Annotated in this window: 118 protein-coding genes and 2 pseudogenes; 57 read left to right on the top strand and 63 right to left on the bottom strand. The window is 67.3% G+C overall.

What is annotated here, in order from left to right; genetic code table 11:
* The coding region (locus P0084_RS12975) for a DUF1045 domain-containing protein (RefSeq protein WP_308917285.1) at nucleotides 1–496 on the top strand (496 nt) is incomplete at its 5' end.
* Here the strand turns inward: P0084_RS12975 and P0084_RS12970 are convergent.
* Genes P0084_RS12970 through phnG form a run of 9 tightly spaced genes read right to left on the bottom strand, consistent with a single transcriptional unit; the run spans nucleotide 478 to nucleotide 6,535 of the window.
* Nucleotides 478–1,014 (bottom strand): phosphonate metabolism protein/1,5-bisphosphokinase (PRPP-forming) PhnN, encoded by a 537-nt coding sequence (locus tag P0084_RS12970; protein ID WP_308917284.1) that lies wholly within the window; start codon nucleotides 1,012–1,014, stop codon nucleotides 478–480. The genes P0084_RS12975 and P0084_RS12970 overlap by 19 nt on opposite strands.
* The gene (gene phnL, locus P0084_RS12965; RefSeq protein ID WP_308917283.1) at nucleotides 1,011–1,691 is read right to left on the bottom strand and encodes a phosphonate C-P lyase system protein PhnL; all 681 of its coding nucleotides are present in this window, start codon (nucleotides 1,689–1,691) and stop codon (nucleotides 1,011–1,013) included. The genes P0084_RS12970 and phnL overlap by 4 nt, the downstream gene beginning before the upstream one ends.
* Complete coding sequence (phnK, locus tag P0084_RS12960; RefSeq protein ID WP_308917282.1) at nucleotides 1,688–2,467, bottom strand: phosphonate C-P lyase system protein PhnK; 780 nt, start codon at nucleotides 2,465–2,467, stop codon at nucleotides 1,688–1,690. The genes phnL and phnK overlap by 4 nt, the downstream gene beginning before the upstream one ends.
* The gene (locus tag P0084_RS12955) at nucleotides 2,464–3,030 is read right to left on the bottom strand and encodes a histidine phosphatase family protein (protein WP_308917281.1); all 567 of its coding nucleotides are present in this window, start codon (nucleotides 3,028–3,030) and stop codon (nucleotides 2,464–2,466) included. The genes phnK and P0084_RS12955 overlap by 4 nt, the downstream gene beginning before the upstream one ends.
* Nucleotides 3,027–3,896 carry an alpha-D-ribose 1-methylphosphonate 5-phosphate C-P-lyase PhnJ gene (locus P0084_RS12950; protein WP_308917280.1) on the bottom strand — a complete coding sequence of 290 codons (870 nt, stop codon included), beginning with the start codon at nucleotides 3,894–3,896 and terminating at the stop codon, nucleotides 3,027–3,029. The genes P0084_RS12955 and P0084_RS12950 overlap by 4 nt, the downstream gene beginning before the upstream one ends.
* Nucleotides 3,893–4,489 (bottom strand): HAD family hydrolase, encoded by a 597-nt coding sequence (locus P0084_RS12945; RefSeq protein WP_308917279.1) that lies wholly within the window; start codon nucleotides 4,487–4,489, stop codon nucleotides 3,893–3,895. Before P0084_RS12945 ends, P0084_RS12950 begins: the two co-directional genes overlap by 4 nt.
* Nucleotides 4,486–5,559, bottom strand: a complete 1,074-nt coding sequence (locus P0084_RS12940) for a carbon-phosphorus lyase complex subunit (RefSeq protein WP_308917278.1) — start codon at nucleotides 5,557–5,559, stop codon at nucleotides 4,486–4,488. The genes P0084_RS12945 and P0084_RS12940 overlap by 4 nt, the downstream gene beginning before the upstream one ends.
* A complete protein-coding gene (gene phnH, locus P0084_RS12935) occupies nucleotides 5,559–6,113 on the bottom strand; it encodes a phosphonate C-P lyase system protein PhnH (RefSeq protein ID WP_308917277.1) in 555 nt (184 codons plus the stop codon). Before phnH ends, P0084_RS12940 begins: the two co-directional genes overlap by 1 nt.
* Nucleotides 6,113–6,535 (bottom strand): phosphonate C-P lyase system protein PhnG, encoded by a 423-nt coding sequence (phnG, locus tag P0084_RS12930; protein ID WP_308917276.1) that lies wholly within the window; start codon nucleotides 6,533–6,535, stop codon nucleotides 6,113–6,115. The genes phnH and phnG overlap by 1 nt, the downstream gene beginning before the upstream one ends.
* 87 nt (nucleotides 6,536–6,622) lie before the next feature.
* Between phnG and phnF the strand changes: the two genes are divergently transcribed.
* Nucleotides 6,623–7,315, top strand: a complete 693-nt coding sequence (gene phnF, locus P0084_RS12925; protein ID WP_308917275.1) for a phosphonate metabolism transcriptional regulator PhnF — start codon at nucleotides 6,623–6,625, stop codon at nucleotides 7,313–7,315.
* Here phnF and P0084_RS12920 read toward each other — a convergent pair.
* The 5 genes from P0084_RS12920 to phnC are packed head-to-tail and all read right to left on the bottom strand — an operon-like array spanning nucleotide 7,306 to nucleotide 11,920.
* On the bottom strand, nucleotides 7,306–7,923 hold the full coding sequence (locus P0084_RS12920) for an LbetaH domain-containing protein (RefSeq protein WP_308917274.1): 618 nt from the start codon (nucleotides 7,921–7,923) through the stop codon (nucleotides 7,306–7,308). The genes phnF and P0084_RS12920 overlap by 10 nt on opposite strands.
* A 1-nt stretch (nucleotide 7,924) precedes the next feature.
* Complete coding sequence (locus tag P0084_RS12915; protein WP_308917288.1) at nucleotides 7,925–9,175, bottom strand: PhnE/PtxC family ABC transporter permease; 1,251 nt, start codon at nucleotides 9,173–9,175, stop codon at nucleotides 7,925–7,927.
* 41 nt (nucleotides 9,176–9,216) lie between these two features.
* On the bottom strand, nucleotides 9,217–10,080 hold the full coding sequence (phnE, locus tag P0084_RS12910; RefSeq protein ID WP_308917273.1) for a phosphonate ABC transporter, permease protein PhnE: 864 nt from the start codon (nucleotides 10,078–10,080) through the stop codon (nucleotides 9,217–9,219).
* Nucleotides 10,081–10,127: 47 nt separating this feature from the next.
* Entirely contained in the window at nucleotides 10,128–11,042 is a 915-nt protein-coding gene (gene phnD, locus P0084_RS12905; RefSeq protein ID WP_308917272.1) for a phosphonate ABC transporter substrate-binding protein, read from the bottom strand.
* Nucleotides 11,043–11,095: 53 nt separating this feature from the next.
* A complete protein-coding gene (gene phnC / locus P0084_RS12900; protein WP_308917271.1) occupies nucleotides 11,096–11,920 on the bottom strand; it encodes a phosphonate ABC transporter ATP-binding protein in 825 nt (274 codons plus the stop codon).
* A gap of 132 nt (nucleotides 11,921–12,052) precedes the next feature.
* Between phnC and P0084_RS12895 the strand changes: the two genes are divergently transcribed.
* Both P0084_RS12895 and P0084_RS12890 read left to right on the top strand, forming a co-directional pair.
* Nucleotides 12,053–12,388: an ArsR/SmtB family transcription factor gene (locus P0084_RS12895; RefSeq protein ID WP_308917270.1), complete on the top strand. Its 336-nt coding sequence runs from the start codon at nucleotides 12,053–12,055 to the stop codon at nucleotides 12,386–12,388.
* A 135-nt stretch (nucleotides 12,389–12,523) separates the two neighbouring features.
* Nucleotides 12,524–13,516 carry an ABC transporter ATP-binding protein gene (locus P0084_RS12890; RefSeq protein ID WP_308917269.1) on the top strand — a complete coding sequence of 331 codons (993 nt, stop codon included), beginning with the start codon at nucleotides 12,524–12,526 and terminating at the stop codon, nucleotides 13,514–13,516.
* Here P0084_RS12890 and P0084_RS12885 read toward each other — a convergent pair.
* Together P0084_RS12885 and P0084_RS12880 are read right to left on the bottom strand one after the other, a co-directional pair.
* Nucleotides 13,506–14,999, bottom strand: coding sequence for an ABC transporter permease (locus P0084_RS12885; protein WP_308917268.1), 1,494 nt, complete (start codon nucleotides 14,997–14,999; stop codon nucleotides 13,506–13,508). The two genes, P0084_RS12890 and P0084_RS12885, sit on opposite strands and share 11 nt — an antisense overlap.
* A 307-nt stretch (nucleotides 15,000–15,306) precedes the next feature.
* On the bottom strand, nucleotides 15,307–16,281 hold the full coding sequence (locus P0084_RS12880; RefSeq protein WP_308917267.1) for an ABC transporter substrate-binding protein: 975 nt from the start codon (nucleotides 16,279–16,281) through the stop codon (nucleotides 15,307–15,309).
* Between the two features lie 158 nt (nucleotides 16,282–16,439).
* Here P0084_RS12880 and P0084_RS12875 point away from each other — a divergent pair, with 158 nt between their 5' ends.
* The 3 genes from P0084_RS12875 to P0084_RS12865 all read left to right on the top strand — a co-directional run bounded on the left by P0084_RS12875 (nucleotide 16,440) and on the right by P0084_RS12865 (nucleotide 21,898).
* Nucleotides 16,440–18,608 (top strand): esterase-like activity of phytase family protein, encoded by a 2,169-nt coding sequence (locus P0084_RS12875; protein ID WP_308917266.1) that lies wholly within the window; start codon nucleotides 16,440–16,442, stop codon nucleotides 18,606–18,608.
* A 538-nt stretch (nucleotides 18,609–19,146) separates the two neighbouring features.
* Entirely contained in the window at nucleotides 19,147–21,084 is a 1,938-nt protein-coding gene (locus P0084_RS12870) for a calcineurin-like phosphoesterase family protein (protein ID WP_308917265.1), read from the top strand.
* Nucleotides 21,085–21,160: 76 nt separating this feature from the next.
* On the top strand, nucleotides 21,161–21,898 hold the full coding sequence (locus P0084_RS12865; protein WP_308917264.1) for a hypothetical protein: 738 nt from the start codon (nucleotides 21,161–21,163) through the stop codon (nucleotides 21,896–21,898).
* Here P0084_RS12865 and P0084_RS12860 read toward each other — a convergent pair.
* The 6 genes from P0084_RS12860 to P0084_RS12835 form a co-directional block, all read right to left on the bottom strand.
* Nucleotides 21,895–22,371: a copper chaperone PCu(A)C gene (locus P0084_RS12860; RefSeq protein ID WP_308917263.1), complete on the bottom strand. Its 477-nt coding sequence runs from the start codon at nucleotides 22,369–22,371 to the stop codon at nucleotides 21,895–21,897. The genes P0084_RS12865 and P0084_RS12860 overlap by 4 nt on opposite strands.
* A 15-nt stretch (nucleotides 22,372–22,386) precedes the next feature.
* Complete coding sequence (locus P0084_RS12855) at nucleotides 22,387–23,694, bottom strand: ABC transporter permease (RefSeq protein ID WP_308917262.1); 1,308 nt, start codon at nucleotides 23,692–23,694, stop codon at nucleotides 22,387–22,389.
* Nucleotides 23,691–24,380, bottom strand: coding sequence for an ABC transporter ATP-binding protein (locus tag P0084_RS12850; protein ID WP_308917261.1), 690 nt, complete (start codon nucleotides 24,378–24,380; stop codon nucleotides 23,691–23,693). The genes P0084_RS12855 and P0084_RS12850 overlap by 4 nt, the downstream gene beginning before the upstream one ends.
* Nucleotides 24,377–24,811: a hypothetical protein gene (locus tag P0084_RS12845; RefSeq protein WP_308917260.1), complete on the bottom strand. Its 435-nt coding sequence runs from the start codon at nucleotides 24,809–24,811 to the stop codon at nucleotides 24,377–24,379. Before P0084_RS12845 ends, P0084_RS12850 begins: the two co-directional genes overlap by 4 nt.
* A gap of 91 nt (nucleotides 24,812–24,902) precedes the next feature.
* Nucleotides 24,903–26,417 carry an alkaline phosphatase gene (locus P0084_RS12840; RefSeq protein ID WP_308917259.1) on the bottom strand — a complete coding sequence of 505 codons (1,515 nt, stop codon included), beginning with the start codon at nucleotides 26,415–26,417 and terminating at the stop codon, nucleotides 24,903–24,905.
* A 382-nt stretch (nucleotides 26,418–26,799) separates the two neighbouring features.
* Complete coding sequence (locus P0084_RS12835; protein WP_308917258.1) at nucleotides 26,800–27,897, bottom strand: IS110 family RNA-guided transposase; 1,098 nt, start codon at nucleotides 27,895–27,897, stop codon at nucleotides 26,800–26,802.
* Nucleotides 27,898–28,110: 213 nt separating this feature from the next.
* Between P0084_RS12835 and P0084_RS12830 the strand changes: the two genes are divergently transcribed.
* The 9 genes from P0084_RS12830 to P0084_RS12790 all read left to right on the top strand — a co-directional run bounded on the left by P0084_RS12830 (nucleotide 28,111) and on the right by P0084_RS12790 (nucleotide 37,711).
* Nucleotides 28,111–28,671 (top strand): recombinase family protein, encoded by a 561-nt coding sequence (locus tag P0084_RS12830; RefSeq protein ID WP_308917257.1) that lies wholly within the window; start codon nucleotides 28,111–28,113, stop codon nucleotides 28,669–28,671.
* A 266-nt stretch (nucleotides 28,672–28,937) separates the two neighbouring features.
* Nucleotides 28,938–29,357, top strand: coding sequence for a restriction endonuclease subunit S domain-containing protein (locus P0084_RS12825; protein ID WP_308917256.1), 420 nt, complete (start codon nucleotides 28,938–28,940; stop codon nucleotides 29,355–29,357).
* Between the two features lie 34 nt (nucleotides 29,358–29,391).
* Complete coding sequence (locus tag P0084_RS12820) at nucleotides 29,392–29,646, top strand: DUF2188 domain-containing protein (protein ID WP_308917255.1); 255 nt, start codon at nucleotides 29,392–29,394, stop codon at nucleotides 29,644–29,646.
* A 55-nt stretch (nucleotides 29,647–29,701) separates the two neighbouring features.
* Entirely contained in the window at nucleotides 29,702–31,267 is a 1,566-nt protein-coding gene (locus P0084_RS12815) for a type I restriction-modification system subunit M (protein WP_308917254.1), read from the top strand.
* A 34-nt stretch (nucleotides 31,268–31,301) separates the two neighbouring features.
* A complete protein-coding gene (locus tag P0084_RS12810; RefSeq protein ID WP_308917253.1) occupies nucleotides 31,302–32,519 on the top strand; it encodes a restriction endonuclease subunit S in 1,218 nt (405 codons plus the stop codon).
* Nucleotides 32,516–32,989, top strand: coding sequence for a hypothetical protein (locus tag P0084_RS12805; RefSeq protein WP_308917252.1), 474 nt, complete (start codon nucleotides 32,516–32,518; stop codon nucleotides 32,987–32,989). The genes P0084_RS12810 and P0084_RS12805 overlap by 4 nt, the downstream gene beginning before the upstream one ends.
* Nucleotides 32,986–36,252: a type I restriction endonuclease subunit R gene (locus tag P0084_RS12800; RefSeq protein WP_308917251.1), complete on the top strand. Its 3,267-nt coding sequence runs from the start codon at nucleotides 32,986–32,988 to the stop codon at nucleotides 36,250–36,252. The genes P0084_RS12805 and P0084_RS12800 overlap by 4 nt, the downstream gene beginning before the upstream one ends.
* Nucleotides 36,249–36,968, top strand: a complete 720-nt coding sequence (locus tag P0084_RS12795) for a M48 family metallopeptidase (protein WP_308917250.1) — start codon at nucleotides 36,249–36,251, stop codon at nucleotides 36,966–36,968. The genes P0084_RS12800 and P0084_RS12795 overlap by 4 nt, the downstream gene beginning before the upstream one ends.
* Entirely contained in the window at nucleotides 36,968–37,711 is a 744-nt protein-coding gene (locus P0084_RS12790; protein WP_308917249.1) for a DUF3800 domain-containing protein, read from the top strand. The genes P0084_RS12795 and P0084_RS12790 overlap by 1 nt, the downstream gene beginning before the upstream one ends.
* A gap of 106 nt (nucleotides 37,712–37,817) precedes the next feature.
* Here P0084_RS12790 and P0084_RS12785 read toward each other — a convergent pair whose 3' ends face one another.
* Entirely contained in the window at nucleotides 37,818–39,941 is a 2,124-nt protein-coding gene (locus P0084_RS12785; protein WP_308917248.1) for a DUF262 and DUF1524 domain-containing protein, read from the bottom strand.
* 426 nt (nucleotides 39,942–40,367) lie between these two features.
* Here P0084_RS12785 and P0084_RS12780 point away from each other — a divergent pair, with 426 nt between their 5' ends.
* From P0084_RS12780 to P0084_RS12770, 3 genes are all read left to right on the top strand, one after another.
* Complete coding sequence (locus P0084_RS12780; RefSeq protein WP_308917247.1) at nucleotides 40,368–41,150, top strand: hypothetical protein; 783 nt, start codon at nucleotides 40,368–40,370, stop codon at nucleotides 41,148–41,150.
* Nucleotides 41,151–41,362: 212 nt separating this feature from the next.
* The gene (gene repC / locus P0084_RS12775) at nucleotides 41,363–42,646 is read left to right on the top strand and encodes a replication initiation protein RepC (RefSeq protein WP_308917246.1); all 1,284 of its coding nucleotides are present in this window, start codon (nucleotides 41,363–41,365) and stop codon (nucleotides 42,644–42,646) included.
* Between the two features lie 109 nt (nucleotides 42,647–42,755).
* Nucleotides 42,756–43,172 (top strand): hypothetical protein, encoded by a 417-nt coding sequence (locus P0084_RS12770; protein ID WP_308917245.1) that lies wholly within the window; start codon nucleotides 42,756–42,758, stop codon nucleotides 43,170–43,172.
* Between the two features lie 249 nt (nucleotides 43,173–43,421).
* Here the strand turns inward: P0084_RS12770 and P0084_RS12765 are convergent, their stop codons facing one another.
* Complete coding sequence (locus tag P0084_RS12765; protein ID WP_308917244.1) at nucleotides 43,422–43,604, bottom strand: hypothetical protein; 183 nt, start codon at nucleotides 43,602–43,604, stop codon at nucleotides 43,422–43,424.
* A 707-nt stretch (nucleotides 43,605–44,311) separates the two neighbouring features.
* Between P0084_RS12765 and P0084_RS12760 the strand changes: the two genes are divergently transcribed.
* From P0084_RS12760 to P0084_RS12725, 8 genes are all read left to right on the top strand, one after another.
* Nucleotides 44,312–44,650, top strand: a complete 339-nt coding sequence (locus tag P0084_RS12760; RefSeq protein WP_308917243.1) for a DUF1419 domain-containing protein — start codon at nucleotides 44,312–44,314, stop codon at nucleotides 44,648–44,650.
* Entirely contained in the window at nucleotides 44,647–44,865 is a 219-nt protein-coding gene (locus P0084_RS12755; RefSeq protein WP_308917242.1) for a hypothetical protein, read from the top strand. Before P0084_RS12760 ends, P0084_RS12755 begins: the two co-directional genes overlap by 4 nt.
* Before the next feature lie 66 nt (nucleotides 44,866–44,931).
* On the top strand, nucleotides 44,932–46,782 hold the full coding sequence (locus tag P0084_RS12750; protein ID WP_308917241.1) for a ParB/RepB/Spo0J family partition protein: 1,851 nt from the start codon (nucleotides 44,932–44,934) through the stop codon (nucleotides 46,780–46,782).
* A gap of 65 nt (nucleotides 46,783–46,847) precedes the next feature.
* On the top strand, nucleotides 46,848–47,033 hold the full coding sequence (locus P0084_RS12745) for a hypothetical protein (RefSeq protein WP_308917240.1): 186 nt from the start codon (nucleotides 46,848–46,850) through the stop codon (nucleotides 47,031–47,033).
* Nucleotides 47,034–47,198: 165 nt separating this feature from the next.
* Entirely contained in the window at nucleotides 47,199–47,453 is a 255-nt protein-coding gene (locus P0084_RS12740) for a hypothetical protein (protein ID WP_308917239.1), read from the top strand.
* Nucleotides 47,446–47,721 carry a zinc finger domain-containing protein gene (locus P0084_RS12735; protein ID WP_308917238.1) on the top strand — a complete coding sequence of 92 codons (276 nt, stop codon included), beginning with the start codon at nucleotides 47,446–47,448 and terminating at the stop codon, nucleotides 47,719–47,721. Before P0084_RS12740 ends, P0084_RS12735 begins: the two co-directional genes overlap by 8 nt.
* Nucleotides 47,718–48,080 (top strand): hypothetical protein, encoded by a 363-nt coding sequence (locus P0084_RS12730; RefSeq protein WP_308917237.1) that lies wholly within the window; start codon nucleotides 47,718–47,720, stop codon nucleotides 48,078–48,080. The genes P0084_RS12735 and P0084_RS12730 overlap by 4 nt, the downstream gene beginning before the upstream one ends.
* Before the next feature lie 141 nt (nucleotides 48,081–48,221).
* Complete coding sequence (locus P0084_RS12725; RefSeq protein WP_308917236.1) at nucleotides 48,222–48,743, top strand: hypothetical protein; 522 nt, start codon at nucleotides 48,222–48,224, stop codon at nucleotides 48,741–48,743.
* On the opposite strand, the gene P0084_RS12720 is transcribed toward P0084_RS12725, so the two are convergent.
* Both P0084_RS12720 and P0084_RS12715 read right to left on the bottom strand, forming a co-directional pair.
* Nucleotides 48,735–48,989 carry a hypothetical protein gene (locus tag P0084_RS12720; RefSeq protein ID WP_308917235.1) on the bottom strand — a complete coding sequence of 85 codons (255 nt, stop codon included), beginning with the start codon at nucleotides 48,987–48,989 and terminating at the stop codon, nucleotides 48,735–48,737. The two genes, P0084_RS12725 and P0084_RS12720, sit on opposite strands and share 9 nt — an antisense overlap.
* 106 nt (nucleotides 48,990–49,095) lie before the next feature.
* Nucleotides 49,096–49,530 (bottom strand): thermonuclease family protein, encoded by a 435-nt coding sequence (locus tag P0084_RS12715; protein ID WP_308917234.1) that lies wholly within the window; start codon nucleotides 49,528–49,530, stop codon nucleotides 49,096–49,098.
* Nucleotides 49,531–50,000: 470 nt separating this feature from the next.
* On the opposite strand from P0084_RS12715, the gene P0084_RS12710 reads away from it, so the two are divergent.
* The 3 genes from P0084_RS12710 to P0084_RS12700 are packed head-to-tail and all read left to right on the top strand — an operon-like array spanning nucleotide 50,001 to nucleotide 51,108.
* A complete protein-coding gene (locus P0084_RS12710; RefSeq protein WP_308917233.1) occupies nucleotides 50,001–50,357 on the top strand; it encodes a single-stranded DNA-binding protein in 357 nt (118 codons plus the stop codon).
* A gap of 56 nt (nucleotides 50,358–50,413) precedes the next feature.
* Entirely contained in the window at nucleotides 50,414–50,797 is a 384-nt protein-coding gene (locus P0084_RS12705) for a TSCPD domain-containing protein (protein ID WP_308917232.1), read from the top strand.
* The gene (locus P0084_RS12700) at nucleotides 50,794–51,108 is read left to right on the top strand and encodes a hypothetical protein (RefSeq protein WP_308917231.1); all 315 of its coding nucleotides are present in this window, start codon (nucleotides 50,794–50,796) and stop codon (nucleotides 51,106–51,108) included. The genes P0084_RS12705 and P0084_RS12700 overlap by 4 nt, the downstream gene beginning before the upstream one ends.
* Nucleotides 51,109–51,111: 3 nt before the next feature.
* Here P0084_RS12700 and P0084_RS12695 read toward each other — a convergent pair whose 3' ends face one another.
* Nucleotides 51,112–51,351, bottom strand: coding sequence for a hypothetical protein (locus tag P0084_RS12695; protein ID WP_308917230.1), 240 nt, complete (start codon nucleotides 51,349–51,351; stop codon nucleotides 51,112–51,114).
* A 588-nt stretch (nucleotides 51,352–51,939) separates the two neighbouring features.
* Between P0084_RS12695 and P0084_RS12690 the strand changes: the two genes are divergently transcribed.
* From P0084_RS12690 to P0084_RS12655, 8 genes are read left to right on the top strand one after another with little or no spacing between them, the layout of a single operon-like run.
* Nucleotides 51,940–52,332 (top strand): DUF3768 domain-containing protein, encoded by a 393-nt coding sequence (locus tag P0084_RS12690; protein WP_308917229.1) that lies wholly within the window; start codon nucleotides 51,940–51,942, stop codon nucleotides 52,330–52,332.
* A gap of 56 nt (nucleotides 52,333–52,388) precedes the next feature.
* Nucleotides 52,389–52,706 (top strand): hypothetical protein, encoded by a 318-nt coding sequence (locus P0084_RS12685; protein ID WP_308917228.1) that lies wholly within the window; start codon nucleotides 52,389–52,391, stop codon nucleotides 52,704–52,706.
* A 53-nt stretch (nucleotides 52,707–52,759) separates the two neighbouring features.
* Nucleotides 52,760–52,957: a hypothetical protein gene (locus P0084_RS12680; RefSeq protein ID WP_308917227.1), complete on the top strand. Its 198-nt coding sequence runs from the start codon at nucleotides 52,760–52,762 to the stop codon at nucleotides 52,955–52,957.
* Entirely contained in the window at nucleotides 52,954–53,286 is a 333-nt protein-coding gene (locus P0084_RS12675; protein WP_308917226.1) for a hypothetical protein, read from the top strand. The genes P0084_RS12680 and P0084_RS12675 overlap by 4 nt, the downstream gene beginning before the upstream one ends.
* Complete coding sequence (locus P0084_RS12670) at nucleotides 53,283–54,623, top strand: DUF4942 domain-containing protein (protein ID WP_308917225.1); 1,341 nt, start codon at nucleotides 53,283–53,285, stop codon at nucleotides 54,621–54,623. Before P0084_RS12675 ends, P0084_RS12670 begins: the two co-directional genes overlap by 4 nt.
* Before the next feature lie 46 nt (nucleotides 54,624–54,669).
* Entirely contained in the window at nucleotides 54,670–55,221 is a 552-nt protein-coding gene (locus P0084_RS12665) for a hypothetical protein (protein ID WP_308917224.1), read from the top strand.
* The gene (locus P0084_RS12660; RefSeq protein WP_308917223.1) at nucleotides 55,218–55,508 is read left to right on the top strand and encodes a hypothetical protein; all 291 of its coding nucleotides are present in this window, start codon (nucleotides 55,218–55,220) and stop codon (nucleotides 55,506–55,508) included. Before P0084_RS12665 ends, P0084_RS12660 begins: the two co-directional genes overlap by 4 nt.
* A 55-nt stretch (nucleotides 55,509–55,563) precedes the next feature.
* The gene (locus tag P0084_RS12655; RefSeq protein ID WP_308917222.1) at nucleotides 55,564–55,752 is read left to right on the top strand and encodes a hypothetical protein; all 189 of its coding nucleotides are present in this window, start codon (nucleotides 55,564–55,566) and stop codon (nucleotides 55,750–55,752) included.
* A 15-nt stretch (nucleotides 55,753–55,767) separates the two neighbouring features.
* On the opposite strand, the gene P0084_RS12650 is transcribed toward P0084_RS12655, so the two are convergent.
* Nucleotides 55,768–55,938 carry a hypothetical protein gene (locus P0084_RS12650; protein WP_308917221.1) on the bottom strand — a complete coding sequence of 57 codons (171 nt, stop codon included), beginning with the start codon at nucleotides 55,936–55,938 and terminating at the stop codon, nucleotides 55,768–55,770.
* Nucleotides 55,939–56,225: 287 nt separating this feature from the next.
* On the opposite strand from P0084_RS12650, the gene P0084_RS12645 reads away from it, so the two are divergent.
* The gene (locus tag P0084_RS12645) at nucleotides 56,226–56,387 is read left to right on the top strand and encodes a hypothetical protein (protein ID WP_308917220.1); all 162 of its coding nucleotides are present in this window, start codon (nucleotides 56,226–56,228) and stop codon (nucleotides 56,385–56,387) included.
* A 283-nt stretch (nucleotides 56,388–56,670) separates the two neighbouring features.
* On the opposite strand, the gene P0084_RS12640 is transcribed toward P0084_RS12645, so the two are convergent.
* Complete coding sequence (locus tag P0084_RS12640; RefSeq protein WP_308917219.1) at nucleotides 56,671–57,942, bottom strand: Y-family DNA polymerase; 1,272 nt, start codon at nucleotides 57,940–57,942, stop codon at nucleotides 56,671–56,673.
* A complete protein-coding gene (locus P0084_RS12635; protein WP_308917218.1) occupies nucleotides 57,939–58,373 on the bottom strand; it encodes a LexA family protein in 435 nt (144 codons plus the stop codon). Before P0084_RS12635 ends, P0084_RS12640 begins: the two co-directional genes overlap by 4 nt.
* A 152-nt stretch (nucleotides 58,374–58,525) precedes the next feature.
* Between P0084_RS12635 and P0084_RS12630 the strand changes: the two genes are divergently transcribed.
* From P0084_RS12630 to P0084_RS12605, 6 genes are all read left to right on the top strand, one after another.
* A complete protein-coding gene (locus tag P0084_RS12630; RefSeq protein WP_308917217.1) occupies nucleotides 58,526–58,840 on the top strand; it encodes a hypothetical protein in 315 nt (104 codons plus the stop codon).
* A 177-nt stretch (nucleotides 58,841–59,017) separates the two neighbouring features.
* Complete coding sequence (locus P0084_RS12625; RefSeq protein ID WP_308917216.1) at nucleotides 59,018–59,680, top strand: hypothetical protein; 663 nt, start codon at nucleotides 59,018–59,020, stop codon at nucleotides 59,678–59,680.
* A gap of 15 nt (nucleotides 59,681–59,695) precedes the next feature.
* A complete protein-coding gene (locus P0084_RS12620; protein WP_308917215.1) occupies nucleotides 59,696–59,995 on the top strand; it encodes a hypothetical protein in 300 nt (99 codons plus the stop codon).
* A 528-nt stretch (nucleotides 59,996–60,523) separates the two neighbouring features.
* The gene (locus P0084_RS12615; RefSeq protein ID WP_308917214.1) at nucleotides 60,524–61,426 is read left to right on the top strand and encodes an ArdC family protein; all 903 of its coding nucleotides are present in this window, start codon (nucleotides 60,524–60,526) and stop codon (nucleotides 61,424–61,426) included.
* Between the two features lie 50 nt (nucleotides 61,427–61,476).
* Entirely contained in the window at nucleotides 61,477–61,824 is a 348-nt protein-coding gene (locus tag P0084_RS12610) for a hypothetical protein (RefSeq protein ID WP_308917213.1), read from the top strand.
* A complete protein-coding gene (locus P0084_RS12605) occupies nucleotides 61,821–62,042 on the top strand; it encodes a hypothetical protein (protein WP_308917212.1) in 222 nt (73 codons plus the stop codon). Before P0084_RS12610 ends, P0084_RS12605 begins: the two co-directional genes overlap by 4 nt.
* 287 nt (nucleotides 62,043–62,329) lie before the next feature.
* Here P0084_RS12605 and P0084_RS12600 read toward each other — a convergent pair whose 3' ends face one another.
* The 4 genes from P0084_RS12600 to P0084_RS12585 form a co-directional block, all read right to left on the bottom strand.
* Nucleotides 62,330–62,776 carry a hypothetical protein gene (locus P0084_RS12600; protein ID WP_308917211.1) on the bottom strand — a complete coding sequence of 149 codons (447 nt, stop codon included), beginning with the start codon at nucleotides 62,774–62,776 and terminating at the stop codon, nucleotides 62,330–62,332.
* Nucleotides 62,773–63,030 (bottom strand): hypothetical protein, encoded by a 258-nt coding sequence (locus P0084_RS12595; protein ID WP_308917210.1) that lies wholly within the window; start codon nucleotides 63,028–63,030, stop codon nucleotides 62,773–62,775. The genes P0084_RS12600 and P0084_RS12595 overlap by 4 nt, the downstream gene beginning before the upstream one ends.
* A 402-nt stretch (nucleotides 63,031–63,432) precedes the next feature.
* Nucleotides 63,433–64,158 carry a hypothetical protein gene (locus P0084_RS12590; RefSeq protein WP_308917209.1) on the bottom strand — a complete coding sequence of 242 codons (726 nt, stop codon included), beginning with the start codon at nucleotides 64,156–64,158 and terminating at the stop codon, nucleotides 63,433–63,435.
* A complete protein-coding gene (locus P0084_RS12585) occupies nucleotides 64,158–64,901 on the bottom strand; it encodes a ParA family protein (RefSeq protein WP_308917208.1) in 744 nt (247 codons plus the stop codon). The genes P0084_RS12590 and P0084_RS12585 overlap by 1 nt, the downstream gene beginning before the upstream one ends.
* A 763-nt stretch (nucleotides 64,902–65,664) precedes the next feature.
* Here P0084_RS12585 and P0084_RS12580 point away from each other — a divergent pair.
* The 3 genes and pseudogenes from P0084_RS12580 to P0084_RS12570 form a co-directional block, all read left to right on the top strand.
* Nucleotides 65,665–66,240, top strand: a complete 576-nt coding sequence (locus P0084_RS12580) for a helix-turn-helix domain-containing protein (protein ID WP_308917207.1) — start codon at nucleotides 65,665–65,667, stop codon at nucleotides 66,238–66,240.
* Complete coding sequence (locus tag P0084_RS12575) at nucleotides 66,227–68,572, top strand: relaxase/mobilization nuclease domain-containing protein (protein ID WP_308917206.1); 2,346 nt, start codon at nucleotides 66,227–66,229, stop codon at nucleotides 68,570–68,572. Before P0084_RS12580 ends, P0084_RS12575 begins: the two co-directional genes overlap by 14 nt.
* A pseudogene (locus tag P0084_RS12570) lies at nucleotides 68,565–70,214 on the top strand (type IV secretory system conjugative DNA transfer family protein); the annotation flags it as partial. The gene P0084_RS12575 and the pseudogene P0084_RS12570, both read left to right, overlap by 8 nt.
* Before the next feature lie 1,089 nt (nucleotides 70,215–71,303).
* Here the strand turns inward: P0084_RS12570 and P0084_RS18540 are convergent.
* Both P0084_RS18540 and P0084_RS18535 read right to left on the bottom strand, forming a co-directional pair.
* A complete protein-coding gene (locus tag P0084_RS18540; RefSeq protein WP_374213651.1) occupies nucleotides 71,304–72,107 on the bottom strand; it encodes a transposase in 804 nt (267 codons plus the stop codon).
* The gene (locus tag P0084_RS18535; protein WP_374213650.1) at nucleotides 72,104–72,685 is read right to left on the bottom strand and encodes a transposase; all 582 of its coding nucleotides are present in this window, start codon (nucleotides 72,683–72,685) and stop codon (nucleotides 72,104–72,106) included. The genes P0084_RS18540 and P0084_RS18535 overlap by 4 nt, the downstream gene beginning before the upstream one ends.
* A gap of 332 nt (nucleotides 72,686–73,017) precedes the next feature.
* Between P0084_RS18535 and P0084_RS12560 the strand changes: the two genes are divergently transcribed.
* Nucleotides 73,018–73,794, top strand: a complete 777-nt coding sequence (locus P0084_RS12560; protein WP_308917205.1) for a hypothetical protein — start codon at nucleotides 73,018–73,020, stop codon at nucleotides 73,792–73,794.
* Nucleotides 73,795–74,003: 209 nt separating this feature from the next.
* On the opposite strand, the gene P0084_RS12555 is transcribed toward P0084_RS12560, so the two are convergent.
* Genes P0084_RS12555 through P0084_RS12540 form a run of 4 tightly spaced genes read right to left on the bottom strand, consistent with a single transcriptional unit; the run spans nucleotide 74,004 to nucleotide 78,306 of the window.
* Nucleotides 74,004–75,017, bottom strand: coding sequence for a sugar-binding transcriptional regulator (locus P0084_RS12555; protein WP_308917204.1), 1,014 nt, complete (start codon nucleotides 75,015–75,017; stop codon nucleotides 74,004–74,006).
* A 38-nt stretch (nucleotides 75,018–75,055) separates the two neighbouring features.
* Nucleotides 75,056–76,519 (bottom strand): FGGY family carbohydrate kinase, encoded by a 1,464-nt coding sequence (locus P0084_RS12550; protein ID WP_308917203.1) that lies wholly within the window; start codon nucleotides 76,517–76,519, stop codon nucleotides 75,056–75,058.
* Nucleotides 76,520–76,525: 6 nt separating this feature from the next.
* On the bottom strand, nucleotides 76,526–77,488 hold the full coding sequence (locus P0084_RS12545; RefSeq protein ID WP_308917202.1) for a transketolase family protein: 963 nt from the start codon (nucleotides 77,486–77,488) through the stop codon (nucleotides 76,526–76,528).
* The gene (locus tag P0084_RS12540) at nucleotides 77,485–78,306 is read right to left on the bottom strand and encodes a transketolase (protein WP_308917201.1); all 822 of its coding nucleotides are present in this window, start codon (nucleotides 78,304–78,306) and stop codon (nucleotides 77,485–77,487) included. The genes P0084_RS12545 and P0084_RS12540 overlap by 4 nt, the downstream gene beginning before the upstream one ends.
* Before the next feature lie 191 nt (nucleotides 78,307–78,497).
* Between P0084_RS12540 and P0084_RS12535 the strand changes: the two genes are divergently transcribed.
* From P0084_RS12535 to P0084_RS12515, 5 genes are all read left to right on the top strand, one after another.
* Complete coding sequence (locus P0084_RS12535; RefSeq protein WP_308917200.1) at nucleotides 78,498–79,466, top strand: ABC transporter permease; 969 nt, start codon at nucleotides 78,498–78,500, stop codon at nucleotides 79,464–79,466.
* A gap of 108 nt (nucleotides 79,467–79,574) precedes the next feature.
* Entirely contained in the window at nucleotides 79,575–80,504 is a 930-nt protein-coding gene (locus tag P0084_RS12530) for a substrate-binding domain-containing protein (RefSeq protein ID WP_308917199.1), read from the top strand.
* A 56-nt stretch (nucleotides 80,505–80,560) separates the two neighbouring features.
* Nucleotides 80,561–82,051 carry a sugar ABC transporter ATP-binding protein gene (locus tag P0084_RS12525; RefSeq protein ID WP_308917198.1) on the top strand — a complete coding sequence of 497 codons (1,491 nt, stop codon included), beginning with the start codon at nucleotides 80,561–80,563 and terminating at the stop codon, nucleotides 82,049–82,051.
* A gap of 32 nt (nucleotides 82,052–82,083) precedes the next feature.
* Nucleotides 82,084–82,878: an SDR family oxidoreductase gene (locus P0084_RS12520; RefSeq protein ID WP_308917197.1), complete on the top strand. Its 795-nt coding sequence runs from the start codon at nucleotides 82,084–82,086 to the stop codon at nucleotides 82,876–82,878.
* An 830-nt stretch (nucleotides 82,879–83,708) separates the two neighbouring features.
* Nucleotides 83,709–84,140: a helix-turn-helix domain-containing protein gene (locus P0084_RS12515; protein WP_308917196.1), complete on the top strand. Its 432-nt coding sequence runs from the start codon at nucleotides 83,709–83,711 to the stop codon at nucleotides 84,138–84,140.
* Nucleotides 84,141–84,183: 43 nt separating this feature from the next.
* Here the strand turns inward: P0084_RS12515 and P0084_RS12510 are convergent, their stop codons facing one another.
* The 16 genes from P0084_RS12510 to P0084_RS12430 all read right to left on the bottom strand — a co-directional run bounded on the left by P0084_RS12510 (nucleotide 84,184) and on the right by P0084_RS12430 (nucleotide 98,842).
* A complete protein-coding gene (locus tag P0084_RS12510; protein WP_308917195.1) occupies nucleotides 84,184–85,260 on the bottom strand; it encodes a TrbL/VirB6 family protein in 1,077 nt (358 codons plus the stop codon).
* 412 nt (nucleotides 85,261–85,672) lie between these two features.
* Nucleotides 85,673–85,876 carry a hypothetical protein gene (locus P0084_RS12505; RefSeq protein ID WP_308917194.1) on the bottom strand — a complete coding sequence of 68 codons (204 nt, stop codon included), beginning with the start codon at nucleotides 85,874–85,876 and terminating at the stop codon, nucleotides 85,673–85,675.
* Complete coding sequence (locus P0084_RS12500; RefSeq protein WP_308917193.1) at nucleotides 85,873–86,859, bottom strand: ATPase, T2SS/T4P/T4SS family; 987 nt, start codon at nucleotides 86,857–86,859, stop codon at nucleotides 85,873–85,875. Before P0084_RS12500 ends, P0084_RS12505 begins: the two co-directional genes overlap by 4 nt.
* Nucleotides 86,859–88,292 (bottom strand): TraB/TrbI/VirB10 family type IV secretion system protein, encoded by a 1,434-nt coding sequence (locus tag P0084_RS12495; RefSeq protein ID WP_308917192.1) that lies wholly within the window; start codon nucleotides 88,290–88,292, stop codon nucleotides 86,859–86,861. The genes P0084_RS12500 and P0084_RS12495 overlap by 1 nt, the downstream gene beginning before the upstream one ends.
* The gene (locus tag P0084_RS12490) at nucleotides 88,289–89,023 is read right to left on the bottom strand and encodes a TrbG/VirB9 family P-type conjugative transfer protein (protein WP_308917191.1); all 735 of its coding nucleotides are present in this window, start codon (nucleotides 89,021–89,023) and stop codon (nucleotides 88,289–88,291) included. The genes P0084_RS12495 and P0084_RS12490 overlap by 4 nt, the downstream gene beginning before the upstream one ends.
* Before the next feature lie 5 nt (nucleotides 89,024–89,028).
* A complete protein-coding gene (locus P0084_RS12485) occupies nucleotides 89,029–89,679 on the bottom strand; it encodes a VirB8 family type IV secretion system protein (protein ID WP_308917190.1) in 651 nt (216 codons plus the stop codon).
* A gap of 24 nt (nucleotides 89,680–89,703) precedes the next feature.
* Nucleotides 89,704–90,522 carry a type IV secretion system protein gene (locus P0084_RS12480; protein WP_374213649.1) on the bottom strand — a complete coding sequence of 273 codons (819 nt, stop codon included), beginning with the start codon at nucleotides 90,520–90,522 and terminating at the stop codon, nucleotides 89,704–89,706.
* Entirely contained in the window at nucleotides 90,522–91,640 is a 1,119-nt protein-coding gene (locus tag P0084_RS12475) for a lytic transglycosylase domain-containing protein (protein WP_308917189.1), read from the bottom strand. Before P0084_RS12475 ends, P0084_RS12480 begins: the two co-directional genes overlap by 1 nt.
* A gap of 19 nt (nucleotides 91,641–91,659) precedes the next feature.
* A complete protein-coding gene (locus P0084_RS12470) occupies nucleotides 91,660–91,812 on the bottom strand; it encodes a hypothetical protein (RefSeq protein WP_308917188.1) in 153 nt (50 codons plus the stop codon).
* Nucleotides 91,809–94,172 carry a VirB4 family type IV secretion/conjugal transfer ATPase gene (locus P0084_RS12465; protein WP_308917187.1) on the bottom strand — a complete coding sequence of 788 codons (2,364 nt, stop codon included), beginning with the start codon at nucleotides 94,170–94,172 and terminating at the stop codon, nucleotides 91,809–91,811. The genes P0084_RS12470 and P0084_RS12465 overlap by 4 nt, the downstream gene beginning before the upstream one ends.
* A complete protein-coding gene (locus P0084_RS12460) occupies nucleotides 94,162–94,440 on the bottom strand; it encodes a VirB3 family type IV secretion system protein (RefSeq protein ID WP_308917186.1) in 279 nt (92 codons plus the stop codon). Before P0084_RS12460 ends, P0084_RS12465 begins: the two co-directional genes overlap by 11 nt.
* Before the next feature lie 13 nt (nucleotides 94,441–94,453).
* Complete coding sequence (locus P0084_RS12455) at nucleotides 94,454–94,726, bottom strand: TrbC/VirB2 family protein (RefSeq protein ID WP_308917286.1); 273 nt, start codon at nucleotides 94,724–94,726, stop codon at nucleotides 94,454–94,456.
* Nucleotides 94,727–94,740: 14 nt separating this feature from the next.
* Entirely contained in the window at nucleotides 94,741–95,373 is a 633-nt protein-coding gene (locus P0084_RS12450; RefSeq protein ID WP_308917185.1) for a lytic transglycosylase domain-containing protein, read from the bottom strand.
* A 46-nt stretch (nucleotides 95,374–95,419) separates the two neighbouring features.
* Complete coding sequence (locus tag P0084_RS12445) at nucleotides 95,420–95,845, bottom strand: hypothetical protein (protein ID WP_308917184.1); 426 nt, start codon at nucleotides 95,843–95,845, stop codon at nucleotides 95,420–95,422.
* A gap of 443 nt (nucleotides 95,846–96,288) precedes the next feature.
* Entirely contained in the window at nucleotides 96,289–97,296 is a 1,008-nt protein-coding gene (locus P0084_RS12435; RefSeq protein ID WP_308917182.1) for an alpha/beta fold hydrolase, read from the bottom strand.
* Nucleotides 97,286–98,842: an RcgA family putative transporter gene (locus P0084_RS12430; RefSeq protein ID WP_308917181.1), complete on the bottom strand. Its 1,557-nt coding sequence runs from the start codon at nucleotides 98,840–98,842 to the stop codon at nucleotides 97,286–97,288. Before P0084_RS12430 ends, P0084_RS12435 begins: the two co-directional genes overlap by 11 nt.
* 139 nt (nucleotides 98,843–98,981) lie before the next feature.
* Between P0084_RS12430 and P0084_RS12425 the strand changes: the two genes are divergently transcribed.
* A complete protein-coding gene (locus P0084_RS12425) occupies nucleotides 98,982–99,197 on the top strand; it encodes a hypothetical protein (RefSeq protein ID WP_308917180.1) in 216 nt (71 codons plus the stop codon).
* A 237-nt stretch (nucleotides 99,198–99,434) separates the two neighbouring features.
* Here P0084_RS12425 and P0084_RS12420 read toward each other — a convergent pair whose 3' ends face one another.
* Complete coding sequence (locus P0084_RS12420) at nucleotides 99,435–100,064, bottom strand: thermonuclease family protein (protein ID WP_308917179.1); 630 nt, start codon at nucleotides 100,062–100,064, stop codon at nucleotides 99,435–99,437.
* A gap of 301 nt (nucleotides 100,065–100,365) precedes the next feature.
* Entirely contained in the window at nucleotides 100,366–100,740 is a 375-nt protein-coding gene (locus P0084_RS12415) for a VOC family protein (protein WP_308917178.1), read from the bottom strand.
* 39 nt (nucleotides 100,741–100,779) lie between these two features.
* Here P0084_RS12415 and P0084_RS12410 point away from each other — a divergent pair, with 39 nt between their 5' ends.
* Nucleotides 100,780–101,325 (top strand): winged helix-turn-helix transcriptional regulator, encoded by a 546-nt coding sequence (locus P0084_RS12410; RefSeq protein ID WP_308917177.1) that lies wholly within the window; start codon nucleotides 100,780–100,782, stop codon nucleotides 101,323–101,325.
* A 123-nt stretch (nucleotides 101,326–101,448) separates the two neighbouring features.
* Here P0084_RS12410 and P0084_RS12405 read toward each other — a convergent pair whose 3' ends face one another.
* The 5 genes from P0084_RS12405 to P0084_RS12385 all read right to left on the bottom strand — a co-directional run bounded on the left by P0084_RS12405 (nucleotide 101,449) and on the right by P0084_RS12385 (nucleotide 105,294).
* Nucleotides 101,449–102,072 carry a recombinase family protein gene (locus tag P0084_RS12405; RefSeq protein WP_308917176.1) on the bottom strand — a complete coding sequence of 208 codons (624 nt, stop codon included), beginning with the start codon at nucleotides 102,070–102,072 and terminating at the stop codon, nucleotides 101,449–101,451.
* Nucleotides 102,073–102,132: 60 nt separating this feature from the next.
* The gene (locus P0084_RS12400; RefSeq protein ID WP_308917175.1) at nucleotides 102,133–102,537 is read right to left on the bottom strand and encodes a DUF2442 domain-containing protein; all 405 of its coding nucleotides are present in this window, start codon (nucleotides 102,535–102,537) and stop codon (nucleotides 102,133–102,135) included.
* Nucleotides 102,530–102,769: a DUF4160 domain-containing protein gene (locus tag P0084_RS12395; protein WP_308917174.1), complete on the bottom strand. Its 240-nt coding sequence runs from the start codon at nucleotides 102,767–102,769 to the stop codon at nucleotides 102,530–102,532. Before P0084_RS12395 ends, P0084_RS12400 begins: the two co-directional genes overlap by 8 nt.
* An 89-nt stretch (nucleotides 102,770–102,858) precedes the next feature.
* Nucleotides 102,859–104,007 carry an acyltransferase family protein gene (locus tag P0084_RS12390; protein WP_308917173.1) on the bottom strand — a complete coding sequence of 383 codons (1,149 nt, stop codon included), beginning with the start codon at nucleotides 104,005–104,007 and terminating at the stop codon, nucleotides 102,859–102,861.
* Between the two features lie 114 nt (nucleotides 104,008–104,121).
* Nucleotides 104,122–105,294 (bottom strand): alpha-D-ribose 1-methylphosphonate 5-triphosphate diphosphatase, encoded by a 1,173-nt coding sequence (locus P0084_RS12385; RefSeq protein WP_308917172.1) that lies wholly within the window; start codon nucleotides 105,292–105,294, stop codon nucleotides 104,122–104,124.
* Here P0084_RS12385 and P0084_RS12380 point away from each other — a divergent pair.
* Nucleotides 105,293–105,493, top strand: a pseudogene (locus tag P0084_RS12380) (DUF1045 domain-containing protein); the annotation flags it as partial. The gene P0084_RS12385 and the pseudogene P0084_RS12380 sit on opposite strands and share 2 nt — an antisense overlap.

Genomic DNA, 105,493 nt, shown 5'->3' with positions numbered 1-105,493 from the left:
TCATGCCACGCTGAAGCCGCCGATGCGACTGGCCGAGGGGGCGACGGCCATCGATCTGACTGACGCCGTTGCCGCACTTGCCGCGCGCACCGCGCCCGCGCGGGCGGACGGGCTGGAGGTGGCCGCGCTCGGCGGGTTCGTCGCGCTCCGCCCGGTAGGGGAGCACGATCTCGGCCGGGTGGCTGCGGCCTGCGTCGAGGGGCTGGACGGCTTCCGCGCGCCCGCCCCGCCGGAGGAGGTCGCGCGCCGCCGGGCCCCCGAGCTGACGGACGCGCAGGAGGCGCTGCTGACCCGCTGGGGCTATCCCTATGTGCTCGACGAATTCCGCTTCCACGTCACGCTGTCGGGCCGGAAAGACGAGCCCGCGCCCGTGGCCCGTGCCGCGCGCGCGTATTTCGGCGCCCTGCCCGCGCCTTTCGCGCTCGATGCGCTGGCGCTCTGCGAGGAGACGCCCGAAGGGTTCCGCCAGATCCACCGCTACCCCCTGACCGGCTGAGGCAGTGCCGCGAGTACCGCGGCGACGGTCTCGTCGAGCGGACCGTCATTGGGCAGAAGGGTCACGTCCAGGCCCGCAGGCAGCGGACGACGGCGGGCGAGGCGGCGGGCGATTTCCTGCGCACCTTCCCGCCCGCGATCCGACAGCCGCGCCGCGATGGTCTCGGGGCGGGCCGTCACCGACAGGACCTTGAGCGGTGCGAGCGCGTCCGCCTCGGCGAGGACCCCGCGCGACAGGTTGACGACGCGCCACGCGCCCGCGCGCGCCGCTTCGATCTCGGCGGTGGGGACGCCGTAGCGCAGGCCGTGCGCCTTCCAATGGAGGCCGAAGGCGCCACTGGCGGCGCGACGGTCGAACTCGGCCTCCGACACGCTCTCGAACGGCTCCGTGTCGGAGGGCGGCCGCGTGATCGCCCGCCGGACCCAACCGATCTCGGGGCGGGCGTCGACCAGGCCCCGGATCACGCTGTCCTTGCCGACGCCCGAGGGACCGACGACCGCGATCAAAAGGCCGCTCACGGCGTCATGGCCGAGACGTCGACCTCGCGGTCGCAGACCCGGGCCCGCGCCTCGGCGTCGTGGAAGATGCCGACCACGGCGGCGCCCCTCGCCTTCGCCTCCTCGATCAGGGACAGGACCACGTCGCGGTTGACGGGGTCGAGCGAGGCCGTCGGCTCGTCGAGCAGGAGCACCCGATAGCGATGCACGAAGCCGCGTGCGACGTTCACGCGCTGCTGCTCTCCGCCCGAGAAGGTGGTGGGCGACAGGCCCCAGAGGCGCTCGGGCAGGTTGAGCCGCGCGAGCATCGCCTCGGCTGTAGCACGAGCCTCGGCGGGGTCGGCGCCCTGCATGCGAAGCGGTTCGGCGACGACGTCACGGGCGGGCACGCGGGGAACGACGCGCAGGAATTGCGAGACATGTCCCAGCGTGGATCGGCGTAGTCCCGAGACGGTCCGCGGCGGCGCGCCGACGATCTCGGTGCCGGCGATGCGGATGGAGCCGTCGAGCCCAAGATAGTTGCCCGCGAGCATCCGAAGCAGCGTCGACTTGCCGGAGCCCGACGACCCCGTCAGCGCGATGCATTCGCCCGGCGCGACCGTCAGGTCCGCCCGCTCCAGCACGTTGATGCGCGCCGCGCCCTGGTTGTGCAGCACGAAGGCCTTCGACAGGCCGCGGACCTCGATGGCGGCGCTCATGCGCTCAGCACCGAGGAGGTCAGCAGCTGCGTATAGCCGTGCTGGGGATCGTCGAGCACTTGGTCGGTCAGCCCCGTCTCGACCACGCGCCCGTCCTTCATCACCATGAGCCGGTCGGCCAGCAGGCGCACGACGCCGATGTCGTGCGTCACCACGATCGCCGCCAGCCCCATCTCGCGCACGAGACCGCGCATCAAATCCAGGAGGCGCGCCTGGACGCTGACGTCCAGCCCGCCGGTCGGCTCGTCCATCAAGACGATCCGAGGCTCCGTCACCAGCGCCCGCGCGATCTGCAGCCGCTGCTGCATCCCGCCGGAGAACTGGGTCGGCCGGTCGTCGATGCGCGCGGGGTCGATCTCGACGCGGGCCAGCCAGTCGAGCGCCGCCCGGCGGATGTTCCCGTAATGCCGGGCGCCACCCTCCATCAGCCGCTCGCCCACGTTGCCGCCGGCGCTGACGCCCATGCGCAGCCCGTCGCGCGCATGCTGATGGACGAAGGCCCAGTCCGTCCGCATCAGGCGCCGCCGCTCCGGCTCGGCCATGGCGCGCAGGTCGCGGCCCTCGTAGCTCAGCCGCCCCTCGGCGACCGGCAGCCGCCCCGCGACGGCGTTCAGCATCGTCGTCTTGCCCGACCCGCTCTCGCCCACGACGCCCAGCACCTCGCCTGGCGCCAGGTCGAGTGAGACGTCGGCGCAGCCGATCCGGTCGCCGTAGCGGACGGTCAGGCCTTCGACCGCGAGGAGCGGCGCGGCCGCGATATCTGCCAAGGCGGTCATATGGCCCTCCAGGGTGTGGGGCCCACATCCATCGACGCGGGGAAGGCGTACCAACAGCCGCCACCGGGATGCGGCTGATCCTCGGCGCGAGTGATGTCGCGGTCGAGCAGATGGCAGCGCAGCAGCGCGCCGACCCCGCCATGGGCGACGATCAGGACGTCTCCTTCGGGTCTGGTCTCCGCGACCGCGTCGCGGACCGCGGAGACGATCCGCGCCTGGGCATCGTGCGCCCGCTCCCACCCGCGGACGGAGGCGTCGGGCTGCGCGAAGAAGCGGTCGGCCGTGGCCTCGAACTCGGGCTTCGGTAGGTAGCCGGTGGCGGAGCGGTCGTTCTCGCCCAGTGCCGCGCCGGTCCGGACTTCGAGCCCGAGGCGCTCAGCGACCGGGGCCGCGCCCTCTTTGGCCTTGCGTTCGGTGCTCGAGAAGACGGCGCCGAAGGCGGGCGCTCCGACCGCGAAGGCCGAATGCCGCGCGCGGCCGACTTCGCTCAAGCCCCAATCGGGGACGGCCACGCCCGGGTCGATCTCGACCTCGGCATGGGTGAGGAAGACGACCCGCGTCACGCCACGTCCCCCGCCGCTACCGAAAGGCCCGGGCCGCGCAGCCCCCGCGCCCGCCGCCCCCCGCAGAAATCCGTGTCCGAGCAGACGAACATCCGCCCCCCCGCGTCGTCGGTGACGACCTCGTCCAGATAGCTGTCGGCGGCGCCGCAGAGCGCGCAGGTCTGCGGCGCCCGGCCCGGCTCGAACGGGTGGTCGTCGAAGTCGAGGCTGACGACCTTAGTATGCGGCGGGATCGCGTAGATGCGCTGCTCCCGCCCGGCCCCGAACAGCTGGATCGCGTCCATCTCCATCTTGGGATTGTCGAAGGCAGGGATTGGCGACGGGTCCATGACGTAGTGCCCTTCGACCCGCACCGGATAGGCGTAGGAGGTCGTGACCCGCCCGTGGCGCGCGATGTCCTCGTAGAGCTTGACGTGCATCAGGCCGTATTCCTCCAGCGCGTGCATGCGCCGCGTCTCGGGCTCGCGCGGCTCCAGGAAGCGCAGCGGCTCGGGGATGGGGACCTGGTAGACGAGGATCTGGCCCTCCGACAGCGGCGTCTCGGGGATGCGGTGGCGGGTCTGGATGACGGTCGCGTCCTCCGTCGCCGTCGTCGTCTCGACCCCTGCCACACGCGCGAAGAAGCGGCGGATCGAGACGGCATTCGTCGTATCGTCAGCACCTTGGTCGATGACCTTCAAGCGATCCTCGGGCATCAGGATCGCCGCCGTCACCTGCACCCCGCCCGTTCCCCAGCCATAGGGCATCGGCATCTCGCGGCTCGCGAAGGGGACTTGGTAGCCCGGCACGGCGAGCGCCTTCAGCAGCGCGCGGCGGATCATGCGCTTTGTGGGCTCGTCGAGATATGCGAAGCCGTATTCGGTCATAGCAGGCCCCGTTCCGTCAGATCGGCGCGCAGGTCGTCCGCGCCCCGGAAGTGATGGCCCGCCATGCCCACGGCCCTCGCGCCCTCGACGTTGTGCAGGCCGTCGTCGATGAAGATGCACTCATCCGGCGCGAGCCCGGCGCGGTCGCAGAGCAGCCGGAAGATCGCTGGATCGGGCTTCACAACACCTTCGCGCCCCGAAACCACCAAGGTCCCGAAGACCTCGTCCAGCCGGGGATGGACCTTGACGCCTTCCGGCCAGGTCTCCGCCGACCAGTTGGTGATCGCGTGGACGGGAGTCCCGGCGGCGATCAGGTCATCCAGGATCTCCCAGCTGCCCGTCACGCGGTTCTGGATGGTGCGGGCGTAGAGCGACGGGTAGGCAGCGAGACGCGCCGCGTCCTCCGGATCGTCCAACTCGGTGGCAAGGTCGGCGAAGGTCGTCCCGCCATCGGCACGCAGGTTGCGCGCGGGAAAGTCGATGCGGGACAGGAAGGCGCGCGCCTCGGCCTCGCCCATCTCCGGCGACCAAGCCAAGTGCGGCTGCCAGTCGACCAGCACGCCGCCGATGTCCCAGACGACGGCGCGGGTCATTCCGCAGCTTCCCGACGCTCGCCCGCCTCGCGGCGCAGGCGACGGATCAGTTCAAGTTCGGCCTGGAAGTCCACGTAATGAGGCAGTTTTATGTGCTCCAGGAACCCCGTGGCCTGCACGTTGTCGGAATGCATCAGCACGAACTCCTGGTCCTGCGCAGGCGCGCCCGTCTCCTCGCCCAGTTCTTCGGCGCGCAGCGCGCGGTCCACTAGGGACATCGAAATCGCCTTGCGCTCGCACCGGCCGAGCGTCAGGCCGTAGCCGCGCGTGAATTGGGGCGGCGCGACGCCCGAGCCGGTGAACTGGTTCACCGTCTCGCATTCCGTCACGACCATCTCGCCGATCTCGATGCCGAACCCCAACTCGGGGATCTCCATCTCGACCACCACGGCGCCGATGCGCAGCTCGCCCACGAAGGCGTGGGTGCGCCCGAAGCCGCGCTGCGTCGAGTAGGCCATCGACAGAAGGAACCCTTCGTCGGCGCGCGCCAGCACCTGCAGCCGCGTCGCCCGGTCGGCGGGCAGGCTGAGCGGCGTGCGGGTGACGTCGCCGGGGACGCCCCCTTCCTCGGCCGGCTCCATCAGCCCCTCGCGGTCCAAGAGGCCCGAGACGCGCGGCTTGGGCGGAACCGGACCCTCGCGGGTCGTGGTGGGCTCCAACCCCTCCGCGGCCAGCGCGAAGTCCAGCAGGCGGTGCGTGTAGTCGAAGGTGGGCCCGAGCACCTGCCCGCCGGGCAGGTCCTTGAAGGTCGCGCTAATGCGCCGCTCGCATTGCATCGCGCCTGTGTCGATTGGGTCGGTGTAGCCCAGCCGTGGGAGCGTCGTGCGATAGGCGCGGATCAGGAACACCGCCTCGATCAGGTCGCCCCGCGCCTGCCGGATCGCCAATGCGGCAAGGTCAGGGTCGTAGAGCGCGCCCTCCACCATGACGCGGGCGACGGAGAGCGTCAGCTGCCCGGTGACTTGAGCATCGGTCAGCGCGGGGGTCGCCGCATCGCCCCGCCGCTCTTCGGCCAGCCAGGCATGGGCCGCGTCGATGGCGACCTCGCCGCCCTTGGTCGCGACGTACATCAGGCGCCTCCGATCCGGGTCGAGCGCGGCAGGCAGGCCAGACGGTCGCCCGCGCAGAGGATGAGGTCGAGGCCCAGCGGGAACCGTACGGCATTGGCGCGCAGGGCATCGGGGTCGGGCAGCGAGAGATTGGCCGTGCCGTCGATGCCCGGGCCCGTCAACGCCGACCCCTCGGCGGTCAGCGACGCCATCTCGACGACCAGCGTAGCCGAGCGGTCGGGGTAGTCGGGCGTGCCGACCGGATAAGGGTCGAGCGGCGCGAGCGCGTCCCATTGCCCGACCGCGAAGGCGCATCCCGCCTTGTCCGCATGCGGCGCCCCGCAATGGAAGGCCAGCCAAGCTGCGGCCTCGGGCACCGCCAGATGCACCGGCGTGTCAGCATCGCAGAGCGTCAGCAGAACCGCCGCCGCCGCATCCGACAGGCCCGGCGCCGACGCGCCCGCGACCGATACGATCCGACCCGGACGCGCCATCGCGTCCAGGATCGCGCGGAAGGCGCGCGCGCCGTCCCGGGCCGGGTCGGCGAAGCCGCCGGAAAGCTGGGCCGCCTGCATCAATCCTCGCCCCGGACGAGGGTGAAGAAGTCGACCGAGGTCGCCTCGGCCTTGGCAGCACGCTTCGCGGACAGCGCCTCACGCGCGGCGAGGATCGGGCGCAGCACGGCCGCCTCTGCCTCCGCTGCACGCCCCCCTTGCATTGCCGCATCGATCAGCGCCGCCGCCCGCGCCGCCTCGACCGAGCGGCCCTGCACGTAACCATGACCCACCGTGCCGCCCACATCGACCGAGCAACGCGTCACCGTCATCTCGCCGAGGTTGAACGGTGCCCCCGTGCCCGAGGCCCTGCCCCGCACCATGACCGACCCGATCTCCGGCGCGCGCAATGTTTCGTGCGGGGCGGCGAAGGGCGCGGCGCGCGCGATCAGGTCGTCATGCGGGGCGCGAGCCAGGATCGAGAGCCAGTCGCGGCGGTCCATGATGGACAACTCCGGAAGCTAGTATACAACTAGACAAATCATACCGTCCGTCCTTGAGCCCGTCCATCCCGGGACCGTGAACCTTCCATGACGCTTCGTGACCGCATCGCAGCCGAGCTGCGCGACGAGATCGCGTCCGGCGCCTGGTCGCCGGGCGACAAGCTGCCGTCCGAGGCCCGGCTCGCGGCGCGCTTCGGGGTGCACCGCCATACGTTGCGCGCCGCCGTGGCATCGCTGGCCGAGGAAGGCCTGCTGCGCGCCCGCCGCGGCGCAGGGACGTTCGTCGCAGCGCGCCCCGTCGACTACGCGCTCGGACGGCGGACGTCATATTCCCAGAACCTGGCGGGCCGGATGCCGGAACGACGGGTCCTGTCGCTCGTGACGCGCGCGGCCACGGTAGCGGAGGCCATCGCGCTCCAGATCGGCGAAGGCGCGACGGTCCATGCTTACGACGGCCTCAGCCTGTCGGACGGCATGCCGATCGCGCTCTTCTCGTCGGTCTTCCCGGGCTGGATCAGCGGCTTGTCCGAGGCGCTGCCGGGCGGCGGCTCGGTCACGGCAGCGCTCGCATCCTGCGGCGTGCCGGATTACGCGCGCGTCGAGAGCCGGATCGACGCGCGCGCCGCCGATGCGGTTCAGGCTGGCCATCTCCAACTTCGCGAAGGTGCTCCCCTGGCGCGGGTCACGTCGCTCAATGCCGAGCCGAGCGGACGGCCCGTCGAGCGCGGACGCACTTGGTTTGCAGGCGAGCGCGTCACGCTGGTCTTGGATCACCCGTAGCGCGTAAGGAACGCCTCGGCGTCGAGCCTTCGGAAGTCCTCCAGCCGGTCGCGGAGCGTTTCGTGGCTCCAGTCCCACCAGGCGAGCGCCAGCAACCCGTCGCAGATCGCATCCGGGAAGCGGCGGCGGAGCGGCACGGCCGGGACCCCGGCAACGATCCAGAACGGGGCCACGTCCTTCGTCACGACGGCGCCCGAGGCCGCGACCGAGCCCACGCCCATGGTCACCTCGGGCCTGACCTGCGCATGCGCCCCGATCCACGTCTCGTGCCCGATCATCGCGCGCCGCGTGCGGCGGTGGCCGAACCAGGCGTGGTCGTGCTCCGCGTCGTCCCAGTAGTCGGCGGAGCGGTAGTGGAAGTGGTGCAGCGATGCCTTCTCCAGCGGATGGTCGGTCGCGCCGATGCGGCTGAAGGCGGCGATGTTCGACATCTTGCCGATCTCGGCGTTGGCGATGTCGGCGTAGCGGTCGCAATAGCTGTAGTCGTCCAGGCGGGAATGCGCGATGCGGCTGCCGCGGCCGATCTCCACGAAGCGGCCGAAGGTGCAGTCCTCGGTTATGTCCACCTCGGGGTGGAGGAACGGGGCGTCGGCGGTGAGGCGCGGCATGTCAGCCCTTGATCAGTCGGCGCCGCAGCCAGCCGGACAGCGCGTCCATCGCGAAGACCATCAGGACGACCAACACGATGTACCACGTCACCTCCTCCCAGTCCTTCTGCGTGATGATCGCCTGGGTCAGAAGGAGGCCGATGCCGCCGCCCGTGATCGCACCGATCACGGTGGCCGAGCGGGTATTCGATTCCAGCGTGTAGAGCACTTGGCTCAGCAGGACCGGCACCAGCTGCGGGATCACGCCGAAGCGCGCGCGCAGCACTGCGCCCGCGCCGGTGGAGCGCACGCCCTCGATCTGGCGGCGGTCGAGGTTCTCCAGCGCCTCCGAGAACATCTTGCCGAAGGTGCCGGTGTCGGTCAGCAGGATCGCGAGCGTGCCGGTCAACGGTCCGGGACCGTAGGCGCGGCTGAGGACGACGGTCCAGATCAGCCCGTCGACGCCGCGCAGGAAGTCGAAGACGCGCCGGACGAGGAAACGGAACGGCTGCGGGCCGAAGCCCCGCGCGGCCGCGAAGCTGACGGGCAGCGCGACCAGCGCGGCGCCCGCGGTCCCCAGGAACGCCATCAGGATCGTCTCGAACAACGCCCAGGCCGTCTCGCGGTGGCGCCACATGTCGTTCGTCCAGATGTCGGACAGGATCGCGCCCGCCTCGCCCGAGATCGCAAGCGACATCAGCGCGCCCGGGCCCAGCCCGCTATAGGGGCTGTCGAGGGTGAAGAAGAACAGCTCCCACCCCGCGAAGTACCGGAACACCTCGGTCCGGTTGCGCGTGACGATGAAGCGGCCCGCTTCGGTATCGGCCACCAGGCGGTTGCGCGAGGCGCTGATCCAGTCGGGCACGGGGCCGTCCGGCAAGGTCGCGTCCACGCCCCGCGACCGGGAGGGCTGCGCGATGATGATCCCGTAGCCCGGCACGTCGTAGGTGACGGCGTTCTCGGCCCCGAAGGTCACGAGGTGACCGCCGCCCAGATCGACCACCGTCTCCTCGCCAGGCGTGACCCATCCGGGCGCCTCGCCGTCCGGGTAGCGGCCCTTGCGCTCGCCCTCGACCGCGACCTCGACGCTGCCGTCGCGGTTGTCGCGGGTGACGTGGACCTTGTGGCTGACCATGTCTGCCAGGAGGATGCGGGCATTCTCTCCGTCGGCGCTGCGGATCAGGGCCGGGCCGTCGAACGCGAAGAAGACGTAGACTAGGTAGGCGGCGATCACGGCGGGGATGGCCAAGGCCCAGGCCCGGGCACGGGCCATGTGCCGATGCGCGCCCTCGCGGATATCGGCGGTGGCGACCGTCACAGCGCGGCCCCCTTCGTCAGGCGTTCGCGGACCGTGCCGCCGGTCTGGTCCACTAGCACGATCGTCAGGAAGAGCAGGATGAAGATCGCGGCCGCCTCGTCGAAGCGGCCGGGCCCCCAGGACATCGCGTTGCGCAGGTCGTAGCCCAGCCCCCCCGCCCCGACGAAGCCCAGGATGGCCGAGGCGCGGATGTTGATCTCGAAGCGGAGCAGCGCATAGCTCAGCCAGTTGGGCGCGACCTGCGGGACGACGCCGAAGACCATGCGCTGCGGCCAGGATGCGCCGACCGAGCGCAGGCCCTCGACCGGACCCAGCGCGGCGTTCTCGGCCACCTCGCCGAAGAGCTTGCCCATGGCCCCCATCGTGTGCAGCGCGATGGCGATCATGGCAGGCACCGGCCCGCCGCCGAGGACGAAGATCAGCACGAGCGCGATCACCACATCGGGCACGGCGCGCAGCGTGTCGAGGAAGCGGCGGACCGGGATCTCCAGCCATTCGACCGGCGCGAGGCCCCGCGTGGCCAGCAGCGCCAGGATCGCGCCCGACAGCGTGCCGATCAACGTGGCCGCGGCCGCGATGTTCACCGTCTCCAGCAGCGAGGGAAGGTATCGCAGCAGCAGGCCCGGCATGTCGGCCGCGTTCTCCCACGCCTCCGACACGACGTCGGCGGGGAAGTCGAGCACGTTGGGCAGGCCGTTCCAGAACCCGCCCGCGTTGCGGTCGTTCGCCGTCAGGAAGCCGGCGACCAGCAGCAGGACGAAGACCGCGACGCCGACGCCCGTCCAGACGCGCTTGGCGCGCAGTTCGGCCTGGTAGGCGGCGCGGATCGCCGGCGTGGAGGGGAGGGAGGCGTCGGTCATGACGAACGGGTCGGGAGGGGCGGCGCGCGCCCCTCCCGCCGGGGGCCTCAGCCGCCGATCTCGCGGCGGCGGACCTCAATGATCGTCTCGTAGGCCTCGTGGGCGATCGGCTGGAAGCCGGCCGTGTCGCCCGCCGCCACGCCGTAGGCGCAGTCGGGATCGACGTCGATCAGGGTCTCGACGACTTCGGTGACGGCGGCCTTCACGTCGTCGGGCAAAGCCTCGCGCAGGACGACGGGGCCTTCGGGGATCGGATTGGAGCGCCAGATCTCGACCAGGTCGTTCATGTCGACGATGCCAGCGTCCGAGGCGCGGCGCAGGGCACCCGAATTGTACCCGTCCTCCCAATCGCCCTGGCCGTCGGCCCAGGTCACGCCGCCGTCGACGTCGCCGTTGGAGACCGCGACGATGGTCTGCTCGTGGCCACCGGTGAACTTGACCTCTTCGAAGAAGTCGCCCGACTCCATCGTGGCGCCGGTGGCGGCCGGGATCTCGACCGACGGGATCAGGAAGCCCGAGGTGGAGTTCGGGTCGCCGAAGCCGAAGACTTTGCCCTGCATGTCCTGAAGCGACGTGATGCCGCTGTCGGCGCGCGCGAAGCCGATGGAATGGTACGAATACGAGCCGTCGAGGTTCGTCTTGACCAGGACCGGCTCGACCGCGCCCTCGTCCTGGAGGTGGATCGCCGCGTAGGACGACGCGCCCAGCCAGGCCAGGTCCAGCGTGCCGCCCAGGAGGCCCTGGATTACGCCGTTGTAGTCGGCGGGGGTGAAGATGGACACGGCGCTCTCGTCGATGCCCACGGCCTCGGCGATGTAGCCCGCGAGGCACTGATTGGCCGTCAGACGGTCCTGCGCGTTCTCGCCTCCGAGGACGCCGATGCGGAACTCGGTGACCGACTGCGCGGCGGCGGGCGCGGCCAGGAGGGTGGTGGCCATCAGGCCGAGGGTGAGCTTGGTCATCGTTCTCTCCAAAAGCACGGATGATGATGCGCCCCCGTCCGGGGGACCTGGGGTCAGACGGTGGCCTCGGCCTCGCGGGCGAGGCGCCGTGGCACCGTCTCGACGTTCCTGATCTCGGTGGACGTGGCGGCCTCGTCGAAATCGGCCCCCGCCCCGTAGATGTCGCGCGCCACGCCAGTCGTCAGCTGCGCGGGCGTCCCGTCGAAGACGACGCGGCCCGCCCGCATCCCGATCACGCGGTCGCAGTAGCGCCGCGCAGTGTCGAGCGTGTGCAGGTTACAGACGACCGTGCGGCCGTCCTCCTCATGAATGCGGCGCAGCGCCTCCATCACGACCTGCGCGTTCATCGGGTCGAGCGAGGCGATGGGCTCGTCGGCCAGGATGACCTTCGGGTCCTGCATCAGCGCGCGGGCGATGGCGACGCGCTGCTGCTGGCCGCCCGACAGCGCCTCCGCCCGCTTGGGCGCGTGCTCCGCGATGCCGAGCCGCTCCAGGATGTCGATGGCGCGGTCCACGTCCTCGCGCGCCCAGAGGGTGAGCGCGGCGCGCCAGACGGAGCGGCGGTTGAGGATGCCGTGCAGCACGTTCGACACCACGTCCATGCGCGGCACGAGGTTGAACTGCTGGAAGATCATCGCGCAATCGGCCTGCCAGGCGCGGGCCTGCGCGCCCTTCAAGGCGGTTACGTCGTGCCCCTCGAAGCGCACGGCGCCCTCGGTCGGCCGCTCCAGCAGGTTGAGCATGCGCAGTAGCGTCGACTTGCCAGCGCCGGAGCGGCCGATCACGCCGATCATCATCGGGCGATGGACCTGAAGCGACACGGCATCCACGGCCGTCGCTTGGCCGAAGCGCTTGGTCACGCCGTCGATCTCTAGCATCCCACCCCCTCGGTCCGGACAGGCCGCGGGATGAAGGCGGTTCGTAAAGGGATGGCGACGATTGCGTGACGGTGGGACGAACGGCGTCACCAGCGCTTACTCCGACATCGTCACTTCGATACTTCAAGATTCATGGATACGAACGACGCCCTTCGCGCGTTCGCAGCCCTCGGCCAGCGCAGCCGCCTGGACGCTTTGCGCCTGCTGGTGCGCGCAGGCCCGGAGGGGATAGCCGCAGGCGAGATCGCGCGCGCGCTCGACCAGCGACAGAACACGCTGTCGACGAACCTGGCGATCCTGCGCGATGCGGGCCTTCTTCACAGCGCTCGCGACGGGCGCAGCGTGCGCTATGCCGTGGATTGGCTTGGTGTGCGCGGGCTGATCGCCTTCCTGATGCAGGATTGCTGCGGGGGGCGCCCCGAGCTGTGCCAGCCGGTGCTCGACGCTCTGGTCTGCCAGCCGCGATGAGCGAGACGTTCGATCTGCCCCGACGGCTGACGGCCGGGCGCGCCGATGGTGTCACGGAACAGTCATCGCCGCAGGTTAGCTGCCTGCCCGGCCGGGGGCGGCGCGTACGCGACGGCCAGACTCGGGAGGCCGTTCATGACGGAGATCGCGATCCGTGGGCTGCGAAAGTCCTTCGGCGGCGTCCCCGTCCTGCATGGCGTCGACCTCGACGTGCCGTCCAGCGCATCCGTCGCGATCCTGGGTCCGTCGGGTTGCGGCAAGACCACGCTCCTGCGGCTGATCGCGGGGCTGGAGGAGGCCGACGCGGGGACCATCGCGCTCGACGGGCGGTCGGTCGCGGGGCCGGGCCTGCACGTCCCGCCAGAGGGGCGTGCGCTAGCGATGGTGTTCCAGTCCTACGCGCTCTGGCCGCACATGACCGTGGCGGAGAACGTGGGCTACCCGTTGCGCGTCGCGGGGACCGCGGACCACGCGGTGCGCACGCATGCGGCGCTGGACTCCGTGCGCCTGACGCCGCATGCCGCGCGCAGACCGGCCGAGTTGTCGGGCGGGCAGCAGCAGCGCACGGCGCTCGCCCGTGCCTTGGTGGCGGAGCCCGGGCTGATCCTGATGGACGAGCCGCTGGCCAACCTCGACATGCATCTGCGCGAGGGGATGCGGGCCGAGTTCCGTCGCCTGCATGACGTGACCGGCGCCACGATGGTGACAGTGACGCATGACCAGGCCGACGCGCTGTCGCTCGCCGATCTGGTCGTGGTGATGGAGGCGGGCGCCGTCCTTCAGGTCGCGGACCCCGAGACGCTCTACGCCCGGCCCGCGACGCGGGCGGTCGCTCGGCTGATCGGGCGGAGCGCCGTGGTCGAGGCGTCAGGGGGGCGCTGGCGGGGCCTCAGGCTACCGGGGGCGGAAGACCACGACGGCCCCGTCGCGATCCGGCCCGAGGATGTCCAACCAGGAGAGGCGCCCGCGCAGGTCGCGGGCAGGACATATCTGGGCGACCGCTGGTTGGCTACGCTCGACATCCCGGGCAGCGACGCCATCGACGGCAGGCTCGAATGCTACCTGCCGCGCGGCGCGCCGGACCCCGGCGGCATCCGCATCGCCGCCGCGCATCCGCTCACCGGCTGATCCAGGGCACGGTGCCGGGCGGCAGGCGCGGGGCCAGCGCGTGCAGTGCGCCCATCAGAGCAAGGATCACCCCCACCGTCGCCACCGCCATGGCCGAGGCGAGCGTCGTATAGCCCCCGTCCTGCAGGTTGAAGACCTGTACGCCCACCGTCTCCGTCCCCGCCGCGTAGAGGAGGGCGCTGACGGTCAGCTCGTTGAACGCGCTCAGGAAGACGAGGATCGCGCCGGCCGCGGCGACCGGCGCCATCAGCGGCCCGACGACGGTGGCGAGGCGCATACCCAGCCCCGCGCCCGCGACGCGCGCGGCCTCCTCCATCGACGGGTCCGCCTGGCGGAAGCCCGCGGTGACAGGGCCGAGGGCGAGCGCGAAGAAGCGCGCGAGATAGGCCACAAGGATGATCCAGAGCGTCGCATAGATCGACACGCCCAGCAGCGGGAGCGGCCGCAGAAAGGTCAGGATCACCGCGATCGACAGGACGATACCGGGCAGCGCGTAGGGCATCTCCGCCGTCCAGGCGAGGAGCCGCGCCGCCCGCCGCCCCCGCCAGACCGCCAACCAGGCGAGCGGGATGGCGAGGATCGCCAGGAGCGCGGCGGCCGACCCGGCGAGGAGGCCCGAGTTGCGGAAGGCGCGCACCGTCGCCTCCTGGCGCAGCAGCACCTCCTCGTAGGCGGCGAAGGTCAGCGTCCCGAGGAACAAGCGGACGCCGTAGGCGGGCACGAGCGACGCGGCAATGAGCGCGGTCAACGGCAGCACCAGGATCAGCACGATCACGGCCCAGGCCGCGAGCTCGACCACCGGCCGCCAGCGCCCGAGCGGTACGGCCAGCGCCGCGCCGGGCTTGGCGACCTGCCGCACCGCGAGCCTGCGCGCCGCCAGGCCCTGCGCGATCAGCGCCGCTGCCGCGATGCCCAGCACCGCGAGCGACAGCGCCGCCACCGTCGGCAGCATCCCCGGCCCGAAGGAGGCGAGGCGCTGCCAGATCAGCGTCGGCAGCGTCTGGTAGCGCGCCGGGATGCCCAGCATCGCGGGGATGCCGAAATTGCCGAGGGCGGACACGAAGGCGAGGCCCAGGGCCGCAACCAGCGCGGGCGCCACCAGCGGCAGCACGATCTGGCGGGCGATGCGGCCCCCGCCCGCACCCGCGATCCGTGCCGCCTCCACCGCCTCGCGCGGCACGCCGCGCAGCCCGGCGCGCAGCACCAGGAAGGCGAGTGGGGCGTGCTGGATGGCGAGCAGCGCCATGATGCCCTCGCGGGAGTAGATCGGGTTCGTCGTGCCCACCGGCGGCGCGAGGCCCATCGCGGCCAGGAGCGGCGAGGCTGGGCCGGTCAGTTGGATCCAAGCCAGCGCCGTCACCTGCGGCGGGATCATCGTCGGCAGCATGAAGAGGAAGACGAGGACGGCCTTGCCGCGCAGGTCCGTCAGCGCGACCAGCACGGCGAAGGCGCCGCCCAGGAGGGCGGCGCCGACCGCGGCCACGGCCGAGGATTCGAAACTATGCCACGCCGCTCGACGCGCGGCGCCTGAGGAGAGCGCGTCGATGACGAGATTCGCCGAAGGCACGCCGTCAGGCAGAAGCGCTTGGGACAACAATCGCCCCAGAGGCCAAAGGGCGACTAGGGCGACGAAGGCCGCGAGCGCCGCGAGGAGGACGGCCTCGCCCGCCCCTCCTGCCCCGCCTCGCGCTCGACCCGGGTGGCGGAGCAGGCCGGCGAGACGCCCGGCCCCCACGGACGCGGCGAAGCCCGCGCCGCGGCCGTCGCGGGGCCTAGGCCGCACGCGCGCGCTACTGGCCGAACGTGTCGGCGAACTCGACCTTGAGGTCCTCCTGCATGCGCAGCACCTCGGCCGCGTCGTAGCCGAGCACGGTGATCTCGGACTGCGGCGGGAAGCCCGGCGGCGGCGTCACGTCCGGATGCGCGGGAAGGTAGCCTTGCGAGGCGGCGAGCTCCTGGCCCTCCATCGAGAGGAGGAAGTCGACGAAGCGCTTGGCCGCGTCCGGCGCGTCGGTCGAAGCCATAATCGCCACCGGCTCGGTGACCGCGCTCACGCCCTCCTCGGGGAAGACGAACTCGACCGGGCTGCCGGCGGCGGCCTCGCGGATGGGCAGGAAGTCGACCACGATGCCGTACATCTTCTCGCCGCCCGCGACGGCGCGGAAGACGCCCCCGTTGCCGCCCTGCGCCAGTGCGTCGTTCGCGGCCAGCGCCTCGAAGTAATCCCGGCCCAGTCCGTCGACGCCGCGCAGCGTCGCGTAGTTGATGAGCGCGGCGCCCGAGGTCAGGGGCGACGGCATAGCCACCTGCCCGCGCGCCATCTCGCTCGTCAGGTCCATCCACGAGGTGAGCTCCATCGGCGCGGACGTATTGCGGATCAGGCCGGTGGTGATGAGCTTGGTCGAGAAGTAGTGCCGTTCGTCGTCGTGCAGCCCCTCGGGATAGGCGCTCACGTCGGCCTCCGGGTAGGCCAGCAGGTGCCCCTCGGCCTCCATCGACTCCATCGTGACGTTGTCGGCGATGAGCAGGACGTCGGGCTGGGCCTGCCCCGCCTCGATCTCCGTCAGCAGGCGCGCCATGATCTGCGTCGTGCCGTCGCGCACAAACTCGACGGCGATGTCGGGATTGCCCGCCAAAAAGGCGTCGACGGTCTGCTGTGCGTCGGCATTCGGCTGGCTCGTGTAGAGCGTCAGCGTGACGTCCTGCGCCGTTGCGGGAAGGGCGAGGAAGAGGGCGGGCATTGCGAGGGTGATGGGGGACTTCATGTCCGTCTCCGAAGGTTGCATCGACGTCTGGCTGCCACGCTTGGATGAAGGCAGGATGACTGTGCCTCGACCGTTCGTTTCGGGCAAAGGCAGCCTCTGTCATCGGAACGTCACGCCCTCGCGTCATGGACCGCGCCGTGAACAAGGGGGGCCACGACATGAACAAGCTTCTTCTGGGCGCGAGCGCCCTCGCGCTGACCGCCGGGACCGCGCTGGCGCAGGACATGGCGTTCGACAGGATCGCGAGCTTTCCGGTGACCGAGAACCTGCCCGAAGGCACGGACTCCGCGACCGAGACCTCGCCCGAGATCGTCGCGGCCACGGCCGACGGCATGACGCTCGTCTACACCGACAGCCCGCTGGGTGCCGTGGGGTTCGTCGACATTGCGGACCCGGCCGCGCCCGCGGGCCTGGGCGCCATGATGCTGGTCGGCGGTGAGCCGACCTCGGTCGCCATCGCGGGTGGCTTTGCGCTCGTCGGAGTGAATACCTCCGAGAGCTTCACCCAGCCCTCGGGGCACCTGATCGCCGTCACCATCGACGGCATGTCCGAGGCCGCGCGCTGCCCCCTGCCCGGCCAGCCCGACAGCGTGGCCGTGGCCCCGGACCTGAGCTTCCTCGCGGTTGCGATCGAGAACGAGCGCGACGAGGATCTGGGCAACGGCCGCGTGGGCCAGATGCCGGGCGGCTCGGTCTGGATGGTGGACCTGACGCCAGACGGTCTCCCCGATTGCGGCACCGCGCGCACGGCCGACATCACCGGCCTGGCCGAGGTCGCCCCGGAAGACCCCGAGCCTGAATATGTCGACATCAATGCCGAAGGCGAGGTCGTCGTCACCCTGCAGGAGAACAACCACATCGTGGTCCTGTCCTCCGCGGGCGAGGTTCTGTCGCACTTCTCCGCAGGCAGCGTCACGCTGGAGGGCGTGGACACCGCCGAGGAGGGCGCGCTCACCTTCGACGACACGCTCGAAGACGTGGTGCGCGAGCCCGACGCCGTGACCTGGATCGACGACACCCATTTCGCCACCGCCAACGAGGGCGACATGGATGGCGGCTCCCGCGGGTGGACGATCTTCAGCCAGGACGGCGAGGTCGTCTACGAAAGCGGACTGAGCTTCGAATACGCCGTGGCCGAGATCGGCCACTACCCGGAGGCGCGCTCGGGCAACAAGGGCGTCGAGCCCGAGAGCGTGACCTTCGCGGAGTACGGCGGCGTGCCGATGCTGTTCGTGGGCTCGGAGCGGGGCTCCGTCGTGGGCGTCTACGACGTGACCGACCCGGCGGCGCCGGTGCTCACGCAACTGCTGCCCTCGGGCGTGGGCCCCGAAGGCTATGCCACGCTTCCCGAGCGCGGGCTGCTGGTCTCGGCCAACGAGGCGGACCTGATCGAGGATGGCGGGGCGCGCGCGCATCTGATGGTCTTCGAGATGCAGGACGGCGCGCCGTCCTATCCGCATCTGACCTCCGCCGGACTCACCGAGGACGGGCGCCCTGTTGGCTGGGGCGCGCTCGGCGCGCTGACGACCGCGAACGGCCTGCTCTACGCCGCCAATGACAGCTTTTACGGCATGCAGCCCTCGATCTTCGAGATCGACGTCTCTGAGACCCCGGCCCGCATTACCGCTGTGACCCGGATCACCCGGAACGGCGCGCCCGCGCAGCTTCTCGACATCGAGGGCATCGCGGCCGATGGCGAGGGCGGCTTCTGGCTGGCCTCCGAGGGGCGGAGCGACCGGCTGATCCCGCATGCGCTCTACCACGTCGACGGCGAGGGCGAGATCCAAGACTACGTGCCCTTGCCGGAGGACTTACTCGACGTCGAGATCCGCTTCGGCATGGAAGGCGTCACGCTGGTGGACGGCACGCTCTACGCCATCCTCCAGCGCGAATGGCAGGACGACGCTGAGAACACCGTCAAACTGCTCGCCTACGACCTGGAGACCGAGGAATGGTCGGCCGCGGCTTATCCGAAGGCCGCGCCGGAGGGGCCGGGATGGATCGGGCTCAGCGAGGTCGTGGCCCATGGCGGGCACCTCTACTTCATCGAGCGCGACAACCAGATCGGGCAGGCCGCGCGGCGCAAGGTGATCACGCGCGTGGCGCTCGAAGGGCTGAGGACGGCGCCGCTCGGCGGCTCCGCTCCGCTTCTGGAGGTCGAAGAGGTTCGCGACCTGATCCCCGACCTCGCGTCGACCGGGGGCTACGTCGTCGACAAGCCGGAGGGCCTGACCTTCCTGGAGGGCGAGATGTGGCTCGTGACCGACAATGACGGCGTAGACGACTCCTCCGGCGAGACGCTGCTGCTGAACCTCGGCGCACCGTAAGCCCGGCAGGAGGATGGCGGCCCTCGCGCCGCCATCCACGCGCGGCCTGTTTCAACGAAGGCGACGGGCCGCTCCTCGCGTCACGAGACGTGCGTCGAAAGCCACACCTTGATGGCGTCCGGCGACGCGCCAGAGAACTTGACAGGACCGACGGCGTCGACGCGGTCCCTCACCGGATCGAAGGGGCGGCTGCCCTTCGACCCGGGACGGTGGACCCATACCCATTGGATGGCACCCGACTCGCCGATCTCGGCGACATAGACTATTGGACTCTCCGGCATTCCGACCTTCGACGATTGCAACGGTTTCATGACGCCCTCAAAAGCACGGGGCGTGATCCACGTAAACGCGCACGAATGACGCGTGACTGTGACACGGTCGTGCATGCCTGCCGTGATCAACCATCACGCGAGCGGTCTTCGACGCCGCCGGGCCTGGTCGCGGCCGACGCGCCGGAATGGGATTGCCACAGGACTGAAACCTGCCTGTCACCCGGCCGGTCGAGGCTAGCTCCCGGGTCCAAACCTCGGAGGTCGGCATGTCCACGAGACTATTTCTCATCCTTTCCACCATCCTGGCCGCCCCGGCCATCGCCAAGGACACGAGCTATGTCGGTTCGGTCGAGGCGACCGGCGCGCCCGCAGAGGACGGCATCGCGCGCGGCACGGTCTTCGTCGACGCCAACCGCAACAGCCGCCTCGACGTGGGCGAAGAAGGCCTTGCTGACGTCATGGTCTCCAACGGGCGCGAAGTCGTCGTCACCGGCGCGGACGGCACCTATGAGCTGCCCGCCTATGACGACATGAACCTCTTCGTCACCAAGCCCGCCGGCTACGCGACCCCGGTGAACGAGGACCTGATCCCGCAATTCGCCTATGTCCACAAGATCGACGGCTCGCCCGACCTGCGTTTCGGTGGGATCGAGGCGACAGGCCCTTTGCCCGGTCAGGTCAACTTCCCGCTCGTGGAGGACGACAGCGCCCGGGCGGGCTTCGAATGCCTCGCCTTCGGTGACACCCAGCCCTACTCCAACAAGGAGATCGGCTATGTCCGCGCCACCGCGGGCGACATGCTCGCCAACCGCGACATGTCGGACGCCGAATGCCTGATCTTCCAAGGCGACGTGATGGGGGACGACCTGTCGCTCTTCCCGCGCTTCAAGCGGATCGTCGCGGTGGGCGACACGCCCGTCTACTTCGTGGCCGGAAATCACGACCTCGACTTCGATGCCGAGACCGACCAGCACAGCTTCGACACGTTCCGCCGCGAATGGGGACCGGAGTACTATGCATTTGAGGTCGGGAACGTCCATTTCGTCGTCCTCGACAACGTCCGCTATCCCTGCAACGGCGTCGACGACCACCCGTTCTGCGCCCCCGACGCGTCCACGACCTATAACGGCGTCATCTCGGAGCGGCAGCTCGTCTGGCTGGAGGCCGCGCTGGCCAACGTGCCCGAGGACAAGCTGATCGTCCTTAATCAGCACATTCCACTGCAGACCTTCACCGACAACACCGCCGCCAAGCACCAGACCGACAACTTCGCGGCCCTCGCCGAGATCGTCGGCGACCGCCCGGCGCTGGCCATGGCGGGACATACGCACACGACCGAGAGCCTGCTGCCCGGCGTGAGCTACGAGGGCTGGGAGGAGAATACCGGCCTCGCGGAGGCACCGTTCCATCAGATCGTCACGGGCGCGGTCTCCGGCTCCTGGTGGGCGGGCGACCTCAACGACCAGGGCGTCCCACATGCCACGCAGCGCCTCGGCGCGCCGCGCGGCTATTATCAGATCGAGTTCGATGGCTCGGACTATGTCGACAGCTTCCACGCCTTCGGGCGCGACGGGGACGCGCAGCTGCATGCCAGCTTCAATACCCCGCGCTTCCGCGACTGGGCCGAGAAGATCATCGCCTACGCCGATCTCTACGGGGTGTCGGACGTTCTGCCGCCGGTGACGCGCAACGACCTAGGCGACATGTACATGCTGACGTCGGACGACTTGGCGGACGGCACTTGGGTCGCCGTCAACGTCTGGAACGGCAGCCGCGACTCGACGGTCTCCGTCCGGATCAACGGCGGAGAGGCGATGTCGGGCGCGCTGACGCAACCGGGTGAGGGCGAGGCCAAGAACCGCGGGCCGGAATTCGCCGACCCTCTGGCTCTGGCGCAGCAATCGACGCAGTCCGACATGACGGTGCGCTCGGCGCAAGGCGGCGACGACACTGCCGGCTACCGGACCTGGCAGGGCACCGAATGGGTCGGCGTCGCCGGGCCGTTCCAGAGCTGGATGCTGACCGACAACTCGGCGCATCTCTGGCGCGTGGACCTGCCGGCGGACCTGCCCATCGGGATGCATGTCCTGACGGTCGAGACGACCGACCGTCACGGCCGCAGCTATGCGCGCGACTACCCCTTCGAGATCGTCGAGGACCTGCCGGACCCGAACTGGCAGGCCGCCCTGTTCGAGGACGAGTGAGACGATTCGGGACGGCGTCCCCCGGCGCCGTCCCGTCCACGATCCTCGCGTGCGGATGCCCGTCCTCCGGCTTCTCGTGATCCTGGTGCTGGCCGCGTCCGGTGCGAAGGCGCACCTGACCCACGACCAGGAGCGCGTCTTCGTCGCCACCTCCGACGGACGCACCGTTTTCCTGCGCATGCCGCTGCCCTTCGCCTTCGCCGACGAGATCGCCGCGGCCCGGGAGACGCGCCGACCGCTTGCCTCGCCCTATCTCCGCCGCGAGTTGTCCGGGACGGCCGCTCGCTATCGCGTCCTGGCCGAGGCGATCGACGCGGACGAGGCTGCATTCCGCAGCCGTCTCTCCGCGCTCTTCGCCTTCGATCGCGGTGGCACGCCCGTGGAGGCGGCGGCGTCCGCCTTCCGGCTCCATCCTCGCGCGCCCCGCACGGCCTTCGGGAGCGTGTCGTCCGCCCAAGCTTCGGTGGCTACGGAATCGACACCGCTCGACGTCGTGTTTTCGGACTCCGTCGTCGAGATTCGGTTCGATCTGTCCGCGGGGACCGGTTCGCTGGGCCTGCGCCGCTCGGGGTCCGGGCTCGCGCTTCCGGATGGCGTCGATGTGGTCAATTGGCTCGTGGTCGATGCGCCGGGCTCGTCCCTATCGACGGTCGCCGTAGAAGGCCAACTCTCCGAGCGTGCCGCGTTCCCGCCGCTCACGGAGCGCCAGACGATCTCCTGGTCCTGGCTCGCATTGGTGGTGGTCCTGGCGCTCGTCTTCGTTCTGGCGATCCTTAGGATCCGGGCACGCACCAGCCTTGGGCCCCGGCCCTAGTGATTGTGTCCTGCGTGGGAATGCGCGATCGCGTCGGCGGCCTCCACCTCGACATGGATCTCGATCTCGCCGAGGCTGGTGACCAGCTCCATCTCCATCTCTTCGCCCTCGGCCAGGGGCGTCGACAGCCCGGTCAGGCGGATGGCAAGGCCGTCGGGCTCCAGGTGCAGCTCGCGGCCGGGGGCGACGGGGACGGCGTCGACGGGCTCGTAGACGGGCGATCCATCCTGCAGGCGAAAGCCGACCAGCGTCGCGTCCAATCCGTCGGCATGCGCCCCCTCGAGCGTCACAGCCACTTCGCCCTCGTTCTGGATCTCCACGAAGATGAGCGTCTCCGTGGCGTCGGTCGCGCGGGTCCAGGCATGGACGGCGCGCAGGCCGTCAAGCTCAGCCAGATGGTCGTCGTGGCCGTCCTCGGCGGTTGCGGCCAGGGGTGCCAAGGCGGCGGCGAGGACGATGGTAGCAAGGCGCATGGGCAGGATCTCCCTTCAGGCTCTCAAACCTTTGACGACGGGTTGTCTCAGGACGGTGAATGCGGGCACGATCAGCAGGACCGTCGCGGCGCAGAGGAAGCCCGCCACGAGGTGAAGCTCCGGCCAGCCGAGCCGGGCCACGACCAGGATGTCGGTGCGCGCGGTCACGATGCGCGAGAGCAGTTCGGCAGCGACCCAGCCGACGCCGAGGCCCATAACCGCGCCGGCGGCGATCAGGGCGGCGCCATAGGACCAGATCACCGCGAGCACGAAGCGCCCGGGCGCGCCGAGCGCGCGCAGCAGCGCGACCTGGCGGCGGAACAGGCGCATCAGGATCACGAGGCCAAGCAGCACGGAGGCGGCCACGAGCCCCTGCGTGACGAGCGCCATGATCGACATCGCCTGCCGCACGTCGCCCATGACGCGGTAGAGCCCAGCCAGCACCGCGCCCGGGAAGAACGCCATCGTCTCGGCCTCGCGCGTGAACTCGGAGCGCAGGGCGTAGTTGGCCCAGAGCTCGTCGGCGCGGACGATCACGGCGGGCGTGCCGGGGAAGCGTTCGGGATCGAAGGGCGGGCCGATCTCGGACGGCTCCGGCGGCATGCCGCCATAGAGGCCGTGCGTGACCCAGACGAACTCGACGGGCACCAGGATGGCACGGTCCCAGGGCGTCCCGGTCGGGGCCATCCGACCGACGATCGTGGCCTCGTCGGCATGGACGCCCTCCTCGGCGGCGTCGCCCAGCCCGTGCGCAGGCAGGAAGCGGTCGCCGACGGCGAGCGGCACGAATGCGCCCGCGACGGCCTCGTCCCAGGCCTGCCATGTCCGGCCCTCGATGCGGTCGTCCGAGAGATGCCTCGCGAACTCGCCCGTCGTGCCGACGACCGGCGCATCCTCCCAGCTGTCGCCGAAGGCGAGCGGCGCGGCGATGCGGACCTGGGGATGGGTCGCGATCTCGGCATAGGTAGGGCCGTCGATCAGCGCCACGTTCGACGGCTGAAGGAAGACGGAGGCGAGCATCATCGTCATCTCCGAGCCGGGCGCCGCAACGATGAGGTCGAACTTGTCCGCCGCCTGCGCCGTGCCCTGCCTGAGCCCCCGCTCCTGCGCGATGAGGCCGACGCCGAGGCCGACGGAGACCGCGATCAGCGCGACGAAGGCTGCGTTGGTCCAGCCGAAGCGGCGGAGGACCGCGCGGATCAGGGCGCCGGGGGCGTAGCCGCGCAGGACCAGGAGGGCCATGATCGCCGGAACGATCGTTAGGGCCAGGAGGATCGCGAGGTCCTGCGCCCAGGCCGGGAGGGCGAGCCAGAGATCGATCACGCCGCCGCCTCGTGCGTCGCGCCGCCTTCGATCCGCCCATCCGCGATGGTCAGCACGCGGTCCATCCGGGCGATCAGCGTCTCGTCATGGCTGACCGCGATCAGCGTCGCGCCAGTCTCGCGCACGAGGCGGATCAGATCGTCGACCAGCCGGTCGGCCGCATCGCGGTGCAGGCTCGCCGTGGGCTCGTCGGCCAGAAGCAGCCCCGCGCCTCCCGCAAGGGCCCGCGCGACGGCGATGCGCTGACGCTCGCCGCCGGAATGGCTGGAGACGGGGCGCGCATCGTCGGGATCGATGCCCAGACCACGAAGACCATCGGCCGCGCGGTCTCGGATGGCTTGGCGTGCGACGGGGGCGGCGAACATGGCCGCGACGGATGCGTTCTCCAGCGCACCGAGCTCCTCGAAGAGCAGGAAGTCCTGGAAGACGAGGCCGAGGCTTCGGGCGCGGAAGGCGGCGCGGCCCTCGGCTCCGAGGGCCAGCAGCTCCGTCTCACCCCACCTCACGGTACCGTCCGCCTCCAGCAGACCGGCCAGCGCGTGAAGCAGCGTGGTCTTGCCCGCCCCGGACGGCCCGCGCACCCCGACCAGCGCGCCGGCCGGCAGGTCGAGCGCCGGCACGTCCAGCAGCGCGCGCCCCCCCGCCGAGGCCACGCGCAGGTCCCGCACGGCCAGCGGGAGGGTCATCGCTCGTAGACGGAGTCGGCCAGACGGACGAGGCTAACGAAGCCTGTGTCGGGATCGCGGAACTCGCCTAGCTCCAGCACGCCGCGCGTCTCGATCTTCACGTTGAACGGGATCACGTCGACCGTCCGCTTGGTATAGACGGCCATGATGTCGTCGGGCCATTCGGCCGCCGTCTCGCAGAACGGGCAGACCGACATCGGCATCTTGGTCAGCACGAAGAAGCGGGAATCGGCCTTGAGCGGCGGGGCCATGAAGCCCTCGACCGTGATGCGCTCGCCCTCGAGCGCGGTCGCGGTGTCCGAGAAGCCGCGCATCCGGTTGTAGAACTCCCGCACCTTCAGGACGCGGTCGAGATCACTCTGCGCGGCGCGCAGCGGGGTCGCGAAAGGAAGGGCGGCGGCGGCGGTCAGGACCGTTCGGCGGGTCGGCATGTCCGTGTCCTCCTGCAAGGCGTCCTCAAAATGGCATGCGGGGCCCCGGTTTCCCAGAGCCCCGCGATGGCGTGTCACGGAAGCGTCGCGCTCACTCGGCCGTGGCGGCGTGGTGCATCACGTGGAAGATCACGTTCTGCTCGATCGTGCCGTCGAACAGATGCGCGAACGGACCCTTGGCGTAGACGGCCACGTCCTCGCCCGCATGGGTCTCGGACGACTTGGGCACCAGCGCCTGCTGGAGGTAGTCGATGTCGGTCGCGCCCTCCTCAGTGACCATGGACCGGACGCCCACGTAGGACCCCCCCTCCTCGATTGGCGTGAGCACAGAGCCGGGGCCGTTCAGGTAGCCGGCGACCGTGTAGGGCTTGCCGTCGTCGGCGAGCTCCGGCTCGCCGGTATGCTCCACCCCCTCGCCGTTGATGCCCATGCAAAGCCCGAGGATGTTCGACCCCCGCCCGCAATAGCCGTGGAAGGCGATGGCGTGCTCATGGTCGGCGGTGACGACGATCAGCGTGTCGGCGTCGTCGGTCATCTCGTCGGCCATGGCGACGGCCTCGGCGAAGGCCTGCTGGTCGCGCACCACGCGGGCGAGGTTGCCGCCGTGGTTGGCGTGGTCCACGCGGCCCGCCTCGACCTGCAGGAAGAAGCCGTTCTCGCCGCCCGCGGCCTGCAGCGCCTCGATGGCCGCGCCGGTCATCTCGGCGAGGCTTGGCTCGTCGGCGCGGTCGGCCTCGTACTGCATGTGCGAGCTCTCGAAGAGGCCCAGGATCGGGGTCGAGCCGTCGAGCGGCGCGGCGCCGAACGTCTCGGAGTTCCAGGCGTAGTGGGCGCCCAGGCCGGTGGCGCGCTCGATCAGGTTCTCGCCCGCGGCGCGGCGGCCCGTCGTACCCTCCTCGACCTCGATATCCTCGCCGATGAAGTTGCGGCGCCCGCCGCCCATGGCGACGAGGATCGTGCCCGCCTCCATCGCGTCGATCAGCTGCGTGGCGATGTCGGTCTGCTGGGTGCAGCCCTCGGGGACGGAGGCCTCGAAGTTGCGGTCCACGGACTTCGAGTAGGCCGAGGCCGGGGTCGCGTGCGTGATCCGCGCGGTCGAGACGATGCCGGTGGCCTTGCCCATCTCGGCCATGATCTCGTTCATCGAGGCGACGGTGTTGCCCTCGATCGTGCCGCAATCGCCGCGGTTGACGGCCTCGGTCACGCCGATGATCCCGGCCTTGGTCTTGATGCCCGACATCATCGCGGTGCCCGTGCCCGCCGAGTCGGGCGTCTGGGCGTTGACGTTGTACGTCTTGACCAGCGCGAGGTTCGGGAAGCCCTCATGGTGCTGGACGAACTCGTCGCCGAAGCCGCCCGCTTCCTGGCCCGCGAAGAGGCGCGAGGCGTAGTTGGTGCCCACGCCGTTGCCGTCCGAGATCATCAGGATGACGTTGAGCGCGCGGTCGGTGTTGTCCTCGCGGCCAAGCTCGGTTTCCAGCCGCTCCTGCGCGGCAGTGAACCAGTCGTTGCCGGCCTGCGGCAGGTCGCCCGTATGGGCATCGGCCAAGGCGAGGCCCGGCAGCGCTACCGTCAGTGCGAGCGTGGACACGAGTCTGAACTTCATGGTGGAACCCCCTGTTCTTCGGCTGCAGCCTCTAGGGTTCAATAGTGACAGGCATGTAACAACTACCGCCCATCAGGGCCCAGTCGTCTAAATGTTCCCATGGGTTCTGTAAACGCTGGTGCGTCAACCGCTTTGGTTGCTGCTGTCGCGCCGTATGCCGGGTTCAGGGTTCTGTCCGAGGTCGGGGCCTCATCATGATGTTCGCGACGGACGCTTCCATGTGGACCGCGGCGTCGGCGGCCCGGAGGCCATCGCGCCAACCCTAAATGGCGAAGTCGTCCCATCGGCGTCCCCGGCAGGGACGCACCGGCCGGCGAGCCGACCGGAACCGGTTGTCTCTATCGCTGGCGGTCCTCCTCGCTCGGCGTCGTGGCAGGTCGCATCACGTCGACCCGGTCGCCGGGCCGGCGTCCTGGCCCCAGTCGAACTCTGTCCCATCGACCCAGATCGCATGCATCATGACGGCCAGCTTGCGCGCGAGCGCGACCTTGGCGCGCTTCTGGCCGATGCGCCCGGCAAGCCCTTCGGCCCATCTTTTCATCGCGCAGCTCCGCCGGACGCGGTGCATGATCACGGTCGCGGCTTCGTAGAGCAGCGCCCGCATCGTCACGCTACCGCGCTTCGAGATGCGGCCTGTCCAGTCCACCTCGCCCGATTGGTGGCGCCGGGGCGTCAGTCCCAGATAGGCCCCCACCGTCGCGGAGGAGGTGAAGCGGTGCGGATCGTCGATGGTCTGGCGGAAGCACGTCGCCGTCATCACGCCGACGCCGGGGATCGTCATCAGTCGCCGGGTGGTCTCGTCGGCCGCCGCCTCGTGACGGATGCGCCGCTCGATCCCATCCTGCTCGACGCACAGCCGCTCGTGCAGTCGCAGGAACGTGTCGATCAGCACGTTGAGGTGATCGCCTTCCGCCAGCCGCCCCTCCATCGCCTCGCGCACGCGGCGCCGGAACATCGCCCCCACGGCGCAGGGCATGCGAATGCCGCGCTTCTTGAGCAGCCCACGGACCTGGTTCTGAGCATCGGCGCGCATGCGAACCAGTCGGGACCGGGCGACCATCAGGGCGCGCAGCGCCTGACTTTCCTCGGACCGCAGCGCAACCTCGCGGAACCAGCCCGTGCGCATCAACTCGGCTATGCCCCGCGCGTCGCCCCGGTCGGTCTTGTTCATCCGCGTCGATAGCGCCGCGTGTGCGTGCCGAGCATCGATGCAGACGACGGGAAGGCGCCAGGCCCTCAGCTCCCGACACAGCCAGCCGGCCATGCCGCCCATCTCCAGACCGATCAGCTCGACGCGCGCCTCGTGCTTCTCGGCCGTCTTCGCGATCGCCCTCACGATGGCATCGGGCTCGGTCGCCACCTTCGCCTCGAACAGCTTGGCGCCGTCCGCGCCCACGACGCAGAGCTGCGTCTCGTTCTTCGACACGTCCAGCCCGACATAGACCGGACGCCGCTCGTCATCCTTCCTCGACTTCGCCATCGCTCGCTCCTCTCGATCACCGCCCCGAAGCTACGGAGCGGGCGGCGGAAGAGCACCGGCCGCGTTTACTTCATGTGCAGGCTACTGCGACGCCTTCGTGAAACGTCCCACCCTAGCGGATCAACGTCGCAGTAGGGTTGTTATTGCCTATGTGAGACGTCTACAGTTCCAGGTCTAGAACCTACCGCAACACCGAAGGCCCAAACCTCTCCCATGCCCCGCTACGGCTACGCCCGCGTCTCGACAACCGACCAGGACCTCACCGTTCAGCGCGAGGCGCTGATGCGTGCGGGTTGCACTGTCATCCGGGAGGAGAAGGTCTCGGGCACGTCGCGCCAGGGCCGGGAAGAACTGCGCACGCTGCTGGAGTTCCTCCGCCCCGGTGACGAGCTGGTCGTCACGCGGGTGGACCGGCTCGCCCGGTCCATCGGGGACCTGCAGGACATCGTGCGGGAGCTGCGCGCGAAGGAGGTGGCTCTCGTCGCGACCGAGCAGCCGATCGATACCTCCACCGCCGCCGGCAAGGCCTTCCTCGACATGCTGGGCGTCTTCGCAGAATTCGAGACCAACCTTCGGCGGGAACGACAAATGGAGGGTATCGCGAAGGCCAAGGCCCGGGGAGTATACAAGGGAAGGAAGCCAGTAGTGGACACGGACCGGGTACGCGCGCTGCACCGCCAGGGACTGGGGGCAGTGGCGATCGCGCGGGAGGTGGGGGTGAGCCGCAGCACAGTCTGGCGGGTGATCTCGCAGTCCAAGATATCCGAAACTTGACTCTCCCGTGATTTCATACCACTTTCAACGCATCCAGCGGAGAAAGTAACTTGGTCTTGGAAGATGTCGCCTCGGTTCGCATCGGTATCTCGCCTATCGGGGGCGGTGTCGAAGCTGCGTTCCTCCAAGGGCGAGGGATCTCCGCGAACGCTGTAAATGGGGATGCTCTGTCGCTCGGTGCCCTACCTTCAGATGCAGCGTCGGGCGGCCGCCTCGTTACCGGCGACGTCGTCGTCGCTCTGCGCGGCGCGACGAACCCCGCCGCCGTGATCGACGACGACGTCATCGCGGCTCGGCCCTGCTTCGCGACGCTCGATGTCGGCATCGTCCGCATCGAACGGTCCGACCTCCTGCCGAACTACATCGCTGCGGTGCTGAACCTGCGGAAGACCCAAGCCGAGTTCGCCCGGGCGCGCGCGGGCGACGTCACGCCCCGTTTGCCCCTGCAGGCCCTCGCGGCCGCCGACATCCCGATCGCGCCCCTCGACCATCAAAGGGCGGTCGCGGAGCTGCTCGACGTGGCGCTTCACGAACGGCTGCTGCTATCCCGCCTCGCGGCGCTTCGCGAAACCCAGATCAACGCGCTTCTCGCCGATGCCCTTTCGGGTCCGGCGGAAGAACCCGTGCCGGGTGGCCACCCGGCACGGGTCAAGAGCACTCCCGACGACCGTGCGATGGTCCCGTGAGCATATACCAATCGACAAGACTGGAGACTGAAAGATGACGATCAAGAAGGGCCCTGGCAAGGGCAGCGGCGGCACCACGCATGTGGTCCCGAACCCGAACGGGGGTTGGGACGTGAAGCGTGGCGGGCAACCGAAGCCGATCAGCCATCACGAGACCAAGAAGCCGGCCGTCGACGCCGGGCGCCGGACGAGCCGCGCGGCGGGGACCGAGTTCTACGAGCATGGCCGCGATGGCCGCATTCAGCGCAAGGACTCGCATGGCAACGACCCACGGCGAACCAAGGGCTGAAGGCGACCGGGGCGGGCGCGACAAGCGCCCGCCCCTGCCCCAGGGAGGAAAGACGATGGCAAGCATCAACCAAGACAGCATCAACCAGGCGGTCTGGGACACGGCGAACACGTTTCGCAACGTGATCGACCCCGCGCAGTACAAGGATTACATCCTCGTCCCGCTGTTCTGGCGCTACATGTCGGACGTCTGGGCCGACCACTACGACGCCCACAAGGCCCGCTACGGCGACGACGAGGAGCGGGTCGCCCGCAGGATGGCGAACGAACGCTTCGTACTGCCCGAAGGCACGAGCTTCCACGACATCCACGCCCAACGGAACGCCGACAACATCGGCGAGCGGATCAATATCGCGCTGGAGGCGATCGAGGAGGCCAATAAGCTCAAGCTCCGGGGCATCCTCACGCAGGTGGACTTCAACGCCTCGTCCAACCTGGGCGAGACGCGCGAGAAGAACCGCCGCCTCAAGCAGCTCCTGGAGGACTTCGCCAAGCCCGCGCTCGACCTCCGCCCATCCCGCTTCGGCGGCGACGAGGTGGTGCGCGACGTCGTGGGCGAGGCCTACATTGCCACCATCGCGCATTTCGCGGCCGACGCGGGCAAGAAGGCGGGCGAGTTCTACACCCCCCGCGCGGTGTCGGAGCTGCTGGTCCGGCTGGTCCGGCCCCGCCCCGGCATGACGGTCTGCGATCCGGCCTGCGGGTCGGGCACGCTGCTCCTGCGCGCCGCCGACGAAGTATCCGCGTATGCCCGCCGCGAGGGACTGCCCGAGAACGAGGGGCGCAACGTGCTTCTGGCGGGCCAGGAGGTGAACCGCTCCACCGCCGGTCTAGCTAAGATGAACATGTTTCTGCACGGGCAGGACTCGGCGCGCATCGAGGTGGGCAACACCATCACCGCGCCTGCGCTCCTGACTGACGACAGCCTGACGCGGTTTGACATCGTGGTCGCCAACCCGCCCTTCAGCCTCAAGAAGTGGGGACTGGAGGAGGCCGAGAAGGATCGGCACAACCGCTTCCACCGGGGCTTGCCACCCGCGTCCAAGGGCGACTACGCCTTCGTCTCGCACATGATCGAGACGGCCAAGCCGCTCACGGGGCGCATCGGGCTGATCGCGCCCCACGGGGTGCTGTTCCGCGGCGCGCGCGAGGGGGTGATCCGGCGCAAGCTCGTCGAGGAGAACCTGCTCGACGCCGTGGTCGGCCTGCCTGCGCAGCTTTTCCCCACCACGGGCATCCCCGTCTGCATCATGGTGCTGGACCGCGCGCGAGAGAAGGGCGGCGCGCGGGCGGATGCGGACACCGTGACCTTCGTGGACGCCAGCCGCGACTTCGCACCGGGGCGGCGGATGAACCAGATCGGGGCCGAGCAGATCGAGCGGGTGCTGGCGGCCGTCGCCAGCGGCGAGGCGCAGGAGCGCTATTCCGCCGTGGTGACGCGCGAGGAGATCGCGGCCAACGGCTACAACCTTAACACCCCCCGCTACGTGGACACGTTCGAGCCCGAACCGGAGGTGGACCTCGACGCGGTGCAGGCGGAAATCGACGGGCTGGAGCGGCAACTGGCCGAGGTGCGCGGGCGCATGGCGGGCTACATGCGGGAGCTGGGCTATGGGGGGTGAGGCGCCGCTTGAACATCGCAGTTATCCCCCAAGCGTGCAGGCCGGCATTCCACGACTGGCGGAAACGCCCAACGGGTGGCATGTCCAGCGCATCGGCGACCTGCTCGAGCCGGTTCACCGGCGTGTCAACGTAAGCGGCGACGAGGAGTATCTCCTTGTCACAGCCAAGCGGAACCGGGGTGGGCTGGTCGAGCGGGAGCGGAAGTTCGGCCGGGACATCCTGACCCCGACGCAGTTTCGTGCCGCGGCCGACGATTTCGTCATATCCCGTCGGCAGATCGCACATGGGGCATGTGGGATCCTACCGCCGGAGTTGGACGGTGCGTTGGTGTCGAACGAGTATTCCACCCTCCGTCCGACGGCGCAGATGAATGCGGACTACCTCCGCCATCTGCCGCATTCGATCTACTTCCAGCAGACGTGCTTTCATTCGAGTATCGGCGTCCACGTCGAGAAGCTAGTCTTCGATCTAGAGGATTGGCTGTCCTGGCCCATCAACACGCCCCCCCTCTCCGAGCAGCGGCGGATCGCGGCGGTGCTGGATGCGTGGGACGCAGCCATCGCCCTGAGCGAGCGCCTCGTCGCCGCCAAGCGGCGGCGGCGGGACGGGGCGCTTGATCGCCTTATCAACCACAAGACGGACCGTCGACGCGAGCTTGGGGACTTCGTGGCCCTCCGCAAGACCAAGGCGGAGGTCGCCGACCTGCCGTCGGACGCCCGAGTCATCGAACTAGAGGACGTCGAGAGCGCATCCGGCCGCCTGCTCCGAACCCGCGCCCCGGATGGGCTGTCCGGCATGCGCGCCGTCTACCAAGAGGGCGACGTTCTGTTCGCCAAGCTCCGCCCCTACCTCCGCAAGTTCGTCCATGCGGACCATGATGGCGCGGCCTCGACCGAGATGTGGGTGCTGACGGCGACCCCCAAGCTCTGCGCGTCCCGCTACCTGTTCTATCTGGTCCAATCCCGCCCGTTCTCCGCCGAGGCGAGCCGGCCGACCGGCTCCCGAATGCCTCGTGCCGATTGGGAATGCGTGAGCGAGGCACCCCTTTATCTGCCATCGCTCGACGAACAGCAGAAAATCGCCGCCACCCTCGACGCCCTCACCTCCGAGATCGACCTCATCGCCGCCCGCACCGACCTCCTGCGCGCTCAGAAGCGTGGGCTGATGCAGCGGCTGCTCACCGGCGCCGTCCGCGTGCCCGAGAGCCTCGACGCGCTGATGCCCGCCCCGCCACGGGAAGCTGCCGAATGACCCGGGTTCACGAGTTCATCGATACGCTCCTGCTGTTCGGTCGCCCCGATCCGGGAACATCGGAACGCGCCATCTTCGCCGAAGCGTATCGTCAAGAGTTATTCGCCACCGCGATGACACTGCACAACGTCGGCGTCATCGCGCTTGGCGATGCCCATTCCAACCCACCCGAACGATGTGACCTCTGCGGGAGCTTCTGGAATGACGACGCCTTCTTCATCGACGGTCAGACGTCGCGAATATCGACGATCAAGCGGATCAATCCAGTCTCCGGTACCGAGACGTACGAGGAAGCGAACACCTGGGCGGACATGTGCGTCGACTGCTATCTACGCGAGGGCCGAGGGCTGGGCTGGGGTATCGGACAACTCTACCGTCGCGTCCTTCGATCCGAAGATGAAGCGGCTTGGCATCTCATTGCTGGCGGCGACCCATTCGGCCACTCGAGCCCGACGGAGCCCCGACCGTGACAACCTCGCCCGAGTTCGACCTTTCCGAGGCCGGCGGCGCGCAGCTCCCTGCGCTGGCCACCCTCGCCCGCCTCGGCTGGGAGGTGATGACCACCCAGGAGGCCGAGGCGCAGCGCCACGGCCGCCTGGGGGGCACCCTGCTGGAGGAGGTGCTGCACGAGCGCCTCCACGCCCTCAACACCGTGCGGCAGCGGGGGCGCGACCACCCCGTCACCGACGCCGCCGTGGCCGAGGCGGTAGGCCGCCTCAAGGCGCTCTCCGCTGACATGACCTCAGGCACGATGACGGCGGCCGAGCGGGCGACCGACGCCCTCCTCCTCGGCTTGGCCGTACCCATGACCGTGGAGGGCGAGACGCGCGAGCGGACGCTGCGCTTCGTCGATTGGGACGCGCCCGCGAACAATCGCTTCCACGCTGTGGCCGAGTTCGCCGTCGAGCGGGCGGGCGCCCACGGCACGCGCCGGCCCGACATCGTGCTCTTCGTCAACGGCGTGCCGCTCGCGGTGATCGAGGTGAAGGAGTCGGCTACCTCCACCGATCAGGGCATCAGCCAGCAGATCCGCAATCAAAGCCGCGACGAGGTCCCGCACCTGTTCTCGACGGCGCAGGTGCTGGTGGCCGCGAACCCGTCCGAGCCGCGCTACGCTACCGCTGGCACCCCGCGCGAGTTCTGGGCCGCTTGGCGCGAGCGCGAGATTCCCGAGACCGAGGTGCGCCACTTAGTCAACGCCCCCCTGCCCCGCGCCATCGAGACCGCGATGCGCGCGGACTTCGCGCCCCACTGGCGGCGCTACGAGGGCATGATGGAAGGGCCGCAGGCGGGCTACGAGGCCCCGGGCCGGGAGCCCACGGCGCTCGACCGCCTGCTCGTCTCGCTCCTGTCGCCCGAGCGGCTCCTAGAGATCGCACGCGGCTACGTGCTGTTCGACGACGGGGTGAAGAAGATCGCCCGCCACCAGCAGTTCTTCGGCATCCGCCGCGCGCTGGAACGAGTACGCGAGGTGGGCGAGGACGGGCGCCGCAGGGGGGGCGTGATCTGGCACACCCAAGGGTCGGGTAAGAGCTTGACCATGGTGATGCTGGCGCGCGAGCTGGCGCGGATCGTGCCCGATCCGCGCATTGTGCTGGTGACGGATCGCAGCGACCTCGACCGCCAGATCCGCGACACGTTCAAGGCCACGCTTGGGGCCGACGCGGTGCGCCAGGCGACCACGGGCCGCCAGCTCCTCGATCTGGTCGAGGAGCGGGCGGGCATCATCACCACCGTGATCGACAAGTTCCGCGCGGGGCTCAAGGCTCGCCGCGTCGTGGACGAGAGCCGCGACGTGTTCCTGCTGATCGACGAGAGCCACCGCTCGCAGACGATCACTGATGACGAGTCCCTGCGCGCGCAGATGCGCCGCGTCTTCCCGCATGGTTGCTACATCGGCTTCACCGGCACGCCGCTCCTCAAGCGCGAGCGCAACACATTGACTGATTTTGGCGGGCTGATCGACGCCTACCGCATCGAGGACGCGGTCGCCGACGGCGCGGTGGTGCCGCTGCTCTACGAGGGGCGCCACGTCGAGGCGGACGTGGCCGCGCAGGTCGACCGCTGGTTCGAGCGCGAGGTCGCGAAGCTCCCCGAGCAGCGGGCGGAGCTCCTCAAGCAGAAGATGGCGCGGATGCGCGAGGTGCGGGTCTCGAAGCCCTGGCTGCGCGAGGTGGCAGCCGACGTGGCCGACGACTTCCGCAAGAACTGGCGCGGCACGCCCTTCAAGGCGCAGCTCGTGGCGGAGTCGAAGGCCGCCGCGGTGCAGCTCCACCGCTTCCTCACCGCCGAAGGGATCGAGAGCGTGGTCGTGATCTCGCAGGACGACGACCGCGAGGGGCACGAGGCGGTGAACCGCGACCCCGAGGGCCTGGTGGACGCGTTCTGGAAGGAGGTGCGCGACACCTGGGGCAGCGTGGCGACCTATGAGGAGCGCGTCACGGCTGCGTTCAAGGGCGCAGGCGGCCCCGAGATCCTGGTGGTGGTCAACAAGCTGCTCACCGGCTTCGACGCGCCGCGCAACCGGGTGCTCTACCTCGCCCGCTCGCTCAAGGAGCACAACCTCCTGCAGGCCATCGCGCGCGTGAACCGCCTCTTCGACGCGGACGACAGGGAGACGGGCGAGGCCTGGCGCAAGGAGGACGGGCGCGTCATCGACTACGTGGGTCTTCTGGGCGACCTCGACGACGCGCTGACGACCTACGGCGCGTTCGAGGACTACGAGGAGGCGGACGTCGCGCAGGCCCTCGTGGGCATGCGCGAGGCCATCGACGCGCTGCCCCAGGCGCATGCGGCCCTCCTGGAGCTCTTCCTCGGCGTCGCCAATGTTCACGACCGTGAGGCCTACGAACGGCATCTCGCAGACGACCTCGTCCGCCGGGACTTTTACGCCCGACTGCGCACCTTCGCCCGGGCACTGGCTCTCGCCTTCGCCTCGGAGATCTTCTTCGAGACGACGCCGCCTGAGCTAGTCGCTCGCTACAAGGATGACCTAAAACGGTTCGAGAGCCTCCGGCGGTCGGTGATGCACCGCTACGCCGACGCCTTCTCCGACCGCGAGCGCCGGGAATACGAGGCGCGCATCCGCAAGCTCCTGGACCAGCACGTCTCGACCGACGGCGTGGCGCAGATCGTGGCCCCGGTCGACATCTTCGACGAGGCCGCGTTCCAGCGCGCCGTCGAGGAGGACGGGGGCGGCTCCATCGCCGCGAAGGCCGACGCCATTGCGCATGCGACCGCGAAGGAGATCGACGTGCGCCTGGAAGACGACCGGGCGCTTTACGAGAGCTTCTCGGCCCTCGTTCGCCAGGCCATCGAGGACTTCCGCAGGGGGAGGATCGAGGCGAGTGAGTATCTCCGCCGCGTTGCCGAGGTGCGCGAGAAGGTCGTCCACCGCAGGGCAGAGGACGACGTGCCGCCGGCCCTACGCGGCGACCATTTCGGCAGTGCGCTCTGGCGCGGCATCCGCCCCCTCGTCGAGCCCGTGGCGAACGGCGCCGCCGCGGACGTCGCGGCCGAGAGCGCACAGGCCGTGCAGCGGATCGTCGCCGGTCATCGGCGCATCGGCTGGCAGGACGACCCCGACGTCGAGAAGGCCATCCGCAACGACATCGACGACTTCCTCTACGACGAGGTCCGCGGCCGCATGGGCGTGACCGCCCTCGACCCGGCGACCATGGACGAGATCGCCCGTCATGCCCTCGACCTCGCCCGGCGGCACGTCCCCGCATGACCGACCCCGAAGGCGAGGACCTCGTCGTGACTTTGGGAGCGCGGCGGCTGCCGGTGCGGCTGGTCCGCTCGAACCGCAAGACCCTTGGCATCGCCGTCCATCCCGACACGCGCGTGGTCGCGACAGCGCCGCATGGTGCCGAGCACGACGCCATCGAGCGAGCCATTGCCGGGCGCGGCGGCTGGGTGCTGGACGCCATCCGCGAGTTCGAGCGGTTCCTGCCACGCACCCCGCCCCGCCGCTACGTCTCCGGCGAGACCCACCTCTACCTCGGCCGCGAGCACCGCCTCGTCGTTGACCCCGACGGCCTCGGTGTGCGCCGGGATGGCAACCGCCTCGTGGTAGGCGGGAGGCGGGACGATACCGACGGCGTCCGGCGGGCGCTGAACCGCTGGTACGGCGTGGAGGCGCGGCGCGTCCTCAGCGACCGGCTCGATGCGGGGCTCGCGCTCTTCGCAGCCCAGGGGGTCATGCGCCCCGCCCTCACCGTCCGTCGGATGGAGAAGCGGTGGGGCAGCATGTCGAACGACGGGCGGCGCATGCTGCTCAACACCCGCCTCGTGGAGGCCGGGACCGACGAGATCGACTACGTGGTCGCCCATGAGCTCGCCCACATCCTGGAACCGCATCACGGGCCTGCCTTCCACGCGCTGCTTGAAAGGAAGATGCCGGATTGGCGGGCGCGGAAGGATCGGCTGGAGCGGCGGTTCGCATAATGAAGCGCAACTGGAGCGACTACGTCATTTACGTCGATGAAAGCGGTGACCATTCGCTGACCTCAATCGACCCAGACTACCCCATGTTCGTGCTCGATTTCTGCATCTTCCGCAAAGATCACTACGCGCAGGTCGTCGCGCCCCGAGTGCAGGCCTTCAAGTTCGAGCATTTCGGCCATGACATCGTCGTCCTGCACGAGCATGAGATCCGCAAGCAGAAGCCACCCTTCGCCTTCCTGAAGAGCCAGACCAAGCGCAACGCCTTTATGAACGGGCTGAACCGTTTGATCGAGGAGGCCGACGTCATCATCGTCGCTGCGGCCATCCTCAAAGAGCGACTGGCCAAGCGCTACGCCGAGCCGGACAACCCCTACGAGATCGCTCTGACCTTCTGCATGGAACGGGCGTTCAAGTTCTTACGCGAGCGCGGCCAGGAGAGGCACACGACCCACATCGTGGTCGAGCGGCGCGGCAAGCGGGAAGATGACGAGCTGGAGCTCGCCTTCCGGCGCATTCGCGACGGGGCGAACTACGAGGGGCCGATGCCAGGCTTCGAGATCGTGTTCGCCGACAAGAAGACCAACTCCGCCGGCTTGCAGCTCGCGGACCTGACGGCTCGGCCAATCGGGCGGCATGTCCTCGATCCGGCGCAGCCGAACCGCGCATGGGACATCATTGAGCCGAAGCTCCGTCGCAGTCCAGCGGGTAGAGTAAGAGGTTGGGGACTAAAGATTTTCCCCTGAAAAGCGAAAGGCCCCGAGGAACCCCGAGGCCAGCCGCCGACCGGGAACAACCCCCAGTCCGATGAGAGATAGATATCACCTCGAAGGTGAAAAACAACTTACTTGCTCAGGCTGCTACCGTCTCCTCCTGCCCCCCGATCTGCCGTTCCAGCGCCTGCCGCGCGATGCCGACGGCGTAGGCGACCTCCTCCGGCCGCGAAATCCGGATCTCCACGTCCCCGTTGCCCCACGTGCCGACGTTCGAGACGTCCCGGCACAGGCTACGCGGATCGACGAGGTCGGCGAAGGGGAGGTTGACGGTCAGTCGCAGTTCGCTCGACTTGGGTTCCACGTCGACGAAGTTCGTTTCCGCCTTATAGGCGACGTAGAGCTTGAGGAACTGCTCGGTGACGTCCTCGTCGAGCGCGAGAAGCTCGCGTCGCAGCGCGTCGAACACCCTGCGTACCGTGCCGCCGGTGAGGTTCGGGTGGTCCTCGATCGTGTAGCCCGCACCGGCCTCCACCTTGGCTTGGTAGGTCGCCAGCGTTGCCTCGCTAAGCTGTGGTGCGGCCCACACGGACGTGGCCTCCTCAGCCAGCCGCTCGGCGCGCGCCTTGATCGCTGCCTCGTCCCAGCGGTCGACGTGGCCCAGTCCTCTGTTGACGCGCAGGGGGCTCTCGCGGAAGCCGCCCTCTCTGTCGCGCTTCTCCGCGAAAGGGCGGCTCCCATACTCGGAGTTGTATCCGGTCAGGGTGAGATTGCCGAGCGTATGCAACCAGGTCTCGTGCACGCGCGCCCAGTCCTCGCCCAGTTCCTCCTTCCAGGCGTCGGGTAGCCCGTTGGGGGCTTGGGGCATGATGTGCTCGATCGTATAGTCCTCGACGGTCACCCGCTCCTTGCGGGCGTGGTTTTCGAAGCGGCGTAGCCAGAACGAGCGCTGGCGCATGTTGTAGAGGTCGCGCGTCTTCAGTTCGCGGCGGAACTCGTCGTCGCGCGGAAAGCGTCGATAGGTCTTCAGCGACAGAAGGTGCGCCTGGATGCTCTCGAGGTAGTGGTCCTTGCGCAGGTGCCGCCCGAAGCCGGCGAAGGTCCGGTTGAGCGTGTTCGTCGGGATGGCGCAGGTCACGCGACGGAAAACGTAGGTCTCGATCAGGCGCACGGCGGCGAGAAAATCTTCGCGGCTCAGTAGGTCGCGCTGGTAATCGCCGTAGAGCTCCAGCAGCAATGGGAAGGCCGTGTCTACCCGCAGCTCGTGTAAGTCGGCGAAGGCCTCGCGCAGGGCACCGTCCGGTTCGCGCTCGGCCCCGGCATGGCCGGACATGCGACAGAAGAAGCGCGCGTGGTCGCGCAGGTCCTGCAGCAGCGCCTCGATGCCGTCCTCGGCGACCTCGCTGTGCCGAGCGTAATCCTTGAACGCCTCGTAGACGTCGCCGATCCGCGGGATGTCGCCCGTCCGGAAGGTAAGGAAATGGCGGACGAAGCCGTCGAACTGCGCCGAGTAGGCCTCTTGGCCGAAGGCCTGCTCCATCGGACGCCAGCACTCGGTGTAGAGCCGTGTCTGGATCTTGGGCTCCAGCCCCATCAGCACGTAGTTACGGATCAGGTCGGCCTGGCTAAGCTGGCGCCCCGTTGAGTTCATCGACTCGAAGATCAGCTGCGGGTTGTCGTGCTCGCGGCTCAGCGCGACATCGACCACGATTAGTTTCGCCAGCCCTCGGCAGAGGCCCGCAAGGTCGTCGAGTCCTACGATCCAGTCCCGGAACAGTTCGTGGTTGCGGCGTACGGCTGCCGAGCCGCCATCTGGAACGGGCTTTCCGTCCACGACGGCGATCAGCGCATCTTTGTCCGTCTGCGTTAAGATGAGCTTGAATGACCGTTCCCCGTCCTCGTCGGGATCACGAAGGTAGCGATTTTCGATCTTGCGCGCGGAGAAGCCGTCGATCGGCTCCCCGCCTTCACCGAGCGCGTCGCGCAATGCGGCGAGCAGGATCGCCACCGTAGTAAGGCGCTGCTGACCGTCGATCACGAGCAGCGGACGCCGATCGGTTTGGTTCGATAGCCCGTCCTCGACGTAGACGACCGAGCCGAGGAAGTGGACAGGACGGCCTTCGTCTCCCCCAGCCCGGATGACGTCGTCCCAGAGCTGACGGCATTCCTTTTCGGTCCAGGAGTAAGTCCGTTGGTAGATCGGGATTACGAACTGCGGTGCCTTGCGCACGACCTCCAGAAGTTTGGCCTCGGTCGCCTTCATTTTCGCCTCGATGATCGTTCGTCGATCAATAGTCTGCCCTATGTGGGACCACGCGACTACGGCTCCCGAGATACAAAGCGGCGCACATTAGATGTTTCGAATACCGGTGTTTTCGGACGCCGCATCTCAGGATGCTGGCATAACACGGCGTCCCACGCGTGGCGCGTTCCTGGTACCCTGACAGGGCGGTTCACCTTAACGAGATAGGATTTCAGCTTCCCAGGATAGCGGAACCAGGGGTTTGCGGCATCTATGTTGATGCGTGGAACTTTGTCCGTTTGACACCGAGTCCAGCTAGACCGTCTTCGTAACGCCGCCTGCCAACAAAACTGTATGGCACGTTGCCGAAAACCATCCTACCACTCTGTACACGAGATATATTTTCGTAGCACGAAATATAAAATTGTGCGTAGAAGGGGGACCATCATGCGTGCATATCTACGATCCACGGCCCTCGCGGGCCTCGCCGCCGTCGCGGCCCTCACTGCCGCGCCACAGCGGGCGCAGGCCCAAAGCTACCAGATCGACTGCGCGATCCTGCTTTGCCTGTCCGGCGGCTGGCCCGCCTCGGTGCCCTGCACCCGCGCCCGCGCGGAGTTCATCCGCAGGATCACGCCCTGGCCTGTCGAGCCGCCCCTGCAAATCTGGCGCTGCCCGATGGGCGCGTCCTTCGAGGCCGATCCCGATGACGGCTCCGCCATGCGGATCTGGAACGCCCTTCTGGACGACATGGAGATCCCGCTTCAATCCTACCCGAGCGCACCACTCACAAGCGACGATCCCGCGCTCGCGCCGCAGCCCGCCGTTTTCCGCTACGAGGGCGGCGGCGCTGCGATGCCGTTGCCCGAAGGGTTCGGACTGCAACTGGCCCAGGACTTCATCAACGAGGAAGGCCGCGCCGACATCGACATCAGCGCGCCCGAGTTCAACTTCGTCCGCTCAATCCGTGTCTACATGATCCGTGGCCGTCAACGCGAAGGGGGTCGCGATGGCGAAGAGGAATGCCGCCGCAGCTCCAGCGTCCGCCTGGGCAGCTACGGCGTTCAGGGTGACTACGGCTGGCGGACCAGCAGCATCGGGTCGGTCCCTGCCGCCTACGGCCTCCCGAGAGGCTGGGGGCGGAACTGCCCGTCAGTCGGGTTTCGCTCCGTCTTCGTGGACTGGCGCGACTACGAGGGCAACTACGGATGGGAGCGGGTCGATTACTGACGCCGGGCCTGGGGATAACGTGTGAATCGTTGCCCCCTCCCCCACGTCCGCGTAACAAACCCGTTAACGACCGGCAGAGTCGAAGGAGAGCAGCACCCCTAGAAAGCAGAACCCCCCGCGAGGCGAACCACGCGAGGGGGGGCTAAAAGAACCAAGGAATTGGCGTTCCTCAAGGTCCCAACTGTTCAGACCCGGTTCTAAGCCCTCCCGACATGCCATTCAAGAGAAAACGCACCCGTGCGACTGGATGTGTCATGTCTGCCGACCGCGCCTCGCTCACACGAGCAAGGACGAACCGGATGACACCACAAGAGACCTTCCCGGCCCTCCCGCAGGGCCACAAACGCTTCACCGTCGAACAGCTCCTCCGCGAGGTCGGGGTGCATATCGGCCTGCGTGCATCGAGCCTGATGGCGCTGCTTCACATGATCGGGCACACCAAGCCGGACGACTGGACGTCGCCCAATCGCGAGCCGATCTACTTCGCCCCCCAGGACGTCACCGCCGCAGCGCTCGGGAAGACGCCCCGCGCCCTCTACGACACCGAACGCCAGCTCGAACGCCTCGGGCTGATCGAGCGCCGCGTGAAGGGCAACGGCCACCGCTCCCCCTACGGCGGATGCGGTATCGTCTTCAGCCGCCTCATCGCTTTGGTCCCCGACCTTCTCAATCTGGTCGACCAGCTCCGCCAAGAACGCAGCGAGCGCCGGACGCTCCGCAACCGGCGCAGCTCCTTCCGCCGGATCGTCCTGCGCTACATCCGGGACGCGGGCGAGACGCCCCATCCCCGTATCGAGGCCGCCGCCGCAGCCCTCGATACCTGGCCGGACGCCCGGTCCCTCGCCACGATGGAGATCAACGCCCTCGCAACCCATGTCGAGGCCGCCAAGAGCCTATGCGAAGCACTCGACGCCTTCGATGATGGACGTCGTGATTCTTCTGCCATGTCGGAAGTTTTCGGCGACTCTCATTTACAAGAGAACAACCAAAGTCTTCGACCTGTATCATGTAATGCCGGCATGGATCAGCGGAGCGCGGGCAAGCCCGCGCACGATCATCCCTTTGGTTCGGGGCCTAACGGCCCCAAAGGCGAAGAATGTAATGGTGCCGAGGGAGAGGTCGTGCGCAAGGCCCAATTCGTCTCCCGGCTGACAGCGAAGCGGCTCTACGACATCGCCGGCGAAGACATGCGAGCGATCATGCGCGACAGCCGAGGCTCCGACGTCGCGTTCCGCGAGGTCCATGTGATCGACGCCGCCATTCGGATCCTTCCCTATCTCGGGATCAACCACGACGCCTGGGAGAAGGCGATCGAGGCGATGGGGGAGAGCGGGGCCGCGTTGGCCGTGCTGATCGTGGACGCGAACCGGGATCATCCCGTGAAGCCCGTGCGGAATCCGGGCGGGACGCTGCGGGCGATGACGAAGCGGCATCGCGACGGGAGGTTGAACCTCGTCGGCAGCCTGATCGGGCTCTCTCGGAGGAAAGACTGTTGAACCGGCGATTAGCCCCGGCGGACCCGAACCGACGAGAGACATCGCCGGGCAATCGGTGTAACATTAATTCAGGACGCAGATCTTACGATCAGGGATTGGGGCCATTCCAATGACCGTGAACTGGCGCGAAGAACCTTTCGATGACGATCACTATGCGTCGGTTGATCGGCTCATCGAGCCCCCCCGAGGCAGGTTGTTATGGGCGTTGGGAATGGGCCTGACCCCCGTCACCCTGTTTTTCTATGTTCCATATCTCATGTCCCGCCCAAAATTGGCGGTCTTCGGATCCCTGATCTTACTCTTATGGGCTGTGGTGTATTTTTCGGTCGGGATCGCCCTCGCTCCCCCAGGGACGGAGACATCGGGTCCTGTTCTCGATTTCAGTCCACGGGGGCCGAACGATCCACCTCCTAGGCTGAGCGACTACCTCGCGACCTTCTCGGTGTTCTACATCAGCGCCGCGATGGTGGTTCTTGTGAACATGGCGATCCGCAGTTTTCGTAACCGCCGGTCTGCCTACAAGTAAGTAATGGCGAGGAAGTTGGGGCGTCCGGCCATGCCGGACCGGCTCTAGTCGGCTCCGCCTCCCGGAGCCCCGCGCCCCCGTCCTCCCTGACCCGGCGGTCCGCCGCCTGCGGCGCCGGCCTGCCGCCCCGCGCCGTCTCCTGCGGAGCCATCTCGATGCGGGCGGGTCATGGTCGGCCAAGAGCGCGTGTCTCCGCCTTCCGGGTGACGATCCTCGCCCAAGCCGCCGCTGGCCGTCCGGCTGCGCCAGTCATTCGATCGGGCGAATGCCCAACATGAGGACCGTTGTGACGGCCGCGTAGTAGATCGCGACGACGACCATGCCGACGAAGATCGGAAGGGCCTGGCCCCCGGACGCCGCGTAGAACGACATCCAGAAGGATCCGGCGAACAGGACCATCCCGACCATCGAGACGGAAATGACCGTCAGCATGATCCAACGCCGGAACGACACCCGGGACCGAAGGGCCTCGCGCGTCGCAGGCGGTCAGAGAACGGCCTGCACCGACCAGCTCAAATCCTGTCCCATGTCGTTCCCCTTCGGGTGAGGGGAACCAGAGCACGACGTCCCCGGCTCTCACGTGATCGGGCTCACGCCCCTTCACCTTCCACGGCCATCGGCATCCCTGCCTGTTCCGCATCCCCATAGTATCAGAACGACGTGGCACGTCCAATGACCGGGGCGGATCCCCTGCGGCTTCATCTTCCCCGAAATATCCTCGGGGGAGGCGCATCAGCGCCCGGGGGCAGACAGCCCCCTCGCCGTGGCGGGAGAGGCTTAGGAGGCCCCCGCGAACGGGGTCCGCGACAGGCAGCGGGATTCGGACAAGCCGAACGCCCCTGCCCTTGATGGTCCTCCCCTTCGGGTCGTCCGCCTGGGAACCGCCGGTTCCCCCACGCAAGGCTCCCGATCGGCGTCAGGGAGGGTGTCCCCAACGACGGTCCCTCCCTTCGGTCGGGCTGCGTCGCCGGGTGATCCCCCTCCCCCCCTTCCTTGTCGGGAACCTGGCGCGGGCCCCCCTCCCGGTCTCGCCGACGGGCAAGCGGTAAGGAGAGGGCCGCTTCGCGATCCTCGCCTGACCACCTGCCCCAATTTTCGGCACCAAGATCGAGAACGCGGCTCACCATAAAGGAAGAAAGATGGATGATTTCCAGAACATAGGGGAGGGCGTGGCCGACCGCACCGCGACCTTCGCCCTGTTGAACCGTGGCTACGAAGCGCACCAGCGCAGCGCGGGCCAGTGGTTCGAGACCACCCCCGAGATGTGGGACTACTTCCTGTCGATCCTGCCCCCGGTGAACTTCACCGGCAGCGCGTTCGTCATGTCCGAGGCCGCGACCGAGAACCTGTCGGATGCGTGGATCATGGTCGGCAAGCGGGCCTTCTGCCTCGCCGTCCGCCACGGGTCGCAATCCGACTTCCTCGCCACCGTGGCGGCGTTCAACGCTCATGTCCGCAAGCTGGAGCCGGTCGCATGAGGCGGGCCGCTTGGACGCTCACCATCGACCACCCGGACCTGACCACGAACGAGGAAGTCCATGCCGAGAGCGAGGACGTCCTGCGAATGCTGGGCCGCGATCACCACCGGCAGGCGCAGATCGTCCCGGACCTCACCCTGACCGATCCGCAAGGGCGCGTCGTCGCCATGCTGGACCATTGGGCGAGCGACTGGACCGACCAAGAGGGCGCATAGCCCCGCGCCCCGTCCCCCACGGGCGGGGCACTCCCCAACCTCACCACCGACAAGGAACGTAAACCCATGACCGACCAGACCAAGATCGCCGCCACCATCGAGTCCGTGCCCTTCGCGGACCTCTACCTGTCCGACCTCAACCCCCGCACCGTCGTCAGCGAAAGCGCCGTCGCCGTGCTGGCCGAGAACATCCGCAAGGTGGGCCTGATCCAGAACCTCGGGGGCCTGCGCGACGAGGACGGCACCCGCGTGGGCGTCGTCGCGGGCGGGCGGCGGCTGCGCGCGCTGGCCCTCCTGCAGGACGACCCCCGGTTCCAGACCGTCGCCGTGCAGATCGCGCCGGATGCCGAGACGGCCCGTCTGTGGGCGACCTCGGAGAACGGCCAACGCGAGGCTCTGCACCCCGCCGACGAAATCCGCGACTACGGCGCGATGGATCGGCGCGGCGTGAGCGTGGCCGACATTTCCGTGGCCTACGGCGTCACCGAGAAGCACGTCTATCGCCGCCTGGCGCTGGCGGGCCTGCCCGATCCCGTGCTGGACGCCTTGAAGGCCGGTCAGATCAGCTTGTCCCATGCCGCCGCCTTCACCGTGGGGCAGGACGAGAAGCTGATGATCGAGGTGCTGACCCGGATCGTGGAGGACGCGGCGAACGGGCGCTACGCGCTGTCCGATCACCAAATCAAGGCGATGCTGCGCCCCGGCGCGGTCAAGGAGAGCGACCGGCGCGCGGCCTTCGTGGGCGTGGACGCCTACAAGGAGGCCGGGGGGCGCATTGGGGGCGACCTGTTCGCGGACGAGACCCTGTTCGATGACACCGCCCTTCTGGACGAGTTGTTCGCGGCGAAGCTGGCGAAGGCGGCAGACGACTTCGCGGAGGCCCACGGCTGGAAATGGGTCGAGACCCATCCCGAGGATTACCTGCCCTACGGCTTCACCGAGGACCGCAAATTCGGTCGGGTCTATCCGGTGGAGGGCGACCTGTCGGAGGCCGAGTCCGAGCGGTATGACGAGTTGGCCGAACTGGCGAACGGCGACGTGCTGGACGAGGACGGCGAAGCCGAGTTGGAGGCGTTGCAGGCCAAGGCGGACGGCGCGTTCACCGACGAGCAGAAGGCCGTGGCGGGGGCCGTCCTCTACGTCGCGCGCGGCGGGACGATCAAGGTGGCCGAGGGGCTGGTGAAGCCCGAGGACCGCAAGGAGGCGATGGCGGCGGGCATCCTCGCCGCGTCCCAGCACGGCACCACGGGCGAGACCGCCCCGAAGTCGCCTATCTCGGACAAGCTGCGGGGCGACTTGGACCGGATCGAGAAGGGCGCGCGGCAGGCCGCGCTCCTGACCGACCCGAAGCTGGCCCTGCACCTGCTGGCGTTCCACCTGTCCGGCAAGATGGGCTACGGCTATGCCTTCGGCCTGACCGTGAACCCGCCTGCGAACGCGCCCGAGACCGAGACGGGCTACACGCTCGACAAGCGCCTGTCGTCCATCGCCGAGCGCTACGAGGCGGGGTTCGGGTCGGAGGTCGGGAAGGACTTCGCCGCCTTCCGCAAGCGGGGCGACAAGAAGGTCATGGAGGCCCTGAACGGCTACCTCGCCAGCCTGTTGACGGTCCCCGACGCCGAGTTGGGCGCGATGATCGACAAGGCCACCGGGCGGCGCACCCGCGACGTGTGGGCCCCCACCGGGGAGAACTTCTTCGGTCGGGTGGGCGGTCCCTACCTCAATGCCCTGTGGCAGGACTTGCTCGACCTCGCGGAGGATCACCCGACCGCCACGACCTTCGCGAAGTTGAAGAAGGGCGAGAAGGTCGGGAAGCTGCACGACCTGTTCAACGACGAGGCGACCCGCGAGGCGCACGGCCTGACCAAGGCGCAGCGGGACCGCATCGCGAACTGGCTCCCCGAGGGCATGGCCTGACAAGGGCGGGGCAGGCCGTGAGCCCGCCCCCTCCCCGATCCCCAGCAACCCCGAGGAGCCGGATCATGCGCTGCAAGCGATACCCCCGAACCCCCTTCACCGACACGGCCCGCAAGCGCGGGCATCTCCGCCGCAAGCAGGCCGCCGAACGCGAGGCCCTGCCCCTGTTCAGCGCCCAGATCGCAGCCGCGCAACCGAGCGAGGACGAGGTGATGCGGCGCCGCGCCGTCGTCTGGGACCGGACCCAGTAGGAGGATCGCGACCGGCGTGCGGCGAACTGGCACCGCGCCCGCCGCGCCATCGCGGCCCGGCCCCTCCGCGAGCGGACCCTGATCCGCCGCGCGTGGGACCGCGCGCCCTTCCCCGCCGATCCGAGCTATCTTCTCGACTTCCTGACCCAGATCGACCGGGGCCGCGTGGACTTGGCCGACCCGCTCTATGCGAGCCGGACGGACCCCTCGGGACGGCGCTACGACCGGCTCACGGTGCGAACCGACCAGCTCGACCGCTTGCGGGCCTTCGCCGCCGCGCACGGTCCGGCATGGCGGATCGCCGTCGCGGCCCTCTGGGACGCGGATCGCGAGCCCGGATGGCTGACGAGCCTCCGCGTGTCGCACGGGCGGCACTGGCTGGCGCGCGTCTCCCTGGAGGACGGGCGCTGCCATGTCTGATTTCACCGCCCATCGTCACCCGGTCCTCGCCGTCGCCTGCCCCGTTTGCAGCGCACGGCCCGGATCGTGGTGCGCCCGACCCTCGGGCCACCGGGCATCGGACCTGCATCTCGCGCGCAAGGCTGAAGCCGACCGCGTGTTCATCAAGCGTCATGGGCCGGACGCGAGCGTCGAGCGCACGGCGGACGGCTGGACCATCGATCCGCGAGGCCGCGTCGGCATCCGCCCGCGCCCCGAGGCCGATCCCCGCCAAGGAGTCCTGATATGACCCGCACGCCCGGCACCCGGCTCGACTGGCACGACCTCACCGAATGGATGGTCGCGACCCATATCATCGGGCGCAGACGAGCCACTCGGCGCGTCGAGCCGTGGACCTGCCACGTTGCCGCCCTGCCGGTCGCGATGATCGCGCGCGAGACCGACGCGGACCTGCTACGCAGGGTCAGCGACCTCTTCCTGCGCGGCCCGTCCGGGCTGTGCCAACCCCTCCGGGGGCACCGAGCGGCTGCGCCGCAGACCACCCTCATCGTGGCGATCAACAATCGGCTGGCCGTCCTAGAACGCGAAGCCGACGCGATCGAGCCGGGACCGAACTGGTTGGCGATCCACGGCGCGGGTGGCACATAGACTTACCGCGCGGACGGCCAGGCCGCCGCGCTTCCCCTATTCCTTGTGGTGAGGAATTCCTCGGCCCTGCTCCGGCGGGGCCTTTTTTCTTCCGCGAGACGATGTTCGGACCTATGCGTGGCGATCCGATTGGAGGCCATCATGGAAGACCAGACGACCGCGCCGTGGATCGGCCCCCTTCTAACCATCCTCACACTGGTCATCGGTTCGGGTCTGACTTTGGCGACAACGTGGGTGATCGAGCGAAACCGCGCGAAGACTGCCAAGGAACGCCACCATGAAGATCGCATCTGGGATCTACGGCGCAGTCAGTATTCCGAAATCGTCGCGCACTTGAAGAAGGCCGCCGCTGAGGCAGGTCGAGATGCCGATGGATACTACAATCATGAACACGGACCCGAGGGTTATCACGGGTCGAAGGAGAGCCGCGAGCGCGCCCGCGCTGCATGGGCGGCGTGGAGCACGGCTAAACAGACGTTCGATGCAAGCCGCCTAATCGTGTCGCCCGAGTTTGACCGCGCATTTCTGTCAATCGGAACGGCCTTGGAGGCGGTGGATGAACATGGCCTCCCCCCTAACATTGTTGCCATGGAATCGAAGTGCTTCTCCGACGGATACGAAGAAATCCTTCGGATCGCGCGCCGCGAAATCGCGTCACCCTGACGACGGTGGTGATCGCAGGGCGTCGTCTTCCAGTCCGACCCGCGACGCCATCCTATCGAGTTGGCACAGCTCGTCCGCCTCAACCTCCGGGAACAGTTCGAGTTGGCCGGAAGCGCGCTCGAAAACCGTCCCCGGCTCCGCTTCCTTGAGTAGTGTCAGGAGCTTTTCGCGGGGATGACGCAGAGGTGGCTCATCGGACCGGGACAGCGCCAGCGCGGCGACGACGCGGCGGTGCGCGATCGTCACCGTGCGACCTCCCGGCTGGCGCGCGGACCACGCCGCGATGGACGCCGAGGCGGGCCGCCCAGGCATCAGCGCACCCCAGCCAGGCGACCGTCATCGCCCGGACCGCTCATCGGGGGTAACAGTAGGATGCCCGCGACTGGACGAGACGGGCGCGGGCCGTTTCCAGCGCGGCATAGCGCCCGTCCGAGTAGCGCGGGCAGTCGAGCGCGAGACCGGCGGCGATCACCAGTCCGCCGAGGTCGGTCCACGCGCCATCGACCTCGATGAAGCAGACGCCGACCCAGCGGTCATGGGTCCGCTCGCCGTTCAGCTCGCACCGCACTTCGCGCCCGCGCACCGCGTCTAGCATCCAGTCACGTGCGGCCTCGCCCCGACGGGTGCCCCGTTCGGCGCCATCCACGCCGTTGAAGCGGACCGGGACGCCTTGCACAATGATTGTGTCCGCATCGCGCACATGATCGACCGGGCCGCTGACCCGCTCCGCCGCCACCACGGCCGCGCCGATCGGAAGGCAAGCGGCCACGAGGTAGAAGCCGATCATCGTCGCCGTCGATCCCATTATCCGGTCCAGCCTTCCTTGTTCACCCATTTTGCGGACGACCAAGCGCATAGCCACGACCGTCCGTTCGTCCTCGCGCCCCTCGGCGATCGTTTCCGATCAAGAGACCATCGTTCCAGCTTCGCCAATCACCCTTGTCGTCCTCGCGCTTTGGCCTGCGGGAACGCTGACGGGTGCCGCCGCCATCCTTGTGCAGACCCGCCCACCGAATACTGGGCGGCACGGTTCCCATTCGTCTCCCCGGACGTGTTTCTCATCACGGAACATCGCTCGGGGGGCTCTTTGCGCCCGGCGGCCTTCGTCCGCCTCCAAGCAAAAAGACGGTTTCCACACAATATTATAATCTCTACGCTTCTTTATAAAGCGCGCGGATCCTCCGACTTTTCCCTTGAGCGCATCGCCCCCCGGCGTGCCCGTTCTTCATCGAAACACTCTCACCGAGGAGACACACCATGAGAACCTTCGCACAATTCGAGATCATCGGCCGGGTCGGGAAGCACAAGGAAGTCGGCAACACCCTCCGGGTCAGCGTCGCCGCCGAATACGGCCGCAAGGACGACAAGGGCGAATTCCAGTCGAAGCCCTACTGGAACGAGGTCACGATCTTCAACGAGAACGTCGCCAAGTGGGTGCGCGAAAACACCCAGCCGGGCGACATCGTCCGGGCCTTCGGCACCGTCCGCCAGACGAGCTGGGAGAACAAGGAAGGCGGGACCGAATACGGGATCACGATGGCGGCCGAGGATTTCGACAACTTCAGCCACGACGAGCGCCGCCGGCAGGCCCGCAAGGCGCAGCAGGACCAGTGACGGAACGGGCGGGCCTCATGGCCCGCCCTTCCCATCACCCGCCGCAGGAGGCCGCGATGACCGCCTACAAGAAGACGCCCGATCCCCGGCACGACCTTCCCGCCCGCCGTCTCTGCGAGACGCGGCGCGTCCAGACGCCCGAGGGGCATACCATCCACCTGACCGTGGGCTTCGACCCCGATGAGCCGGACCGCCCCCGCGAGGTCTTCTACTCGGGCGGCTTCCGCACCGGGTCGCAGTTGGAGTTTCAGGTCCAAGACGCCTGCGTCCTGATCTCCCTCCTCCTCCAGCACGGGCTCCGCCCCGGCGCGATCCTCAAATCGCTTGCGCAAACCGAGAAGCCGGGCCTGTGGACCGAGGGCGACCAAGAACCCAATCCCGAAACCGTCCATGCCAGCCATGTCGGGCTGATCGTGGCCGAGCTGGCGAAACAGCCATGACCACCCGCTTCAAGCCGAACGTCGTCTTCGAGCCCGAGCTGGTCGACCACTTCGCCGCAGGCGCGGCGATCGTCGTAACCTGCAAGGAAACGCTGACCCGGAAGGAATCCATCCATTACGGGCGATGGACCGTGCGCTTGGTCTTCGCCTCCGGCGACACGCGGCAGCTCGTCACGCAGCGCGATTTCAACAACCCGCGCGTCTTCAGGACGCTGAACGGCATCGCCTCGCTCCTCGCCGCCGCAGGCTGCACTCAGCTCGCCATCCCCTTCGCGAAAGGGGCCGAGGCGACCAATACGCGAGGCGGCTGACGATCAGGGATAGGACTTCACGATATGCGCCGTCGATCCTTCGAGGTAGTAGCCGTTCCGCCCGATGATGCGGGCGATTTCTGGGCTCGACATCAAGGCTCCGATCAGCGGCCGCACCCCGTCGAACCTGGTGCGCTTCCAATAGGCCCAAGGCCCCGACACGGCCGGAAGGGATCGTTCCTCCCCGGCTTTCACGAAGCCGTAGATACCGGCCTCGTTCCTATAGATGTCCACTTCGTCCATGCGGTAGTTCCTTCGTCGTTCGGCCCTGCCTCGGGATGAAAGTCGGCCGCGAAGAATCCCACATCAAGGCCCCTGCGCTGACGCGCACCGGGCTCTAGTCGTCCCTTCGGTCCTCCCGAAGCCGCGTCCCCCCGTCCTCCCTGCCCCGGCGGCCCTGCACTGACGCGCCGGCCCTTCCGCCCTGCCCCGTCTCCTGCGGAGCCGCGTCCTGGCGGGCGGGGCATGGTCGGGCGCGGGGCCGCGTCTCCGCCCTTGCGGGTGACGATCCCTGGGGCGGCCCGGATCGGCCCGGCCGGTGGCCGCGCGCGACCGGGATCCTTCTTGGGCTTGGGGTTCGGGCAAGCCGAACGCCGCTGCGCCGGTCAGGGGGGCGGCGCAGCCTCCCCCCTCGGACAAGGGGTCGGGCCGGGGCCGTGTCCTCGGGCTGACGCCCTGCGGGCCGCACCACCCCCGTCCCTCTCCCCTTGTCTCGCCCCCCTCCGCTCTCGGCGAGGCCAGGTTTGCAGGACAGCGGCGCCACGCGCCGTGCCTCCAAACCCGACCCACAGGGGCAACAGACCCCACCAACACCACGAAGGAGAGACCGGGATGCCGAACATGATGGAGATGACCGGGGGCGAAATCGCGGCCGCGATGGAGACGATGGCCGTCGCGCAGCAGAACGACCAGTTCCGCAAGGCCATGATCGCGGGGGCCGACTCCCTCACCCCCAAGGGCAAGCATGTGATGACCGCCGCCGTGGCCGCGCGGGGGCCGGACTTCCAGTTGGCCGCGACCCGCGCCGTCGCCCAGGACACCACGTTCACCGAGGACAACGACCCCTACAAGGATCGCACCTTTGGAACCGTGACCGTCGAGGGCGAGCGGCTGTTCTGGAAGATCGACCTCTACGACGAAGGCTATGAATGGGCCTCCCCCGACCCAGCCAACAAGCGGGTCACGCGGCGCGTCCTGACCATCATGTTCCCGTCCGACTACTGACACCCGGCCCAGGGCGGCCCCGTGTCGCCCGGCCTTCCAATAGAGGAGCCGAACCCATGCCCATGAAGACCTATTTCATCGCCCGTCACCAGATGGACCCCGAGCCGCGCATGGGCCACATCGTCCGCCTGTCCATGTCGGGCTACCGATCCATCGACATCGCCTTGCGGCGGTGCCCGCGCGGCTATCTCGCCGACCACCCCCGGTCCGGGCGCAGCCTGAAGGCGCTCGATCAAGTGACCCCGTGGGGCCAGCCCGTCCGCCTGACCGAGGCCATCGAGGGTCTGACCGCGCAGATGGCCGACCGTGCGATGTTCGACGCGGTGAAGGCCGCCGCCGCCGAGCTTCCCATCCTCAACGCCAGTTTCCAGTAATCCCCGCCGGGGCGGCGCGCGCCGTCCCCGGCCCCGAACGGGAGACCGTCCCCATGTCCATCACCATCCATTGCGCCCATTGCGGCAGCGAGAACGTCCACCGGGACGCCTTCGCGTCGTGGAATACCAAAACCCAGGAATGGGAGCTGGCCGCCGTTTATGACGCCGCGACCTGCGAAGCGTGCGAGAACGACACCACCCTGACCGAACGCCCGATGCAGCCCGAGACGGCGCGGGAGGTCGCAGCATGACCCGCCCGAGCGTGACCATGATCGAGGGGCTGCACCTGACGGCGGCCGACAAGAGCAACATCCTCGGGTGCATCGAGTTCATGCGCTACGCAGCGAAGCGCGGCGGCTGGATGGGACGGCGCCGCTCGATCAAGAGATATGCCCTGGCACCTATGGGCAGCGATCCCGCCCGCTATCGCGTCATCATCGGCGAGACCTATCGAACCGATGCCGGTCAGCGCCGCATTCGTCAGTCGCGCTTTCTCATCGAGGTCCGCGGCGTGGATCCGCTTCCGCCGGGCGATTGGTCCGACGGGCAACGCGACCTCTTCACGGAGGCGGGCGCATGACCAGCTACGCCCAGATCGGAGAGGGGGAGGCCGTCCACGCGGCCCCCGCCCTGCGCCGCAGCATCTCGGAGATCGTCGCCGAATACGACGCCAAGGCGGAGGCGATCCCCGACGCCATCGCCGCCTTCGAGGAGGCGGAGACCGCAATCGGCATGGCCGGGTGCATCGGCGGCACGTTCGGAGGTCAGATCTTCTCGCGCTCGCCCAGCCTCTACGAACGCGACGTGCGCGCCGCCCTTCTCAAATCCGCATGGCGGCACGTCCGCGAGGGCTTGCGGATCGAGGACGTCGCCAGCGCGAAGGACCGGAAGGCCATCGAGCTTCGCCTTGAGAACCCGCCGTCCTTCACCATCGAGGCGATCCGCGACCTCTTCGGAGACTTCCTCCTGTCCCCGCGCTTCCACGTCCTCAAAGGGCTGGCGGAATGCTTCTGCGACTTGGACCCGGCCTATCGTAGCCATTCCAAGGTGAAGATCGGCGTCGAGGGCCTGCCAAAGCGCATCATCGTCGGGCACGTCTCGGATTACGGCGAGGGCTGGGGCAACGAACGGGTGCGCGATACACTTAATGCGCTCCGCCTCTACCGGGGAGAACCCCGCTACGAGTGGGCCGAGCTGCGCGCCGTCATGGACGAGGCCAAGCGGCACGGCGAGGCCGATTTCTGCGGCGGACGGATCAAGCGGTTCAAGAACGGGAACGCGCATATCGTCTTCGACGCGCAAGGGCGTCTCGACATCAACCGCGCCCTGGCCGAGTTCTACGGCGAGGTCCTGCCAGACGCGCCGAGCGAGGACGAGGCCAAGCGGCCCAGCACGGACGTCGCGCGCGACCTGCAATTCTACTGGACGCCCGACAGCGTGGCCGAGACCGTCATCGCCGCCCTGCCGCTGCGCGGGGGCGAGACGATCCTAGAGCCGTCCTGCGGCGACGGTCGGATGCTCGACGTGCTGGCCCGCTGGCATGAACCCCGCAAGTATCAGGGGCCGCGCGACCCGCTCCGCCTCACCGGCATCGAGTATGACGGCGGACGGGCCGAGCAGGCCCGCGCGAAGGGGCACGCGGTCATGCGCGCCAACTTCCTTCAGGTCGCCCCCGATCCGTGGTTCGACGCCGTGGTGATGAACCCGCCCTTCTACGGTCGGCACTACCGGCTGCATGTCGATCACGCCCTGCGCTTCCTGCGCCCCGGCGGACGGCTGGCCTGTATCCTTCCGGCGTCGGCCCATTACGATCACGGCTTCGACCTGGGCGAATGGCGCGACCTTCCCGTGGGCAGCTTCGCCGCCTCGGGAACGAACGTGCCGACCGGATACAGCGTCATCCAAAAGCCCGGATAACCCCTATTTCATTGGATAATCGAGACCTGAAATGCTAGACTGCACCATGTCCCAGAGCCCCGCCACCACCCCGAAATCGCGTGTCCGTTCCATCTGGGACCGCGCCCAGATGTTCATCGCCTTCCACCGCGATCCGGCCCGGAAGAAGCGGGCCGAGCCCTACCTGTGGCCGCCCAAGGACGCCGCCGCCGGGCTGCGCGCCGAGACGGACGATCAGGAAACTTTCGTCCACATGCGGGGGACCGACCGCGCCGACGACGTGCAGCTCAAGCTCCGCACCAACGCCATCATCGCGCGGCGCGATCCGGGCCGGGGCTGGTCGGGCGTGGAGATCAACGACCAAAGCGTCCGCGTGCTGGTCGGCGATGTCTGGATCACGATCGACCAGATGGGCACCGTGAAGCGGGAGGCGGACGACGGGGCGTCCACCACCTTCCTGGAGTTCGATGGCTCGATCATCCAGTTGACCGAGGGTGCCGAGGTCTGCGTGTCGGCCGATGGCGCGGAAATCACCAGGCGGACGGCCGATCGGATCGAGGGGCTGACGCCAGATGGCGTCGTATCACGTCAACGCCAGATAGAAGGAGCTGGACGATGATTTCCAACATGAAGCCGGAAGCAGAACCGGAACGGAAAGTTCTCGACGGTTCCATGGTGGGATGGCTGATATACAGCTTCGTCATGTGGGTGTGCTTCAGCGTGTTCTTCGGTATGTGGTGGTGGGTGATGTACGGTATCGACCACCTGTTCATCAACAAGGAGCAGGTCGCAGATTGGTCGTTCGTCCGTCTATTCCTTCCGTTCTTCTTTGGTTTCATCGGTGCGGCATGTCTGATCGTGAGCGGTTGGGAGACGTTGCAGGTCCGAAAGAAGAAACGGCAATGAGCCCGCGAACGAACCTTCCGCGACGATGATGTGCCGCCGAGAACGGATTGACGCATTGATCGACGGCCTCGCCCACCGATTCTATCTGCACGGCTATCAGGGCAAGAGCTTGCCGAAGGGGGTGTGCCGCATCCTGGCGCGCAGCGTACTTCACCGGGCCTGGTTCGCGGGCCGGCATGGATGCTTCGAGCAGGACGGCATCACCTACGGGCTGGGCAACCCCTACCCCGGCACCTTCGACTGACGATCCGCCGGGCGTTCAGCGCCCGTTGCAGGTGTCGCAGATCGCGGCCTCGGGCGTCACTACGCCGTTCGTGGTCGTGACCGCGCATCCGCAGTGAAGGCAGGACGAACCCGTCTCGCGCAGCTTGACCTCGCGCTCCGCCTCGTGCCGGTGCTCCGCCCAGTCCCGGGTCGCTTCATTGCTCATGTCGGTGTCCTTTTCCGTCTGACGTCAAGCATCGATAGACGCCGAACATGGCATTCTGACGCCCCGCACCCCGCCAGGGCGGACGGTCCGAAGATCACGGTTTCCCCACCGGCGAACGGACCCCCTCCGAAGGTAGAGCGGTCCCCATCAGTGAACGACAGTCGGGCAAGCTGACACGGCGCGGGAGGCCGTCAACATCAAGCCCTTCGGGGCGCTGCGCGCGTGTTGACCGCCCCCCTTCATCGCCGTGTCGGCCAGCCCTGTTCATTCACCAACAGGAGACAGCCATGACCTACCTTCGCAAGAAATCCATCCGCCTCCGCCGCCGCACCGCGCGCAGGCTCCGCACCATCCGCCGCCAGCTCCGCAAGATCGACCTGAGCCTTGCTATCGAGATCAACGTCATCTTCTTGAAGCTGACCTTCACCATGAAGCGCCGGGCGGACTAGGTCCGGCCGCAGGGCGAAGCCCCCTCGGGGGCTTTCGCCTTCCTCTCACATTCGTCGCGTATCCTCGGGATATGCCACCGAAGCGCCCAGATCGCCGCACGCCCACGCCTTGACCGCGCGGGACGAGGCGGGATGGTCGTCGCCACCCTCTTCATCGCCCTTTTCGGTTTCGCTGCACTCATCGGGGCCGCGAAGAAACGCTAGCCCCTCCCATTCATCTTCCCGGAAATATCCTCGGGGGACGGCACGCAAGCGCCGGGGGGCAGACAGTCCCCCGTCCGCGTCAGCGGACCACGGGAAGATCCTCGATGCGCGTCGTGTAGCGCGGGCTCCGATGATCGGCGCGCAGCGCCCAGGGCCGCTTCATGCCTTCCGACGCCAGCACGAGCGTCTTCTTCCCGAAACGGTCGTTCACCTGATCGAGCGCGGACATGAGCTGCGCCGACTTCGGCCGCATGACGTCGAAGAGCGTCCTCGGCCGATCCTCGCTCGGCAGCAGATCATCGAGCATGACGCCGGCCTTGGTGAAGCCGTAGGGTTTCCCGTCCTTCGGCCAGCCCGACCGCGCGCACCTGCGCGCGGCGTCCACGAGGTCGAACGTGTCCGAGGACATGGGCGTCAGCTTCGTGGAGCGCGCCGCCGACCATTGCGGCCTGTCCTGCCGGTGCTTGTTGGTGTGGAAGATCACCGTCAGCGTCCCCGCCACAAGCCCGTGCTGGCGCAGCTTCTCGGCCGCCCGGGTCGCATGGGCCGTGATCGCCTGGAACAGCGTGTCGAAGTCGGTCATCGGCGCGGACGCCGAGCGTGTCACGGCCATGCCCTTGCGCTGCGGCTCCACCTCTTCGAGCGACAGGCAGGGTTCGCCCTGCAATTCCAGAACGGTCCGTTCGAGAACGACCGTGCCGAGCTTGCGGGCCTGGCGCAACGGCATGTCGCGGAGCTCCGCCGCCGTGGCGATGCCGACGCCCTTCAGCTTCGCTTCCGTGCGTCGGCCGATCCCCCAAATGTCGCCCACCGGCACGCGCGGCAGGAGCCAGCGGGCCAGGTCCTCATCCATCAGGTCCAGCACGCCGTCGAAGACGGGGTTCTTCTTCGCCAGTTCGTTCGCCGCCTTCGCCAGCGTCTTCGAGCTGGCAATGCCGACCCGGATTGGGATGCCGACCCGGCGGCGCACGGCCGCACGCATGGCGCGCGCGTGCGCCTCGCGGTCCCTGAACCCCATGAAGTCCAGAAAGCACTCATCTATCGAGTAGATTTCGACATGGGGCGTGAAGTCCGCATAGGTGTCCACCACCCGCCGGGAGAGGTCCGCATAGAGGGTGTAGTTCGAGCTGAAGACCCGGACCCCATGCGCTTCCACCTTGTCGCGGATCAGATGGAGCGGGTCGCCCATCTTGATCCCGAGCGCCTTTGCCTCGTCGCTGCGCGCCACGGCGCAGCCGTCGTTGTTCGACAGCACGATCACCGGCACGTTCGCCAGCGACGTATCGAAGACCCGTTCCGCGCTGACGTAGAAGTTCTTGCTGTCCGAGATCGCGATCGGTTGGCGGCTCATTCCAGTTCGTAGCGCCGGACCACGCCCGCGATCACGCCCCAGACCTCGCTGTCCGGCGTCAGTTCCACGTCGGGGAAGTCCTCGCCCGCATTCGCAGGCGCGAGGTAGTAGCGCCCATTCCGACGCCGAAGGATCTTCGCCGTCACCTGCCCGTCCACGACGGCGAGGACCGCGCGCCCGATGCGGCGAGTGCCGTCCCGGTCCACCGCGATCAGATCGCCGTCGCGGATGCCCACGTCCCAGAGGCAGTCGCCCGAGACACGCCACCAGAAGGTCGAGCTGGGCCGCCGCACCACCCAGGCGATCGGGTCGATTTCGTCTTCGAGATCGTCGGCCGCCGGGGACGGAAACCCTGCACTCACGGTCAGCGACACGAGGCGAACCGGCTGGCCGTGGTCGATGACGGGCGTGTCGATCCGATAGAGCGGCATCCGAGTCCTTCCGATGTTCTGTTTATGTTCTAATCTGCGAGCGCCGCCCTCTCTGTCAAGAAATCCGTCGCACGAACCCTGTGGAGAACCGTTTCCGACATTCACGGGCCAGTCGTATCATCTCGGGAGACCCCCATAAAAGGACACGACCCATGCTCGACCATCTTCTGCCCGCTCACGAGACGTCGCGCGCGCGCCTGCTCTGGCAGGCCGGCGCCATCTCGACCATCGCGGCGATCATCGGCTTCGGCGTCGCCATCAGCCAGGCCGCCGCCCTCGGATCGCTCATCTCGATCTTCGCCGCCATCATCGGTCCGCTCGCCGCCTTCGCGCCGGCGCTGGCCGTCCTGCTGATCGCGATAGAGGATTACGGCCTGACGACGCGGACCTCGCGCGCTGCGACCTTCCTCGTCGTTTCCGGCGGCGCGACGCTCTTCGTCTTCGCCATCCTCGCGTTCTTCATCTGACGAAAGCTCGAACGAAGAAGCCCGGTGCTTTCGCACCGGGCTTTGATCTGTTGACTAAGGGGGAAGGTGTCGCCACCTCCGGTCCCCAACAGTCATTCACCGGCCTACCTACATTTCGGAGCCCCGTCTGTCAAGGTTCGGGACCGCCCCGCACCGTCCACGGAGACCCGTCCGCCCTTGCCACGTACCCCGCCCGTCCAGCTCCTCCTAGACCTCGAAGCCGTCCTCTCGCCGCCGCGCTTCGCCACCTATGTCAGGCAGGCCGGCGGGGACCGCGTGAAGGCGATGGACCTCTACTGCTGGCACACCGACCTCGCGGCGGCCTTCTACACCCCGCTCCAATTCGCCGAGCTGGCGGCCCGCAACGGGGCGGTCGAAGCGATCGCGGCCGTCTATGGCGCGGACTGGCACCGCAGCCCCGCCTTCCAGCAATCCCTTCGCCCAATAGTCGGGCACTACCGGATGCGAGACGACCTTCGGTCGCTCGCGCGGCGGCACCAACATGCCGGGAGCGTCGTGGCCGACATCAAGTTCGTCTTCTGGCAGCACCTCTTCGTCGCGGCGCAGGACGCGGTGCTGTGGAATCCGCACCTGCGACAGGCGTTCCCCGGACTACCCCCGCAGATGACCGTGCAGGTCGGGCGCGGCCAGGTCCGCGCCCGCATCCAGACGATCCGCAACTTCCGCAACCGGATCGCCCATCACGAACCCCTGCTGTCCCGTGACCTCGCCGCCGACCTCCGCGCCGCGCTGAAGCTGGTCGAGTGGCGACGGCCGGACATCGCCGCATGGCTGCGATCGACGGAGACGGTGACGGCACTGCTGGCGCAGCGCCCGTAGCCGCTCATCGTGCCGATGCCCGAGAACGTCTTCACCGAAGCAGAGATTCCCGGCTTGCTGGCCGAGGGCGGCACCGTCGTCGTCACCTGCGAAGACCCTCCGCACCGAAGGACAAGCGGCATCCGCGGGAGCTGGACCATCGCCATCGCGATGCCGGACGGCACCGCCCGCCAGCTCGTCACGACCCGCGATCAGGACACGGTGCGATCCATCAAGACCATCGACGGGATCATCTCCTTCATCGCGGACCTCGGAATCGAGCCCGTGACCGTCCCGATGAAGGAAGGCCGCCAGTCGGAGAACCGTCTCGAGTAAAACTGACCGTGCCCCTGCGCTGACGCGCACCGGGCTCTAGTCGTCCCTTCGGTCCTCCCGAAGCCGCGTCCCCCCGTCCTCCCTGCCCCGGCGGCCCTGCACTGACGCGCCGGCCCTTCCGCCCTGCCCCGTCTCCTGCGGAGCCGCGTCCTGGCGGGCGGGGCATGGTCGGGCGCGGGGCCGCGTCTCCGCCCTTGCGGGTGACGATCCCTGGGGCGGCCCGGATCGGCCCGGCCGGTGGCCGCGCGCGACCGGGATCCTTCTTGGGCTTGGGGTTCGGGCAAGCCGAACGCCGCTGCGCCGGTCAGGGGGGCGGCGCAGCCTCCCCCCTCGGACAAGGGGTCGGGCCGGGGCCGTGTCCTCGGGCTGACGCCCTGCGGGCCGCACCACCCCCGTCCCTCTCCCCTTGTCTCGCCCCCCTCCGCTCTCGGCGAGGCCAGGTTTGCAGGACAGCGGCGCCACGCGCCGTGCCTCCAAACCCGACCCACAGGGGCAACAGACCCCACCAACACCACAAGGAACGAGAGCATGGCAAAAGAGCGTTTCGACATCCGGCAGCACGTCACCGACCAGATCGTCGCCCAGATCGAGGCGGGCACGCCCCCGTGGCGTCAGCCGTGGACCGGCGCGCGCACCGTCGCGGGCTTCCCGTTGCGTCATACCGGCGAGGGCTACAAGGGCGTCAACATCCTGATCCTATGGGCTGCGGCCCATGTGAAAGGCTACGCCTCCGACCGCTGGATGACCTTCAACCAAGCTAAGGAACTCGGCGGCATGGTCCGCAAGGGCGAGCGGGCCGCGAAGTCGGTCTATTACGGGTCGGTCGAGAAGGAGGACGAGGCCGCCGAGGACGGCAAGCGCCGCGTCCATTTCGCCAAGGTCAACAACGTCTTCAACGCCGACCAGATCGAGGGTTTGCCCGAAGCCTACTACGTCCGCCCGGACCCGCCCCGCGACCTCGGGACGGAGGCCGACCCGGAACTGGACGCATGGTTCGCCGCCACCGGCGCGCGGATCGAGACCAGCGCCGAGCCGCGCGCCTACTACCGCCCGTCGTCGGATCATATCCACATGCCGCCCGTCGAGACCTTCCACGACGCGGCCGGGTATTACGGCACCCTCGCCCACGAGCTTTGCCACTGGACCGGCGCGGAAAAGCGGCTGGACCGGATCAAGCGGTTCGCCGACCGCAAAGCCTACGCCTTCGAGGAACTGGTGGCCGAACTCGGGGCCTGTTTCCTCGGGATGCAACTCGGGATCGAGCCGCAATTCGACCAGTCCGCCGCCTATGTCGAAGGCTGGATCGAAGCGATGAAGGCGGACCGCGACGTGATCTTCCGCGCCGCCGCCGAAGCCCAGAAGGCCGTCGATTTCCTGAACGCCCGGACCTCGGCCGAGGCGGACGCCGACATCGGGAGGGCGGCCGCGTGAGCGGCCCCCTGCCCTTCCCCGACACCCCCACCACCTTGAGAGGTTCCCCCATGACCCTTGGCGAACTGGAACGGCGCGCGGGCGTCGGCCCCACCATCGAGGACCGCGCCGCATTCTGGCGTCCGTTCCACGACCTGCCCGCAACCGAAGTGATCGACGCGGGCACGACCGCCCTGCGGCAGGCCGCGCGCCTGGCCGAGCTTCCCCATGCGGGAACGCTCACCGCCTCGCAGCGGATCGCCCTCGCCCGCTTCGCGGTCCTGCGCGGACCCGGCTGGAAGGACGCGCTGCGCGCCGACTGGACGGAGGCGCGGGCCGAACCCGCCCTGCACCGCCTGCGGAACACCCACGGCCCCGCATGGCTGGCCGAGCTGACGATGCCGGAGGGCGCGGCATGACCTCGGACCTGTCCAGCGCTATAAACGACACACCGTTCGACCTGCTGACCGGGAAACCCTATCCCGAGCCGACCACGGCGCAGCCCGAGGCCGACGAGATCGAGGCGATGCTATTCGATCGCGCCTGCATCGCGACGGACGGTTGCGAGGGCGTGGACCCGGACGGCACATGCTGCCATGGGCACCCGTCATGGTTGTTGCGTCTGGGAATCCTATAACCAGATCATAGCCCCAGAGGCCGGACCTCCCCCGTCCAGCGCCTCCGATGGCCCCCGCCGATCCTCCCCGGCGGGGGCCTTCGTTTCGGAAGGTGCGGAATCGCGGCGGGCCGGTCCGCCACGCTGCGCGCGCCGGACCGGCCCGCCGGATGGCGCCAACCCCGAGGTTGTCCGCGATTCGGCGTTCTGTCAGAAGAACTTGAGAGGTGAAGCAACCACCCCGAGAGGCGGCGCATACAGGCACGCATATCGCGGCGGCGGCTTACGCAGGCCGCCGCGACTTCCCGTCAGACACAGGTGAACATCACCGGCTCGCCCAGCTCGATCGGCCGGGACGCCGCGTCCCCGACTTCGAGCGTCATGGCGGCGTTCCTGCGGAACCCGTCGAGAAGCGAGGCCCACGCGCCCGCGTCCATCTCGGCCTTGCCCACGCGGCCGTGAACCAGCTCCGCCTGCACGGCCATGCCGTCCGGGAAGCGGAACGTCACGGGCAGCGACGCATCGACATTGCCCACGAGGTTCAGCAGGACGCCGCTTTGGGACGTCCCGCCGTAGACGCTGTTGGGATCGCAGACGAGCGCGACCGAAACACCGCCGTCGCGGGCCTGATAGAGATCGAGCCCGCGTTCGATGCTGTGGTCCCAGGCAGCGGCGGCCATCGGGAACGCGCCAAGGAAAGCGCCGAGAATCAAAGGGTTGAGCGCACGCATCACGGGCCTCCGCTCTTCCTTCATCTTACCATTCGACGCGGCCCATGTGAAGCTGGCTCGCCGTCCGACCCGGCCTCCCGCCAATCGTCCGTCCACACATCGAAGATGGCGATCACCGCGTAGTCCGGGCCGTGCAGCACGAGCGAGCCGATGGTCTTCAAATCGCGCATATAAGCCGCGCCGAGGACGCGCAGGCTTTCCTCGGAGGCCGAATAGACCGCACCGAGGTCGCGGACGGCATCCTCGGCGCGCAGGCAGAACAGGCCGCCCTCATTCATAGATCACGTCCGACCTGGGGCCGTCCTTCCACATTGGAAACTCCCCGCCTTCCTTCCAGCGGTAGAGCCACCCGACGACGGCCCTGGTCCGGGCGTCCCGGATGCGCTTGATCGCCCTTGCTTCTGTTCTCACCTTGCGCGGCATGGCTTTCCCTCATCCTCCGATGCACGGCAGGGCCTCCGGACACCGCTCCACGTCATCATGGATGCGGCGGTCAGGCCCCGCCTGACCGCCTGCCTTGCGGCGAGCGCGAGAGGTGGGGGGTGGAGCGAAATCGACAGGGGTGGTGCGGCCCGCAGCGCGACGCGCGAGGACACGGCCCTGTCTATTTCGCTTCGGGGGGGGAGGAAGTCGCAACTCCTCCCCCCTCTGTGGTATGGCTGGACGACGCGCTGTGCGCTCTATCCCCGCTGCTGGCGCAGCTCTGCGATCACGTCATCGAGGACGGACCAGAACAGGGTCTCGAATTGCCCCCTGATCATCGCGGCATCCGACTTCACGCGCAGCGGGTCGTGTTCGTCCCGCATGTCATCGAGCATTCGGCCGGAGACGTATTTGGTCGTGGAGTAGGCCACCGTCATCGGCACCCTGTCCCCGTCCGGCACGGGCACGAAGTCGGGAGACGGCTCGAACCGTTTCATCGTCCGCCTGCCCGCCAGCGCGAGGACGTCGCGCTGCGCGAGCCCTGCCGCCACGAGGGGCTTCATCGCTTCGACATGCGCCGTCGTCATCGAGACCTTGAGCGAGACCTTTCGCTTCTCCCCCGAAGAAGCGTTCGCCGTGACGCTTTCCTTCGGGGGCGCTGCGTCGTCCGCCGGTCGCTTCGCCTTTACGCGCTTGCTGGGCTTCGCAGCAGGTCGCTTCGCTTCCGTCTTCGCCTCCGGTGTCGGCTCGACTTCCGGTTCCGCAACCTTCGCCGCCAGATCGGCCGCGTCCGGCACGGGTGCGGGACCGGCCTTGGGCTTCTCCTCCTCCGTGGACGGCCCGGCTTGCGCGCCGCCATCGTTGAGGCCAGGTATCTTCACGGACGGGGGCATCCCGTTCGGCAGCTTGGGCCGTTCCTTCAGGAAGGCGTGCGAATAGGCCGGATCCGTGCCACTGACCTTGGGTCGTTCGCGGCGTCCCATCACACTTCTCCCAGGATTTCATCGAGCATGGCGGAGGCTTCCTTCACCGCCTCATCGAAATGCTGGGCATGTCGCCGTTCGAGGCCGAACGTCGAGTTGCGCTTCGCGTCGGCCAGCTTGTGAAGGAAGCCATTCGCGCCCGCATCGAGATGCTGTTTTCGATACATGAAGTAGGTCGGAAGGACGGGGAAGTTCCGAACGGCCAATGCCTCGTATTCCTGTTCGGTCTTGTTGGGCTTCATGGTCGCCCCGGAGACGATGACCCGCAACTCGGGCAGAAGCTCGGGTTTATCGACCCGATCGAGGAGACCGGCATACCAATTCACCGTATCGGTCGTGATAAGGTAATCGGTCTTCCCGAGCTTCATGGGAACCACGAGGATGTCGCTCTGTGCGGCAAGTTCGTCGGCCCAAGCCTCGGCCGCGCCCTGCGTGTCCACGAAGATCAGATCGACCTCGCCAGACTCGTAGGCTTCGTCCGCCGCCTTGCCGAGGTCAGCCGCAAATTCGAGCTGGCGGAAGGTGAGGAGGGGTTCGTCTTGGGCGACCTCGTAGAGCCAGCGGTGAAGGCCCTGCTGCGGATCGGCGTCGAGGGCGAGGCACCGCTTGCCCTGCGAAATCGCGGCGCTGAGGAGCGCCTGCGTCAGGGTCGTCTTTCCGGCCCCGCCCTTCCGGGTCATCACCGTGATGACCTTCATGTCGTCATTCGCCACCCGCGCTTCCTCCGCCGCCGTGTCCTTCATCTTCCGTCCCTCCGATGCGCCTCGCGTCATCCGTTCCGCGTCATCCGTTGTCCGCTTTGCGTGACGCGTCTTCCGTTCTTCGCTATCGTTACCGCGCCCTGCGTCGTTCGTCATGCGCTTTCTGCTATGCGTTCACCGCTGTGCTTCTTACGCCACGCGCCTTCCGTCATCCGTCCGTCGCCGTCCGTTGCGCTGCTTCCGTAATCTTTCCTCCGTTTGCCGCCATCCGCCTACCGTTTTCCGCCATCCGCCTACCGTTTTCCGCTATCCGCCCATCGTTTGTCGTCAACCGTCTTGCGTCGTTTTCTATCCGTCATCCGTTATCTGTCATCCGTCATCCGTTATCCGTCATCTTTCATCTGTTAGCTATTATCCGTTATCCTTTATCCGTTATCCTTCATCCGTCGTCTGCCAAATTGGAGGCGCGGAACGAGCCGCGTGCGGCGGAGGCGCAGGTCGCGCACTGTCTTCGGATGACCGTAGCGCCGCCAGAAGGGGGGCTACAGCGCCATGTCGAATGCCGATGGGGGGTAGGGTGCGGACGACCTCTCAGCGGCGTCCTGGGGCGATTTCTCGTTGGGCCTTCAGCTCCGCTTCCGGCCGGTCTCGCCCGTGGGGCTCGACGCGCGGCCCCCTGGTCGGGGTCCGCTTCGATTGCCTTACCGCCATTCTAAACGGCTCCGACACATGACGCCATCTTCGATTGAGTCGGAGCCTAAATAACGGTAAGAGGTTGGCAGGAAATAGGGGTTGTATGTTCAGTATGCCGACGCGCCGTCGCCTTACTCGTGATGACCGTCTCGCCATCGTCCGCGAGCGGGCGAAAGGCGTTACGCACAAGGCGCTTGCAGATCGGTTCGGCGTCACCGAGCGAACGATCTACTACACCCTTCGGACTGACAAAGAGCGCCGCCGCGAGCGCAGCGTCCGCACCCGCCAGGTCAGCGTCACCGTCACCGAGGACGAGCTTCGCGCCTTCGATGCGGTCCTCGCACGGCAGGGGATCAGCAGCAGATCGGACGGAATGCGCCGTCTCATCCAGGCCGCGAACGGGGTCTTTCAGCCCGACGAGACGCTGGAAGGCGAGCTTCGCAGCTTCCGCGCGTCCCTCAATCGGGTCGGGAACAACGTCACGCAGATCGCCAAGCGGCTGAACGAGGCGAAACAGAAGGGCATCGCGCCGGCCTTCGGTGTCGCCAGTCTCGCGCAGATCAGGAGCCTCGCCGGTTTCGTCCTCGCCTTCGCCGATCAGGTGAACTCGCTGGCCGAGCGCCGCCGCGCCAGGATCGAGATGACCGTCGATGCCGCATTGAGGGAGCTGGCCGATGGCGCGGAGTGATGCCGTCACCGCCGTCACGGGCGAGGTCTTCCGCGAGGGGTGGAGCAAGGTCCGGGGATCGACCCAGGGCCTCGGGTCCAAGCAGCGCCAGATGGTCCGGGCCGCGCGCGGTCATCGGGCGGCCGTCTTCAAGGCGATCCGGGGCGGCGGCACGCACACGAAGGCGCAGCTCGCCCGACAGCTCGACTATCTGACCACGAAGTCGTCTCATATCGTGGACAGCCGGGGCCAGCTCGACGGCAAGGCGACCTTGATGGCCAAGGAGATCAAGGGCGTCTCCGAGCGGTTCGCGGAGAACTGGGGAACCGGCTTCCATCCGAAGCTGGGGCACACCACCCACATGCTCATGTCCTATCCCGTGGGCACCAAGGGCGAGGACGTGCGGGACATCACCGCGGCCGTGGCCGAGCGGTTCTTCAACAACGAGCAGGGCACCTTCGACTACATCATCGCCGTCCACGAGGACCGCGATCATCCCCACGCCCACATCGTTCTCAATCGGCGGTCGCAGGAGGGGGAAATCTTCTACCTCGGGCGCGATCACCGCTTCAACTACGACGACTTCCGCATGGCGATGGTCGAGGAGGCCGACAAGGTGGGCGTCCGCCTGGAGGCCACGCGGCGCGTCGATCGCGGCGTGCTGACCTACCCGGCGCGTACCGGCGAAGTGTATGCTGCGAAGACGGAAGCGCGTGCGCCGGTCGAGCGCGAGCGGGTGGGCGAGGACCTGGCCCGCGCGGCGTCCGAGGTCGCGGTCGCATCGAAGATCTACGGAGCCCTGTCCGCTGAGGCGTCGGACGAGGGCCGGGAAGACATCGCGAACGCCTTGTTCCGCGCCGGGGAAATCCTCGCGCAGAAGGGCAAACTCGAACAGACAGGAGACATCTACATGGCCAGCTTTGACGAGATGAAGTCGGAATTCGCGGAGCGCACCGAGCGGGTCGAGGCGATGGTGCGCGAGCTTCCCGAGGCCGAGCGGCCCAAGGCGGAAGCGCAGCTCAACGAAATCTACGCGAACATGGCGCATTTGCAGCCAATGGGCGTCCGGTCCGCCACGCTGACGCAGGCCCCGTCCGACACGGGCGTCTATAGCCAGGCCAACATCAACACGGAGCTGACGGCCCGGATGCGCGAGCCCGAGACCCGCGCCCAGATCGAGACCGCGCTGCGCGGCACCGGCATTTCCAGCGAGACGGTCATCGCCCGCGTGGAGCGCGGCGCCGAAAACGCCGCGATGGAGCGGGAATGGCTGGCGCAGGACATGGAGAAGATCGCCAAGACGGAAGGGCTCAACCTTGAGCGCCGCGAGGACGTGCGGGTCGCGTCCGAGAAGCTGGACGCGGTGCATGTGAAGCTCGGAACCGCCTTGGAACGCGCCGAGGTGCTGCGCGACGACGGCGTGATCGACGTCGAGGACCGGCGCGACTTCCACTACGACCGGCAGGGCATCGAGGATGCGAGCCGCGCGATCCGCCAGGACATGCGCCGCGACGGGGCAGGGGAGGCGCAGATCAACGAACGCGCCTTGGAGATCGAGGCGCGCGCGGAAGCCCGGATCGAGCAGGAACAGCGCGACTATCTGCGCGAGCGCCCGGAGATCGTCGCCGCCCCGTCCGCCGTGCTGACGGACGAGCCGTTCGGGAGGAACGTCACGGACCGCGCGGCCTTCGACCGGGTGGCACAGGAGACGGAGAGCATCATGGAGCGCGCGGGGGAGCGCGAGAGCGTGGAGGATGCCGTCGCGCGGGACTTCAAGGAACGCTACCCCGACATGCCCGACCACCTCGCGCGCGGCCTCGGGCAGACCTATGCCCAGGTCGACGGGGTTCGCAACGACGAGGCCGTCGACCGCTACGCGGCCGAGCGCGCGCACGATCTGCTGATCGACCAGAGCGCGGCGGATACGGATTACCGCGAGCGCGTGTCCGAGGAGCTGGCCCAGGAGCCTGGCGAGGCGCTTGCCGAAGACCAGGGCATCGCGCAGGCGGAGCGCCGTCAGACGATCAACGACGTGGTGCTGCGAGAGAAGACGGACCCGATCCACGACTCGCTGCCCGATGCCGAGAGCCGGGAAGCGTTCCGGGGCGCGGTCGAGCGTGAGCTGTCGGACGAGCAGTTGGCACGTCTCAAGGACGGCGATGCCGACGCGATGGACCAGATCATAGACGACCGACTGGACCGTCTCTACGCGGCCAAAGCCTACCTGCAATCGGACGAAGCGACGGCGCAGAGCGAGGCGCTGGACGAAGTGACGCTGGAGATTTCCGAGGAGGAGGTCGAGGCGCACCGCATCCGGCACGCCCATACCGAGAAGGGCACCACTCATGGATAAGGCCAAGCTGACCCTCGGCGTCGTCCTCCTGACCCTTGTGTTCTCCGCACTCGGCTACGTCGCCGCGACCGCCTACTTCACGTTCCGGGACTTCGGACTGCGTGCGGAGCTCGACTTCTTCTGGATCGCGCAGAGCTATCTCGATTGGCGGCTCATCCGCCCGTCCGACTTCCAGATGGTCAACATCATCATCGGTGGGTTCACCCTCCTGGGACTGGTCGTCAGCGCGGCCCTGTCCGGCCAGGCGCTCACCCGGTTCGGGACGACCCACTTCCAGAAGGCAATGGAGCTGCGCCGGAACGGCTTCTTCGGCAAGCTCGGGACAGGCTTCGTGCTGGGCAAGTTGAGCGGCCCGAAGCGGAAGGGCCGGTATCTGAGCGCCGTGTCGAAGGTCTTTCCGCACGCGCTGATCGTCGCGCCGACCGGACGAGGCAAGACGTCCGGCTTCGCGATCCCGAACCTCCTTCTATGGAAGGGCAGCACGGTCGCGCTCGACGTGAAGGGGGAGCTGTTCGAGGAGACGGCCCGACACCGCGCGTCGGCGGGCGACAAGGTATTCCGGTTCGCCCCGACCGATTGGGCCGACCGGAGGTCGCATCGCTACAACCCGCTCCTTCGCATCTATCAGTTAAAGGATCCCGAGCAGCAGCAGATGGAGCTTCAGCTTCTCGCCACGCTGTTCCTCCAATCCGACAACGACCGGGTGAAGGGGCTCTTGGAGGGCGGGATCGAGTTGTTCGTCGCCGCCGGCCTTCTGGCCTTCGAGCGAAAGACGCCAACCCTGGGCGAAATCTACCGGATCGCGTCGGACGGCGGCGACAAGCAGGTGGCCTATCGCAACCTCGCCGCGCGAGTGAAGAACGAGGCGGCCCGGCGCATCTTCATCCGGCTCGCATCGACCAACAACGACACGCTCACGTCCTACCTGTCGCTTCTGATGACCTCGGGCCTCAATCAGTGGTCCAACCCGGCCATTGATCGCGCGACGGCCGAGAGCGACTTCGATTTCCGCGACATCCGCCGGAAACCCATGTCGGTCTACATGGTCGTGGCCCCGAACATGGTGAGGCCGATGGCCGCGCTGATCCGGCTGTTCTTCTCCGACCTAATCGCGTCCTTGCAGACCAAGAACCCCGGCCCGGACGAGCCGTGGCCCGTGATGATCCTGCTGGACGAGTTCAACCGCCTCGGGAAGATGCCGATCGTCGTGGAGAGCATCGAGACGCTGCGGACCTATCGCGGCCACCTCGCGGTCATCACCCAGACCATCCCGGCGCTGGACGAAATCTATGGCGAGAACACCCGCCGCGCGCTTCAGGGCAACGCGGGCGTGAAGCTCTACCTCACGCCGTCCGACGAGAAGACCGTCGAAGAGCTATCGAAGGCAGTGGGCAAAACCACGAAGCGGGTCGTCACCCGGTCGAGGTCCATCGGCCGGAACCCGTTCGAGGGACGCAGCATGTCCGAGCGCACGGAAGAGGTGGCGTTGCTGACCGAGGATGACGCGCGGCGGATGCCCCTCGGGGACATCATCATGGTCGTGGACGCGCAGATGCCGGTGCGGGCGAAGCGCATCGAGTATTACGACGATCCGATGTTCAAGAAGCTCCACCGCGCGCAGAAGGGCGAGCTTCCGTTCCCGAGCGTGAACCTGACGCTCACGCCGGAGGAAGAGGCCGAGGTCGAAGCAGCCGCCGAGTCGGCCGACGACACGGCGTCCGTCGATCAAGAGGCGCCTGCGGTGGCGCAGGCCGCCACGCCGGAGGTCGAGCATCGCGGGTCGCGGTCGGCACCAGTGACCAGCCCGGACGAACCGATGCCCGGTTTCGACTTCGATGCCGTGCCGGAGCCCGCTCCGAAGGCCCCGCCCGCCGCACCGGCCACCCCGGTCATCGCCGAGGGTGCATCCGTCGCGATGGCCCAGGCGACGCCGAGCGGCGGCGGGACGGTGACGATTGCGTCCCGCAAGACCCGGAAGGGCACGAAGACGGTGACGGCGGCCGTCCGCGACAGCGATCAGCGCGAAATGGACCTTGCCGTTCAGCAATCGCTCGATCTTCGACAGGTCGAGGCGACGGTCGACGCGGAAGCCGCCCTTGAACGCGCGAACGTCGAGCTTTCCGAGTTGGAGGCGATCCTGACCGAGCGGCACGGGCGCTCCAAGGCCCACGAGCCGCTGCGCGACCGGCCAAGGGTCGTTCGGGAGAACCCGGAGTTCATCGACCGGCAGCGCCAGGTCCTCGATGCGCGCCGCGCCGAGGGGATGAACGTCGTCGTCCTCGGGGACGATGGGCGCATCATCAAGATCGCGCCGGACGGCACGGAGACCGATGTGACGGCCGAGGCGCATCTTAGGGTCGAACGTGCGGGCGGCGTGAAGGCGTGAACGACGGAAGCCGTCCGACGCTTCACGTCGTCGCCGGTCCCAACGGATCGGGAAAGTCCATGCTCACGGCAGGCCAGGCCGTGGGGGAGGGGAGGATCATCGACCCCCTATGACACGTCTCGACCGTTCCGTATGAGCTTAGACCCGCGCCGCCGGGCGTTCCGAACGGTTTAAGGGACCCTGATGGAACGGGATGGACGTTCCTAGTGATCGTCCCGCATGCGTGCAGGGTCTGTTGAAGAAGTCTGCTGCTCTGCCGGGATGATGGCCGCCATGGTGGCTTGATCGTTAGGTGATCCTGGTTCGCTGGGCGTCATGGACCGACGCCTGCTCGGTCGGGCGGCTTCAGGCCGCCACCGGGGCCTTCGCGGGTGGCTGACCCGCTCCGAGGCGGACCATTCGTTTGAGGTTTCGGGCGGTGGTGGCGAGGAGGAACTGTTCGTCGGCGCCGCGCAGGCCTCGGAGGCGGACACGATGCAGGTCGTCGTGATGCTTGATGCAGGCGAAGACGCGCTCGACGCGGCGTCGGAGCCGTGTGGAGACGACGAAGGCGTCCGTTCCCTCGCGGGCCCTGGCACGGTCCCGGGCCGGCTCGTGGACGGAGCGGCTGATCTTGCGAAGGCCCGATGGGGCGCAGTCCGCCCGGACCGGGCATGGGCCGCAATCGCTGCGCGACGGGTAGTAGGGGATCTGCTCAGCCTCGATCCTCGTAGGCTGGCCGCGCTTCGCACCTGATCGGCGCAGCGTCTTACCTTGCGGGCAGGTGTAGGTGTCGCTCGCCTCGTCGTAGGCAAAGGCCTCCTTGGGCAGGTAGCGCTTCTTGCGGCCCCGGTGGTCGATCACCGGCACGTGCGTCTCGATACCCTGCTGCTCGAGCCAGGCGAGGAAGTGGCCTGACCCGTAGCCCGTGTCGGCGGCGAGGATGCGGGGTCGGACGCCATGCCGCTCGCGGATACGGTCGATCATGCGGTAGGCCGCGATCGGCTCCTCGGCGGTGCGGGCGGCGGACGCGCGGGCGTCGAGGATGATGCCCGACGCGCTGTCGACCATCACGTTGATGCCGTAGGAGAAGACGTAGCGGCCGTACTTGCCGCTGAAGGCCGTCGCGGGGTCGGTGGTCGAGACCGCCTTCGGGGTCCAGCGCGTCACCCCCACGGGGTCTGGGGCGCGGCCGTCTCCAGATCGGCCAGGTACTCGCGCACTGCCCGCGTTGCTCCCTCGCCCGCGCGGGGCAGTTCCTCGGCGGTCTTCACGCAGCGCTGCTTGTTGGCATCCGCCTTCACATGGCTGCCGTCCACCACGACGTGGTCGGTGCCCGCCAAGCCGGTGGCGAGGCACTGCTCCACGATCCGCTCGAACAGCTCGCGCATCAGCCCGCTCTCGCGGAAGCGCCCGTGCCGGTTCTTGGTGAAGGTCGAGTGGTCCGGTACGCGCCCGTCCAGCCCAAGGCGGCAGAACCAACGATACGCGAGGTTCAGGTCGACCTCCTCGCACAGCCGCCGCTCGGATCGGACGCCGTAGAGATAGCCCACCAGCAGCATCCAGATGAGCAGCTCGGGATCGACCGAGGGACGTCCGCCGCGGGCGTAATGCGGCGCCATCACCTCGTGCACGAACGACAAGTCCAGGATCGCGTCGATGCGCCGGAGCAGGTGCCCCGCCGGCACCCGGTCCTCCAGCCGGACCTCGTAGAACAGCGCCCCCTGATCGACCTGCCGTCCCATCATGATCCGTCCCCCCTCAACCTACAGGAAGTGAATCACGCCAACCCCAACAGACCAAGAGAAACAGGGAGAATTTCAACAGACCCTGCACCCATCCGGGACGACCGTGAGCGCGCCCACGATCTGCACGTACCCGGACCTCGCCCGTCGTGGCTCGCCTGCCGCCGCGGGAGCGTCGCAGCCCCTCACATATACCACTCCTGCAGTTCCCCGCCCATCGCCGAACAGCCGACGCTGATCGGTAAGGCTTCGTTAACGCCTGCCTCCCTAAGCCGTACCGCCTGGCAGTTTCGCCGGGCGTCGAAGACCAATGCAAGGAGATGCCGATGCCAGGGATGAGCAAAGGTAAGGGCAAGGCCAAGGGGAACGGCGCCAACGTCGTCAAGGGGACCGAAGCGAACGACGCGTTCGTCGGCGGCGAGGGCAAGGACGTCATTCAGGGCCGTGGCGGCGATGACGACCTTGCGGGCGGGGGCGGCGACGACGTCCTCATCGGCGGCATCGGGGCCGACGCGCTCGAAGGCGGGCTCGGCAACGATGCGATGGAGGGCGGCGACGGCGACGACACGCTGCTCTCGATCTCATGGGGCGGCGAGCCGGAGATCGCGCAGAAGGTTGAGGAGGGCGTCGGGAAGGTCGAACCCGACGAACCGCTGAGCGACGACGACGTCCTCACCGGCGGCGACGGGGCGGACACGTTCACCTTCCGCTGGCTCTTGGACGCAAAGGAAGAGATCCTCGACAAGCACCGCGACGAGGACGGGAACGTCGACTACCGAGCGGTCGCGGGCGAGAACGACGACGTGCATGACCATTGGGTCGAGACCATCGGCGACGACGTCGTCACCGACTACGACCCGGAGGTCGACACGCTGGTCTTCGAGGGCCACACGGTGACGCTGCAATCCGCGGAGATGATCGACGCAGATGGCGACGGCCTGATCGACGACACGCTCCTGACCTTCTACAGCGAACAGGGCGGCGCGGGCGCGCATCAGGGCGACGCGCTCGGCACGGTGACGCTGCTCGACGCCGTCGTGACGGACGACGACATCACAATCGACAAGGGCGTCTTCTACGGGGTGGAGACGCCCTACGACGCGCTCGGCTGACGCCTAGCGGCAGGCGGCGCGGCTCTCAACGCGCCGCCTCTGTCGGGAGGAACCCTGACGGAACGTCCGCTACCTGATGGGTTCGAGACGCTAAGTGGAGGCGAGACGTTCTCGGGCAGTCTGGTTCTCGTGATAAGCTAATTTTGCTACCAGGAATGATTGCTGAGTGGACGTTTGCTGCTTCCTACGGTCGGTCGCCCGTCAGGCCATCAGCCTGCCCTATGCAAGTCTGTCATGGCTTGACCCTTACCTTCGGGCGTCCGAGCGAAGTCGTTGAGTGTAAGCCTTTCCGCGGTGAAGCGGTCGGTAACCAGGACGTCGATCACGCCCGTCAGCAGCGCGCCGCGGATGGCGTCGGTCTTGGTTTGGCCTCCCGCCAGCGCGACGACGCGGTCGATGCCGGACAATTCGTCCACGGTGATGCCGATAACGCGGTCGTCGAGCGCGGTGCGGACCGGCCGCCCCGCGCCGTCGAAGAACCGCAGGCTCATGTCGCCTACGCCGCCCGCCGCCGCGACTTCCGCCAATTCGCGGGGGGAAAAGACGTTGCCGCTGCGCGCCAGCATCGACGACGGCTCGACGGTGCCCAGGCCCACGACCGCCAGCGTGATGCGGCGGAACAGGTCCATCGTCTCGCGCACATAGGGATCGCCCACCAGGACCAGTCGCGCGTCGCGGGACTGGGCCACGCCGGGCGCGTTCAACAGATGCGACGTCGCCCCCGTCAGCTTCGCCAGGCGCGTGACGAGCTGGTTGGCATGGACCTGCACCGTCGGATCGCCCATGCCGCCCAGCATCTGCACCACGTGGCCCGCGCGTCCCTGTCCCATCGGGTGGATCGCGTCGACCATGCGCAGGATCGTCTCCGACCAGCTCGACACGCCGATCACCTCGCCCGGCTGGAGCGTCGCTTCCAGGAAATGGGCCGCCGCCTCGCCGATGCGGGCCATGATGGCGGCATCGCGGTCCTCAGCGCATTCGGCGACGATGGCTTCCGACAGGCCGTACCGGTCCCGCAACGCGCCCTCCAAATCGGAATAGGTGCCGGACGGGGCCACGACGGTGGTGCGTACGATCTCTTCGGCGATTGCCTTCTTGAGCATGCGCGACACCGTGGCCTGCGACATGCGCAGGTGCTTGGCGATCTCCACCTGCCGCCGGCCTTCGACGTGGTACATCTGCGCCACGCGGGCGATCATGCGAAGCTCGTTCAGGCGCGACATTCCCGATCGTCCTTCCGCCTGGGATGCATAATTATGCGTTAGGACGGTCGGGCCGCCCGGGCAACCGCTTTCCGCCACCGATCCAGCGCCGCGGTCCGTTCCGCGGTCCCCATCGCGGGAGGAATGGGGTCGTCGTGGCGGACCATAGCGGCGATCGCGTTCAGGTCCGGCCAAAGACCGATGGCCAGTCCCGCCAGGTACGCTGCACCCATGGCGGACGCTTCGCCGGCAGCGCAGGGCGCGACATTGCGCCCCGACAGATCGGCGACCCGTCCCATCAGCGCACGGTTCCGGCTAGGGCCGCCATCGGCGGAGAGGCGGGCGACCGGGGGTGCTGCATTCTCCATCGCCGCAAGAACGTCGCAGACCTGCAAGGCGATGCTGTCTACGGCCGCACGCGTGATCTGCGCCGGACCCACGCCGAAGGTCAGGCCGTCGATCAGGCCACGGGCATCCGGCACCCAATGGGGGGAGCCCAAGCCGACATGCGCCGGCACCAGCGACACGCCACCCGCATCGGATACGGTATCCGCCAACGCAAGCACCGCATCGACGTCATCCAAGCCCAGCAGCGCGGCCGTCCAGGGCAGGATCGACGCGCTGACCAGGATGTTGCCCTCAAGCGCGTAGGTCGACCGACCTTCCAGGGACCAGGCGATGGTCGTCGTGATGCCCGGCGGCGGCGGCGCGAAGGCGTCCAGCGGGATCATGACAGACGATCCCGTCCCGAAGGTCGCCTTGGCCGAACCGGGCGCGAAGGCCCCATGCGCGAACAGCGCCGCGTGCGAATCGCCGATGGCGGACGCGACGGGAACGCCGTCGGGCAGGCCGTCCACGCCATCGGTCCGACCATAGACATGTGCCGAATCGTGGATGGCGGGCAGCATCGCGGGGTCGATGCCGAACAAGCCGCACAGGTCGCGGTCCCAGTCCCCCAATGCCAGATCAAGAAGCTGCGTCCGCGATGCGTTGGAGCAGTCGGTTGCATGAACCGCGCCCCCCGTCAGCTTCCAGATCAGCCAGGAATCGACCGTGCCGATCAGCGGCTCGCCACCGGCCGGGGCATGGTGGTCCAGCAGCCACCGCGCCTTGGTCGCCGGGAACAGCGGATCGAGCGGTAATCCGGTGCGGGCGATGACATCCGGCTCGTGCCCCGCCTCCCGCAAGGCGGCACAGACGTCGGCGGTGCGGCGGCATTGCCACGTGATGACGGGCCCCAGCGGCTGACCCGTCCGGCGGTCCCAGATCAGGACCGATTCCCGCTGGTTCGACACGCCGATGGCAACCGGCTGGACGCCGCCTGCCTGTGCCAGGCAGTCCGATACCGCATGGCGGGTGGCATCCCATATCGCGTCCGCGTCCTGCTCGACCCAACCCGGCCTGGGATGCGTTATGGCCAGCGGGGCGGATCCCGTAGCCAGGATCGCCCCGTCCAGTGCGACCATCACGGCCTTTGCGTTGGTCGTGCCCTCGTCGATGGCGAGGATCGCGCCGTCCGCCATGCGGGGTCAGCCCTTCCGAGCCAGCACGGTCTGCGCGGCGTCGGCGATCGCGTCGGGCGTCATGCCGAAATCGTCCAACAGCTGATTGGCCGACGCGGTATGCGCGAAGACGCCCGGAACGCCCATACGCGTCATGGGGACGGGGGCGTGATCCACCACGACCTCCGCCACGGCGCTGCCCAAGCCGCCAAAGGTCGTGTGCTCCTCCGCCGTCAGGATGGCCCCGGTCTCACGGGCGGCGGCGACGATGGCGTGCGCGTCGATCGGCCGGACGCTGGCCATGTTCAGGACGCGCGCGTCGATGCCGCGGTTCGATAGAAGGGATGCGGCCTCCATGACGCGGTGGGTCAGCACGCCGTTGGCGATCAAGGTCACGTCGCCCCCGTCGCGCAGCGTGTCGGCAACGCCCAGCCGGAAGACATGGCCGTCCGGCAGCAGGTCGGGAACGCCCACGCGGCTGAGGCGCAGGAAGCAGCCCCCGTCATGGGCGACCGCCCAGCGGATCGCGGCCGCGGTCTCGTGCCGGTCGGCGGGGGCGACGACAGGAACGTCGGGCAGCGCGCGGATCCAGGCGAAGTCCTCGATGGAATGGTGGGTCGGACCCAGTTCGCCGTAAGCCATGCCGCTGCTGATGCCGATCAGCTTCACGTTGGTGCGCGAATAGGCGACGTCGGCCTTGATCTGTTCCAACGCGCGTCCGGTCAGGAAGGGCGAGGCGGCGCAGACGAACGGGATCTTGCCCCCGTTGGCCAACCCCGCGCCGACGCCGACCATGTTCTGCTCCGCGATGCCGACGTTGATCAAACGCTCGGGAAACCGGTCGCGGAAGCCCGCCAGCTTCGACGACCCCACGGAATCGTTGCAAACCGCGACGATGGCAGTGTCCTGCGCGCCCAGATCTTCCAGCGTTGCGACGAAGGCATCGCGGCAATCGAACCGGTCCGCATCGGCATAGAGCAGATCCTTCATCCCGCTTCTCCTTCCAGCTCGGCCATCGCAGTCGCATATTGGTCGGCGTTCGGGACCTTGTGATGCCAGGCGACGTTGCCGGACATGAACGAGATGCCGTGACCCTTGTTCGTCTTCGCCACCAAACAGGTAGGACGTCCCGGCGTGACCGCGTCGCGCGACAGGGCCGCGCGCAAGGCCCCGATATCGTGGCCATCGACCTCCCGCGCGGTCCAGCCGAACGCCTCTAACTTCGGAAGGAGCGGGGCCAGGTCGTTCGTGTCGGCCAGCGCGGCGCCTTGTTGCAGACCGTTGTGATCCACGATCAACGTCAGGTTATCCAAACCGAATTGTCGTGCGGCCATGATGGCTTCCCAGTTGGATCCCTCCTGCATCTCGCCGTCGCCGACCACGACGAAGGTGCGCCAGGACGCGCCATCCAGCTTCGCGGCCTTCGCCATGCCGACGCCGACCGGCAGGCCATGGCCGAGGGGGCCGGTATTCGTTTCCACGCCCGGAACCTTGACGCGATTGGGATGGCCGTTCAGCCTGGAGTTGTGCTGCAGGAAACTCGACACCTCGTCCTTCGGGATGAAGCCGCGTTCGGAAAGGACGACGTACAACGCGAGCGCAGTATGCCCCTTGCTGAGGACCAGCCTGTCGCGGTTCGCCCAATCGGGACGCGCAGGATCGACGTCCATGACGTCGAAGTAGAGCGTGGTCAGAATGTCAATCACCGACATCTCTCCGCCAATATGGCCTGCGCCAGCCTCGAAGACGGCGCGGAGGTCGCGGCGGCGGATATGATTCGCCAGACGTTCCAGTTCATCGACGTCCATGGGTACATCCTGCATAGATATTCTATTCTGCATAAGACACATTTGACCGTCGTTCGTCAACTGAACTGGGCCGCAAACCCGGCGTCCGGACCCGTGATGGCCGCCGGCCAACCTGTATCGTTGACAAAGATGATTCCGCCTGTCGTATTTGCGATCAAGTCTGAATGAATATGCAGTACGGGGTGACATAGATGGCTATTGCCGATCCAAGCCGCCGGACGTCCATGGGCGAGATGTTCTCGCTCAGCCGCGCGACGGGGCCGCTGATCGGTCTGGTGCTGCTCTGCGTCTTTCTGTCCTTCGCCACGGACTCCTTCCTGACCGTCCGCAACCTTCTCAACGTGTTCGACCAGATCACGGTGCTGGGCATCATGGCGGTGGGCATGACCTTCGTGATCCTGATCGGCGGCATCGATCTCGCCGTCGGTTCCGTTCTTGCATTGGCGATGATGGTCATGGGCTACTTCGCCAACATCATGGGCGTACCCCTGCCTTTGGCTATCGTCATAGCATTGGTCGTGGCGGGCCTGTCGGGCGCGGTGTCCGGTCTGCTGGTCACACTGTTCAAGGTCCCGTCCTTCATCGCCACGCTGGCGATGATGTCCATCGCCCGGGGCTTGGCGAACATGATCACCGACGGCCAGCAGATCGTGGGCTTTCCGGCCTGGTTCAGCATGCTGTCCTTCATCCGCCACGGCGGGTTCCTAACCGCCACGGTCGCGGTGATGCTCATCGTGTTCGCCCTGGGCTGGTACGTCCTGCGCTACACCAGCGCGGGGCGTAGCCTCTATGCCATCGGCGGCAACCCGGAGGTCGCGCGCTTAGCGGGGATCAAGGTCAACTGGCTGACCGTCGCGGTCTACGTGGCTTCGGGGTTCCTGGCCGGGCTGGCGGGCGTCGTCCTGGCGATGCGGCTCGATTCGGTGCAGCCCACCGCAGGATTCACCTACGAGCTGGACACGATCGCGGCGGTCGTTATCGGCGGCACCAGCCTGTCGGGCGGGCAGGGCGGCATCGTAGGGACCATCATCGGCGTGCTGATCATTGGCGTCCTGCGCAACGGGCTGAACCTGCTGGGCGTGTCGCCCTTCACGCAGGCGGTCGTGATTGGCGTCGTCATCGCCATGGCTGTCGCCGCGGAGGCGTTCAAGAAGCGCTGAGACACGAATGGGCGCCGGGGGAGGACCGCCGCCGCCACAACCCGCCCGACCGATAGGCCGGGCCAAGGCCGCGCCCCCAGCGGGACGGCACCCTATGGAGGAGAGACCATGACCATCAAGACGATGCTGGCCGCCACGTCGCTGGCCGCGCTGAGCCTGGGAACCGCCGCCACGGCGCAGGAGGTCCAGCGCCTGGGCCTGGCCGTGACCAACCTGCAGGCCGACTACTTCAACCAGATCAAGATCGGGGTCGAGGAATACGCCGCCGAGCTGGGCATCGAGGTCATCACCGTCGATGCCAAGAACGACGGGGCCACGCAGGTCAGCCAAGTGCAGGATCTGCTCACCCAGGACATCGACGCGCTGATCTACCTGCCCGCGGGGGCCGCCGCCGCGACCGTCCCGACCCGGCTGGCGCGTGCGCAGGGCATCCCCGTGGTAAACGTCGACCGCAACGCCGAGGGCGAGCCGGGCGATACGTTCATCGCCACTGACAACGCGACCTCCGCCTACGAGGTGTGCCAGCACATCATCGGGCTCGCGGGCGGCGAAGGTCAGATGATCATGATCCACGGCCAGCGCGGCACCACACCCGAGGTCGAGCGCACGCGCGGCTGCATGCAGGCTATCGACGAAGCGCCGGGCGTGGAACTGGTCGCGCAGCAATGGTCGCAGCAATGGTCCCAGGCGGAAGGCTTGGATATCACTCAGAACCTACTGCAGGCGAACCCCGACGTGACGCTGATCTTCGCGCAGGCCGACGGTCTGGCCCTGGGCGCGGCGCAAGGCGTGCGCGTGTCGAACGTGGACCAGCGGGTCTATATCGGCGGGTTCGACGGCGACACCACCGCGCTACCGATCCTGGCCGATGGCGGGTTCGACGCGACCGCGACGCAGCAGGTCCGCGGCATCGGACGGCTTGCCGTCGACAGCGCCATCGCGCTGGTCGCGGGCGAGGAACTGCCGCCCGAACAATTGCTGCCGGGCTTTCTGACGACGCCCGAGAACGCGCAGCAATTCGTCGACGAGCATCCCTGATCCGCGATGCGCGGCGGGCCCTTCGGGGCCCGCCGCCGACGCGATCCGGCCCCGTCATGAGCGACCGACCCGACCCCATCCTGTCGCTGCGCGGCATCCGCAAATCCTATGGCCCCGTGGAAGTCCTGCACGGGATCGACCTGGACGTCCGGCCCGGCGAGGTCGTGGCGCTTCTGGGTGAGAACGGGGCGGGCAAGTCGACGCTGTCGAACATCGTGTCGGGCACCGTGCCCGCCAGCGGGGGCACGATGACTTGGCGCGGCCGTCCCTTCGCGCCCGCCTCCCCACGGGAGGCGATCGATGCGGGCATGGGCATGATCCACCAGGAATTGCTGCTCCTGCCGCATCTCTCCATCGCAGAGAACGTGTTCGTCGGTCGGTATCCGAAGCGGGCGGGTCGGATCGACCGCCGCGCGATGGAGGCTCGCGCGCATGAAGGCCTGGCGCGGCTGGGCCTCGAGATTCCCGCCAGCCGGATGGTCGACGGCTTGTCGACAGCGAACCAGCAGTTGATCGAAATCGCTAAGGCGCTGACGCTGGACGCGCGCCTTCTGATTCTGGACGAACCCACCGCGGCCCTCGGCGGCGAGGAGACGCGCCGCCTCTTCGAACAGATCGACCGCCTGCGCGACGACGGGGTCGGCATCGTCTACATCTCCCACCGCCTGGAGGAGATCCGTCGCGTCGCTGACCGCATCGTGGTCATGCGCGACGGGGCGAAGGTGCAGGAGTTCGAGACCGGCGACATTCCCGTGCGCACCATCGTGGAGGCGATGGTCGGCCGCAGCCTGGAACGGATGTTCCCCGCCCTGCCGGACCCTACGGATAGGGTCGTGTTGCAGGTGGATGGCCTGACGGGGGCCAACGGCCGCTTCGCGGACGTGTCCTTCGATGTCCATGCGGGCGAGATCCTGGGCATCGCGGGCCTGGTCGGGGCGGGCCGTACCGAACTGGTCCGCGCCATCGCCGGGGCCGACTCGGTGGCCCGGGGGCGCGTCCTGTTGGATGGCCGCGACATCACCCCCCGGCATCCCGCCCGCGCGATCGCCGAAGGGATCGTCCTGGTGCCCGAGGACCGCAAGCAGCAAGGCTTGGTCCTGGACCATTCCATCGCCGAGAATATCGGCTACGCGAACCGTGATGCCGTCGCGCGGCACGGTATCGTCACCGCGGGCCGTGTCCGCGCCTTCGCCGACGCGGCAATCAACCGCTTCGGGGTGAAGGGACAGGGCCGCCAGGACGCGGGCGAGCTGTCGGGCGGCAATCAGCAGAAGGTCGTCATCGCCAAGTGGCTGGCCCGCAACCCGCGCGTCGTGGTTCTGGATGAACCGACTCGCGGCATAGATGTCGGCGCGCGGTCATCCATCTACGAGATCATCGTCGGCCTCGCCCGCGAAGGCGTGGCGGTGATCGTTGTATCCTCCGACCTGGAGGAGGTGCTGGGCGTGTCGAACCGGATCATGGTCATGGCGGCGGGGCGGCAGACCGGGATCCTGGACCATGCCGACGCCACCGACGTCGCGGTGATGGAACGCGCGACCGCCTGATGCCAACCCACGTTCCGACGAAAGGACATGCCATGCCCGACGAGACCGCCCAGAACGCCCCCGCCCTGTTCGACCTGACCGGACGGGTGGCGCTGGTTACGGGTGCCGGCAGCGGGATTGGCCAGCGCATTGCCGTAGGCCTGGCGCAATGCGGGGCGGACGTGGCGCTGCTGGACCGGCGCACGGATGGCGGCGTGGCGGACACCGCCCGCGCCGTCGAAGCGGCCGGCCGCGCGGCCCTGACCCTGGAGGCCGACGTCACGTCCCAGGACGCGCTAACCGAGGCCGTCGCCCGGACCCAAGCCAAGCTGGGGCCCCTGACGCTGGCGCTGAATGCGGCCGGGATCGCCAACGCCGCGCCGGCCGAGGACATGCCCGAAGAACAATACCAGACATTGATGGACATCAACATGAAAGGGGTCTGGCTGTCCTGCCGTGCGGAGGCCCGCGCTATGATCGAGCACGGGCAGGGCGGGTCCATCGTGAACATCGCGTCAATGTCGGGGGTGATCGTGAACCGCGGGTTGGAGCAGGTGCATTACAATGCCTCCAAGGCCGGGGTCATCCACATGACCAAGTCCATGGCGATGGAATGGGTGGGGCGCGGGATCCGCGTGAACTCCATCTCGCCGGGCTACACGGCGACGCCGATGAACACCCGCCCCGAGATGGTCCACCAGACGAAGCTGTTCGAGGAACAGACGCCGATGGGCCGCATGGCCGCGGTGGACGAGATGATCGGCCCCGCCGTGTTCCTGTTGTCGAACGCGGCGTCGTATTGCACGGGTGTCGACCTTCTGGTGGATGGCGGTTTCTGCTGCTGGTGATGGCCTGCGGATGCGTCGCCGTGACCGGATCGACGGAGGGCTCCCCGACCGCGTGCCGGATGCCGTGACCGCACGAGCCCGTTGAAGGGTCCGGGCGAATGGCCCCATCGCGGTCGGATCGCGCCGCCGTAGCCGCACAGGTCGCCCGCGGGCGCGATGTGTGAGTTGACGCCATGACGCTTCGGACCAGCGTGAGGCTTGGTTCCCGCGGACCGACCATTCGGATCGGACGCCGGCAAATCTGATGGTCCGTGAATTACATAAGTCGGGTGGATGCCCCGGGCTCGGGAGGATATCGGTCTTTCTTGGTGCCTTGGATTGGGTGAGGTCAGATGTCCCGCCTTGTGGTGCCACGTAACCTGGCGGTGTGTCCTTATGGAGATGCGCGAACCGGTTCCGGATCAGACTGGCAGCCGACACGCGGCCCCCGATTTATTCTGGCTCCCGGAACGGTCTCTCGATCGGTGCCCTCTCGTCGTCCTTCATGGCCTCTTCGCGGATGGATGTGTCGATGGCGTCAACATTCATCGTCAGCAGCACGATCTAGTCGGTATGGGTCCGGACCATCTCGATCACTGATGGCGCAAGGTCGTCGTCGCCAAGTTCATGGCATGCAATCAACATGCGACCGACGCTCGCGCGATGGTCCGGCCACAGCACGCCAAACTCAGCGAGATGGCCGCGCAGTGCGTTGATAAAATGCGGCCGGGTCAGCTTCTGTCCAAATATTACATTACAGTCCTTATCTATTTCGCAGACCGCAAAGAGGACCATTCTAACGTCGGTTGCGACATTTGGCCTATCCGTCTGTTGAGATGGAGGAATGGACGATGGCGCATGTGGAGTTGGGGATCGAAGAGCGGCGCGTGATCGAGCGGTTGTCGAACGCAGGGGTGGCCGTGGCGGAGATTGCGGCTCGACTGGGACGCCACCGCTCGACGATCTATCGTGAGTTGGCGCGGAACCGGTTCACCGATGTGGAGAACCCGTATCTCGACGGATACTACAGTTCGGTGGCCCACGGGATCGCGGGGGACCGGCGGCACAGGCTGCGCAAGCTGGCGCGGATGCCTGCGCTGCTCGTCTCTGTGGTGGATCGGTTGCGGGCGGGATGGTCGCCCGAGCAGATCGCAGGCCGCCTGCGCCGCGAAGACGGTGATATCTGCATCAGTCACGAGACCATACCTAAAGGCACACCGATCCAACCACCGCAGACCGGAGATAGGCGAAGATCGCCACGGCAGTTCCAACTACTTAATTGAGATACCCGGATGAAGAAGGCCCGCCGGTGGCGGGCATTTCTCGTTAGCGGCGGAGGCGGTTGGCGCGATCCTGCATCCGCTGGACCTTCGCACCCGCGCCTTCCCCTGGTGGGGTGGGGTTCGGCGCTGTGCTGGTTTCCGAAACGGGTGCAGGCCGGGAGAACATCGACTGCGCCATCGCACGACCACGCAGGCCGATAAGCTCGGGGTAGCTGGCTGTGCCAATGCGCCGCCGCGCTTCGGCTTGACCGTTTCCAGCAAACCCACGACCAAGATCGTAGGCACCACCCAAACCGCTCGATAGGGCAGGCATGACGATGTTGCCAGAGATCGCCCGCACCAAGAACGGGGTCGCGAGGATGAAGCCTTTCGCCATGAAGACCATCATGAAGAACGGGACGACGGCCCCGATGGTGCCGATGGCATCCGCATCCGCCAGCCGACCAATCAGCGAGTTCGACACGCCGATGATCGTCGCGAAGACGCCGGCGATGATGATGGGGTAGATCGCGAATGCGATCAGGGCCGAGAGCCAGCGCGCGAAGTAGTCCTTCGTGACCTCGAACAGGGTCAGGAAGATCATGATCGGGGCAAGGCCGATCAGGAGCGCGATCATCAGTCGGGCCGCGATCAGGAAGAAAGCCGCGAGGCCGCCTAGGAGGGAGAGCAGAACGGTGCCGACGACGGACATGAAGCCGCCCGCCACCCAGTTCATGTTCTCTCCTATCCCATTCAGGTATTCTGAGAATTCAGCAATGATTTCGTCAAATTCTTCAGCGAAGGTTCCCGAAGGTCCTGGGCCTGGCCCGCCGACAGAAGCGACGAGCGACCCCGCAATGCTGTCGATGCCGTTCAAGATCGCGGTCGAGAGGGTATTGAATTGCGCCCAGTTGGTTGCGAACAGACCCACCAAGGCGAGCTTCACGGCAAGCCAGAAGGCCGTCCTCCCGTCCATCGAGCGGTATTGGAAGACCATGTTGATGAAGACTAAGACTACGAGAAGCGTCATCGACACGACCATGATCGTCCCGACGGTAGATGCGATCGCTCCGAATTGCGTTTCAGCTGCATCTTCAAGGTAGCCGTCTGTCGTCTCAACGAAGAATGTGACGATGCTCATCGGTCAGACCCTCACCAGTTACCGGCAGCGATACAGAGGTCGCGGACTTGAGGTCTGTTCGCGCTTGACGATTGACGATAGTAGGAACGTCGTTCCCGAACCATATTATGGTCATCCTGACCTGCGTAGTGTTCCAAATAATATTGGACGACAGGTTCCCACGACGGAAATCTCTGATCGCACCTACATGATCCCGTTTCTACAATATTCTGGTAAGCGACTGCTTTATACATGCCTTGCAGGAGCAGTGTTATATGGGCGTCTCTGACGCCCATATTCTCGATGATCGCAGGGTTAGATGGCCGGTTAGGACAAACATCGGGCACAGCTTCTGGCGCCGGTGCCACCATTTGAGCACTTGCGATTGCAGGCGCGAGCATAACAGCCATGAGGCTATAGCGCATTGACCTGATCATGCTGCGTTCTCCACCGCCTTCTCGTCTGCGTGGACCTCACGCTTTAGAAATACAGTGAGCGGCGAGTCCTCCGCAAACTGCGTGACACCTACGATCTCAAAGCCTGCTTGGCCCCAATCACGGAGGGTGTCTCTCATTTTACCCACCTGTTTTGTCGTTCTCATCTCGAAGACGAGAACCTCATGCTCGAACCGCTTCATGCCCTTTCCTTTTCCTCGCTTTGGCCGGGCAGGTAGAATTCGGTGATGCCCCGATCGCCCAGGTTCCGGCCCGCCTGGATGATGACGTCGATCGAGCTTTCGATGTATCGTATCATATCCTGATAGGTCATGGGCACATTCGTCTTTAAAGCGGCGATGGCAAGCCGCTGCACGGCGAGCTGCGGCGTCTCGGCATGGAGCGTCGTCATCGACCCCCCGTGCCCCGTGTTGATCGCCTCTAGGAACGTCATGGCTTCCGCACCCCGGACCTCACCCAGGACGATCCGGTCCGGGCGCATCCGCAAGGTGGACGTCAGGAGGACGCCGGCCGACTGGACGGGCACGTCGCGGTTCGAGACCAGCGTCACGACGTTGGGTTGTTCGGGTAGCAGCTCGGCCGCCTCTTCGATGGTGACGAGCCGTTCTTCCGGCGGGACGTAGGACAGCACCTTGCGGGCCGCGACGGTCTTGCCCGTCGAGGTGCCGCCTGACACGATCATGTTCAGCTTGTGGTCCACGCAGAAGCGCACCGCCTCGTAGATGTCGCCCCCCCTGACGACTTCGCGCAGCTTGCGGTTCTGGGCCTGCCGTTCCTCTTCGAGGCTGCGTTCCGCCCCGTAGAGCCACTTCAACTCGATCTGGTCGAGGGGGAGGGTGGAGAAGAACCGCAGAGCGATGGAGTGCCCCTTAGCGACGGCAGGCGGCATGATGACCTGCGCGCGGATCGGGCGGCCCCGATACTCGATCGAGACTGAGACGATGGGCTTTTCCTTGCCGACGCGCGTGTCGGCCGCCGACGCGATCTGGCCGCAGAGGTCCTTGATTTCGACGGGGGCCAGAGAAACGTCGAGGGACCGCATGAAGCGGTCCCCCTGATACTCACCCCAAACCCGGCCGTCCGGGTTGATGCAGATTTCGATCACTTCGTCCGTGATCGCGTCCCCCAGCTTGTCGAGGGACGCTTGCAGGTAGGAGGTCGCCATCAGAAGATCTCCAAGTCCCGATCCACCATGACCGTGACCCGGGAGCCCTGGTCCACGTAGATGACCGGGCCGATGGACAGGTATTCGCCGATCACGCTGTCGGTCGCGTCCGAGAGATCGTCGCCCACATCCTCCAGCACGTCGGCCGCGTTTTCGTCATCGACCTGTCCGGCGGCCGCGCCGGGCGCGGCGGTGATGAGGGAGATCAGCGCCGCCGACCCGAAGCGTTCGCGGAACCGGGTGTCTACGAAGCCCGAGACGCCGGAGCGGCTGAGTTCGTCGCCGCCGAAGGAGGAGATCACGACCGTCTGGTTCGAGGGCAGGATTATCCGGTCCCAGGCGATCGTCACGCGCTTCTGCGCGATGTCGAGGCCGGAGCGGTAGCGTCCGATCAGACGCGAGCCGCGCGGGATCAGGATGCGGGAGCCGTCATAGGCATGAACGTCCTCGGAGATGATCGCGCGGATTTGGCCGGGGAGGGAGCTGTCGAGCGCCGTTTCCGTCACCGCCTGGATCATGGTGCCCTGGACCACCGTGTTGCCGGGATTGGCGATGACCTCCGCCTGCGTGACCTGCGTGGGCAGCGCGCCGTTCAGCACGAAGTCGGTCACGTCTCCGAAGGTCCGCTCCGCCAGCTCGCCTTCGTTGCCGCCGCCACCGCCGAAGGCGATGGTCGGGGACTCGATCCGAGCCTGCTGGAAGGCTGCCTCTTCCGCACGGCGGCGTTCCAGTTCGGCGATGCGGCGCGCTTCGTCCTCGCGCAGGCGGCGCAGGCGATCCGCTTCCTCGGCTGCGAGGAGACGCTGACGCTCGCGTTCGGCCAGCTCCTCTTCCGTGGGGCCGGTCGGGAGCGGCGCGGGTTCGCGGGTCTGGGCTTCGAGAAGCGCCTGTTCGAGATCCATGCGAAGTTCCCGAAGTTCTTGGTCCCGGCTCGACAGTTCGTCTTGGAAGGCGGATTGCGCCTCTTCGGACGAGGCTTGAAGAGCGGCGATCTGCGCCGTCAGGGCTTCGATGGCCTCGGCCGCCGCCGTGTCCTCTTCGACCACGGGTTCCGGCGCGTTCTGCAACGCCTCAATCTGCGCCTGTAGGGCTTCGATCTGCGCCAGCAGTTCCGCGTTCGGCTCCGGCGGGGGCGTCTCGACCACGACGACCTCGGGTTCCGGGGCAGGGGGCGGCACGAAGGGTTCGATGGCCCCGAAGTCGCTGCCGTCCGTTTGGAATTCGTCGGGCGTGGCCGTGGGCATCGGCACTTCCGGTTCCTCTTGGAGTGCGAGGTAGGCCGCCGCGCCGATCCCGCAGATGACGATGATCCCGAGGATCGCCACCAAGGGGTTCGGTCGGTTCGTCCCGCCAGCAGCGGCGTTGCCCGCCCCACCGGCTTCGAGTTCGCGCAGCCGGCGCTCGATGTCCTGATCGCTGTTGCTGTCGCTCATTTGGAGATCCCCCCGGTGGCGGCGGCGAAGTCCTGCGCGGAGATGCCTCTGCCATCCATGACGATGCAGACGACCTCATCGCCAAGGCGCAGCACCCATTGCTCGTTGACCCCGGAGACCCGAAGCACGCCGTCGCCGGCCTGCTGGCTGTTTACCGTCCGCTCCCGGCCGTTGCGGTAGCGGAAGATGGCCGGGACGGGCGCGTTCGGGCCGAACCGGAAGTAGGTGAACGTCCCGTCGTCCCAGACCGACAGCGGCGTGAAGTCGGTATTGGCCGAGGCGGAATAGTTGTAGTTCGGGGCCTGCCGCGCGACCGCCGCCACGCGCCGCGCGGCCTGTTCCTGCGGATACCGAAACTGGACCACGTAGAAGGTCGGCGATGCTGATTCCGTGACGTGGAAGTAGTAGCTTCGCCGGTTGGTATAGACCGTGATGTTGGTCGCTACGCCCCGCGCGTTCGGCTTGACCGCGAAGGCCCGCCCGCCGGGCACGCCGTCGAGCTGGAAGCCTTCGGTGTCGCCCGCGATGATCGAGCGGATGGTTTCGCCCTGGCCGAATTCGATGGAGGTCACATGCGTCAGGCTCACCCGCAGGCGATAGACCTGGCCCTCCTGATAGGTGGCGACGCGGACGCGCTGGTCGTTCGCCCCGGCGCGCGGGACGTATTCCGCGAGGGCGGGCAGGGTGCCGAGCCCCAGGACGACGGCGATTGTGGTGGCGAGTGCCCTCATCCTGGTTACTCCCTACGATCCGAGCGGATGGAATATTCGGTGACGGTGAAGCCGAACGGGTTGGTCCAGACCTCATCAATCCGGCGGCGCTCCTCGGGACGGAACTCGAAGAGCATCGTCGCGGTGAAGAGGCCGTTCTGAACCCCTTGGGGGGAGGTCAGGCGCTTGCGGATGCGAGCCTGCGCGCGGTTCGCGCTGATCCGCTGGATAGACAGCACTTCGACGTCGAGGCGTCCCTGCGCGCCATAGAGCGTCGGCGGATATTGCGGGTTCGCGCTGTCCCAGGTCCGGCGCATCGACTCCTCGGCCGCGCCGTCCGAGCGTTCGAGGATGCTGAACACCCTCACGTCGTTGTCGAGCTGGTTGTAGGTCTCGCGATCCACCACGTAGCGGAAGACCATCGACTCGATGACCGCTTCGTTCGCCGTGATGGAGCTGGCCCCCACGGATGCGTTCGGCAACGCCATGCCCGTGTCCGGATCGTAGGGCACGACGACCGGGGGCGGATCGACGTCGAGGATGGAGACGGCAGCGGCCGACAGGCATCCCACGACGCCGAAGAGAAGTCCGGCGAGGCCGAGCTTCTGCCAGAGCCGTTCACGGCGGCGCGCGCCGTAGATCAGCTCCTCTTCAACGATTTCCTGTTCGTGCTTCACGATACCGTCCCCTGTCTTTCTGGATCAGTCCGCCGAGAGGGTCGGCAGGGTGAAGTCCATGAACCGCTGTTCCTCGGCGATCGTCGCGGCGTCGATCACGCCCATCTGCCCGGCGCCCACCGTCTGCACGGCCTCCAACTGCCACATCGCCACCATCGCGATCGCCAGTTCGGCCGTGACGCGGGTGTTGAGGTCCACGCTGTCCTTCAGCTTCTCCATGTCCCCGATCATGCCGACGAGGCGGTCCACCCGTTGGAGCGACTGCCCGGCATCGGAGTAGCTGTTCTGCGCGGCGGCCGAGGTGACGGCCCCCGTCGTCGCGGCCTGCGCCGTGCGCTCCGCGCCCGGCGTGCCGCTCGACGCCATTTCCGACAGGGTGTCCTCATCGAAGCCCGCTTCCGCCAGGACGCGCTCCATCTGCGTCCTGATCTCGCCTGAGCCGGAGCCCGCGAGGCGGGACCAGTCGCCGCGCTTGATCGCGTCTACGGCCCCGAGGATGTCCCCAAATTCCTGATCGAGGATGCCGTTCAGCTCGTCCTCCATTTCGGTGCGGATCACCTCGGGAAGCTCCATCAGCCCGGTCAGGGCGGCATAGGTTTCCTGAAGCTGGGCGTATTGCTCGCGCAGCGTGTCGAGCTGCGCGAGAAGCTGCGTGATCTGTTCGTTCTGAAGGATCTCGTCGCGAGCCATCGCCCGAAGCTGCTCGATCTCTTGGAAGATGTTCCGCGTATCGACCGTGGGCACGCCCTGCGCGGCGGCGGGGCCGGCGAGCGCGGTCATTCCCAGAAGGGCGGCGGCGGCCGTCGTGCGAAGGACGGCAGGGATGGTGGTCAGGTTCGTCATCAAAAGTCCTCCAGCGTGAAGTCCATGAATTGCTGTTCCGCGAGCTGCGCCGCCGCGAGCGCGACTTGTTCGGCGCTCAAGGGCTTAGTCCGCGAAGCGAGAAGGCGCGTGCGCGCCGCCATCAGACGGACCAGTTCGGCCCGCGCGTAGGTGTTGAGCGCCATCGACTCCTGCACGGTCGTCGTCTGGCCGATCCGGGTCACGATGTTGCGGACCCGCTGGGCCGCCATCTGCACCGACATCATCGAGCTGTTGCCGTAGAAAATGGCCCCGGCCCCGGTCATCGAGAGGTTCGAGTTCGCCAGCAATGCCGGGTCGATGGTCCCGAGCGCGTCGATCCCGCCGACCCGCGCGAGGTATTCGTTGTATTTCTGCGGGATGACTTGGACGTAGTGCTGCGTCTCTTGGAACGGCGGCACGCCCGAATACTCGATGATCCGGCCCGGCCCGGCATTGTAGGCCCCGAGCGCGTAGATGATGTTCCCGTCGAACATCGCGAGCATCTGCGCGAGGTATCGCGCCCCGCCCTCCACTTGGAGATAGGGGCTGTCGTAATAGGCGGGGTAGATGCCGAGATCGCCGGCCGTGCCGGGCATGATCTGCGTCAGGCCGAAGGCCCCGACGGGCGAGCGCGCGCCGATGGTGAAGCGGGACTCCTGCCAGATGAGCGCCTGCAAGAGGTACCGCCACTGGACGACGGACAGGCCCGCCTCGGAGACCCCCGCGTAGCCGTGCGTGTCCTGGGCGACTTGGATGATGAGCTGTTCGATGTTCAGCGCCGCATCGCCGAACATCTGCGTCCCGGCCGGGTTCGTATCGACCGGGTTGTAGAGCGCGTCGGCGGCGGCACCGGGTTCCCCGTCGCCATCTTCGAGTGCGCTCACCGTCGCAGGGATGTTGCCCCCGCCGAAGGAGGTCTGCGCCGCCAGGATGCGGTCGAGGACCGCGAGCTGGTCGCGCTCGATCTCATCAATCTCGGACTGCACGCCGATGCGGCCCTCTTGCAGCCCTTCGTCCACACGCCGCTGTTCGAGGGCCAGTTCGTTCCGCAGGGAGAGGCCGTTATCGACGGTCGGCACGCCCTGCGCGAACGCGGGGAGCCCGGCCACGAGGACCATCGCCGTGAGGGTCGGGAGCCTAGCCATCGGCAGGCCCCCCGAGCGGCGTGAAGTCGCAGCCCTGGCCGTCTTTCGGAGCGATGAAGTTGAAGCAGTTCGCCTGCGCGGGCTGATAGGACGCGCATCCCGCTAGGGTGGCCGCGATCACGGTGAGCAGAGCTACGGTCTTCATCCTTGGACCCTCCAAAAGTCGCTGCGTTCTCGGTAGTCGGACCCCACCAGTTCCTCGCCCTTCTCCATCCCGCCGAGGACGGTCAGGAGCGGCCCGAGGGGGCTGAGGTCCGTGTTGACGACGACGGAGCCCTGGTCGTCCCGCACCAGCGCGAGGCGCGAGTTGCTGCCGGTGTTGAGCAGCACATCCAGTTCCTTCCCGTGCAGGTTCAGCATCGCGTAGTCGGATGCGTTCGCCCGGATGTTGGGGAGCAGGATTTGCGTGGGCACCGCTTCGATGATCGTCTTGCCGGTGCGGGTCTGTTCGAGCTGGGACGCATATTGCGTCATCATCACGACCACGGCGTTCTGCTTCCGGGCCGTGACCAGCCAGTTCGAGAGCCGTTCCGCGAAGTAGGGGTTGTCCAGCGCCTTCCACGCCTCGTCGATGATGATGATCGTGGGCTTGCGGTCCTCGATCACGCGCTCGACGCGGCGGAAGATGTAGCTGAGGACGGCCATCCGCTCCTTCTCGCTATCGCTGTCGAGAATGCCCGTCAGGTCGAAGCCCACCACGTCGCCGTCGAGCGAGAAGGTGTCCTGCGTGTTCTGGCCAAAGATCCACCCGTAGCGCCCGTCCGCGGTCCACTCGCGCAGACGTCCGTGCAGGTCGCCTTCGTCGTCGGCCGAGACGAAAAGAGAGGCGAGGTCCGACCAATTCCGCAGGTCGGCCGAGGCCATCGCGTTCTGCCGGATCACCTCTTGGATGATGTTCGTCTGCGCCGGGGTGAGCGGCTTGTCCGCACGGTGGATCAGCGCCGCGAGCCAGTCGGAGAGCCATGCCTGCCCGCGTTCGTCCGTCTCGGTCTGAAGCGGGTTCAGCCCGGTCGCGGACCCGGCCTCGATGGCGGCGTAGCGGCCCCCGTTGGCCCGGACCGCCATTTCCAGTGCCAGCCGGTAGTCGAAGACGAAGACGCGCGCGCCCGCGCGGCGGGCCTGCGTCATCAGGAAGGCCGAGATGGTGGACTTGCCCGAACCCGGTCGCCCGAGGATCAGGGTGTGGCCGCTGGTCGGTTCCTTATTGGGCGAGCCCTGTTCGTGATAGTTGAACCAGTAGGCCGACATCTCGGGCGTCGGGAACATCGTGATTTCGGTGCCCCAGGGCACTTCAGGGCCGCGCTTCCCGAGCTGCGAGCGATGGAAGGCCGCCATGTCGGCGAAGTTGTGGTTCGTCACGGCGGCCTTGCGGCTCCGCTTCGACCCGTTGCCGGGATGCTGCGCGAAGTAGTGCGTCTTGGCGGCGAACGCCTCCGAGACGAGGTTCACGCCCTCCGTCGCGGCCGTGTTGCGGACCTCGCCCGCGATGCTTTCCAGCCGTTCGAGCGTGTCGGCGAAGATCGTCACGCTCATGTGGTGTTCGCCGAACGACAGGCGCTTGGATTCCAGATCGTCCAGCGCGTCTTCGAGTTCGGCCGCCAGCGAGCGCGCGCCGTCGTCCGAGGCACGGCGCAGGCGTTGCTCGCGCTTGATCCGGCTCGCCATCAGGTTTGAGTTGATCGGCGTGAAGCTGTGCGTGACCACCATATCGACGGGCAGGTTCAGCTCATCGAACATTGTGCAGGACGTCTTCGGCGGATACGCCTTGATCGCGAAGCTCGTGCCGAAGCGCCGGCCCACGGCTCCGTCCGCGATCTCGAAGACGCGGCCCTTGAACGTGACGCGCGTGTTCGACACGTCGTCACTTACATAACCATACTTACTGCGCCTGTAGAGAGGGAGTTCCTGGCCGGTGTTCAGCCCCCCCAGGAAGCCCAACAGCTCACCCTTCTCCGCCGACAGGAGACGCGGCGACATGGAGGCGAAGGTGGAGAGCAGAAAGCCCACGACCTCGCCAAGGCGGCGCAGCCGCTTCTCGGTCTGGTCGCGTAGAGCTTGGATCGACTTCTTGTTCGAGAACGGCACCTTCGAGCCCAGGGGAGGACGGTGCATTACCGTCAGCGTCAGCGTCTTGTCGCGCAGATCGCTTCGCAGCAGGCCATCCGTCCACCGTCGATCGACGGCGGCGGCAAAGTCTTCGCCGGGGATCGGGCGAAGGTCCGCGTCGATCGCCTTAGAGACCTTGTGGACGTAGAAGGCGAATCCTGGACCGATTTGCGAGATGATTGACGCGAAGAGCCCGCGGGTGCGATCTAGATATTGGTCATCCGTGGTGGAGCTGTTCACCCCCTCCAGGCGGATGCATTGGAAGAGTTCGTTGCCCCGCGTCCGGACCGTCACGTCGTCCGCAAGGTTCACGTAGGGAAGCATGTGGGTCAGCGGCTTCTCCTTCTTCCACCATTCGGGAAGCAGCGTCATCGGATCGAAAGCCTCATCACGGGGCATAGCTGTCCCCTCCGTGGATGGAGCGGTTCTTGGTCGGGGGTGTTTCCTGGAGCGTCGTGGCGACGACATCGAGGAAGTGAGGATCCCAATCGGCCAGCTTCCAGAGCGCGCCGTAGGCTGTGATGCCGATTGGGATGAGGATCCAGTGCTGGATCCACAGGAAGATCAGGACAGTCCCGAACAACCAGACCATCGCATACATGATGGGCAGGCCCACCAGCTTGGGAGGTTGCACGAGGCCGAGGAACAGCCGGGATTGTTCTGCCATGATCTTCGCTCCGTCAGGTGGTCCAGATGGCGGCCACGATGGTCGGCGCGGCGGCGATGCCGGCGATCCCGACAAGCACCCACATGGCCTGACGGAAATCGAGGAAGCCGAAGAGCCAGCCGAGGAAGATACCGATCAGGGCGAGGGTGCCGATCACGATGCCCAGCGGGCCGGTGATGGCGTCCACGATCCCTTGCAGAAGGTTCTGGATCGGCGACAAGTCGACACTTTGCGCCATAGCCGGGAAGGCGACGACGACGAGCATCGCGGTCAGCGCAACCAGCATGTTGATGTTGGGTTTCACGAATTCTCTCCTTCGAGCCTGTTGAAGACCGCCAGGACGCGGCGGACGTGGTTCTGGGTTTCCCGATAGGGTGGGATGCCCCCGTGTTGCTCGACCGCGCCGGGACCGGCGTTGTAGGCCGCGAGCGCGAGCCGAGCGTCCCCGAATTCGCCGAGCATCATCGCGAGATACCGGGCAGACCCATCGAGGTTCTGTCGCCAGTCGTGCGGATCGACCCCGAGGTCGTTCGCCGTTGCTGGCATGAGCTGACCGAGACCGATGGCCCCCACGGTGCTGCGCGCACGCGGGTTGTAGGCACTCTCGATCTCGATGTTCGAGCGGAACAGCAGGCGCCATTCCGTGACGGACAGGCCCGCGCGGCGAAGCCCCGGATGGGTTGCGTAGCGCAGGGCCGTCTCTTCGATGGCCGACAGGATCTCCGGTCGCGGCGCACGCGGTGCGCGCGCGCTCACCGACGCGACCCGGAAGTCGCCCTCGCCGGGTTCGGCGGCCTCCTCGGCCGCGCCGCTGCGGATCGCCAGCCGCGTGTCGGCCGAGCCCTGGCCGATGCCGTCGTTGTAGTTGCGGGTGAAGGTCGATTGCGGGGTCGAGGCGGAGAGCGATCCGTCGCTCTGCATCACCATGACCATTCCTTGCGCCGAGATGGCCGAGGCCGTCAGCGCGAGCGCGAGCGCGCTAGCCGTCGTTGTCCGATGCAGCTCCCGCCTGGGTGATCTCTTTACGAATGCGCTCCATGACTTCGGTAGGAAGGGCCAGCGAAGATCGTCCGCCTTCGAGGAGAGGGACATGGATGTGGGTGAAGCCCATTCGAGCCATGAACGTCGTGAGACCGTTGATGGTCTTGAAGACCTTGATCGCAACCTCGGGCTCGCCCGTGACCCGGCGAGGGATGTTGACCAAAAGCCTTTCGAACGTTCCTTCCCTGTCGACGACCCGGAGGACCCAGGCACCGTACCAGACGGCCGACTTATAGTAGGCGTCGCTGCGACATAGGACTTCGGCTTGATAGCCTTGTGCCAAGAGTTCCCTGAACTTGGGCTCCGTAACCACATTCGGTGCTTCTTTTTGTAAGTCTATCACCAGGCCCGTGGTCCTTCCCAAGAACAGGACCGGGCACCCTTCTCGGGTGTCTCGATCCTAACGTATTATATTGACGTGGCACAAGTTATAAAATTTGCAGTTGTGCCGTGTCGCTCCCTGCCTCATCGATAGGTCAGACGAACGTGAAACTAAAGCCTATCAACGGAGACACAGGTATGCCGCGCATATCGGCAAAACTGCACGTTCTTATAATCCTTGGGATTCTCTGGCCTGCGGTATCCCAAGCTGAGACGTGTCTCGCTCCTACTCGGCCGTTCGTTCCTAGCGATCCAACGGATGCGCGGAGATATGCTGCTCTCATCAGGGCGGACTTCGAGACCTACCTGTCAGACGTTCAAGCATACTTCCGGTGCTTGGATGAGGAGCGAACCCGCGCGTTTTACGAGGCTCGCGAGGTATCTGAAGAATACGCCCGGTTCATCACGACGGTCCAGCGATGACGTTCAGCGCGACCCTGTGAGAGCGGCCGCCATGCTGCGCCCGGCCCAGAGTATGTAGGGGGGAAGAGAAAGCGAGTAGTGCCCGCAGTTGAGCCAGAGGATACGGGGATCGCCCCCGGCATTCCTGATAGCCGACAGCAGCCGCTCCGACAAATCTGGTGGAACCACCGTATCCCGCTTTCCCAGAACAAATTGCAGCGTCAGTTCTGGTCGCGCCAGCTTCGATGTATGTTGCGCAAGGTCTAGGGGCGCCCACGTCCTGCGGAGCTGATCCAACTCAACTACCCCGTCCAAGCTTGTGTGAATATGCCGCGTTGCGCGCCCGGTCCACGCCACGTCCGCGAGGCTTCCCGCAGACAGAAAGAGGCCCGCGCAATGGACCCGTTCGTCATGCGCCGCCACAAGACCTGCAACCCATGATCCGACGCTCATTCCGAGAACGGAGATCTGATCGAACCCACCGTCTTTGAGGATGCCGATCAACGCGCGGCCATCAAGGACCGCTTGCCGCATGGATCGTAACGTGCGTCCGAGGTCGGCGCTCAGGATGTCATCGACGTTCTCAGTTCCGGGCCGCCGTCGCTCCATGTGGTAGGGCAGCGCCATCTGGACGACCGTAACGCCCTTCGCCGCAAAGTATCGAGCGAGGCGGTCCGAGCGCTCTTGTGCATTCCAGTGGTGGAACACGACCAACGCATGTCCCCCATCCTTGCCAGCCTCGACGGACGCATGAACCGTGTTGTTGGCTTCCAGATCTGAGATCAGCGGGGATGGAAAGCTAATCCGATCGTCCTTCCATCGCACGTCTGCTTCGTTCACCCGGGCCGGCGTAAAGAAGGATGGTTCGTTCGCTGCGTCTTCAGCCATTGCGCAGAACGCATTGAGGCTCGTGGCCGGCTTCACGTTGGGGAACGGCAAGCTCGCGTCAATGATCGGTTCCATCGGCCGCTTCGCTGGGTCAGCCCGTGCTGCGCGGCGCTCGTCCCAAAGATCAAGCATCTTATGAAGCACGCCGTTCCTCCGGCGCGCGCTGCTTTCCTAAGATACTATAGTCAGGGTCAACCAGCCCGTAGACGCCCAGAAACATCGCAACTGCCAGCAGGACCGCGAAGCCAGGGAACGCACCGACCAAAAGATATGCTAAAAAAACCACGAGAAGAGCAGTTGCCATGCGGAACACGATGGCATTCGGAACCCTGACCCGGATGATTCCGAAGGTCATCACCGCGCATGTCGGCAGCGCTACGATCATGCTCAGATAATGTACGGCGAACCCATAGCCGACTTCGGAGGGGGTTGGAGGCGGACCAAGCCAGAGGGTGGCGATGTCCGTGAACAGCCATACCCAAACGTCGGACGCATCAGACGAGAGGAAGCGGCCCTGAACGACCATACAAATCGCCATCAGCATGCCCAAAACCGAACAGCGGAACAGGCCGTGGAGGATTTTCCGAGGCACATCTCCCTTATGGGATGTGCCTAGATCGCTACCTCTCGCGGTCGCCCAGTAGTCGTCCGCAATGGTGTAGAGCAGGATCAGTCCCGCGAACATCACGTAGAAGCACACCGCCATGTAAAGATAGGCAATGCCGCTGAATGCGGTTGCCTCGATGACCGATACCACCTCGGGGCGGATTAGCGCGATGGACGCCCAGTCGATATCTCCGCTATCGACGCCCGCCCTCAATGGAAGCACCCTCGCACCGACCCACTGCATAAGACCGGCGAAGACGATACAGATCACCAATACGGCCCAGAAGGTCGCACTGGACCCTCGGACCTTCCGAAGCCATTCGTTTGTCGCAGTCGCCCTAACCTCATCCGGAAGCAGGGTCGCGCGCCCCCGAAATCGCCAGAAGTGAACGAGATCGGCCGCGAAAGTTAGGAAGAGCGGCATGAGAAGCAGTAGCACGAAGGTCCAATTGGTCGTCCAGTGAAACCCAACCTGCTTCTCGATCCCGTCTGCGCGGATGTAGGTGATGCTATGGTTCCCGACGAGGAAGGCGCCAAAATGGAGCGCCGCTGCTCCAGCGAAGATCGCCGCAGGAAGGTTTAGCGGACTTCCAGATGCGAAGAGTTTCTCCGACCAGCCTGCAAGCCCTCCGCTGCGCACCGGGCGTCGGCTGTCGGTACGCAGTGCATCCTCAGTCAACTCGCTAGCAGGAGGTATTTCGGCAGCTTCGCCTACCCGAAGTCGCGCAGTCCGCCTGCTCTCAGCTAGCAGGTTGAGAGACGCGCGAAGTTCGTGCTGCCATTCGCCCGTAGCCTCGGCATCACCGCATCCGAAGATGCGCGCCAGCCAACGTACATTCTCCGTGCTGACGCCCTTCTGGTTATCCTGGAACCAAAGCTGAACCGTGCGAAGCTCGATCCCTTTCCGGTTCGCGTCGATGGCCGTGATCGCCTCCGCCAGAAGATCAGGCGTCCACGGACCTTCGGGAAGCCCGTCAGCATCGACGGGCCGACCAGCCCCAACAGCTGCGAGACGTCGAAACAACGACTTGAAGTCCTGCAGGTCATCGTTGGGTGCTACGAAATATTTTCCATTCAGTATCAAGGCTCTACGCAGCTACTTTTCGTCTTGTTGCGCTCCCATTCGTCCTGTTTCGTGATCTAGCGTGCGGGGGAAGTCTATCGAGCGGCCGAGGGAGGACTAATTCGCGCAGACGTCTGCCATGTCTGCGCTCAATGCCGTCATGGGGGACAGCGACGTGGGACAACTTCATCGAAAACACGAATTCGACATGCCCGTGCAGGGTTCGGTGCGCGCGAAGAAGGCGCAAGCGCGTGCGATCAAGCGAGTTCTGGATCCGAGGACACGGAAGACCGTTGGGTGGCTCTACGAGTGGAACACCGGCCAGGTCAGTGTGATGTGGAAGGATGGCCGGCGGGAGAACGTCGTCTATGAATGATACGATGCGCGGGCCTCGGCCCGCGTTCTCCACCGGTCGTTCCGAGGCCACGTGACCGTCTCTGACACTTCATCGACAGGCGTCGGCCAACCAGATTTTGCGGAAGCGTTTCGCTTGGGTTTAAGCATGCCCCTACGCTTTTAAAACGCTGCACGCGAGCCATCTAATACACTCGAACCGTTTCGGCCGACCGTCCCGTTGGTCTGCACCCTGCTGTGGTCTTCCGGACGTCCCTTCCTATCTCGACCTTCGGGCGCGCCATCCGGCCGCCGTTGCCTCCGCTTCGTTGCAGAACCAGCGTTCGTCCTTCGCCGTATCGATCCTCGTCGCGTCGTAGTTCGGCGACCACGGCGTGTGATAGATCCTTTCATTGCCATTGACGTTCCCCTTGATCGGGCAGCCGTCCGGCGACGCCGCGACCGCACGGGCCCACCTGTCGTCGCGATACGCCCAGGGGGTCTGCGTCGGCGCCTGCCAGATGCCAAGCCCAGCCGTCCGCGCCGACGCCTCAATCCCGGCGTACTCCGTGCTGTACTCCAGGAACGCCCATGCAAGGCCTTCCGTGACCAGCGTCTCTCCGATGTCCGCCCCGTCGGCCCGGCATCGGGCGATGATGCGGCCGTAGGGATCGCGGTCGAGGGCCTCGCATGCGATCGGTCCGCCTTCGACTATGACGGAAAGACGGCTCGCGGCCGCCGCACCGCATGCCCAGGTTCCGCCCCCAGACGTCGTGCAGGATTGCCTGCTCTCCGGCGCGTCGATCCCGTGCAAGCGAATACGGACCGGACCGATGTCAAGCGTGTCCCCGTCGAACACCTTGGCCACACCGGTAATGGTGACCGACTGAGGTTCGGCCGCGACGGCCAAGCCAATAAAGATTGTCACGGAGAACGCGGCTAGAACCTTTATCGATATCCACCCCGTCATCACCGAACCCCGCTTCTGTCTGCGAACGTTCTATCAGGGATCGCGTCCGACGCGAGCGGGTCCGCAGCTGATGTCAAACGGCATGGACCGCGGTTGGGTAATACAGATGATCGGGGTCGAAAAGTCCTCAGCAATTTTGTCTTCTGACTATACGCCTGCAACGCTCGCGCTGGAACGCACACCCTCCAACATCAACAGGAGGTGTTCGCGCCTTCCAGGGACGTCTGGTTCGTCGATGTCGTCAGGTGCCGCTTAGGTCTTGGGCGATCATGAGCGCGTTGCCGTCCGGATCGTAGAAGGTCGCGGTACTGACCATACCCTCGATCGTCTCGGTCTCGCCGTCGAACCGGACGCCGGCCGCTTCGAGCTTGGCTCGGTCCGCGCCGATATCACTCACACCGAACACGGGGACCGTGTTGCCGGGTGCGGGCTCTGCCTGCTCCCCCAGCCCCAGGGTGACGCCCTCGGCGTTCGTCGCCATCTCGCTCCAGCCTGCCTCGTCCATATGGTGCAGGAGGGTGAAGCCTAGCATGTCGCCGTACCACTGCGCGCTGCGGTGGCGGTCGCGCACGGACAGAGCGAGCGTGATCGTGCGATCAAGGGAGACGACGGCCATCGGGGTTTCCTTCTATGGGTTTTCTAGTAACTTACTTTTATGGACATTGCATCACTCGTCAACGTCTCATCGCGTGCATGGTCGCTCGCCATCCTCGCAGCGCTCGCCTCGGGCACACCTGGGCGGCAAGCCGCGCTGCTGACCCGCACGGGTGCTGGCCGGACGGCGCTCGCGGCCAGCCTTCGCCATCTGATCGACTTGCAACTGGTAGAGCGGAACCCTGGCCACGGGCATCCGCTACGTCCGGAGTATCGCCTTACCCCTACGGGTAAGACCGTTGGCGCAACTGCGGTGCGGATCATGGAACTCGCAAGCGGGAGGGCCGACGCCGCGTTGATCCGACGGACCTGGACGCTTCCCATCCTCGCAGTGACCGAGAGGCCCCGGCGCTTTGGGGAGGTCCGAAGCGCGCTCGACAACGTCTCGGATCGAGCACTGGCGGCGTCGCTGCGTGATCTTGAGGAACACACGTGGCTCCGCCGCCGCGTCGATGTCGCCGAGCGCCCCCCTCGGCCGACCTACGAAGCCATCGGTCTGGGAGCCCAACTCAGCAACGTCATCGGGATAGCGGAGACACGCTGCTGACTTCGACGCTCAGATGATGTGTTCCGCTTGGGTGCACATCTGAAACGACCTGCCAGCGTTCTTCATGGGTCCATCGGGTGATACGGCCGGGACCGACCCATGCGGAACGGTCCCGGTACTTCGTCAGGCTGGCGAAACCGTTGTTGTCGCGGCGTCGGGTTCGGGCGGACGGCTCACTCTCCAGACGCTCGTTCGGCTGATCCCGAGCTGCCGCGCGACCGCGGTTGGGCGAACGCCCTCGGTCAGCAGGCGGCGAACCTCATCGACGTTTATTGACGCCTTCCGCCCTTTGTAGACGCCGCGGGCCTTCGCCTTCGCGATGCCCTCCATCTGCCGCTCGCGGCGCAGGTTCGTCTCGAACTCGGCGAAGACGCCCAGCATGTCGAGGAACGCTTTGCCCGCGGGCGTCGAGGTATCGATAGGCTGTTCCGTAGCGCGGAGCGTCTCGCCCTTGGCTTTCAGTTCGCGGATGATGTCCTGCAGGTCGCCCATCGAGCGGGCAAGCCGATCCACACGGGTCACCACGAGCTCATCACCTGGCCGGATAAAGTCGAGCAGCGTGCGCAACTCGTCCCTGCCCCGCACCGACGTCCCGGAGACCTTCTCGGCGCGGATCACGCGGCATCCGGCCTTCTCCAGCGCTTCGTACTGCACGTCGAGATCCTGGTCGGTGGTCGACACCCTCGCATAGCCGTAGCTGCTGCCCGGCGGGACGGGGGCGTTCTCGCCATTCCATGAGATGCTCATCGTCGGGTTCTCCTCTTCGGTTGAACCCCTTGGCGAGAGTACGCGGGCGAGGATGGCCCCCTAGCTGGCCTGCTTCTTCGGACGACCGCCCTTCGCGCCGTTCGCTCGCGCCGCCGCAGCCTTGGCGGGCGACGTCGCTCGCCCCGCGAGGCGCGCCATATGTGCTCGAGTGCCAAACAGTCCCGACAGGAGACCCGGCACGGAGAGGTCCGCATCGAGCGCCTCCCAGTGCAGGCCGTAGCCCGCGCCGAGGATCTCAACCGAAGCTAGCTCTTCTTCCGTGGCCACCTCTAACCCCTGCGCAAGGCGGGGCGGGAAGGCGAAGGTGCAGCCGTTGGTCAGATCGACGATGATCCGGTCGTTCTTTCCATCATAGCGCGCGGCCGAGGCGCGGGGCTCGGTCTGCCGGGCGATCCGGCCGCGTTCCTCCGCCGCGTCGATCTCGGCGTCCGTCAGGTCAGCCATGGATTGCCCTCCATTTCGCGAGAAACTCACCCTGCTGTTCGCGAACCAATCGCATGGCGCGACGCAGGTCGTTCGCCTTCATGTCTTCCGCCCAGACGAGAGCTGGGGCGCCATCGGGTCCGATCAGATTGATCTTGGCCTGACCGTCGCAGAATACGTGGACATGGGCCGGTTCGTGGTCGTCGGTGAAAATGATAACACGCAGGCCATGCGCACGATGGATCGTAACCATGGACGGTAATAACCCATCACGATGGGTTATTCAAGCAAACATTTGAAACGCCTCAGACGTACCGCCTGGGCCCCCGTCCGAGGTCACCCTCATCCTCCGACCATCCGCCGGACCCGCGGCAGCGTCCGCTCAAAGGCCTCGGCAAAGGCCAAGCCCGCGAGGATGGGGAGGACGACGAAGAGGACAGCTTTGATAGGCAGGTCCTCCGGCAGGACGGCGTCCATCAGGTGCATCACGGGGTAGTGGACCACGTAGATCGAGAAGCTCGCCCCCGCCCACCAGCGCACTGCGCGCGTGGCGGCTTCACCGAGGACCGGGGCGACGCGGGCCATGCCGAGGAGGTGCAGCGCAAGCGCGGCGGCGATCAGGGCGTTCCAGAGCACCTCCTGCGCGAAGTCGAAGACGTGGTCGTGGCGCACGGGTCCGAGCCAGCCGGGCGTGGCCCGCAGCAGCGCCTCGTCGACCTGTGCGAGCTTGGTCGCCACGAGGGCGAGGACGGGCAGCGCGGCGAGCGCGAGGGCGACGGGGGTGCGTCGCGGCACCCGTCCGGTTCGGATCAGATGCCAGACGCCGAGCCCCGCGAGCCAGGTGGGCAGCAGCAGGAGGACGGACAGCCCGAAGAGCCACCCGAGGGCGGCCAGCAGCGCCGCCCGTAGCCACCATCCCCGGACGAACAGGGCCACGCCGAGAAGGACGTAGTAGGCCGCCTCGAAGCTCAGCGACCATAGCGGCGCGTTCGAGCCGAGCTGCACCGGCGCCCCTACTCCGCGCCACTCCTGCGAGAAGGTCAGCCCACGGCTGAGGAACTCGGCCAGGCCGAGGTCGCCGTAATGCGCGGGCCGATATGCGCCCGGATCGACTGCGCGGCCTACAGCATCGAGGAGGAGAGTCAGCGCGAGCGCGGGCCCGACGACGCTCAGGAGGCGCGTCAGGCGGTTGAAGGCGTAGGCCCGCCCCGATCCGTCCCGCGTGGCCGCCCGGCCCACCACCAGCCCAGAGACCACGAAGAAGACGATCACCGCATCGGGCGCGAGCGTCCATTCCCGGACCCAGTGGAGATCGCCGTCCGTGAAGCGCAGGTTCCCGGCATGGCCCAGCACCACCAAGAGCGCGGCCAGGACGCGCAGCAGATCCAACCAGACCGACAGCGCGGATGAGAGATCGGACGAGGCGCGACCCGCGACATGCAGGCCGGCCCGCCGCATCGCTTGTCCATCATCGTCCGCCGCCCGCGCCATGGAGGGATGCTAGCGCGCTTACCGTGCAGAGACATGACGGGTCATGAGGCATAGACGTGGAACTGTTCCACGCTCAGAGCCAACCGACGCTGCCGCGCCTCGCCCAGCCGGGTTTCAGGCCGCTCGGTGACCTGCGGACCAAACGCCTTGCACGAGCGGCGTGGGCCCGTCGAGCGCGATACGGATCATGTCCGCGCGCATCCCGACGTCGAGCCGCCCGCGATCGGCCAGTCCCGACGCGGCGGCGGGGGCCGAGGTGACGGTCGCCACGGCGCGCGGCAGGTCGTCCCAAAGCGCCGCGAGGTGGTGCGCCGCGAGCAGCAGCGCCGCCGGCACGTAGTCGGAGGACAGGATGTCGAGCAGCCCCGCCTCGGCCAGCTCGGCCGCCGACACGTTCCCCGAATGCGACCCGCCGCGGATCACGTTGGGCGCGCCCATCATCACGGGGATGCCCGCGTCGCGGCAGGCCGCGGCGGCCTCGCGCGTGGTCGGGAACTCGGCCAGGGCGACGCCGTGGGCGGCCGAGACCTCGACCTGCGCGGCCGTGGTGTCGTCATGGCTGGCCAGCACCGCGCCCAGGCGACGGGCCTCGGCGACCGCGCCCGCCTCGTGGGCGTCGCCATGCTTGGCGCGGCGCGCCTTGAGGATGGCGATGTGTTCCTCGAAGGGGACGCCGCCATGCTTGCCTTCGTAGTAGACGCGCAGCTTCTCGATGTCGCGGAACTGCCGCTGCCCCGGCGTGTGATCCATCAGGCTGACGATCCCGACCTCGTCGTCGGGGCAGAACCGCGCCAACTCCTCCAGCAGCGTCTCGGAGCAGATCTCGGCCCGCAGGTGCAGTCGGTGGTCGATGGCGAACGCGTTCGCCGCACGTAAGCTGAGCATCTCGGAGGCCAGTCCGCGCGCGTATTGCGCGTAGTCCTTGCCGTCCGCCGCCGACCCGACGCGCATCGCGTCGAAGACGGTGGTGATGCCGGTCGAGGCCAGCTCGCGGTCGTGGGCGACGAGGGCCGCGTCATGGGGCCAGTCGACGCCGGGGCGCGGCTGAATGTGGCGCTCGAGATTGTCGGTGTGCAGTTCCACGAGGCCCGGCATCACGATCGCGCCGCCGCAGGGGGTCGCTCCTTCGGGGACGTGGCCCCCTTCCTCGATCTCGGCGATCAGGCCGTCCTCCCAGCGGATGTGGCCTCGGACGGCGCGATCCGGCAACACGAGGGTCGCGTCGGCGAGGTGGCCCGAGCGGTCCGTCGCCTGGGCGTCACGGAGGGGTGCGAAGGGAGCGGTCATGTCACGCTATGCCATCTACTGCGTCCCGGACAGGGACTTTGGGGACCTGGGAGCGGCCTGGCTGGGCTGGGACGTGCGCGCCGGACGCGCCGTGCCGTCCACCGTGCCGGAGGCCTGGGTCGCCACGCCACGCCGCTTCGGCTTTCATGCCACGCTGAAGCCGCCGATGCGACTGGCCGAGGGGGCGACGGCCATCGAT

Source organism: Jannaschia maritima (assembly GCF_030973515.1).
In the GTDB taxonomy this organism is placed as follows: Bacteria; Pseudomonadota; Alphaproteobacteria; order Rhodobacterales; family Rhodobacteraceae; genus Jannaschia; species Jannaschia maritima.
This window is presented reverse-complemented; position numbering and strand designations above follow the sequence as displayed.

Coding starts and splice junctions, on each gene's coding strand:
- phnL (WP_308917283.1), bottom strand. CDS start 1,691: ATGAGCGCCGCCATCGAGGTCCGCGGCCTGTCGAAGGCCTTCGTGCTG.
- phnK (WP_308917282.1), bottom strand. CDS start 2,467: ATGACCGCCTTGGCAGATATCGCGGCCGCGCCGCTCCTCGCGGTCGAA.
- P0084_RS12950 (WP_308917280.1), bottom strand. CDS start 3,896: ATGACCGAATACGGCTTCGCATATCTCGACGAGCCCACAAAGCGCATG.
- P0084_RS12945 (WP_308917279.1), bottom strand. CDS start 4,489: ATGACCCGCGCCGTCGTCTGGGACATCGGCGGCGTGCTGGTCGACTGG.
- P0084_RS12940 (WP_308917278.1), bottom strand. CDS start 5,559: ATGTACGTCGCGACCAAGGGCGGCGAGGTCGCCATCGACGCGGCCCAT.
- phnH (WP_308917277.1), bottom strand. CDS start 6,113: ATGCAGGCGGCCCAGCTTTCCGGCGGCTTCGCCGACCCGGCCCGGGAC.
- phnG (WP_308917276.1), bottom strand. CDS start 6,535: ATGGACCGCCGCGACTGGCTCTCGATCCTGGCTCGCGCCCCGCATGAC.
- phnF (WP_308917275.1), top strand. CDS start 6,623: ATGACGCTTCGTGACCGCATCGCAGCCGAGCTGCGCGACGAGATCGCG.
- P0084_RS12920 (WP_308917274.1), bottom strand. CDS start 7,923: ATGCCGCGCCTCACCGCCGACGCCCCGTTCCTCCACCCCGAGGTGGAC.
- P0084_RS12915 (WP_308917288.1), bottom strand. CDS start 9,175: ATGGCCCGTGCCCGGGCCTGGGCCTTGGCCATCCCCGCCGTGATCGCC.
- phnE (WP_308917273.1), bottom strand. CDS start 10,080: ATGACCGACGCCTCCCTCCCCTCCACGCCGGCGATCCGCGCCGCCTAC.
- phnD (WP_308917272.1), bottom strand. CDS start 11,042: ATGACCAAGCTCACCCTCGGCCTGATGGCCACCACCCTCCTGGCCGCG.
- phnC (WP_308917271.1), bottom strand. CDS start 11,920: ATGCTAGAGATCGACGGCGTGACCAAGCGCTTCGGCCAAGCGACGGCC.
- P0084_RS12895 (WP_308917270.1), top strand. CDS start 12,053: ATGGATACGAACGACGCCCTTCGCGCGTTCGCAGCCCTCGGCCAGCGC.
- P0084_RS12890 (WP_308917269.1), top strand. CDS start 12,524: ATGACGGAGATCGCGATCCGTGGGCTGCGAAAGTCCTTCGGCGGCGTC.
- P0084_RS12880 (WP_308917267.1), bottom strand. CDS start 16,281: ATGAAGTCCCCCATCACCCTCGCAATGCCCGCCCTCTTCCTCGCCCTT.
- P0084_RS12875 (WP_308917266.1), top strand. CDS start 16,440: ATGAACAAGCTTCTTCTGGGCGCGAGCGCCCTCGCGCTGACCGCCGGG.
- P0084_RS12870 (WP_308917265.1), top strand. CDS start 19,147: ATGTCCACGAGACTATTTCTCATCCTTTCCACCATCCTGGCCGCCCCG.
- P0084_RS12860 (WP_308917263.1), bottom strand. CDS start 22,371: ATGCGCCTTGCTACCATCGTCCTCGCCGCCGCCTTGGCACCCCTGGCC.
- P0084_RS12850 (WP_308917261.1), bottom strand. CDS start 24,380: ATGACCCTCCCGCTGGCCGTGCGGGACCTGCGCGTGGCCTCGGCGGGG.
- P0084_RS12845 (WP_308917260.1), bottom strand. CDS start 24,811: ATGCCGACCCGCCGAACGGTCCTGACCGCCGCCGCCGCCCTTCCTTTC.
- P0084_RS12840 (WP_308917259.1), bottom strand. CDS start 26,417: ATGAAGTTCAGACTCGTGTCCACGCTCGCACTGACGGTAGCGCTGCCG.
- P0084_RS12835 (WP_308917258.1), bottom strand. CDS start 27,897: ATGGCGAAGTCGAGGAAGGATGACGAGCGGCGTCCGGTCTATGTCGGG.
- P0084_RS12830 (WP_308917257.1), top strand. CDS start 28,111: ATGCCCCGCTACGGCTACGCCCGCGTCTCGACAACCGACCAGGACCTC.
- P0084_RS12820 (WP_308917255.1), top strand. CDS start 29,392: ATGACGATCAAGAAGGGCCCTGGCAAGGGCAGCGGCGGCACCACGCAT.
- P0084_RS12815 (WP_308917254.1), top strand. CDS start 29,702: ATGGCAAGCATCAACCAAGACAGCATCAACCAGGCGGTCTGGGACACG.
- P0084_RS12805 (WP_308917252.1), top strand. CDS start 32,516: ATGACCCGGGTTCACGAGTTCATCGATACGCTCCTGCTGTTCGGTCGC.
- P0084_RS12795 (WP_308917250.1), top strand. CDS start 36,249: ATGACCGACCCCGAAGGCGAGGACCTCGTCGTGACTTTGGGAGCGCGG.
- P0084_RS12790 (WP_308917249.1), top strand. CDS start 36,968: ATGAAGCGCAACTGGAGCGACTACGTCATTTACGTCGATGAAAGCGGT.
- P0084_RS12785 (WP_308917248.1), bottom strand. CDS start 39,941: ATGAAGGCGACCGAGGCCAAACTTCTGGAGGTCGTGCGCAAGGCACCG.
- P0084_RS12780 (WP_308917247.1), top strand. CDS start 40,368: ATGCGTGCATATCTACGATCCACGGCCCTCGCGGGCCTCGCCGCCGTC.
- repC (WP_308917246.1), top strand. CDS start 41,363: ATGCCATTCAAGAGAAAACGCACCCGTGCGACTGGATGTGTCATGTCT.
- P0084_RS12770 (WP_308917245.1), top strand. CDS start 42,756: ATGACCGTGAACTGGCGCGAAGAACCTTTCGATGACGATCACTATGCG.
- P0084_RS12765 (WP_308917244.1), bottom strand. CDS start 43,604: ATGCTGACGGTCATTTCCGTCTCGATGGTCGGGATGGTCCTGTTCGCC.
- P0084_RS12760 (WP_308917243.1), top strand. CDS start 44,312: ATGGATGATTTCCAGAACATAGGGGAGGGCGTGGCCGACCGCACCGCG.
- P0084_RS12755 (WP_308917242.1), top strand. CDS start 44,647: ATGAGGCGGGCCGCTTGGACGCTCACCATCGACCACCCGGACCTGACC.
- P0084_RS12750 (WP_308917241.1), top strand. CDS start 44,932: ATGACCGACCAGACCAAGATCGCCGCCACCATCGAGTCCGTGCCCTTC.
- P0084_RS12745 (WP_308917240.1), top strand. CDS start 46,848: ATGCGCTGCAAGCGATACCCCCGAACCCCCTTCACCGACACGGCCCGC.
- P0084_RS12735 (WP_308917238.1), top strand. CDS start 47,446: ATGTCTGATTTCACCGCCCATCGTCACCCGGTCCTCGCCGTCGCCTGC.
- P0084_RS12730 (WP_308917237.1), top strand. CDS start 47,718: ATGACCCGCACGCCCGGCACCCGGCTCGACTGGCACGACCTCACCGAA.
- P0084_RS12725 (WP_308917236.1), top strand. CDS start 48,222: ATGGAAGACCAGACGACCGCGCCGTGGATCGGCCCCCTTCTAACCATC.
- P0084_RS12715 (WP_308917234.1), bottom strand. CDS start 49,530: ATGATCGGCTTCTACCTCGTGGCCGCTTGCCTTCCGATCGGCGCGGCC.
- P0084_RS12710 (WP_308917233.1), top strand. CDS start 50,001: ATGAGAACCTTCGCACAATTCGAGATCATCGGCCGGGTCGGGAAGCAC.
- P0084_RS12705 (WP_308917232.1), top strand. CDS start 50,414: ATGACCGCCTACAAGAAGACGCCCGATCCCCGGCACGACCTTCCCGCC.
- P0084_RS12700 (WP_308917231.1), top strand. CDS start 50,794: ATGACCACCCGCTTCAAGCCGAACGTCGTCTTCGAGCCCGAGCTGGTC.
- P0084_RS12695 (WP_308917230.1), bottom strand. CDS start 51,351: ATGGACGAAGTGGACATCTATAGGAACGAGGCCGGTATCTACGGCTTC.
- P0084_RS12690 (WP_308917229.1), top strand. CDS start 51,940: ATGCCGAACATGATGGAGATGACCGGGGGCGAAATCGCGGCCGCGATG.
- P0084_RS12685 (WP_308917228.1), top strand. CDS start 52,389: ATGCCCATGAAGACCTATTTCATCGCCCGTCACCAGATGGACCCCGAG.
- P0084_RS12680 (WP_308917227.1), top strand. CDS start 52,760: ATGTCCATCACCATCCATTGCGCCCATTGCGGCAGCGAGAACGTCCAC.
- P0084_RS12675 (WP_308917226.1), top strand. CDS start 52,954: ATGACCCGCCCGAGCGTGACCATGATCGAGGGGCTGCACCTGACGGCG.
- P0084_RS12670 (WP_308917225.1), top strand. CDS start 53,283: ATGACCAGCTACGCCCAGATCGGAGAGGGGGAGGCCGTCCACGCGGCC.
- P0084_RS12665 (WP_308917224.1), top strand. CDS start 54,670: ATGTCCCAGAGCCCCGCCACCACCCCGAAATCGCGTGTCCGTTCCATC.
- P0084_RS12660 (WP_308917223.1), top strand. CDS start 55,218: ATGATTTCCAACATGAAGCCGGAAGCAGAACCGGAACGGAAAGTTCTC.
- P0084_RS12650 (WP_308917221.1), bottom strand. CDS start 55,938: ATGAGCAATGAAGCGACCCGGGACTGGGCGGAGCACCGGCACGAGGCG.
- P0084_RS12645 (WP_308917220.1), top strand. CDS start 56,226: ATGACCTACCTTCGCAAGAAATCCATCCGCCTCCGCCGCCGCACCGCG.
- P0084_RS12640 (WP_308917219.1), bottom strand. CDS start 57,942: ATGAGCCGCCAACCGATCGCGATCTCGGACAGCAAGAACTTCTACGTC.
- P0084_RS12635 (WP_308917218.1), bottom strand. CDS start 58,373: ATGCCGCTCTATCGGATCGACACGCCCGTCATCGACCACGGCCAGCCG.
- P0084_RS12630 (WP_308917217.1), top strand. CDS start 58,526: ATGCTCGACCATCTTCTGCCCGCTCACGAGACGTCGCGCGCGCGCCTG.
- P0084_RS12620 (WP_308917215.1), top strand. CDS start 59,696: ATGCCCGAGAACGTCTTCACCGAAGCAGAGATTCCCGGCTTGCTGGCC.
- P0084_RS12615 (WP_308917214.1), top strand. CDS start 60,524: ATGGCAAAAGAGCGTTTCGACATCCGGCAGCACGTCACCGACCAGATC.
- P0084_RS12610 (WP_308917213.1), top strand. CDS start 61,477: ATGACCCTTGGCGAACTGGAACGGCGCGCGGGCGTCGGCCCCACCATC.
- P0084_RS12605 (WP_308917212.1), top strand. CDS start 61,821: ATGACCTCGGACCTGTCCAGCGCTATAAACGACACACCGTTCGACCTG.
- P0084_RS12600 (WP_308917211.1), bottom strand. CDS start 62,776: ATGAAGGAAGAGCGGAGGCCCGTGATGCGTGCGCTCAACCCTTTGATT.
- P0084_RS12595 (WP_308917210.1), bottom strand. CDS start 63,030: ATGAATGAGGGCGGCCTGTTCTGCCTGCGCGCCGAGGATGCCGTCCGC.
- P0084_RS12590 (WP_308917209.1), bottom strand. CDS start 64,158: ATGGGACGCCGCGAACGACCCAAGGTCAGTGGCACGGATCCGGCCTAT.
- P0084_RS12585 (WP_308917208.1), bottom strand. CDS start 64,901: ATGAAGGACACGGCGGCGGAGGAAGCGCGGGTGGCGAATGACGACATG.
- P0084_RS12580 (WP_308917207.1), top strand. CDS start 65,665: ATGCCGACGCGCCGTCGCCTTACTCGTGATGACCGTCTCGCCATCGTC.
- P0084_RS12575 (WP_308917206.1), top strand. CDS start 66,227: ATGGCGCGGAGTGATGCCGTCACCGCCGTCACGGGCGAGGTCTTCCGC.
- P0084_RS18535 (WP_374213650.1), bottom strand. CDS start 72,685: ATGATGGGACGGCAGGTCGATCAGGGGGCGCTGTTCTACGAGGTCCGG.
- P0084_RS12560 (WP_308917205.1), top strand. CDS start 73,018: ATGAGCAAAGGTAAGGGCAAGGCCAAGGGGAACGGCGCCAACGTCGTC.
- P0084_RS12555 (WP_308917204.1), bottom strand. CDS start 75,017: ATGTCGCGCCTGAACGAGCTTCGCATGATCGCCCGCGTGGCGCAGATG.
- P0084_RS12550 (WP_308917203.1), bottom strand. CDS start 76,519: ATGGCGGACGGCGCGATCCTCGCCATCGACGAGGGCACGACCAACGCA.
- P0084_RS12545 (WP_308917202.1), bottom strand. CDS start 77,488: ATGAAGGATCTGCTCTATGCCGATGCGGACCGGTTCGATTGCCGCGAT.
- P0084_RS12540 (WP_308917201.1), bottom strand. CDS start 78,306: ATGGACGTCGATGAACTGGAACGTCTGGCGAATCATATCCGCCGCCGC.
- P0084_RS12535 (WP_308917200.1), top strand. CDS start 78,498: ATGGCTATTGCCGATCCAAGCCGCCGGACGTCCATGGGCGAGATGTTC.
- P0084_RS12530 (WP_308917199.1), top strand. CDS start 79,575: ATGACCATCAAGACGATGCTGGCCGCCACGTCGCTGGCCGCGCTGAGC.
- P0084_RS12525 (WP_308917198.1), top strand. CDS start 80,561: ATGAGCGACCGACCCGACCCCATCCTGTCGCTGCGCGGCATCCGCAAA.
- P0084_RS12520 (WP_308917197.1), top strand. CDS start 82,084: ATGCCCGACGAGACCGCCCAGAACGCCCCCGCCCTGTTCGACCTGACC.
- P0084_RS12515 (WP_308917196.1), top strand. CDS start 83,709: ATGGCGCATGTGGAGTTGGGGATCGAAGAGCGGCGCGTGATCGAGCGG.
- P0084_RS12510 (WP_308917195.1), bottom strand. CDS start 85,260: ATGAGCATCGTCACATTCTTCGTTGAGACGACAGACGGCTACCTTGAA.
- P0084_RS12505 (WP_308917194.1), bottom strand. CDS start 85,876: ATGAAGCGGTTCGAGCATGAGGTTCTCGTCTTCGAGATGAGAACGACA.
- P0084_RS12500 (WP_308917193.1), bottom strand. CDS start 86,859: ATGGCGACCTCCTACCTGCAAGCGTCCCTCGACAAGCTGGGGGACGCG.
- P0084_RS12495 (WP_308917192.1), bottom strand. CDS start 88,292: ATGAGCGACAGCAACAGCGATCAGGACATCGAGCGCCGGCTGCGCGAA.
- P0084_RS12490 (WP_308917191.1), bottom strand. CDS start 89,023: ATGAGGGCACTCGCCACCACAATCGCCGTCGTCCTGGGGCTCGGCACC.
- P0084_RS12480 (WP_374213649.1), bottom strand. CDS start 90,522: ATGACGAACCTGACCACCATCCCTGCCGTCCTTCGCACGACGGCCGCC.
- P0084_RS12475 (WP_308917189.1), bottom strand. CDS start 91,640: ATGGTCCTCGTGGCCGGGCTCCCCGCGTTCGCGCAGGGCGTGCCGACC.
- P0084_RS12470 (WP_308917188.1), bottom strand. CDS start 91,812: ATGAAGACCGTAGCTCTGCTCACCGTGATCGCGGCCACCCTAGCGGGA.
- P0084_RS12465 (WP_308917187.1), bottom strand. CDS start 94,172: ATGCCCCGTGATGAGGCTTTCGATCCGATGACGCTGCTTCCCGAATGG.
- P0084_RS12460 (WP_308917186.1), bottom strand. CDS start 94,440: ATGGCAGAACAATCCCGGCTGTTCCTCGGCCTCGTGCAACCTCCCAAG.
- P0084_RS12455 (WP_308917286.1), bottom strand. CDS start 94,726: ATGCTGGTTGCGCTGACCGCGATGCTCGTCGTCGTCGCCTTCCCGGCT.
- P0084_RS12450 (WP_308917185.1), bottom strand. CDS start 95,373: ATGGTCATGGTGATGCAGAGCGACGGATCGCTCTCCGCCTCGACCCCG.
- P0084_RS12425 (WP_308917180.1), top strand. CDS start 98,982: ATGGGGGACAGCGACGTGGGACAACTTCATCGAAAACACGAATTCGAC.
- P0084_RS12415 (WP_308917178.1), bottom strand. CDS start 100,740: ATGGCCGTCGTCTCCCTTGATCGCACGATCACGCTCGCTCTGTCCGTG.
- P0084_RS12410 (WP_308917177.1), top strand. CDS start 100,780: ATGGACATTGCATCACTCGTCAACGTCTCATCGCGTGCATGGTCGCTC.
- P0084_RS12405 (WP_308917176.1), bottom strand. CDS start 102,072: ATGAGCATCTCATGGAATGGCGAGAACGCCCCCGTCCCGCCGGGCAGC.
- P0084_RS12400 (WP_308917175.1), bottom strand. CDS start 102,537: ATGGCTGACCTGACGGACGCCGAGATCGACGCGGCGGAGGAACGCGGC.
- P0084_RS12395 (WP_308917174.1), bottom strand. CDS start 102,769: ATGGTTACGATCCATCGTGCGCATGGCCTGCGTGTTATCATTTTCACC.
- P0084_RS12390 (WP_308917173.1), bottom strand. CDS start 104,007: ATGGCGCGGGCGGCGGACGATGATGGACAAGCGATGCGGCGGGCCGGC.
- P0084_RS12385 (WP_308917172.1), bottom strand. CDS start 105,294: ATGACCGCTCCCTTCGCACCCCTCCGTGACGCCCAGGCGACGGACCGC.